Raw genomic sequence first — 110,763 nt, 5'->3', positions numbered from 1 at the left:
CTGAGCCCGAGCTCCAGCGCGTCCACGGAGTCCAGCCCCAGGCCGTCGCCGAACAGCGCGTCGTGCGTATCGATGTCTTCCGGCGTCACGTCCTCCAGGCCCAGCGATTCGATGATGAGGTTCTTGAGTTCAGTTTCCAGTGCCTGCATGGTGGTTCAGTTCCGACGCGAAATAGTCATGGAGAAAATCGTTCATCAAACGGCCGGCGATGGGAGGGGAGTGCCTGTCGCGCCACCGGGCCGGGTCGATGTCCGGGCCGACGTGGATGCTGTATCGCATGCGCCTGTAGGGGATGCGGTACCAGGGCTCGCCCTTGGTCAGGCTGCGCGGCGTCATGCGGATGACGACCGGCGTGACCACCTGCGCGCCTCGCAGGGCAATGGCGCAGGCTCCCCGGTGGAGTTTCGGCAAGCTGCCGACCGGCGTGCGGGTACCCTCGGGGAAAATGATGAGGGCCTCGCCTTGCTTCAATACCTCGGCCGAGCGATCCAGCATTTCCAGGCTTTGGTCATTCGTAATATAGCCCGCGCTGAGTATGGGGCCGCGCGTGAAAGGGTTGGTGACCAACCCGTGCTTGACGACGCAATTGGCATGGCCGTCGACGTGGCCGATCAGGAAGACCACGTCCAGCAGCGACGGGTGGTTGGCCACGATGAGCTGGCCGGGGCGTCCGAGCCGCTCGGCGCCGCGGAAATCGACGGTCAGGATGCCGGCCCGGACCATGAAGCGGATGAACCAGCGGAAGCTGCCGCCGATGGCGCGGCGCGCCCGGCGCTGGCGCACGCGCCGGCTGCCGGGCAGCAGGCCCTGCGGCGGGAAGACGAACAGGCGCAGGGCCAGGCCGCCGAGTCCGAACAGGACGAAAGACGCGCCCGTTGCGACCAGGCGCCAGAGCCAGGCGTCCTGGCGCTGCGGCGCTAGCGATCGAGGTGCGTCCATTGCCATGCGTGTCCGTTTTCGATGTGATGCCAGCCGGGCGAGCCGAGCGCCAGGTTGCGCACGAGGTTCAGCGGACTGGGCCAGGCAGGGGCCGGCGAGCACGCCGGCGGATCGGACGGCGCAAGCCGCCAGTCCTGGCCGGGCTCGATGCGGAACGCCGCCGCGTAGGAAAACGGCACATCGGCGATCCAGGGCCGATACGGTGCGGGCGGGAGTTCTTCGGCGAGGACGACGAGCGCGGCTTCATAGCCTTGCCGCAGCAGGGCGCAGGCTTCGAGGAAGGCGTGCTCGGCGCCGCAATGCGCCGCCGACAGCGCCACGGTTTCCGCGGTTTCGCCGCGGGCGATGGTCCATTGCCCGGCCACGGCGTTATGCACGGAGAGGCCGAAGGACGTGGGCGACAGCGGTTCGCCGCGAGCCAGGTCGAGGAGCAGTTCGATGTCGCGCGTGGTTTCCCCGTGCTGCGAGCCATAGACCACGGGCAGGTTCGCACGCCCCTCGGCGAGCGGCCAGGCGCATGCGAACACCATGCGCGCGAGGGCGCCGAGCCGGCGGCGCTGCATGGCAGGCAGGAAATCCAAGCGGGGCGGGGCATCGTCGCCGGCCGGACAATAGGGCGCCCGAGCCCACGTCTGCCAAGCGGGCGTGTCGTGGATGTGCGGCGCCCAAGCTTGCCAGTCCGCTATCGAAAAAGTAACCATGCTGCGTGATTTTACGAATAGTCACGAATTTACCCTATATTGTGCGCACCATGAAGACGACCGATGTGGCGGCAAGCACAGTCTTGCACGTGGGCTGGGCGGGTCCCGCCGCGGCGCAGGCCTATTCGGAAGCGTGCCTGTCCGAGGCCGATCGCATGCGCGCAGGCGGAGCCCGCCGCGGCAAGGCCGAGCTCGATTGGCGCGTCAGCCGCGCATTGATGGCGGAGCTCGACGTCGCCAGCGCCGGGGTGTGGTCGCTGAGTCACAGTGGCGGCCACGCGCTGTGCGCCCGCGCGGCCGGCGGCAAGCTCGGCGTCGATCTGGAGCGGATCAAGCCGCGGGACGTCCTGCGCCTGGCGCAGTGGGTATGCGATCCCGCGGAATGCGAGATCTTGCACGGACAAGCCGCTGCGCTGCAACTGACTTATTTCTATTTGCTGTGGACCTTGAAGGAAGCCTTCGTCAAGGCGGCCGGCCTTGAGTTTCCCGGCGCCATGCGCGACGTGGGGTTGCGGGAAGAGGCCGGGGAACAGCGCCTGAGAGCCCCGGCGGGGAAATGGCATGCGGCCGTTTTCCTGCTCGAGCCGGACTGGATGGCCGCCATCGTGACCAGCGCCGGCGGCGGCGGGCCGCTTCCCGTCGTTGCGTGGCAGTCGGGACAGATTGCCCGCGTGCCTGTCCATCGCATGCTGGGCAGCTGGAGCTGCTAGCGGTCCGGCCTGGCGGGCCGCCGCTATATGATAGGGACAATTTATCAAGCAGGAGCAGGCGATGAGCGAGCAGGGCACCCTCGAGCGTCTCGAGGCGGGCATGCCGATTCCTTTTGGCGGCAACCGGTATACGCGGGTGGACGAGGCGCTGGCGCGCGCGTTCGCGCCGGGCGACCGTTTGCTGGTGGTGCAGGAGAGCGGCGCGCTGCTGCACGTTCCGGCCGCGGTGGATGCGGCGGCGCGCGCCAGCGTGGCGCGGGCGCAGGCGGCCTTTGCGGCCCTGGCCGATTGTCCGCGCGAACGCGTGGACCAATTCTACGAGCGGTTCGCACAGGCGCTGTCGGACGATGCGGTATGGGCCGACATCGTCGCGGCCAACCAGGAGGACGTCGCGCGCGCGGCGGCCAAGGGCCGTTCGACCACGCGGCTGAAGGTTTCCGATGCGATGCGCGCGGCGATGATCGCCGGGCTGCGGGCCTGGCCCGGCGTGGTCGGTCCCGACCACCGGCTGGCCGGCGAGGTGGCGCATGCCGACTGGCGCGTGGCGATCGAGCGCGTGCCCTTGGGCGTGGTGGGCTTTGTGTTCGAAGGCCGTCCGAACGTGCTGGTGGACGCCTGCGGCGTGCTGGCGACGGGCAATGCCGCCGTGCTGCGCATAGGCAGCGACGCGCTGGGAACGGCGCGGGCGCTGGTCGGGCGCGCGCTGGCGCCGGCCCTGCAGGCCGCCGGCCTGCCCGATGGCTGCGTGTCGCTGATCGACCTGGAGGACCGGGCGGGCGGCTGGGCCTTGTTCAGCGATACGCGGCTGGCGCTGGCCGTGGCGCGCGGCTCGGGCGAGGCCGTCATGCAGTTGAGCAGCGTGGCGCGCCAGGCCGGCGTGCCGGTGAGCGCGCATGGCACGGGCGGCGCGTGGATGGTGGTCGACGCGACCGGCGACGCGGACCATTTCGCGCGTTCGGTCACGCGTTCGCTGGACCGCAAGGTGTGCAACACCTTGAACGTATGCTGCATCGTGCGCGAACGGGCGCAGGAACTCGTGCCGCGCTTTCTCGCGGCGATCGATGCGGCCGGCGCGGCGCGCGGCGGCAGTCCGCGCCTGCACGTGCTGCCGTCCGCGCAGGCCTATGTGCCCGACGAACTGTATGCCAGGCAGGTCACGGTGCGGCGCGCCGAAGGGGAGGTGAGCGAACCGTACGCCACCTCCCTGGCCGAGGCGCAGCTGGGCCGCGAATGGGAATGGGAAGACACCCCGGAACTGACGCTGGCGGTGGTGGACTCGGTGGAGCAGGCGGTGGCGCTGTTCAACCGCTACAGCCCGCATTTCGTCGCGAGCCTGGTCTCGCGCGATGCCGCCGTGCGCCGCATGTTCGAATCGCGCGTGGATGCGCCGTTCGTCTGCGACGGCTTTACGCGCTGGGTGGACGGTCAGTACGCGCTGGGCAAGCCCGAACTGGGCCTGTCCAACTGGGAACATGGCCGCCTGCTGGGACGCGGAGGCGTGCTCACCGGCGCCGATCTCTCCGCGATCCGGCTGGTCGCGCATACCGAGAGCGGCGCCGCGCGCTAGGGTGTCCATGCCCAAGCGCCCCCTGGATACCGGGGCCGTCGCCATGCTCGTGCTGCTGTGCGCGAGCTGGGGCGGCCAGCAGGTCGCCGTCAAGATCGCCCTGCCTGCGTTTCCGCCTTTCCTGCAGATGGGCCTGCGCTCGCTGGGCGCGGGCCTGCTCGTGCTGGCCTATTGCCTGGCCACGGGGCGCGGACGCCTGTTCCGGCGCGGCGGCGACCTGGGGCTGCTGCTGTGGTCGGCGGCATGCTTTACCGGCGAATTCGTGTTGCTCTACGTGGGGCTGCAGTGGACCGATGCGAGCCGCACGGCGCTGTTCCTCTACACCGCGCCTTTCTTCGTCGCCGTGGGCGCGACCTGGCTGCTGCCCGCCGAGCGCCTGCGCTGGGCGCAATGGCTGGGTCTGGGGCTGTCGTTCTGCGGCACCGCCATCGTGCTGGGCGTGCCGCACGCGGCCGCTTCGCGCTACGCCCTGCTGGGCGACCTGATGATCATCGCCGCCGGCGCGCTATGGGCCGCGACCACGCTGGTGATCAAAACCACGCGGCTGGCCGGCTCGCCGCCCGAGAAAGTGCTGCTCTACCAGCTTGGCGTCTCGGGCGTGGCCGGGCTGCTGGTGGCTGCGCTGATGGGCGAATCCGTCGGCGCGGCGACGTGGGGCCAGGCGGCGGCATTGTCGTACCAGACCATCTGGATCGCCGGCGTGACCTTCCTGCTGTGGCTGCGGCTCCTGGCCAACTATCCGGCCAGCACGCTGCAGGCCGCCACCTCGATGTCGCCGCTGTTCGGCGTGGCGTTCGCGGCGCTCGTCCTGGGCGAGCCGATCTCGCCCTTGTTCGCGCTGGCGGTAGGGCTGGTGGTGGCGGGGCTGGTGCTGCTGAACCGGCGCGGCTAAAGCCTCGTCCGGCGCCGTGCGCGGGTGGTAAACTGCCGCCCTTGCGGAGCGGCGGTAGCTCAGTTGGATAGAGCAACGGTCTTCTAAACCGTAGGTCACGGGTTCGACTCCTGTCCGCCGCGCCACAGCATCTTCCCCGAGCGAGAATTCAAGCCGCCCATGCTTGCGTCCCGAGCCGCAGCGCGCGGGTCTACGCGACCCGGTTCTGCAGCGGCTCGCCGGCATGGAAAGCCAGCAGGTTGCCAATGGCCAATTCCAGCGTCGCATCGGCGGACTCGGGCGAGCGGCCGCCGACGTGAGGCGTCAGCAGTACGTTCGGCAGTGCCGCCAACTCGGCGGGAACCGCGGGTTCGGTGTCGAGCACGTCGAGCCCCGCGCCGGCGATGGCGCGCGAGGCGAGCGCGCGTACGAGTTCGTCCGTGTCCACGGCATTGCCGCGGCCGACGTTGACGAAATAACCCGACGGACCCAGCGCTTCCAATACGCGGCGATCGATCAGGCGGCGCGTCGCCTCCCCGCCGGGGAGGACCGACACCAGCACGTCGGCGCGGTGCGCCAGGGTCTCGAGGTCGGGCACGTACTCCCACGGCACGCCGTCGCGCGGACTGCGGTTGCAGTACAGCACCGGCATGCGGAAAGCCTCGGCGCGCCGCGCCAGCGCCGTGCCGATGCGGCCCAGGCCGGCGATGCCCAGGGTCTTGCCCGAGACGCGGGGCGGCGATGGAAAACCGTCCTGCCAGCGGCCCTCGCGGGCTGCCAGGTCTCCCGCGCGGAACTCGCGCATCACCGCGATCACCAGGCCCATCGCATGGTCGGCCACGCATTCGCTGTTGCCGCCGGAGCCGTTGGTGACGGCGATGCCGCGGGACTTGGCGGCGGCGAGGTCGACGCGTTCGAAGCCGGCGCCCAGGCAACTGACCAGGCCGAGGTGCGGCAGCCGGGCCATGTCATCGTCCGTGACGGCGACGATGCCGCCCTTGACCAGGATCGCGCGGACGTGGGGCGCGGCCGCATCCAGCGCCGCGCCCCACCCGGGGCCGGGCGAGGCGGTGTATAGCTCGAAGCGCTCGCGCAGCCTGGCCATGCTGGATGCGGGCAGGTCGTCGATCAACAGGAGCAGGGCGGGCTTGTCGGTCGGCATGCGCGTCACAGGCGATAGCTGGGGTCGATGCGGTCGAGCTTGCGCAGCATGGCGGGCCATTCCATCAAGCCGAACGGCCGACGGGTCGTAGGCAGGAATTCCACCCGCGTCGCTTCGACCACCTCGTCGTTGACCGGATGCAGCGGCGTGCCGCAGGCCATGGCGGCGAGCTGCGATTTGCAGGCGAGCTCCAGGCGCACCATGGTGTTGAAGGTCTCGGCCACCGTGCCGCCCACGGCCAGCAGGCCGTGGTTGCGCAGGATCAGCGTGCTGGCCTGGCCCAGGTCGCGCGCCAGGCTTGCCTTTTCGGCCTCGTCCAGCACCACGCCCTCGAACTCGTGGTAGCCGATGTCGGCGAAGCGCATCGCCGTCTGCGTGATCGGCAGCAGGCCGCATTCGAGGGCGGACACCGCCATGCCGGTCCAGGTGTGCGTATGCATGACGCACGCGACCTCGGGCCGCGCCTCGTGGATCGCGCCGTGGATGAGAAAGCCCGCGCGGTTCACGTTGTAGGTCGCGCCGTGGAAGTCGGGCATCGTCAGGATGTTGCCCTGGTGGTCGATCTTGATCAGCGACGACGCGCAGATCTCGTCGTACAGCACGCCGTGGGGATTGATGAGGAAGGCGTCCGGCTCGCCCGGCACGCGCACCGAGATGTGGTTGGCGGCCAGGTCCGTCAAGCCGTACAGCTCGGTAAGCCGGTAGCAAGCGGCCAGATCGACCCGGCTCTGCCATTCGGCGTCGGAACAGCGCCCGCGCAGCGAGGCGACGGCCACGGCCATGGGTACCGTCATTTCCATGCGATTCTCCTGAGTAGTCATGAATGCGGCGCGCGCGCCATGGCCGCGCCGATGTCGGCGATGCGCCGGGTCCCGAGCAGCGCCATGTTGCGATGGATTTCGGCGCGCAGCAGTTCGATCGCGCGCTGCACGCCGGCCTTGCCGCCCACCGCGGCGGCATAGAGAAAGGGCCTGCCGAGGAACACGTGCGAGGCGCCCAGCGCGAGCGCCTTGACGACGTCGGTGCCGCGGCGGATGCCGCCGTCGATGAAGACGGGCAGATCGGCGGCCGCCACGATGCCGGGCAAGGCCTCGAGCGGCGCGACCGCGCCGTCGAGCTGGCGGCCGCCATGGTTGGAGACGATCACCGCGTCGGCGCCGGCTTCCTGCGCAAGCGCAGCGTCGCCGGGCGAGAGCACGCCCTTGACCACGAGCCGGCCGCGCCATTGGTCGCGCATGCGCTGGAGATCTTCCCAGTCGAGGTTGTCGCGCCGGTGCGCGCGCCTGGTGGCCGTCCACGAGAACATCGGGGCGCGTTCTTCCGCCATGTTCTCGAAGTGCGGCATGCCTTCGCGCGCGACGCTCCGCAGGAAGCTGCCGCACAGCCAGCGTGGATGGCACAGCGCATCGGCGACCAGGCGCGCGTTGGGCTTGAGCGGGGAGGCATAGCCGCGCCGTATGTTCTCTTCGCGGTTGCCGCTGACCGGCACGTCGACCGTGACGACCAGCGTCTCGAAGCCTGCGTCGGCAACGCGGCCGAGCAGGCGCCGGTTGCGCTCGGCGTCGGCCGAGGGGTAGGCCTGGAACCAGGTGCGGGGGTTCGCTTTCAGGATGCGGTCCATCGTCACCAGCGATGCGCTGCTGAGCACGAACGGCACGTTGGCCGCCGCGGCGGCGCCGGCGAGCGCGAGGTCGCCCTGGAAGGCGGCGACCCCTACTGCGCCCATGGGCGCGATGCCGAAGGGCGCGGCCCATTCATGGCCCAGCGTGCGCACCGCGGAACTGCGCTCGGAGGTGTCGACCAGCACGCGCGGCACCAACCGCACCGCCTCGAAGGCGGCGCGGTTCGCGCGCAAGGTCGCCTCTTCTTCCGAGCCGCCGTCGATGAAGCCGTAGATCGCGCGCGGCAGCCGGCGCGAGGCGGCGCGCCGGTAGTCCTCCAGGCACAGCATCATGCCGCGGCCGTCGCCGCAGCGGCGGGGTCGAACGTCTCCAGGCCGGGCCAGCCATTGATCTGCGAGCGCAGCATGTAGCGGTATTCGTCCGGCCCGTAGTCGGCCGTGGCGCGATGGACCGTCGACCAGTTGTCCCAGATCAGCACGTCGCCCACGCGCCATTGGTGGTCGTAGACGAAACGGTCCTGCAATTGGAATGCGAACAGGTAGTCGAGCAATTGCCGGCTTTCCTCCGGGTCCATGTCGAGGATCTCGACCGTGTAGCCCGGATCCGCATACAGGAAGCGGCGGCCGGTGACGGGGTGGCGTCCCACCAGCGGATGCGGCACGGGCGGGCGCTTGGCGCGCTGCTCGGGCGTCAGCTCGGGCCGGCTCGAACCGCGCCGGCGGGCCTCGTCGTAGTACTTGTGAAAATCGTGCAGCGCCACCGCGCCTTCGATCCTGGCCTGCACGTCGTCGGGCAGGGCCTCGTACGCCGAATACATGTCGGCGAAGCGGGTGGCGCCCAGGGCCTTGCCGTCGCGCATCGGCACCTCGACGCCGTGCAGTGCGGTGAACTTGCCCGGAACGGCGTTGTACGACATGTCGGTGTGCCAGTCCTGGCCCGCATCGATGTTGCCGAGCGGCGTTCCATCGGGCGCGCGCCGGTTCGTCAGGATCATGATCTCGGGGAACTCGAGGGTCGCCGCGCGGGTGGTGACGTTGCGGTGCAGCGGCCCGAGCCGCATGCAGAAGCGGCGCATGCCGGCGACGTCGAGGTGCTGGGCGTCGATGGCCAGCACGCTGTTGTGATAGAGCAATTGCTCGATCAGCAGGACCTCGGTGTCGTCCAGGTCGCCGCTCACGTCTATGCCCTTGAGGCGGGCGCCGATGGGCGAGCCGCTTTTCTCTACGGTGGGGGTGGATCGAAGTCGGGTCATGAGGAACTCCGGTTCATTCGGAAACGATGTGGGCTGCGCGCACGACGGTCTCGGTCTTGCGGGCCTCGGTTTGCAGGAAGGATGCGAACGCCTCGGGCGTGCCGCCGCGTTGCGGCAGGATGCCCAGTTCGTCCAGGCGCTTGCGGCCCTCGTCGGAGGCGATCCACTCGTTGGTCGCGTGGTTGAGCGTGTCGACGACGGCGCCGGGCAGGCCGGCGGGGCCGGAGATGGCGTACCAGGTATAGACCTCGAATCCCGGCAGGCTGACCTCGGCGCCATGCGGGACCTCGGGCAGGTTGGGCGAGCGCACGTCGCTGGCGACCGCCAGGGCATGCAGGCGTCCGCTCTGGACGAGCGACAGGTTGGGCGGAATCGTGTCGAAGCCCAGCGCGATCTGGCCGCCCATCAGCCCGTTCGCGGTAGAGGCGGACCCCTTGTACGGGATGTGGTTGAGCTTGATGCCTGCGAGCTGCTGCAGCATTTCGCCGGCGATGTGGCCGGCGGTGCCGATGCCCGGGCTGCCGTAGTTGAGCTCGGACGGATGGGCCTTGGCGTATTTGACGAGATCGTCCATGGTCCGGTACGGCGAGTTGGCCGGAACCAGGACCACGATGGGCGCCTTGCCCATCAGGATCACGGGCGCGAGGTCGCGCAGCGGATTGTATGAAAGCGACTTGAGCGTGTAGAGCGCGGTGACGCCCGGGCCGGGCTGATTGAGCAGGAGCGTGTAGCCGTCGGCCGCCGATTTCGCCACGGCGGCGGCGCCGATGGTGCCCGTGCCGCCCGCCCGGTTGTCGATGACGATGGGCTGGCCCATGCGTTTGTACAGCGCCTCGCCCAGGCTGCGCGCCACCAGGTCCGCGCCGCCGCCGGGCGGGTAGGGCACCACGAGCTTGATCGACCGCGACGGCCACTTTTCCTGCGCGTATGCGGCAGGCGGGCCGGCGAAGGTACAGGCCGCGGCCAGCGCGAGCCATGCGGAGAACCACCGTGTCTTTTTCATCGTGCCTCCTTTGGAATCGATAAGTGGACGGCGCTGCGCCGTCACGCGCGCAGGAATGCCCGGACTGCGTCGGCGACCTCGTCGGCCTTTTCCCACGCCATGCCGAAGCGCGCGCCGGCGATGATCCGCGCCGATTCGAGCCTGCGCAGGCGGGCGCGGTATTCCTCGAGCCGGGACGTGTAGTGGAAGTGTTCGCCCATGAGCAGCAGCGTGTCCTTGTCGAGCCGCTCGAGGCCGCTCCCTACGTCGTAGGCGTTCAGCGCGTCCAGCGCCTGCCAGCGGTTGCGCCCGACCTCGATCTGCGCGCGATTGACGCGGTCCATCCACGATTGGGTCGGCGCGAACGGCGAGTGGGATGGGTCGTGTTCGAGCATGAACTCCAGCGTGCGCGTGACCGGGAAGCCCGAGGCGTCGGCCGGGCGCAGGCCCGACTTGAGCGGCGCATGCACGTCGTGCGCCTGCTTGCGGTCGCGGTAGATCGGACAGTTCAGCAGCACGACGCGCTCCACGTGCGCGGTGTGGCGGATGCCGGTTTCGAGCGCCACGGCGGCGCCCGTGGCTTCGCCCAGCGTGCTGTAGCGCGCGATGCCCAATCCGTTCATGACGTCCTGGACGCAGTCGGCGTAGTCCTGGATGCCGGGCTGGAAATCGATCGGATCCGACATGCCATGGCTCGGGTAGTCGATTGCGACGCTGCGCACGCCTGCTCCCAGCGCCTGCATCAACTCGATCTGCAGCGCGGACGATTGCTGGTTGATGTGGGCGATGGCCAGGGCGGGGGCGTCGCTGCGGCCCATGGTGCGGCAATGGACCTGGCCGAAGCGGGTGTCGATGAGATGCCGGGTGATGTCTGCCATGTTTTGTGTCGTCTCCTCCCCCGGCATCATCGCAACGGCGATTCATAAAAACAATTCGAAAGAATTTATAATTGCATTCCTGACAGGAATGTATTGATGAATCTCGCCGATCTCTACATGTTCGAGCGGATCGCCGAGCTGGGCACGCTGAGCCTCGCCGCGCGCACCGTAGGGCGCACCCAGCCCGCGTTGACCAAGTGCGTGGACCGGCTCGAGGCCGAGTTCGGCGCGCCCTTGCTGCAGCGTAGCGGCCGGCTGCTCAGGCTCACGGAGAGCGGGCAGGTCCTGCTTGCCAGTGCCAAGCGCATGCGCCTGGCATCGGCCCAGGCCAAGCAGCAGATCGCCGATCTCGCTTCCGGCCACGTGGGGGCGGTGCGCATCGGCATCGGCGCGCCGGCGCTCGAACATCTTCTGCCCGGCGTCACCGCGCAACTGCTGCGGCAGACGCCGGGAGCCACGCTGGAGCTGTCCATCGGCACCAGCGACATGCTCGACACGGCGCTGCGGCAGGGCGACATCGACGTGCGGATCGGGCCCGCGCCCACGGTGCTCGACGGTTCGCTGGAGTACCGCTTCCTGTGGCAGGAAGAGTCCGTGATCGCGGCACGGCGCGGCCATGCGCTGGTACGCCGCGGCGTGACGGTCGCCGACCTGGGCGACGCGGGCTGGGCCCTGCCCGAACATTCGATCCCGCCGCGGGAGTGGCTGTACGAACTGCTGCATCGGCACGGGCTGCCGCCGCCCCGCGTGGTGATCAAGGCCAGCCTCATCCAGATCCAGCCGCTGCTGATCGCGGCCACCGACCTGCTGACCGTGGTGTCGCGGCGCAGCCTGGAAGCGACGACCATCGGCACCCAACTGGCCGAAGTGCCGCTGAAAGATACGGTGTTCAAACGGGACTTCGGCGTCTGCTGGCTGCGCGATACCTATCTGTCGCCCGCGACCCGCATCTTGCTCGACATCCTGCAGGAGACCGCGGCGCGGCCGGCCGCCGGTACGGCGGGCCGTATTTCCCCTGAGGGCAGGCCGCGGCGCATGCGGGTAGGCTTGCGTAAGCCGCCGTCCGGCGCAGTGTGAACTTTCCGGGCCGGATACTTGCCTCATGGTTGTACCGTTCAGCAGGAGATGCGTATGTCAGCAGGCGCAGGAGATCTCTACAAGGGCTACTACATCCGTACCATGGCCAAGCCCGTGAACCATCCCAAGGAAGGCATGACGGCGCTTTATGAAGGAGCGGCGACTGTTTCGCTGGATCCCGGAGCGCAATACGATCCGGTGCCCGCCGATATGCACCTGGGCGAAGACCAGGTCTTCGGCACGGAGTTCGAGGCGCACCGCTATGCCGAGAAAGTCGCCAAGCGATATATCGACAAGCTGGAAAAAGGGACCTGACGCGTCTGCATAATCGCCGGAAAACCGGCACGCCGCGGCGTGCCGGCTCCGCATTCGGGCGCAAACGGCGGCAGGCCTGCCGCCGGTACATGCGTGCCATGCGCGGCGATGTAATTATGGGGACAAGGTTTTGTAATTCGTGCGCGCGCCGCGTGCCGAATCGTGAGTTCAAAACCTAGTATTTACCTTGTGAGGGAAAACGATAGGATTATGGTCCGATCGACGGTTTTCCTTCGTAGAAACCCTCGCGCATTTAGTTGATTTTATCAACTTTGTGGCCGATGCGTCGCATTAATGCTGGCGATCGCCGGTGCCGGGGAATGCCCGGCTCGGCAGGCAAGCCAGTATGCGCATAAAACCCTGAGTAAATGATCGGCGCCTTCGGTCAATATGCGTTGTATCCGACGGAAACGAAAACGAGTTGACTAAGCGATCGATGGGCCGCATAGTCGATTTCCTGGTTTCCGGTTCGGCATCGTCGGTGTACGGGGCATTCCATGGTGGGGGGCCCGTCCGGATACCTGTAGTGCTTTTGCGGCACAGCACATATTCAAAACGAAGGAATGCAACATGGCCACAGGCATCGTTAAATGGTTCAACGACGACAAGGGATACGGCTTCATCATGCCGGATGACGGCGGCAAGGATTTGTTCGCGCACTTCTCCGAAATCCAGGCCGAAGGCCGCAAGACCCTGTACGAGAACCAGAAAGTGAGCTTCGAGGCCGTTCAGGGCCCTAAAGGCCCGCAGGCTTCCAAGATCCGCGTGCTGTAAGCCACGACGAATGCATGAAAAACCCCTGCATGCAGGGGTTTTTTATTGGTTGAAGCGAGCTGGTCGGCTCCCATTGGCCTACTCGGGAAATTTCGGTTAGAATCTCGGTCTCGCTTGATGCCTTGCGGCTGACGGCGCAGCGTTCGGTGGTGGCTGTAGCTCAGTTGGTAGAGTCCCGGATTGTGATTCCGGTTGTCGTGGGTTCGAGTCCCATCAGCCACCCCACCTTCATTTCCTCGCTTCCCTGCCAGCGCCCGTTGGCTTACCCTCCGGGAAGCATTTCACGAGCCGTCCGAATCCTAGTGTTGCCTGTAAGGCTCGGCCTTGTTCGCCTGTGCGCGGCCGTTCAGCGGTCCAGCCTCACTTCGAAATACGCGGAATCGACTTGCCCCAGGGAGGAAAAACCTTCCTGCGCAGCCTTGAGTGCGGCCCGCTGCCAGCGCAAGGCCAGCGTTTTTTCTTCTTCCGAGAGGTCGCCAAAGGATTCCTCGGCCCAGTTCCAGGCTTTGTATGCCAGGGCGAGGGCTTCTGATCCCCCCAGGGATTTCTCCAGGGCGCGGGCATAGCGCCGCTCCGCCTGCTGGCGTAGGTCGTCGGGGATCTGCGGGTAGTCTTGGAGAGTGACGGTATACATGCGACTCCATGCAATAACTGTATTTATATACAGTATCCGTCGGATCTCCAGTAAAAATCAAGAGGCGTATTGCCAGTGAAGCGCTGGGCGACCAAGTGCGGCGGGCTAATGCCCCTGCGTCCGCTCCTGCCGCTCCAGGGTTCCGTCCGCGCCGGAGGAGGCGGGGCGCTGGCCCTGTTCGCGCCTGCGCGCGTGGCTCAAGGCGCCCGCCGCCCGGGCTTCGTCCGAAGTGAATTCATGGGCGTTGCCGGACTGGTGGGCGGCGCGGCCGCCGCGAGAGGAAATGGCGCGCTGTTTCTGCGGATCCATCGCGGCAAAGCCTCGGGGGCGTTTCTCGCTCGGTGGCATGAGGGTTTCTCCAAAGAGTGGACACGATTGCCGGCAGGCGTCCCTCTTTCGCAAGCCCCGTGCCCGACCGGCCTCAATGCTGGTCGGTGCCGTCGCCCGCTTCTTCGCCCTGGCACAGGGTGGCAATGACGTTCTGCCAGCCCTTCTTGAACGAAGGATGGGCCTCGTTCAGCGTCGGCTCGACCTGCTGGGCGATGGCCTGCATGACCTGGCGCAATTGCTGCGCGTTGGGATGGGCGGAAATCAGCATGCTGACGACGTTCTGCAGGGCGGTGAGCTGCCCTTTCAGGAATTCGGGATCGGCCACGTTGGCTCCTTGATGATAGGGTTGGAAATCCGCAAAGCGGGTCTGCCTGCATCTTAACGGTTCCCCGCGATCCCGTTTCCTCCAAGGGTTTTTGCCTATGCCTGGATAGGTAGATGTCCCAGTACGGCAGCGCTGACACCGGAGTGCGATTGGTCTACGATTGCCGGACCCAGGAGGGCCATTTGTATGGTTATGGTGATAGATCGCAAGAAGCTGGTGTGTTTCGTCGTTGCCACCAGGAATGCATCCGGCGCGCAGCGCTGGTGCGCGCTGAACGAAGATCGGGAATGGCTGGCCAATCTGGCCGCCGGGCCGGCTGCCGCTGCCGAAAAGGCCGGCGTCTATTGCTGCAACCCCAGCCAGGAACTCCGGCGCGCCGCGGCCCAGGCCCTGGGCGTGGAGGAAGGCAGCGAATTCGTGGTCCACAAGCTGTTCCAATCGTCGGATAGCGACGAATGCGCCGAAGTCATCTCGCGCAAGGTCGCCCTGGTGGACTGACGGCGCCTACCCCGGCCCATCCGTCAGCACGCAGCCGTTTACCGTGGGCAAACCGGCATCCAGTCGGGCGGATGTGCATTCCAGGTAGACCTTGAATCCCCTGGGAAGCGTATCCAGCGCGACCGGCTCGGGGCAATTCGCGCCGCTGCACGCGCCATCGGCTTTCAGGCGGGCGCGCACGGGATGCTCGGGATCGGCGGCCTTGAGGTCCAACTGCAGTTCCGGGCCGTCGGCATGGATTTTCTGCAGGCGCCCGGTGACGATGAACGGGCCGTCCCGGTATTTGTCCAGTTCATCCGGGTCTTGCGATGCGAGCTCGACGAACAACAGTTCGGCGTCGTAGCGCGGCAGCGAGCGGTGCCGGGGCGAGGAGGCGTGGGCCGAGGCTGCCGGTGAAGCGTCGGAGCAGGCCCAGAGCATGGGCAGGATCAGGAATGGTGCGAGCAGGCGGAGCAGCATGGCGGTACGTGAAAATGCGGAGAACCGCATACCTTAACCCCAATTGCCCGCCGGGGCTTTTTCGGCCAGCCTATGTGCCGGCCGCTCGCGCTCTTCCCGAGGGAAGCATGGGCGCGACTTCGGGGCGCACTTCCGTCAGGTTGTTCTGCCGCATATAGTCGTTCATTTCCCGCCAGCCGGTGAAAATCGCCGCCTTGGACATGTGCGGATTGAATGTATAGCAGTCTTCGAGAGCGCGCCCGGCTTGCCGGCAGGCGCCGCCGATCGCGCGTGCGTCGGCATCGCGCTTGGCTTCGATCTGCGAAAGCGGCTGCAGCCCCAGGTAGTCGCAGCCCGCCGCCGCGAGCAGCGCGGCCGCCGCCAGCAGCGGACGGCCGATGCGGCACAGGCCGCCGATGGCCGCGGCGTAAGGACGTGGAGAGGCGGATGTCTGGCTCATAGCCGGTTTATCGGCCCGGGATGGCCAGAACTGTAGGGCCGCACCTCAACTTGGACGCGCTGTTGCCGATAATCGCTGCATGATAGGCCGCATCCCTTCCCATATGCCCGCCGACGGCGCCCCGGGCGACCTGAGCGCGGAAGACCTCGACGCCCTGGAGCGTTCGCTTCTGTTCGCCGGCTGCACGTCCAGCCAGCGCGACGCGGTACGGGGGTTCGCCTATGCCACCCACCTTGCCCATGGCGCGATCCTGCTGCAACCCGGCGACCCCAATTTCTGCGTGTACGTGCTGGTGGAAGGGCAGTTGGCGGCATTCACCGATGCCGACCTGCAGCGCCGCGTGGCGCGCTTCGTGCCGGGCGAATGCCTGGGCGAGCATGCGCTGATCGGGCCCGACGGCGGCAGCGTCTACGTGGCGGCCCAGTGGCCGTCGCGCCTGGTGGCGCTGGATGCACGCAAGCTGCGCGCGGTAATGGAGGCGGCGCCGCGCATCGCGCTCAATGTGCTCGATATGCTGAGCGTACGGCTGCGCGCCGCCAATATTCGCCACGATCCGCAGGAGTCGCCGGCCAGTATCGATTTCATGGCCAATCACGATGCGGTGACGGGGCTCTACAACCGCCGCTGGCTGGACAAGGCCTATCCCGCGGAGCTGGCGCGCTGCGAGCGCGACGGCGAGCCCGTCTGCCTGGCGGTGATCGACATCGACCGGTTCGACAGGCTGCATCAGGCATTGGGCCATGCCGTCGGCGATGCTATTCTGCGCCAGTTGGCCGATCTGACGAGAAATCTGCTGCCTTCCTGGGACATGCTGGCGCGCCTGGCGGGCGACCGCTTCGCCGTCCTCGTACCCGCGAGCCTGCGCGATACGGTGGCCATGTGCGAGCGCCTGCGCCTGCACGTCTCGGGGCGCCAGTTCGCGCTGCGCGGGCAGATCGCGACGCAGATGACCTTGTCGATCGGGGTGGCTCAGGCCAGGAGCGATTTCGCCGATACGCTCGCCCGGGCGCTGCAGGCGCTCGAGCGCGCCAAGGAGCGCGGACGCAACGCCGTCGAACCCGTGCCGGACTGAGGGTGGAGGTATTTTTTCATACGCCATGCGCGAAGGAGTGGTGCCATGCAAAGTCCGGGTCCCGAGTTCGACAGTCTCCTGCCTCCCCTCGTCCTGAACCGGCGGGGATTCATCACGACTTCGCTGGCCAGCGGGTTCGCGCTGGCCGCCGGTCCGATCGCGGCCCAGACCGTGGTCCGCACCGACGACCAGGGACTGGTCGCGGGCGAGGTCCGCATTCCGGTCGAGGGCGGGGAGATTCCCGCCTATCGCGCGATGCCGGCAGGCAGGAAGCAGGCGCCGGTCATCCTGGTCGTGCACGAGATCTTCGGCGTGCACGAGTACATCAAGGACGTTTGCCGCCGCTGGGCCAAGGCGGGCTATCTGGCCGTCGCGCCGCAGCTTTACGCCCGCCAGGGCGATCCGTCGCAGTACCAGGAGATTCCGCGCCTGATGTCCGAAGTGGTCGCCAAGGCGCCCGACGAGCAGGTAATGGCCGATCTGGACGCTACGGCGCGCTGGGCCGCCGGCCACGGCGGCAGCCGCACCCGCCTGGGCGTGACGGGTTTTTGCTGGGGCGGCCGCGTGGTGTGGCTTTATGCGGCCCATAACCCCGCGGTCAAGGCGGGGGCGGCGTTCTACGGCCCGCTCACGCCCAAGCCGACGGCGCTGCAGCCGCTTGCTCCGGTCGATGTGGCGGCGCAGTTGAAGGCGCCCGTGCTCGGGCTCTATGGCGGGCAGGATGCCGGTATTCCGCTGACCTCGGTCAATGCCATGAAAGATGCGCTGGCCAAGGGCAGCCCGGCAGCGCGTGCGTCGACCTTCGTGCTGTTCCGCAACGCGCCGCACGGTTTCCATGCGGATTACCGTCCCAGCTATCGCGATGCCGAGGCCAAGGAGGCCTGGACGCTGGCCCGGGACTGGTTCGCGCAGCGTCTGTGAGCGCCGGTTTGCCGGTCGGGACGGCCGAGGACGCACCGCGGCAGCCGCTCTGGCTGGTGCTGGACGCCTGCGTGCTGATGTCGAGCATCCTGCGGCCGCTGTTGCTGGACATGGCGGAGCAGGGCTGGTTCCGCCCGGTCTGGAGCGCACGGATAGGCCTCGAGTGGCGGCGCAATGCGGCGCGCGTCTGGGGCGTAGGCGTCGAGGTGCTGGAGGCGCAATGGGCCGCACTGGAACAGCGCTTTCCCGACGCGGATGCGGGCGACGTGGCGCTTTACGAAGCCAGCCTGCGCTACGGCGACCCCAAGGACAGGCACGTCGTGGCCGCGGGCCTGGCGCGCCGCGCGCGGGCCGCGCTGCAGCAGCGGCCTTGCGTGCGGGTGCTGACCTGGAATCTGAAGGACTTCGACCGTGCCGAATTGCGCCGCCAGGACATGTCGGTCTGGGACCCGGACCGGCAATTGGCGGACTGGGCGGCTCAGGATCCCGCCGGCGTGGCCGCCGCGCTGGCCGGGGTGCCGGCCTATGCCCGGCTGCTCGAGCGCGACGAGCCGGTAATGGCGACCCTGCGGCGCGAGCGGCTGTTCCGGACCTGCCGCCTGCTGGCTGAGCACCTGGAACCGCAACCCCAGGAATAGAGCGCCGGTTTGCCCGTCGGCGCAGGCGCGCAGTTCGGATTTTTCGGGAAGTTACGTATACTCCTGTTTCTGCAACTGAGTTTCACGAGCATCCCGTGACCCTAACCTACATCCTGCTTGCCACGCTGGCGAGCGGTGTCCTCTCGGTCGTCGTGGCCGGCTGGCTGGCTTTCCGGTATTTCGCCCGCCATCTTCACCAAATGATCAGCTTTTCCGTGGGGGTGATGCTCTCGGTGGCGCTGCTGCACACGCTGCCCGAGGCCTTCGAGTCGCAGGCCGATACGCGCGTGCTGTTCGCCCTGCTGCTGGCGGGGCTGCTGGGTTTCTTCATGCTCGAGAAGCTGGCCGTGCTGCGCCACAATCACCACCATGAGCACGACGGCCATGGACATCCGCCGGGCCACGATGCGCACGAGGCGGGGCGGGGCGGCCTGGCCGTGCTGGTGGGCGACGGCCTGCACAACTTCTGCGACGGCATCGTCATCGCCGCGGCTTTCCTGGCCGATCCCATGCTGGGAGTGCTGACGACGGTGACCATCGCGGCCCACGAGATCCCGCAGGAACTCGGCGATTTCATCGTTCTGGTCAATGCGGGCTTTACGCGCAAGCGGGCCTTGTTCTTCAACGTGCTGTCCAGCCTGACCGCGGTCGTGGGTGGCGTGGTGGGCTATGCCTTGCTGGCCGGCTCGCAGCAATGGCTGCCCTATGTGCTGACCCTGGCGGCCAGCAGCTTCATCTATATCGCGGTGGCCGATCTGATGCCGCAGATGCAGCGCCGCGCCACGCTGCGCGACAGCTTGCCGCAATTCGCGCTGATCGTGACGGGCGTGGCGGCCGTCTGGCTGATCAATTCGGCATTCCACAAACACGTCCACGCGATGGAGGCCCGGGCCGGGGCGCCGGCGGCGCAGGTCGAGGCCGCAGGCGGGCATCGCCACTGACGGGCCATGCGCCGGATAGCCTACTCCCGGCCTTCCGCCTCGTCGTCCTCTTCCACGGGCCGGGCCGCGCCGCCGGTGCGCGTCGGATAGGCGGCCGAGGCGACCAGGTGGCTGTTGATGCGGCGAAGGTCGCGCAGGACGTCCAGGTGCAGCGCGCTGGTTTCCGCGGTATCCACGCGGCCGCTGCGCAAGCGTTCGAAATGGGCTTGCGTGGCCCGGCTTTCCAGGTTCCGGAAGGTTTCTTTTTCCGCCGCGAGCAAGCGCGCCGCGCGCTCGTCGGTGGTGACGAACAGCGATGCCGCCAGGCGCAGGTTGACTTCGAGCCTGCCGTGCATGTCGTCCAGTTCCCGCTTGCCTTCGGGCGAGAAAGTCAGGCCGCGCTTGTTGAGCTTGCCGATGTCGTTGAGCAGGTTCTTGTCGATCACGTCGCCGGCGTGTTCCAGGTTGGTGATGAAGGCCAGAATTTCGTCGGCGCGCTGCCCGTCCTCGGCCGTCATGTCGTCCTGTTCCAGGCTGGCCACGTAGGTCTTGATGGCGCTGTTGAGCCGGTCCAGCACGTCGTCCAGCCGGCGCGCCTCGGCGATGCGCTTGCGGTCGGCCTTGGCCAGCGCTTGGCGCGAATGATGCAGCATGGCTTGCAGCGTGTCGGCCATGCGCAGCGCCTCGCGCGCGGCATTGCCCAGCGCCACCACGGGCAGGCTGCGCGCGGCGCTGTCCAGGTAGAGGGGATGGCCGGCGTCGGCCGACGGCCGGGCCGGCAGCCAGCGCCGCAGCAATGCGGCGTAGGGCGTGAGCAGCGGCAGGAACACCGCGGCCAGCACCAGATTGAAAATGGTGTGGAAGTTGGCCACCGCGCGGGCGTTGTCGCCGGCCAGTTCGCCCATCCAGGGATGGACGTGGCGCAGCAAGGCCAGGCCGATGACCACCCCCACTGCGCGGGTCAGCAGGTTGCCCAGCGGCAGCCGGCGTGCCTGCGGGTCGTTCTTGGCCGAGCCTTCCAGCAGGGGATTGACGGCGGTGCCGAGATTGGCGCCCAGGACCAGCGCGAACGCCACGTCCAGCGGCAGCAGCCCCTGGGCGGAGAAAGACATGGTCAGCACGACCACCGCCACGCTGGAATGGGCCGCCCAGGCGAGCAGGGCGGACAGGATGATGGCCAGGCCCGGCTGGCCCGAGAGCGCGGCCAGCGCCGTTTTCAGCGCGGGCAGGTCGCGGTAGGGCTGGAGTTCAGACATCAGCAGGTGCAGGCCGAGCAGCAGCAGGCCCAGGCCGATGAACACGCGCCCCAGATCGCGCACGTGAGTGGCGTTGCCGCGCCGGAACATGAGCACGCCGACCAGGACCAGCACCGGCGCGATGCGCACGATGTCGAAGGAAAGGATCTGCACGATCAGCGTGGTGCCGACGTTGGCGCCGAGCATCGCGCCCAGCGCGGGCACCAGCCCGACCAGGCCGCTGGCGGCGAACCCCGCCACGATCAGGCCGGTGGCCGTGCTGCTCTGGAGAATGGCGGTTACGCCCAGCCCGGCGAAAAAGGCATATACGCGGTTGCCCAGCGCCACGCCCAGGATCGTGCGCAGGCGCGGCCCGAAAGCACGCTGGATGCCGGTTTGCACCATATGCACGCCCCATAGCAGCAGGGCGACGTAGCCGGCGATGTCGAGCAGCGTGAGATAGCCGTTCATGCCGTCAACGCCCGCTGGAGGGACGATGGACGTCGTGCGTGACGAAGGGATGCTCGGCGCTGGGCAGGTCCAGCCAGGAAGGATGGGCCAGGGTGCGGCGGATGTCGGTCAGGCCGCCGCTCCAGCGTTCTTCCATGCCCAGGCGGCCGAACTGGTAGTCCTTGTAGGGCGCCTCGGACTTGTCGCCGCGGTAGATCAGGTGGATCACGTTGATGCGCCGGTCGCTGGCCAGTTCGCAGGCGCGCTTCATCCAGGGCTCGCCGTCGTGGCCGGCCGGCATGTGCTTGAGCATCTCGCGCAGCAGGCCCCGGTATTCCTGGACGTCGCGCATATAGTCGGTGACCAGGCGGGTGCGGCTGGAATACTGGATGTCCTTCTGGCGGATCGGCACCTCGGCCAGGTTGCCCGGCAACTGGCCGTGCGCGCTCCACAGGTCGACCTGGAAGATCAGCGCATAGCGCTCGGGGTTGGATTGCAGGATTTTGTAGAGCGGGGTATTCGAGACGATGCCGCCGTCCCAGTAGTATTCGCCGTCGATCTGCACCGGGGCGAAGCCGGGGGGCAGCGCGGCCGAGGCCATGATGTGGTCGGCGGTGAGCGGCTGCTCGGTGTTGTCGAAGTACGCGAAGTTGCCCGTCTGCACATTGACTGCGCCTACCGAGACCCGCATGGCGCCCGAATTGAGCAGTTCGAAGTCGACGAATTCCTCGAGCGTGCGTTTGAGCGGGCCGCTGTCGTAGACGCTGGCGGTCTCCGGATTGTGCAGCAGCGGCCACGAGGGAACCAGCCGCGGCACGAAGAAGCCGTTCTGCCCTTCGAGCACCGCGCGCCACGCTTCCCAGGCGCTGACCGCCGTGCCGGCGGGGGCCGGGAGCATGGCCAGGGTGTCGCGCAGCGCATCGACCGGCGTGGGCGGCAGCAGCGGCGGCTGGCAGATGTGCTCCCAGAAGCGCCGCACCTGCTCGACGCGGCGCTCGGGCGGATTGCCGGCGATGATCGCCGCGTTGATCGCGCCGATGGAAATGCCGGCGATCCAGTCCGGTTGCAGGCCCGCCTCGGCCAGGCCCTCGTAGATGCCCCCCTGGTAGGAGCCCAGCGCTCCTCCGCCTTGCAGCACCAGAGCAACCGTGTCATAGCCGCGCGTCCCGCGGTCGGAGTCGTTTCCCGTCATGCGTATCCGCTATTCATACCTGCAACGCTACAAAGTGCGCTGAATCAAACCAAGGGCACAGCGGATCCGGCTCCGCCGGTCCGCAAGTAGAGCCCCTGGGCCCGGCGCCGGGCCGCCCCAAGGCGGGCCCAGGCCCCCTCGGGGGGCTGCCGCGTAGCGGCTGGGGGCTCACCATACTGGGCGCGCGTAAGCGCGTACGGGGACCTATTAGTGCATGTACCAGCCGTGGCTGACGACGAAGGACTGGCCCGTGAAGGCCGCCGTCGGGAACGTGGAGAGGAACAGCACGGTCTGCGCGACGTCCTGCAGCGTGGTGAATTCGCCGTCGACCGTGTTGCCCAGCATCACTTTCTTGATGACTTCATCTTCGCTGATGCCGAGTTCCTCGGCCTGTTCGGGAATCTGCTTCTCGACCAGCGGCGTGCGCACGAAGCCGGGGCAGACCACGTGCGAACGCACGTTGTGCGGAGCGCCTTCCTTGGCGAGCACGCGCGCCAGCCCGAGCAGGCCGTGCTTGGCGGTGACGTAGGCGGCCTTGAGCGGCGAGGCCAGGTGCGAGTGCACCGAGCCGGTGTAGATGACGATGCCGCCGCGGTCGTCCTTGTACATGTGCTTGAGGGCGGCCTTGGTGGTGAGGAAAGCGCCGTCCACGTGGATGGCCATCACCCTTTTCCAGTCGGCGTAGGCGAACTGGTCGATCGGGTTGACGACCTGGATGCCGGCGTTGGACACCAGGATGTCCACGCTGCCGAACGTATCGACCACGCGCTGCGTGCCTTGCTCGACGGCCGCCTCGTCGGTTACGTCGAAGTCCACCGCCATGGCCTGGCAGCCCTTGAGCTTGAGATCCTCGGCCACGGCCTGCGCGGCAGCGAGATTGATGTCGGCGATGGCGACCGCGGCGCCTGCGGCGGCCAGCGCGTCGGCGATCTCTTTGCCGATGCCGCTGGCGGCGCCGGTGACGAGGGCGACTTTTCCTTGGAGCTGCATGAAGTGGTCCTTCGATGGAGAAATGGAAACGGTGCGATCAGGGCATCAGCGCCTGCGCGAGCAACTGGTAGCTGCGCACCCGGTACGGGTGATGGTGGATCTGCGAGGTGACCATGATTTCGTCGGCCAGGGTCTCGTCGGCCAGCGTGCCGATGGCGGCGTGCAGCGCCTGCGGCGTGCCGATGTGGATGCGGGTGCGGTTGTACTGGCGCAGCGCTTCCTCTTCGGGCTGGTAGACATAGGCCAGGGCTTCTTCCACGCTGGGCAGCGGATGGCGCGTGCGCCCGGTGCGCGTGCGCATCATGCTGAGGTCTGCCGTGGCGGCCAGGCGCTCGGCCTCGTCCTCTTCGGGGGCGCAGATGGCCGAGACGGCGAGGATGGCGCGCGGCTCGTGGCCGAACGGGGAGGCGCGGAATTCCTCGCGGTACAGGCGCATGGCGGCGTGCGCGTTCTCCGGCACGATGTGGTGCGCGTAGGCGAAGCCGAAGCCGTTGACGGCGGCCACGCGCGCGCCGTACAGGCTGGAGCCCAGTATCCAGATGGGCGGGCAGGGCACGCCCACGGGGGTGGCGCGCACGCGGGCATGGGGATGACCGTCGGGCATGACGTCTTTCAGATAGCCGACCAGGTCGGCCAGTTGCCCGGGGAAATCGTCGGCGCCCGCCGCGCCGCGGCGCAGCGCGCTGGCGGTCACGGGGTCGGTGCCGGGCGCGCGTCCGAGCCCGAGGTCGATGCGGCCCGGAAACATGGCTTCCAGCACCCGGAACACCTCGGCGACCTTGAGCGGGCTGTGATTGGGCAGCATGGTGCCGCCCGAACCCACGCGCAGCGTCGTGGTCGCGGCGGCGATCCGCGTGATCAGCAGCTCGGGCGCCGAGCACGCCAGCATGCCGGTATTGTGGTGCTCGGCCAGCCAGTAGCGGTGGTAGCCGGCCGCTTCGGCGTGGCGGGCGAGATCCACGCTGTTGGCCAGGGCGTCGGTGGGAGTGTGGCCGGCGGGGATGGGGCTCAGATCGAGGACGGACAGCTTGCGGGGCATGGGCATGGACGGCAATAAGGACCCCCAAGTGTGAACCCGCTGGCGCTTTGCCGCAAGCCAGCATGGCCGGCCCGCCCGCAAACGGGCCCCGTGGGCCCGCCTTCCGGCGCTAGCCGCCGCGCCTCGAAAGCACCAGCGTGCGCCAGGTCGAGGCCAGGCCGGCCGACGCGATCAACAGCATGCCCAGCCATGCTATCCCGTCGGGCTGGTCGGCCCAGAACAGGTAGCCGAGCAGGATGGAAAAGGGAATGGTGCTGTATTGCAGCACGGACGAGAGCGCCGCCGAGCCGCGGCTGAAGGCGCGGGTCATGGCGAATTGTCCGAGCAGGCCGCTGATGCCCACGCCCATCAGGGTGCTCCAGCCATAGGGCGACAGCGGCGTCCAGCCCGAGGCGAGCGTGGCGAGGCCGCCGGTCAGCGTCGTGGACAGCGCGAAGAACAGCACGATGCGCCATTCCGGCTCGCCGGCCCGGCCCAGCGAGCGCACCTGCAGGACCGCGATCGAGGTCAGGCAGCCCGCGCCCAGGCCGAGCAGGGCCGGCAGCCACTGCGAGTGGTCCAGCGTGGGCCGCAGGATGGCGATGACGCCGGCGAATCCGGCAATCACCGCCAGGGTGCGCAGCCGGTCGGTAGCGTCGCGCGCCTGCCAGATCATCCATCCGGCCACGAATAGCGGCGAGGTGTAGTTCAGCGTGACGGCCGTGGCCAGCGGCAGCCTGCTCATCGCGAAGAAAGACAGCCAGATCGAGCCCACGCCGGCGATGTTGCGCATGATGTGCAGGCGCCAGGTGGGCGGCACGATCTGGCGCCGCGTGGCGCAGGCCCAGGCGAGGATGCCCACGGCGGTGGGCAGGCCGCGGAACAGGATGATCTGCGCCAGCGAGGCCTGATCGGCGGAGAGCTTCACGAACATGCCCATGATCGCGAACATCAGCGAGGCGAACAGCATCCAGAGTGCTTGCATGGAAGGCGACGGGCCGGGGTGTGGACGGCTGGATTGTAGCGCTGGGCATAGGCGGCATTTCCCTTGAAATGGCCGCCCCGGCTACCATATAGGCCTGACCGGGAAACGGGTATCCAGGCTTGCGGTCCGTTCTGCGGCGGACCGCGGGAACTTTCGGGTATCCGCTGCCGTCACATGCGGCGCCGCGCGGGGCGGTTCCCGGAAAGCCGAGGGGAAACCACCCCGGAACAAATCAAAAGTATTCGGAGCTTCAAGCCCTCATGAAACGCATCATGCTATTTCTCGCGACCAACGTCGCCGTCATGCTGGTATTGACGGCGACGCTGAGTCTATTCGGCGTCAACCGTTTCCTCACCGCCAACGGGCTGGACATCCAGCAATTGGCGATTTTCTCGCTGATCGTCGGTTTCACGGGCGCCACCATCTCGCTGCTGATGAGCAAGCCGATGGCCAAGATGAGCACGGGCGCGCGGGTGATCGATCCGCAGGCGCCCGGCAGCGCGGAAGAACAATGGCTGGTCGATACGGTGCACCAGCTTGCCGACCGGGCCGGCATCGGCCGCCCGGAAGTGGCGATCTACGAGGGCGAGCCCAATGCCTTCGCCACCGGCGCCTTCAAGAACGACGCGCTGGTCGCGGTGTCCACCGGCCTGCTGCGCGGCATGACCGAAGAAGAAGTCAGCGCGGTGCTGGGACACGAAGTGGCGCACATCGCCAATGGCGACATGATCACGCTCACGTTGATCCAGGGCGTCGTCAACACCTTCGTGGTGTTCCTGGCGCGCGTGGTGGGCTACTTTGTCGACCGCATGGTGCTCAAGAACGAACGCGGCGGCGGCATCGGCTATTTCGCCACGGTCATCGTCTGTGAACTGGTCTTCGGCATCCTGGCCTCCGTCATCGTCGCCTGGTTCTCGCGCCAGCGCGAATACCGCGCCGATGCCGGCTCGGCCTACCTGCTGGGCGCGCGCGAGCCGATGATCCGCGCGCTGGCCCGCCTGGGCGGCATGGCGCCGGGCGAACTGCCCAAGAGCTTCGAGGCCTCCGGCATTTCCGGTGGCAAGAGCGGACTGGGCGCCCTGTTCGCCTCGCACCCCCCCATCGAAGACCGCATCCGCGCCTTGATGGCTGCGGGGGGCAAGAGGTAGAGCCCTCTACGTGCTTTGCGCGCCCCCTGGAGTGCGCGCATCAGCGAGTACGGGAGGGGCCGCCTCATCATGGACCGGCACGTAGCCGGGCATGGAGAACGAGACGTCGCCCGGCTTCCACCCGTTCAGGCGCGTCACGGCGCCCCAGAAGCGGCGCAGGGTGTACCACTGCATGGCGACCAGGCCGCGTTCGTTGTCGGCGTCCACTTCCGGGTCGCTGACGCCGGTGGGGCGCAGGGGTTCATCGTGGTACAGGGCGGTGCCGAAGAGCTGGTCCCACCACGGCAGTACCTGGCCGAAGTTGCAGTTGTGGCGCAGCGGGCGCTCGGGGTCGCGCAGCATGTGATGGTTGCGGTGGAAACGCGGCCCCACCATCAGGCGTTCGCCGATCTTGCCCAGTTTGCCCAGGCGCAGCGCCACGTTGGCGTGCGAGAAGTTCTGTACCAGTTCGCTCAACAGCCCCAGCAGCGCGAACTCGGAGGGTTCCACGCCCATCGCCAGCCCTACCGAAGCCAGGATGAAGGATTGCAGCATCCCGTCCAGATAATGGCTGCGGTCGTTCGACCAGCAGCTCATCTGGCGTTGGCTGTGGTGCATGCTGTGCATGGCCCACCACCAGGGCAGCACGTGCTGCGCGCGGTGCATCCAGTAGTACACGCAGTCATAGATCACGTAGTAGACCGCGAACAGAATATAGGGATGGTCGCCGAACCAAGGGATCCAGGCCTTCAGCCCGCTCGGTTCGTCGGTTGCCGCGCCGCCGCCCAGCATGTGGGCAAACGGCATCAGCACCAGGAAGCTGAACAGCGGGAACAGCCCCAGCAGCATGAGCAGCGTGTAGCTTCTATCCACCGTGGTATGGCGGCGGTCCTCCCAGCGTTCGGCCGGCAGCAGGCTTTCCAGCGGGCGCATCACGCCGCCGATCAGGAACAGCTGTATCGCCGCAATCAGCACCGCTTCGGCTATTTCCCGCGGATCGCCCAGGCGGGCGGCGAGGTCCAGCCCTTGTATGGCCGGGACCACGAGATGGACGGTGAGCCAATCGACGGCGCCAGCCCACTGCTGGCCGAGAAAATCGAACGGAGGGAATGCCATGCCAATGTTGCTAAAGTTTCGTGCGGACGCGCCGGACGGAGGTAGTGATTGCGGCGCAAGGCGGCGCCGCGCCGGGTCGGCCGATTGTGTGGGGGGCGGCTGGGCCTGTCAAGGATCGTGGCAAGGGGGCGCTGGAAACGGCTCCGCCCCGGCATCGCGCCTGAGAGGCGATGCCGGGGCGGAAGAGGCGCCGCGGGGGCGGCGTGGGCGTTAGCGGCCGCCCTTGACGCGCAGGTCGTTCTTCACGCTCTGCACGCCTTCCACGCCGCGGGCGATTTCCACGGCACGGTTGATCTGGGCCGAAGAGTCGACGAAACCGGACAGTTGCACGGTGCGGCGGAAAGTTTCGACGTTGACGTCGGCGGCGCTGACGTCCTTGGCGGATACCAGGGCGGCCTTGACCTTGGTGGTAATGGCCGCGTCGCTGACATACTCGTCCGCCGACTGGTGCGTGCGGGTCGAAGTGCAGCCACCCATCACGGTGGCGGTGCCGATAATGCCGGCGATGAGCAGGGTGCGAACGCTCATGATTTTCTCCTTGCTGGTTGTGTTTCTGATGGCTTATCTGCGAAAAAATCCGCTCAAGAGCGACAGGATCGCAAGCACGATGAAAATGAAGAACAGTATCTTCGCGATCGACGCTGCGCCGGCGGCAATGCCTCCGAAACCGAGGACTGCCGCGATAATCGCAATGACGAAAAATACGACTGCATAATGCAGCATGTTTTTCTCCCCTCTTGATGGCCGGGGTGGTGATCCGGACGCCGCTGCGCCGGACACGCCCTGCCTTGGTTCACAAGCTACGCGCCGGCCCCTGGGCTGACAAGGCGTCAGTGTGTTTATTTGTAATGATTTTCCGCGCGACGCCCGGCGTGTATTTATTGGAATGAATCCGCCTTTTTTACAAGGACGGAAAAGCGCGCACGGCTCGACCGTAAGCAATCGGCCCGGCGCCGGCGCCCAATACCTTACGGACAGGTAAAAAAGAAAAGCGCCCGTGAAAGGGCGCTTGGACCGGGCAGACGGGCTGGTTACGACTTCACATATTTTCCGGCTCGTCCATGGCGTTCCTGTACCACTCGTGGAAGTGCTGCATGCCGTCTTCCATGGGGGATTGGTACGGGCCCGCCTCGTCGGCGCCGCGGTCCATCAAGGCCTTCCGGCCGGCGTCCATGCGCTCGGCGATTTCGTCGTCCTCGATGGCGGTTTCCATATAGGCGGCCTGCTGAGCTTCGACGAATTCCCGTTCGAAATGGACGATTTCCTCGGGATAATAGAATTCGACGATATTGACGGTTTCCTGCGGGCTCTTCGGGTATAGCGTCGACAATACCAGCGTGTGCGGATACAGCTCGATCATGTGGGTCGGAAAATGCGTGACCCAGATCGCGCCGAATTCCGGCGCGCTACCGCCGCGATAGGCCAGCAGGGCGTCGTGCCAGCGCTGGTAGACATGCGAGCCCGGATGCGCCAGCGCATTGTGCACGCCGACGCGCTGCAGGCTGAAATGCTCGGCGAACTCCCAGCTCAGGTCGTCGCAGGTGACGAAGCGGCCCAGACCCGGGTGGAACGGGCCGACGTGGTAATCCTCGAGATAGACCTCGATGAACGTCTTCCAGTTGTAGTTGCACTGGTGGACCTCGACGCGGTCGAGCACGTAGTCGCTGAAATCGAATTCGGGCCGGCCGTCCAGCGCCGCCAGTTCCCGGGCGATCTGGCGCGCGCCGGCGCGCGGCGCCTCGAACAGCGAGCCGTTCCATTCCTGCAGCGCGAAGCGCTGCAGATCCAGGCCAGGGGTTTCGCTGAACAGCGGCGCGCCGATCAGCTTTCCTCCGGCGTCGTAGGTCCAGCGGTGCAGCGGGCAGACGATGTTGCCGGGGCGGCCGAGGTTGCCGCTGCAATGGGCGGCCTGTTTTTCCCGCGCAGGCTGGTGCCTGCCCAGCATGAGCGCCTGGCGGTGACGGCATACGTTGGACAACAGTTCGACGCCGCGCTGGTTGCGCACCAGCACGCGGCCGTCGTTTTCCTGGGTGAGTGTCCGGTAGTCCCCGATCTCGGGGACGGTTTTCTGGTGGCCCACGTAAATGGGCGCATGGCCGAAGACGGCCTGCATTTCGCGCTCGAAGCGCGAGGTATCGAAATAGGCACTGACGGGGAGCTGCGCTCGGCTCGCCGTCACATGTGCCACGCGACCGATGTCGGTCATGACTTCCCTCCGCGAGAGTTGTGAAGCCAGCATGCCACTGCGAAACCGCCCCTTACGCGACCTGGAGCGGCCTGTGAACTTCGCAGCTTGTAGCGCTGGCGCGAAGAAAATGATCTGCCCGATCAAACCGCCGATTGTACCCCGGACTGCCTGATTCGTCCCCCGCGCTCCATGCCGCGCGGGGGCGGGGTCGGCTGCGCGATCCCGTACAATTCGGGATCGCAGTGAATGTTGCAGGAGACTAGCTTGGCCCAAGATGTGAAGCATGTTCCCGAGGCCCTGCCCCAGGACTTCGAGACCGCCCTGGGCGAGCTCGAGTCCCTGGTCGCCCGGATGGAAGACGGTTCGCTGCAGCTCGAGTCGTCGCTGGCCGCCTATCGCCGCGGCGTGGAATTGGTGCGCGTATGCCAGGAAAGGCTGGCGCGCGCCGAGCAGCAGGTCCGCGTGCTCGAAGGCGAATTGCTGCGTCCGTTCGAAGCGTCCGGGGATTGACCTAGATGCCCGGTAGCCGCGAGGACTTCCAGGCCTGGACGGCGGCATGCGGACAGCGTGTCGAGCAGGCGCTGGAACGGGCGCTTCCCGCCGGAGGCCGCCTGCCCGCCACGCTGCACCGCGCCATGCGCTATGCGGTATTGGGCGGCGGCAAGCGCGTGCGGCCGCTGCTGGTCTATGCGGCGGGAGAAGCCTGCACCGGAGCCGCTGCGAGCGCCGGCGCGGCGCTGGATGCGGCGGCTTGCGCGGTCGAGCTGGTCCACGCGTATTCGCTGGTCCACGATGACATGCCGTGCATGGACGACGACGTGCTGCGGCGCGGCCGGCCGACGGTGCACGTCGAGTTCGGCCAGGCCACGGCGCTGCTGGCCGGCGACGCGCTGCAGACGCTGGCCTTCGAAGTGCTGGCGGGCATGCCCATTGCTCCCGGTCTGACCGTGCAGGCCGTGCAGGCGCTGGCGGCCGCATCCGGCAGCCAGGGCATGGCGGGCGGCCAGGCGATCGACCTGGACAGCGTCGGCAAGAGCCTGGACCGCGAAGCGCTCGAGACCATGCATCGCCTCAAGACCGGTGCGCTGCTGCGCGCCAGCACCACCCTGGGCGGCATCGTGGTCGGCGCCAGTTCCGCCCATCGCACGGCGCTGGACGGCTATGCGCAGGCGATGGGCCTGGCCTTCCAGGTGGTGGACGACATCCTCGACGTCACCGCCGATTCGGCGCGGCTCGGCAAGACCGCGGGCAAGGACGCGGCCGCCGACAAGCCGACCTATGTATCCATCCTGGGCCTGGATGCGGCCCGGGGCCTGGCGGAGCGCCTGCGCCTGGCGGCGCACGAGGCGATCGCGCCGCTGGGAATGGGCGCCGCCCGCCTGGCCGCGCTGGCCGATTTCATTGTGCTGCGCGACCGCTGAACGGAGTTCCCGCAAGATGCCAACCGATTTGCTCGATCGTATCGAAACCCCGGCCGACCTCAGGAAGCTGGACCGCGCTCAACTGGCCGTCCTGGCCGATCAACTGCGCGCGTTCGTGCTGGAGTCGGTATCGCGCACCGGGGGCCACCTTTCGTCCAACCTGGGCACGGTGGAATTGACGATCGCGCTGCACTACGTGTTCGATACTCCGGGCGACCGCATCGTCTGGGACGTCGGCCACCAGACCTATCCGCACAAGATCCTGACCGGCCGGCGCGCCGACATGGGCACGCTGCGCCAGCAGGGAGGCATTTCCGGCTTTCCCCGGCGCAGCGAATCCGAATACGACGCCTTCGGCACCGCGCACTCGTCGACCTCGATCTCGGCGGCGCTCGGCATGGCTGTGGCGGCCCGCATCGAAGGCGTGCCGCGCAAGCACATCGCCGTCATCGGCGACGGCGCGATGACGGCCGGCATGGCCTTCGAGGCCTTGAACAACGGCGGGGTGCTGCCCGACGTGGACCTGCTGGTGATCCTGAACGACAACGACATGTCGATCTCGCCGCCGGTCGGGGCCTTGAACCGCTATCTGGCGCGGCTGATGTCGGGCAAGTTCTACGCCGCCGCGCGCAACGTCGGCAAGGCCGTGCTCTCGCACGTGCCGCCGGTATACGAACTGGCGCGCCGCTTCGAGGAGCACGCCAAGGGCATGGTCACCCCGGCGACGATGTTCGAGGAGCTGGGCTTCACCTACGTGGGTCCGATCGACGGCCATGACCTGGATTCGCTGATTCCCACCTTGCAGAACCTGCGCAAGCAGACGGGCCCGCGGTTCCTGCACGTGGTCACCCGCAAAGGCCAGGGCTACAAGCTGGCGGAGGCCGATCCCGTCCTGTACCACGGCCCCGGCAAGTTCGACCCGGCCGTGGGCATCAGCCAGCCCGCCACGCCGCCCAAGCAGACCTTCACCCAGGTGTTCGGCAACTGGCTGTGCGACATGGCCGCGGCCGACGGGCGCCTGGTGGGCATCACGCCCGCCATGCGCGAGGGCAGCGGCCTGGTGGAGTTCGAACAGCGCTTTCCGGCGCGCTATTTCGACGTGGGAATCGCCGAACAGCACGCGGTAACCTTCGCCGCCGGCCTGGCTTGCGAAGGGCTCAAGCCCGTGGTGGCCATTTACTCCACTTTCCTGCAGCGCGGCTACGACCAGTTGATCCACGACGTGGCGCTGCAGAACCTGGACGTGACCTTCGCGCTGGACCGCGCCGGGCTGGTCGGCGCGGACGGGGCCACGCATGCCGGCAACTACGACATCGCCTTCGTGCGCTGCGTGCCGAACATGGTCGTGGCCACGCCCTCCGACGAGGCCGAATGCCGCTTGCTGCTGTCCACCTGTTATGCCCACCCCGGACCTGCCACCGTTCGCTACCCGCGCGGCGCCGGCCGCGGTGCGGCGGCGGGCCGCGGCCTGGAGACCGTCGCGCTGGGCAAGGGCGTGGTGCGGCGCGAGAGCGGCCGCGCCGGCGAAGCCCGGCAAAGCGTGGCCATCCTGGCGTTCGGCACGCTCGCCGTGCCGGCCCTGCGGGCCGCCGAGGCGCTGGATGCGACGCTGGTCGACATGCGCTTCGTCAAACCCATCGACCGCGAATTGATCCTCGACCTGGCCAGCCGCCACGCGGCGCTGGTAACGGTCGAAGAAGGCTGCGTGATGGGCGGCGCAGGCAGCGCCGTCTGCGAAGTGCTCAACGAGGCGGGCGTGACGCTGCCTGTCCTGCAACTGGGCCTGCCCGATCGTTTCGTCGATCACGGCGACCAGGCCGGCCTGCTCGGCGCGCTGGGCCTGGATGCTGCCGGCCTGCAGGCCTCGGTGCGTCAGCGTTTTCCCGAGTGGGTGGGCGAGGCAACTGCGGGTTAGTCGGTACTTTCGTTTTTACGGCGCAGGTGCACACAATGTGTCATCTGCCGAAGCGAATTCCACCCACGTTTCCATGGCCTCTCCGATGGCTCCGGCAAGCTCCGCAAGGGGCCGGATCCAACCGGAGTCGGCCTCTCGCCGGCCCCTCGCGGGGGTGGGGCGGCAAGGCAGGTTCTGCGGTGCCCAGGACAGGGCGCGAAAGTTTCATGCCTTGGAAGCGGGCGTAGCGAAAGGGGCGGCTGGGATGCGCTGTGTGTCATTGCTGGGCGCTCCAGCGGCGTGACGTAAAAGCGGTAGATGCAACAGGGCGTCGTGGGGAGTATGCATCATGCCCGCACCTTTGAGATCTCCCAATCCTTCAGCGTCCTTGACGACGCTGCGTGAAATCCTCGGCTACAACATCCGGGCCTTTCGGGTTGCGCGAAAAATGTCCCAGGAGCAGCTCGGCTTCGCCGCTCACCTCGACCGCACCTTCGTCAGCCAGGTCGAACGCGCCCGCGTCAATATCTCGGTAGACAACATAGAAAAACTCGCGAAGGCGCTGGAACTCGAGCCTGCCCAACTGTTTACGCGCCCCGAGCTCGGGCCCTCGCAGTGAATAAAAAAACTTTGCAGACGAGCGCGCTGGATTCAACCCGGGAGACATGAGGCCGGCCCTATGCGCTGTTCCCAAAACTCATGCATAGGGCTTTTATAAATCGTTTGTCGGTGCCGAAACCGCCACCCAATAATACGTCGTCATCCATTTCCTCGATACGCAAGGCTAAGGATAGAACGATGAAGAAAACAATGGTGCGGCTTTTGGCGGCGACGGCATTTCTCGTCAGTACCGTTACCCACGCTGCCTGGCCCGAACGGCCGATCACGCTGGTCGTGCCATGGCCGCCGGGAGGGGGCGTGGACGCTTCGGCGCGTATCGTCGCGCCTTTGTTGTCCCAGCAACTGGGCCAGCAAGTCATCGTGCTGAACAAACCCGGCGCTACCGGCAGTCTGGGGGCGGAAAGCGTAGCCAAGGGAACGCCCGACGGATACACCCTGCTTTGGACGGCGCTCAGTACCCACGTCATTCATTCGGTGCTGTACGGCAAGGTCGTCCCGTACGACCTGGAAAAAGACTTCATTCCATTATCGGTGTTCGGTGATATTCCCTACATGATCGTGGTCAATCCCAAGGTGCCGGCCCACAGCGTCGCGGAACTGATCTCGCTGGCGAAAGCCCAGCCTGGAAAGCTGACTTTCGGCTCTAGCGGCAACGGTTCCGTCCACCATCTGGCGAGCGAAAGGCTCAAGAAAAGCGCCAATATCGAGCTGCTGCACATTCCGTACAAAGGAATCGGCCCGTTGCTGGTCGATCTGGTGGCAGGCCAGATCGACATGAGCATCGAGAGTACTGCCGCCTCGCTGCAGTACATCAAGTCGCAAAAGCTCAGGGCGCTGGCGGTAGCCTGGCCCGAGCGCATTCCGTCCCTGCCCGACGTGCCGACCGCGGCCGAAGTCGGGCTGGGGGATTTCCGCGTGAGCTCCACGCTGTTCGTGGCCGCACCGGCCAGCACGCCGGCTCCGGTGGTCAAGCGGCTCGACGGGGCGATCAAGAACGTGTTTTCGGACAAGGGGCTGCAGTCCAAGCTGCTGGGGCTGTCCATCATTGCGGGCTATGTTTCGCCGGAAGACTCAGCCCGCATGGTGCATGAAGAAATGACAACCGTGCGGACGATCGTCCGCGACGCGAACATCCAGGTGGATTAGGAGATCGAGCATGACTCGGAAGGCGGAAATCTCGGGTGGCGGAATCGGCGGCCTGGCCGTCGCCACCATGCTGGCGAACGATGGATGGCGGGTGCGCGTCCACGAACAAGGGCCGGAAATCCGAGAGATTGGTGCGGGAATCTACGTCAAGAACAATAGCCTGGAGGTACTCGGGCACCTGGGGGTCATCGACCGCATCCGCGATCGCGGCACCGTGCTGGAAAAGGCGCAGATACGCTTTGCCGATGGGCGCATCCGGCAGGAGCGCCGTCTCGCGGGCGCCGCGCAAGTGCATACCTATGCCCGCCAGACCCTGATCGAGGGGCTGCGCGACGCGGCCATGGATGCGGGCGTGGAGGTCAACACCAACTCCCGCGTCGTCGGCGTGGACGCCGATGCCTTGGTGACGCAGGATGGTGGCCGCCACCCCGCCGACCTGATCGTCGCGGCCGACGGCGTGCATTCCACTATTCGGCAGTCGCTGGGCATCGGCGGGGGATTCACCGAGTTGCCGACGCGCATTGACCGGTTCTTGGTGAGGTCCCGGCGCTTCACGCCCGAACTGCAGACCGTGGAGCATTGGTCCGGCCATCGGCGCATCGGGGTGACGCCCGCCGGGCCCGAGCACACGTATGTGTACATGGTTGCGCCATCCCGCGAGACGGCGGCTACCCGTCTGCCTCTCGACGTCGGCGACTGGGCGGCGCACTTCCCTTTGTTGCGTAGCCTGTTCGAACACATCGGAGACCTGCCCGCCACCCAGTATTCCTACGGAGCCGTCGATTGTCCGCGCTGGTCGGCCGGCCGGGTCGCCATATTGGGCGACGCGGCCCACGGCCTGCCGCCGACCCTGGGGCAGGGGGCCGGACTGACGCTCATGAATGCCATGGCGCTGACTGTCATGCTGCGCGAGGCCGAGGATATTCCCCGAGTCTTGTCCGCCTGGGAGCAGCGCGTGCGCTTCATCAGCGATCGCACGCAGCGCTGGTCACGGTACTACGACGCCTTTACACGTCAATGGCCGCAGTCCCTGCATTTCGTCCACCCGCTCGTGGTCTGGGGCTTCGGCAAGCTGGGCTTTCTGAACAACCGCATGCGCATCGCCGACCGGGGCTTGCGCACGGCCGGCATTCGTCTGGACGAGCGGCCTTCCGGCTGCTAGATGCGCGGCTGGGACTCAATCCCTGAAGTTCTCGAAGCCCAGCGGCAGGTCGGTCACGTCTTTCTTCAGCAGCGCGATGGCGCTTTGCAGGTCATCGCGCTTGGCGCCCTGCACGCGTACGGTGTCGCCCTGGATGCTGGCCTGGACTTTCATCTTGCTGTTCTTGATCAGCGCGACGATCTTCTTGGCCGCGTCCTGCTGGACGCCGTTGCGCACGGTCAATACCTGCTTGGCCTTGTCGCCGCCGATTTTCTCGACCTTGCCGTGGTCGAGGAAACGCACGTCCACGCTGCGCTTGGTCATCTTGCCGAGCAGGACGTCGCGTACCTGGTCCAGTTGGAAATCGCTGTCCGCGTAGGCAGTCAGTTCTTTCTCGCTCTGTTCCACGCGCGCATCCGAGCCTTTGAAGTCGAAACGGGTGCCGATCTCTTTATTGGTCTGGTCCACGGCGTTGCGCAGTTCGACCAGGTTGGGTTTGCAGACGACGTCGAAAGTGGGCATGGGGAGTCTCGCTGTCATGGGGCCGGAACGGCCGGTCATAGGGGAATAGATGGAATTGTAGTCAAGTAAGATGGCGGGACGCGGGCGGCCGGCCGCCGCCTGTTCTTCCCCCTGGTGATGCGCGTGTTTTCAGATTCCGAACCGCAGGCCGGCCTCGACCCCAGGCCCTGCGACCTTAGCCGTTTCAATACCTTCGCCTTGGCCAGCACGGCGCCGGCGTGCGTGCAGATAATGCACGCCGGGCAGGTGCCGCAGCTGGCCGAGCTGGCCCCGCGCTACGGTGGCCTGCTGGTGCTGGGCGGCGGCAGCAACCTGGTCTTGCCGGAACGGGTGCGCGGCCTGGTGGCGCGTATGGCGCTGCGCGGGATACGGCTGCAGAGCGAGGATGCCGATGCGCGTGTCGTCGAGGCCCAGGCGGGAGAGTCCTGGCACGGGTTGGTCGCCTATTGCGTGGAGCGGGGCTGGGGCGGGCTGGAAAACCTGGCGCTGATCCCCGGCACCGTGGGCGCCGCGCCGGTCCAGAACATCGGCGCCTATGGCGTGGAACTGCGCGACCGGTTCGCGGGCCTGACCGCGTACGACCTGGAACAAAGACGCTGGATGGAATTCGACGGCGCGCAGTGCGCTTTTGCGTACCGGGACAGCGTGTTCAAGCAGGCGCCGGGCCGCTGGGTGATTACGAGCGTGCGGCTGCGCTTGCCCAAGGCCTGGCGGCCGGTGCTGGACTACCCGGACCTGCGGCGCCATCCGCGGCTGGCGGGCGAGCCGGGCGCGCGCGAGGTCTACGAGGCGGTCTGCGGGATCCGGCGCGAGAAACTGCCGGATCCCGCGGTCTTGGGCAATGCAGGCAGTTTTTTCAAGAATCCGCTGGTGTCGGCGCAGGTCTATCGGAACCTGGCCGAGCGGTTTCCCGGCCTGGTGGGCTACGCGCAGGAGGATGGCGGCTACAAGCTGGCGGCGGGCTGGCTGATCGACCAATGCGGATGGAAGGGGCGCCGGATGGGGCCGGTCGGCGTGCACGAGCGCCAGGCGCTGGTGCTGGTCAACTACGGCGGGGCGACGGCGGCCGAGGTCATGGCGCTGGCAGACGCCGTGCGTCATGACGTGCGGCAGCGCTATGGCGTGGCGCTGGAAGCCGAGCCGGTGGTCGTGCCGGGAGCGCCCGCAGAGGATTGAAGAGCGGGGGCCTGGATGGCGGCGGCCGGTGCCTGGTGCCAGCGGCGCCTGCTGCCGGATCCGCCGGGAGGCGGACGGCGCCTCCTCAGGCGGCTTTTTCCAGGCGGGCGTGGCGGCGCACGAAGCGCAGCAGCAGTTCCCGGGCGGCGGGAGTGGCGCAGACGCCGGCTTGCAGCGCCTCGACGTCGAAGCCTTCGCGGCCGAGCTGGGGCTGGAAGTGCGCCAGGTAGGTGCCCATGATGCGTGGGCAGAACTCGGGATGGTACTGGCTGGAGTAGATCGCGCCGTGATAATGCACGATCTGGTGCGGATCGTGGGCCGAACGCGCCAGCACGGTCGCGCCGGCGGGCAGCGCCACCACGCTTTGCTGGTGGATCAGGTGGGCGGGGAAGCGGCTGGGCAGTCCGGCCAGCAGCGGGATGCCGCCGGCAGCTTCGAGCAGTTCCACGGTGTTCGTGCCGACCTCGCGTCCTTGCGGATGGTAGTCCACCGCGCCGCCCAGGGCGTGCGCCAGCAACTGGTGGCCATAGCAGATGCCGAACATGGGCAGGCCCAGGCCGGCGGCCTCGCGTATCCAGCCGGCGGTGGTTTCGCTCCAGGCCTCGCGGTCGGTGACCATGGCGGGCGAGCCGGTGATGATCGCGGCGCGATATCCGGCGGGCCCGCGCAGGCGTTCGCCGGCATGGACCGCGACGACTTCCACTTCATCGGCGGCCAGGCCGGCCGCCTCGCGGATCATGTGGCTGAAGTTGCCGTGCCGGCTGGCGACGGGGGCCGGCGGGACGCCGGTCTGGATGATGGCGAGAGGCAGCGGGGTGAGAGCGTCCATGGCGATGCGGCGGGGGAAGGGCGGAAAACGCAATCGGCGGCCCATGGGGCCGCCGATCGTGGTCACGGCGCGCCCGTTGCCGGGCGCGTGATGCCCAACCGGGCGGCCGGGCTCAGCCGCCGCGCTGGCGGCGGGCGTTCTCGGCGATGCGCATGCGCAGCGCGTTGAGCTTGATGAAGCCGCCGGCATCAGCTTGGTCGTAGGCGCCGCCGTCGTCGTCGAAGGTCGCGATGGTCTGGTCGAACAGGGTGTTCTTGGAATCGCGCGCGACGGTGTAGACGTTGCCCTTGTACAGCTTGACGCGCACCCAGCCGTTGACCGCCTGCTGGGTATGGTCGATCAGGACCTGCAGCGCCCGGCGCTCGGGGCTCCACCAGTAGCCGTTGTAGATCAGGCTGGCGTAGCGCGGCATCAGGTCGTCCTTGAGGTGGGCGACTTCGCGGTCCAGCGTGATCGATTCGATGGCGCGGTGGGCGCGCAGCATGATCGTGCCCCCCGGGGTTTCGTAGCAGCCGCGTGATTTCATGCCGACGTAGCGGTTCTCGACCAGGTCGAGGCGGCCGATGCCGTGCTTGCCGCCGAGGGCGTTCAGCTCGGTCAGCACTTCGGCCGGGCTCATGCGCTTGCCGTTCAAGGCGACGATGTCGCCCTGTTCGTATTCGATGTCCAGGTATTCGGGGGCATCGGGGGCCGCTTCGGGCGCGACGGTCCAGCGCCACATGGATTCTTCGGCCTCGGACTTGGGGTCTTCGAGGTGGCGGCCTTCGTAGCTGATGTGCAGCAGGTTGGCGTCCATGGAGTAGGGCGCGCCGCCTTGCTTGTGCTTCATCTCGATCGGGATGCCGGCCGCTTCGGCATAGGCCAGCAGTTTTTCGCGCGAGAGCAGGTCCCATTCGCGCCACGGGGCGATGACCTTGATGCCGGGTTCGAGCGCGTAGTAGCCGAGTTCGAAGCGGACCTGGTCGTTGCCTTTGCCGGTGGCGCCGTGCGAGACGGCTTCTGCGCCGGCCTGGCGGGCGATTTCGATCTGGCGCTTGGCGATCAGCGGGCGGGCGATGGAGGTGCCCAGCAGGTATTCGCCTTCGTAGATGGTGTTGGCGCGGAACATCGGGAAGACGAAGTCGCGCACGAATTCTTCGCGCAGGTCGTCGATGAAGATGTTTTCCGGCTTGATGCCGAACTTGAGGGCTTTGGCGCGCGCGGGGTCGAGTTCTTCACCCTGGCCGATGTCGGCGGTGAAGGTGACGATTTCGCACTGATAGGTGTCCTGCAGCCATTTCAGGATCACGGATGTGTCGAGGCCGCCCGAGTAGGCAAGTACGACCTTCTTTACTTCGCTCATTGAGGTTCCCAGGACATGGACGGCCCCGCGGGTGGGCGTTCGCGGTGCGGCTTGCGGGCCGGTGGAGGTCACCGGGCAGGGTGTGGCGCGGCGGCTGGGTGCCGCGGCGCTTGGGTGCCCAGGATCGTGCTTCGTCCCCCGGCCTGAAAAGGACGATCTATTATTGTAGCAATGTTACGCCCAAAGGGCGTAAGCGGGCAGGGGGCTACTGTTTCCCCACCAGCAGGAATTCCATCAGCGCCTTCTGCACGTGCATGCGGTTCTCGGCTTCGTCCCAGACCACGCTTTGCGGGCCGTCGATGACTTCGGCGGTGACTTCTTCGCCGCGGTGGGCGGGCAGGCAGTGCATGAAGACGGCGCTGGGGTCGGCGATGGCCATCATGTCGCTGTCGACGCACCAGTCGGCGAAGGCGGCGCGGCGTTCTTCGTTTTCGGCCTCGAAGCCCATGCTGGTCCAGACGTCGGTGGTGACCAGGTGGGCGCCGCGGCAGGCGTCCATGGGGTCGGCGAACTGTTCGAGGCGTTCGGCGCTGAAGATGCCGGCGCGTTCGGGCTCGAGTTCGTAGCCGGGCGGGGTGGAGACGTGCAGGTTGAAGTCGAGCAGTTCGGCGGCCTGCAGCCAGGTGTTGCACATGTTGTTGGAATCGCCCACCCAGGCCACGGTCTTGCCCTGGATCGAGCCGCAGTGCTCGATGTAGGTGAAGATGTCGGCCAGGATCTGGCACGGGTGGAACTCGTTGGTCAGGCCGTTGATGACCGGCACGCGCGAGTTGGCGGCGAAGCATTCGAGCTTGGTCTGCTCGTAGGTGCGGATCATGATCAGGTCGACCATGCGCGAGATGACCCTGGCCGAATCTTCGATGGGCTCGGAGCGGCCCAGTTGGGAGTCGCCGGTGGTGAGGTGGATGACCGAGCCGCCCAGCTGGTACATGCCGGCTTCGAACGAGACGCGGGTGCGGGTGCTGGCCTTTTCGAAGACCATGGCCAGGGTGCGGTCGCTCAGGGTGAAGTGCGGTTCGTAGTTCTTGAATTTGCGCTTGATGATCGCGGCCCGCGCGAAGACGTACTCGATTTCGTCGCGGGTGAAATCGTTGAATTGCAGGAAGTGGCGCAGGGGCGGAAGCGTTTTCGAGTTGGGCTGGGGTGCGTTCATGCGCGCCTCTGACAGGTGTGGCCGATCCGACGGGCGGTGCCGCGGCACCGGCTGGGTGTATTGCCTGCCCTCCGTTTCTGGCCGCAAGGCCGGCGGCGCCAGCCGGAAGATGGCTGGGGCTGCGTGCTTGCAGCGCGATCGGCGCGTTTTCGCGGAAAGAACCAATGATACCCGAGGCCTGTGACAGCAAGCCACCTGGGCGCAGGCATTGCCGGAACGGGGCGTAGGGTGGAGCGAAGGCGGGGCGGTGGGCTACAATGGCGAGCTGTCCTTCCGGGGTATCGCCCGTTCCGGCTGCGCTTGCCACCCTGGCGCGCCGGTATTTCAATCGTCATCCCGAACGATTGAAGAAATGGTCGATGCGAGGCCTTGCGCTTCGCGCCGGGCTCCCATGTTTCACCGGGTTCACGAGACCCCTTCACCGCGGATTTGCTTCCGCTCATCGACGATGGCTGAAAGCGTCAAGCAGTTCATTATCCAGGGCATCACCTCCAGCGGCAGCAAGTTCCGTCCCAGCGATTGGGCCGAGCGGCTGGCTGGCGTGATGTCTCCGTTCCGGCCCAAGGGCAGCGTGGCCAGTCCCTATACCTATTCGCCTTACGTCGTGCCCACTTTCGTGGACGGCGTGAAATCGGTGATGGTCGACGAGCGCCTGCGCGCGCTCGAGCCGCTGGCCTGGCAGTTCGTGCATGACTTCGCGCGCGACAACGACTTGCGCACGATCGAGGCTTGTCTCATACCCGAGAAACCGGTCAAGCCCGACGGAACCTGAGCCGCCCACTGCGGCTTTTTTTACGTTCTCGTTTTCGGGTCTTGCCGTTGTGAGAGGAAACGTGCAGACGCACAAAACCAGCCGGCCAGGAGGTGCCTGTCGGGCTGGTTCGTGGAGCGTAGTGCCGGCGCTGCGGAGATCCGCTGGGCGCGAGCAGGAACGCGCGGTTCAGGCCTGCTGCCAGGCCCGGATGATCCTCAGGCCAGAGCCTTGACGGCGGAGGCCAGGCGGCTCTTGTGGCGGGCAGCCTTGTTCTTGTGGATGATCTTCTTGTCGGCGACGCGGTCGATGACGCTGGTGGCCTTTTGCAGCACATCCGTGGCGGCGCTCTTGTCGCCAGCGGCGATCGCCTGGCGAACGCGCTTGATCGAGGTGCGCAGCATCGAGCGCAGGCTGGAGTTGTGCTTGTTGCGGACCACTGCTTGGCGGGCGCGCTTACGTGCTTGGGCGGTATTGGCCATGAAAATTCCGTTTCAGTAGGGCGAAGACACGTCTTGCTGATACGCGGGGCAGGAGCTTCGCAAAGCCAGAGACTATAGCCGCAAATGGCTATAAAATCAATGCCATGTGGTGGCGTCCCTGCAAAAACCACATAGGGGCCCGCGCACGGCTGTTTTGCGCCGCCCGCGCCGGGCAGACGAACATACTCGCGCGGGGCGCCGCGCGCAAGAAGGGCATTCATGAATCTGCTGCGCGCCGCGGCCACTGTCAGTAGTTTTACCCTGTTGTCCCGCGTGACCGGCCTGGTGCGCGACGTGCTGATCGCACGGGCGTTCGGCGCGGGCAGCCTGACCGACGCTTTCTGGGTCGCGTTCCGCATTCCCAATCTGCTGCGGCGCCTGTTCGCCGAAGGGGCGTTCGCCCAGGCTTTCGTGCCCATCCTGGGCGAGGCCAAGAACCGGCACGCGCCGGAAACCACGCGCGAGCTGCTCGACCACGTCGCCTCGGTGCTCACTTTCGTGCTGATGGCGGTGACGGCGCTGGGAGTGCTGGGCGCGCCGTGGGTCGTCAGCGCCATCGGCAGCGGGTTGCGCGAGGCGGAGCGGGCGGCCGATTTCCAGTCGGCGGTCTGGATGACCCGGGTGATGTTCCCGTACATCCTGTGCATGTCGCTGGTGGCGTTCGCCTCGGGCGTGCTCAATACCTGGCGCAATTTCGCGGTGCCGGCGTTTACGCCGGTATTGCTCAACCTGTCCATGATCGGCGCCAGCCTGTGGCTGGCTCCGCATCTGGAGGTGCCGGTCCACGCCCTGGCGGTGGGCGTGATGGCGGGCGGCGTGGCGCAACTGGCGGTGCAGTTCGCCGCGCTGGCGCGGATCGGGCTGTGCCCGCGCATCGGACTGCGGCTGCGGCAGGCTTGGGCCGATCCGTTCGTGCGGCGCATCCTGCGGCAGATGCTGCCGGCCATCGTCGGCGTATCGGTGGCCCAGATTTCTTTGCTGATCAATACCAATATCGCCACGTGGCTGGCTCCGGGCAGCGTGAGCTGGCTGTCATTCGCGGACCGGCTCATGGAGTTTCCCACGGCGCTGCTGGGCATCGCGCTCAGTACCGTGTTGCTGCCCAGCCTGTCGCAGGCGCATGCGGCCGGGCGTGCGGATGAATACAGCGCCTTGCTCGATTGGGGGCTGCGGCTGACGCTGCTGCTGGGATTGCCGGCATGCGCCGGGCTCGCGCTGTTGTCGGAAGGGCTGGTCAGCACGCTGTTCCACTATGGCGCCTTCAGCGCCGCCGACGTGGCGCAGACCAGGATGGCGGTAATTGCCTATTCGGTCGGGCTGCTCGGCCTGCTTGCGGTGAAAATCCTCGCGCCGGGCTTCTATGCCCGCCAGGACATCCGCACGCCGGTCAAGATCGCGCTGGCGGTGCTGGTGGTCACGCAGTGCATGAACCTGGTGTTCGTGCCCTGGCTCCAGCATGCGGGGCTGGCGTTGTCCATCGGGCTGGGGGCCTGCGTCAATACGCTGGCGCTGCTGGTGGGGTTGCGCCGGCGCGGGGTCTACGTGCCGGCGCCGGGCTGGCCGGTGTTCCTGTTGCGGCTGGCCGGCGCGCTGGCGGCGATGGGGGCAACCCTGTGGGCCTGCCAGCTGCGCATCGACTGGCTGGCGCTCCAGACGCACGCCTGGCTGCGCGTGGGCCTGCTGCTGGCGGTGATAGCCGGCGCGGCGGCCGCGTATTTCGGGGTGCTGTTGGCGCTGGGCTTCCGGGCGAAGGATTATATGAGACCCCCCCCTACGCGCTGACGCGTGCCCCGAATGGTGGGCCCCCAGCCGCTGCGCGGCAGCCCCCCGAGGGGGCCTGGGCCCGCCTTGGGGCGGCCCGGCGCCGGGCCCAGTGGGCGAAACCGGCGGACTGGAAGGGGAAGCCCACCCCTACGCCCTTTGGGCGCCCCTCAAGGGGCGGCACTACCCGGACCGGCGGAGCCGGATCCGCCGTGCCCTGGATCTCACCCCAACCTGCTTCGTGGGTGACGACTATGCCGCCAGGGGAATGCTGGACGGGCTAGAGCAGCGGCACCAGCAGCAGTGCGACGATGTTGACGATCTTGATCAGCGGGTTGATGGCCGGGCCGGCGGTATCTTTGTAGGGGTCGCCGACGGTGTCGCCGGTTACTGCGGCTTTATGGGATTCCGAGCCCTTGCCGCCGTGGTTGCCTTCCTCGATGTACTTTTTGGCGTTGTCCCAGGCGCCGCCGCCCGTGCACATCGAGATCGCCACGAACAGGCCGGTCACGATGGCGCCCATCAGCATGCCGCCCACGGCCATGCGCGCCGATTCCCCGCCCATCAGCGCGCCGATGATCAGCGCGAGCAGGATGGGCACGATGACCGGCAGGGCCGAGGGGAGCATCATTTCCTTGATGGCCGCGCGGGTCAGCATGTCGACGGCCTTGCCGTATTCGGGCTTGGCGGTGCCTTCCATGATGCCGGGTATTTCGTGGAACTGGCGCCGGACCTCGACCACCACCGAGCCGGCCGCGCGGCCCACGGCTTCCATGGCCATGGCGGCGAACAGGAAGGGGATGAGTCCGCCGATGAACAGGCCGATGATCACGGCCGGCTCGGCCAGCGAGAAATTCACGTTCTTGCCGAGGTGCTCCAGCGCATGGGTGAAGTCGGCGAACAGCACCAGTGCCGCCAGGCCTGCCGAGCCGATGGCGTAGCCCTTGGTGACCGCCTTGGTGGTGTTGCCCACGGCATCCAGCGGGTCGGTGATGTTGCGCACCGATTCCGGCATTTGCGCCATTTCGGCGATGCCGCCGGCGTTGTCGGTGATGGGGCCATAGGCGTCCAGCGCGACGATGATGCCGGCCATGGACAGCATGGCGGTCGCGGCGATGGCGATGCCGTAGAGGCCCGCCAGGGTATAGGCGGCGTAGATCGCCAGGCACACCAGGATGACCGGCGCGGCGGTGGATTTCATCGACACCGCCAGGCCGGCGATGATGTTGGTGCCGTGGCCGGTGGTGGACGCCTGCGCCACGTAGCGGACCGGCTTGTATTCGGTCCCGGTGTAGTACTCGGTGATCCACACCAGCAGCCCGGTCAGCACCAGCCCGACCACGCTGCTGCCGTAGAGCCGGCCGACGCTGCCGCTGTCGCCCAGCGGCGTGTCGCCGAAGACCCAGGCCGTAAGCGGATAAAAGGCCACCAGCGCCAGTATCCCGGCGACGATCAGGCCGCGGTAGAGGGCGCTCATGATGCGCTTGCCGGGGCTGGCCTTGACGGCCATGCAGCCGAGGATGGAGGCGATGATGGAAAAGCCGCCCAGCACCAGCGGGTAGAGCACGGCTTGCAGCGGCGCCACCTCGATGATCAGCGAGCCCAGCAGCATGGTGGCGACCAGGGTGACGGCATAGGTTTCGAACAGGTCGGCCGCCATGCCGGCGCAGTCGCCGACGTTGTCGCCCACGTTGTCGGCGATCACCGCGGGGTTGCGCGGGTCGTCCTCGGGAATGCCGGCCTCGACCTTGCCCACCAAGTCGGCGCCGACGTCCGCGCCCTTGGTAAAGATGCCGCCGCCCAGGCGCGCGAAGATGGAGATCAGCGACGAGCCGAAGGCCAGCCCGATCAACGGCTGCAGCCGGTCGTGCAGGCTGCCGTCGCCTACGGCGCCAAGCCCGGTGGTCAGCAGAAACCACAGCAGCACGGTGATGCCGGTCAGCCCCAGCCCCACCACCAGCATGCCGGTGATGGCGCCGCCGCGGAAGGCCACGGTGAGCGCCTGGTTCAGCCCTTGCGTGGCGGCCTGCGCGGTGCGCACGTTGGCCCGCACCGATACGTTCATGCCGATGAAGCCCGCGGCGCCGGAGAGCACCGCGCCGATCGCGAAACCGACTGCGCAGGGCCAGCCCAGGCCGGGCACCAGGCCGATCACGACGAACAGCACGACGCCGACGACGGCGATGGTCGAGTACTGTCTGGCGAGATAGGCTTGTGCGCCCTGCTGGATGGCCGAGGCGATCTCGGCCATGCGGGCGTTGCCGCTTTCCTGTTTCAGGATCCAGCGGGTGGAAACAGCGCCGAAAGCCACGGCCAGAAGGCCGCATACGAGCGCGAATAGCAGACCGGTTGCCATGCATCTCCTCCTTTTTTGACTACGCGCCTGAGCGTTGACCCGCCCGGATGGGCGGAATTGCGCAAGGCGGTCCCCTTTCAGGAGCCGCGAGGCTCCCATGACTGGTGGCGGGAAAGGCCGGCTTGCGGGCCGGCCTTTCTCACTGCGAAACCGTGTTCATCAACTGCGGGGCAAACAAAAAACGATCGAGCGCAGGCGAGGCTTGGCGTCCGTCTGCGTGGGCGGCGCCTGGCGCCGCCCGGTGCGGCTACTTCACCGCATCGAAAAGCCGGGTCTTGATGTCGTCGACGGAGCCGACGCCGGAAATCTTGCGGTAGCGCGGCGCCTTGGCGTCGCCGGCGGCGGCCCACTGCGAGTAGTAGTCCACCAGCGGGCGGGTCTGCTGGCGATAGACCTCCAGGCGCTTGCGCACCGTCTCTTCCTTGTCGTCGTCGCGCTGGACGAGCGGCTCGCCGGTGGCGTCGTCGACGCCGGCGTTCTTGGGCGGGTTGAAACGCAGGTGGTAGGTGCGCCCGCTGGCTAGGTGCACGCGCCGGCCGCTCATGCGTTCGATGATTTCTTCCTCGGGCACGTCGACCTCGACCACGTAGTCGATGGGCACGCCGGCCGAGCGCATGGCTTCGGCCTGGGGAATGGTGCGCGGAAAGCCGTCGAACAGGTAGCCGTTGGTGCAGTCGGGTTCTTTCAGGCGGTCCTGGACCAGGCCGATGATGATGTCGTCGGACACCAGGCCACCGGCGTCCATGACTTTCTTGGCTTCGACGCCGAGCGGGGTGCCGGCCTTGACCGCCGCGCGCAGCATGTCGCCGGTGGAGATCTGGGGTATGCCGTAGCGTTCCTTGAGGAACGCGGCCTGAGTGCCTTTGCCGGCGCCGGGCGCTCCGAGCAAGATTAGACGCATTGATGCTTCCTGATTGGATGGAGTTGGTATTCTTGGGCTGCGGCCTTGCAGGTACATGCGCCACGGGCTGCCGGCCTCGGCCGGCACGGGCAGCATGGGCTGCCGGCATGGCGATGACGACCGATGCCAGGCGGCGCGCGGTCGATGCTGCGGTGTCGATCCCCCCTTGGCCGCGTGTCAGGCGTGACTGTCGGAAACTTACCTCAAGCGCGCCAGCGCGGTCAAATCGGTCTTTTATCAGCCTTTTCCAGCGATCAGCCGGCGTACGAAATCCAGGTCGGCCTGGGTATCCACCCCCGGGGCCGGGGCCTGCGGCGTGACGTGCACCTGGATGGCGTAGCCATGCTCCAGCGCGCGCAGTTGCTCCAGCGATTCCCAGCGCTCGAGGCGGCCCTGGGGCAAGGTGGGAAAGCGGCGCAGGAAACCCACGCGGTAGGCATAGATGCCGATGTGGCGCAGCGCCGGCAGGCCTTCGGCGCAGACTTTCTCGCCGCTGGCCAGGGCGTCGCGGGCCCACGGGATGGGGGCGCGCGAGAAGTACAGCGCGTGGCCGTCGGCGCCGCAGACGACCTTGACGAAATTGGGATTGAACAGCTCGTCGGCGGTATCGATGGGGTGGGCGGCGGTGGCGATGGCGGCCGAGGTGTGGCGCGCCAGCGTATGGGCCACGTGCGCGACCAGTTCCGGATCGATCAGCGGTTCGTCGCCCTGGATGTTGACGACGATGCGCGAGTCGTCCAGTTCGAGCGCATCGCAGGCCTCGGCCAGGCGGTCGGTGCCGGTGGGATGGTCGGGCCGCGTCAGCAGGCTGTCGAAGCCGTGGGCGCGGACCGCCTCGTGGATGCGCGCGTCGTCGGTGGCGACCACCACGCGGGCGGCGCCGCTGGCGCGCGCCTGTCCCGCGACCCGCACCACCATGGGCAGGCCGCCGATGTCGGCCAGCATCTTGCCGGGCAGCCGTGTAGAGGCGGCGCGGGCGGGAATGAGCGCGGTGAATTCCATATCAGCTATGAGCGGCGCCGGGGCTCGTATCGCCTTGCCAGGGCTGGGCCTCGGATTCGAGCATGACGGGGATGCCGTCGCGAACGGGGAAGCTGAGCCGGTCGGCCCGGCAGGTCAGGAGCCGGGCGCTGCGGTCGTGCTGCAGCGGGCCCTTGCAAAGGGGGCAGACCAGGATGTCAAGCAGGCGTGTGTCCATGGAGTCGGGATTCCAGCCAGTCGAAGAAGGTGGGGTCGGACAGATGCGCCGAGACGCTGACGGCCCATACGCGGGGGTCGTCCAGAGTGCCACATTTTACGGCGTCCTTGTCGGTGACGAGGATGAGATCGGCGGCGATGTCCGGGAAGGGAAGGCGGGCGTAGTCGTAGTGGTCGGGCAGCGCCACCAGTTCATCGGGGGGCAGGCCGGCGCGTCGCAGCGTGGCGGCGAAGCGGGCCGGGTTGCCGATGCCGGCGACGGCGACGATGCGGCCGGTGCGCGGCAGCTCGGCCAACGGCCGGCGCGCGCCGTCGGCCAGGCGCCAGGCGTCCTGCACCTCCAGCTGCATGTCGACGGCGCGTACGCCGGCGGGCGCGGCCCGGTCCGGCGCGGCCTCGGCGCCGCTGCGGTTGGTGACGATGGCATCGACGCTGCGCAGCCGCGCGGCCGGTTCGCGCAAGGGGCCGGCCGGCAGCAGCCGGCCGTTGCCCACGCCGCGCTCGTCCTGCATCACGATCTCGACGTCGCGGCCGAGCGCCAGGTGCTGCAGGCCGTCGTCGGCAAGAATGACGTCGATCTCGGGGTGGCGCGCCAGCAGCGCGCGGGCGGCCAGCAGCCGGCGCGGATGGATGGCGACCGGCACGTGCGCCTGGCGGGCGATCAGCGCGGGTTCGTCGCCGAACTCGGCCGGGTCGAGCGTACCGCTGCCCACCCGCGCCTGGGGTCCGGCATCCACGCCGTAGCCGCGGCTGATCACGCCCGGGCGGTGTCCGCGCGCGCGCAGGGCGTGCGCCGCGGCGACGATGAACGGCGTTTTGCCGGTGCCGCCCACATAGAGGTTCCCGACCACGACGACGGGTACGGGCACCCGTCCGGCACGGCGCCAGCCGGCGCGGTAGGCCAGGCGCTTGGCCGCGATGACGGCGCCCGCCAGCCACGCCAGGGGCAGCAGCAGCCGTGGCAGCCAGCCGCCGTGCTGCCATTGGCGCTCCAGCGTGGCGCGCAGGGTCATCGCGCCGCTTCCCCGGGCCGGGCGCGGGTGCTGAAGCCGATGCGCGAGATGCCGGCCTGTCCCGCCGCCTCCATGGCGCGCACGACGGACTGGTGCGGGGCGGCGGCGTCCGCATCGATCAGCAGGCTGGGGTCTTGCTGCCCCGAGGCGGCCCGGCGCAGCGCCTCGGCCAGCTCGGGCACGCCGGCCGGCGGCTGGGCGCGGCCGTTGACCGCGTAGCGGCCGTCGGCCGCCACCGTTACGGTCAGGCGCTGCGCTTCGGCCTGCGCCACGGGCGCGCCGGCTTGCGGAAGCTGTACCGACAACTGGCTGAAGCGCGTGAACGAGGTGCTGGCGGCCAGGAAGATGACGATGACCAGCAGGACGTCGATCAGCGGGATCAGGTTGATGTCGGGCTCGTCGGCGGCCAGGTTGCGGCGAAAATTCATGGGTGCGCCGTTATTCTGCCTGCAGCTCGTCCACCAGCCTGACGGCGGCGTGTTCGAGATCGTGCAGGCTGTCGTTGATGCGGGCGCGGAAATACCGGTAGAAGATCATGGCCGGTATGGCAATGAAGATCCCCAGGCCGGTGTTGTACAGGGCGATCGATATGCCGTGCGCGAGCTGGGCCGGATCGCTGCCGGCCGGCGCATACGCGCCGAAAATCTCTATCATGCCGATGACGGTGCCGAACAGGCCCATCAGCGGCGCGATGGCGGCAATGGTGCCGATGGCGCCTACGTAGCGGCCCAGGCCGTGGGCCACGCTGGCGCCCGCCTGCTCGAGCGCGTCCTTGAGCGCGGCGTGCGAGCGGTGCCGGTTGCGCAGGCCGGCGGCCAGGACGCGGCCCAGCGGCGAGTGGGCCTCGAGCTTGTCCACGACTTCCGGCGTGATGCGCCGTTTCTGCACCAGGGCGAGCACGTCCTCCAGCAGGCGGGGCGGGGCGATACGCCGGGGACGCAGGGCGAGCAGGCGTTCGACGATGAGCGTCAGCGCGACGAACGAGGTGGCGATCAATAGCCAGATAGGCCAGCCGGCCTCGCGGACGATGGCGAACAAGAAACTCTCCTTTTCGATGAAGGCGAGAATGTACGGGCGGGGACGGGGTGTGGGCAAGTCGGCGCCTGGCGGAAAGTATCCACAGAATCTGTGGATAATTATGTGTGTAACTCGGGTGAAGCCCACGAGATATGCGGGTGGAGCTAGGCTGCCCGCTTTTGATTCAGCCGCCCGCAAGCTCAAAACACCAATGGAATCAACCCTTTATAGGAAAACCATGCAAGCTGTGACAAAAGGATTACTTGACAAGCACGGTTTCCAAGCCTGTGGAAAGCTTCTTGTCTGGAAAGCCTCATGAACGCTGGGTTTGCATCTGCACATGACGAATTGTCGCGGGGTGTCCTCAGCATCTCCCAGCTTAACCGCGCCGTAGCGGGCATGTTGGAGCGCAGCATCCCGCTGGTGTGGGTGCGCGGAGAGGTTTCCAACTTTACCGCGGCGGCATCCGGGCACTGGTATTTCACGCTCAAGGACGGCGGCGCCGCGGCGCGCGGCGTGATGTTCCGGGGGCGCGCCATGCTGGTGGGATTCACGCCCCGCGAAGGCGACCGCATCGAGGTGCGTGCCCGCGTCTCGCTCTACGAGCCGCGCGGCGATTACCAGTTGCAGGTCGAGGCCATGCGGCGGGCCGGCCAGGGCGATCTGTTCGAGGCGTTCCTGCGGCTCAAGGAAAAACTGGCTGCCGAAGGCCTGTTCGATGCCGCCCGCAAGCGCGAACCGCGCACGATCCCGGCGGCGGTGGGGGTGGTGACCTCGCTGCAGGCGGCGGCGCTGCGCGACGTGCTGACGGCGCTGGCGCGGCGGGCGCCGCACGTCAGGGTGGTGGTTTATCCGGCGCCCGTGCAGGGCGAGGACGCCGGGCTGCGCCTGGCGCAGGCGATCGCCACGGCCAACCGGCGCGCCGAGGTCGATACCCTGCTGCTGGTGCGCGGCGGCGGCAGTATCGAAGACTTGTGGGCTTTCAATCATGAGGGCCTGGCGCGCGCCATCGTGGCCAGCGACATACCCGTGATCAGCGGCGTGGGGCACGAAACCGATTTCACCATCGCCGATTTCGCGGCCGACCTGCGCGCGCCGACCCCGACTGCCGCCGCCGAACTCGCATGCCTGCCGCGCGAGCAATGGCACAGGCGGCTGGAGCAGGCGGCGCTCGGCATCCGGCGGGCGCAGCAGCGGCGCATCGAGCGCGCCGAACAGCGCCTGGACCGTGCGGCCGCGCAACTGATGTCGCCGCGCGAGCGCCTGGCGCGACAGCGCGAGCGCCTGGCGGTGCTGGCGCGGGGGCTTGGCATGGCATGGGCCGCGCAGCAGCGCGACCGGCGTATCGAAGTCGAGCTGATGCGCCGGCGGCTGGCCGCGGAGTTGCCGGATCCGGTCCGGCTGTCTGCGCGGACCGCCGAACTGGCCCGGCAGTTGCGGCAGTGCCAGGCCTACCGGCTGGCCAGCCTGCAGCAGCGGCTGGCTTCCCACGCGGCGCACCTGCGGGCGCTCGGGCCGGAGCAGACCCTGGCGCGCGGCTATGCCATCGTGCGCGACGAGCACGGCGCCATCGTGAGGCAGGCACGCGGCTTGCAACCCGGCGGCAAGCTCGAACTGAGCCTGGCCGAGGGCGCCGCGCAGGCCGAAGTGACGGCGGTGCAGCCCGAGCGCGGCCCGCTGTAGGCGCGGTCGGCCGCGGTCTTCGCACCTTCTGGCGGCCGCCGCACTTTGTTAACCTTGCATTGCTCGGGGACTTGCGGGAAAAAGCCTGCCCGACCCGATAGAATGCACGCACAATCCCCCCAACCAGACGCTGGAGTCAAGATGGAACACACTCTTCCGCAGTTGCCGTACGCCCAGGACGCCCTGGCCCCGACCCTCTCCAAGGAAACCCTGGAGTACCACTACGGCAAGCACCACCAGACCTACGTGACCAACTTGAACAACCTGATCAAGGGCACGGAGTTCGAAAACGCCCCGCTCGAGGACATCGTCAAGAAGTCGTCCGGCGGCATCTACAACAACGCGGCCCAGCATTGGAACCACTCGTTCTACTGGAACTGCCTGACCCCCAAGAGCACGCCGCCCGCTGGCAAGCTGGCCGACGCCATCAATGCCAAGTGGGGCAGCTTCGACGCCTTCAAGGACACCTTCAGCAAGCAGGCCGCCGCCAACTTCGGTTCGGGCTGGACCTGGTTGGTCAAGAAGGCCGACGGCTCGATCGACATCGTCAACACGGGCGCCGCCGGCAACCCGCTGACCACCGGCGACGTGCCGCTGCTGACCTGTGATGTGTGGGAACACGCCTACTATATCGACTACCGCAATGCCCGCCCGAAGTACCTCGAGAGCTTCTGGGGCATCGTCAACTGGGAATTCGTGGCCAAGAACTTCGGCTGATTCCCGTCGCGCCGCCAGCCGGCGCACCGCAAGGCGGCCCGGCGGCCGCCGTATCGCGCGCTTCGGATTCGCAGGCCAGTCTTGCGCGAAGCGCGCGTTTTTATTGGGTCAGGATATTGCCGGTGAAGACTCGAACTCTCGCATCATGGGGACCCCGCGCCTCCCGCGCCGTTCGGCGCAAGGGCAGGCAGGCCCTGCGCATCTCGCGCAAGACCTTTCGTTATGCCCTGGTCCTGTGCGGCGCGGCCGTGGTGGCCCTGTTGTCGCTGCTGTTCGCCTGGATGGCCGAAGTGGCGCTGGCGTGGAACCATCGCTGGACCCATGCCGCGCCGTGGCTGGCGCTGGCGGCCGTTCCCTGCGGCATGGCGGGCCTGCGCTGGCTGACGCTGCAGCTTGCGCCGATGGCGCGCGGCAGCGGGATACCCCAGGTCATCGCAGCGACCTCCCTGCCCGTGCCTGTGGCCGCCAAGGGGCTGGTATCGCTGCGGCAGGCGCTCTGGAAGATCCCTTTGACCGCGGCGGCATTGCTGGCGGGCGCGTCGGTAGGGCGCGAAGGCCCGTCGGTGCAGGTCGGGGCGGCGGCCATGCTGGCCTGGGGGCGCTTCTGGCAGCATCGCATAGGAGTGAAGCTCGGGTTTCGCGCCAACGAGCTGATCGCCGCAGGCGCGGCGGGCGGGCTGGCCGCCGCGTTCAATACGCCCCTGGCCGGCGTGGTGTTCGCCATCGAGGAGCTGGGACGCGGCAGCGCCGTGCGCTGGAACCGGCTGGCCTTGTCGGGCGTGCTGGCTTCCGGCTTCATCGCGCTGGCCATTGCCGGCAACAATCCCTATTTCCATGTCGCCGCGGCGACCGGCTTCGCCGCGGGGTCGTGGGGCTGGACCACCGCCGCGGGCCTGCTGAACGGTGCGCTGGGCGGACTGTTCGCGGCTACGCTGCTGCGCGGGGTGCAGGGCTGGGCGCCGGTGCGCTGGCGCCCCTGGGTACGCCGGCATCCGGTGCGGGTGGCTTTTCTCTGCGGCTTGCTGGTCGCCGTGCTGGGGTGCCTGACCGGCGGCGCGACCTATGGCACGGGCTACGACCAGTCCGCCGCGCTGCTGGCGGGCCAGCCGGTGGGCAGCGCCTGGTTCGGCGTGGCCAAGTGGATCGCGACGGTTGCTTCCTATGTGGCGGGAATCCCGGGCGGGATCTTCACGCCTTCGCTGGCGATCGGAGCCGGCATGGGAGAACACCTCGTGCAGTTGGCGGGCCCGGCCGCCGATCCGCGCACGCTGGCGCTGGTCTCGATGGCCGCATTCCTGGCCGGCGCGACGCAGGCGCCCATCACGGCCAGCGTGATCGTCATGGAAATGACCCGCGGCCAGGACCTCATGTTCCACTTGCTGATGGCGTCCCTGCTCGCCTCGCTGGTGTCGCGGCAATTCTGCCCGCGTCCGTTCTATCACGCGGTGGCGCTGCGGTTCGCCAAGGAGGCGGGCGCGGCGGCGCGGGAGGGCGCGGTCCAGGCGCAGCCGCCCGTACACCGACCAAATGTAAATTTGTGAAGCGCATGCTTCACAACCGCTGAACTCTCCCCCTCTAATACGCGCTAGGATGGCACGCGTGGACAGCGTGGGGGGAGTCATGGCGGGTACGAAGAAGACGGCGGCGTGGGCCGTCGCGGGAGTGCTTCTGCTGGCCGCCGTGGCGGCGGGCGCGTGGTGGATGGGCAGGCAGGGCGCGCGCGGACCGGAAGCGCCGGTTGCGCAAGTCGCGGGAGGCGAAGAGCCGTTTGCGCTGCTCGATTGCAAGGCCAGGCTGTTCGATGAATCGCTGGCGCTGTCCGTGACGTTCTCGCAGCCGCTGGCGCGCGGTCAATCGCTGGGCAGGCTGCTCCAGGTGGTCGATCTCGGCACGGTCGCGGAAGACGACGATGAACGGGCCCGCCCGGACGCGGGCCGGCCGCAGGAAACGGACGCGATGCCGCAAGGCACGCGCATGCAGGGCGAATGGACGGTGGGAGACAACCCGCGCGTCGCTTATTTCCCCTATATCCAGCCCAACCACCGCTACGCCATCGGCGTCCCCGGCGAGGTCAAGGCCGGCGGCGGCGAGGCGCTGCCCCATGCCTATCGCTGCGAAGTCGCCAGCGAGGCCATGCCGCCTTCGTTCTACTTCGCCAGCCGCGGCGTGGTGCTGCCGGCCGGCCAGAACGGCGGCCTGCCGGTGGTGACGGTCAATACGCCCGAAGTCGACGTGCAATTCCTGCGCATCGCCCCGGCGAATCTGCCGCGGTTCTTCGAACAGGTGCTGGGCGTGCGCCGGCCCGCGGCCCGCAGCGAGGACGAGGCCGATCCGGATGCCGACAACGATTGGCGCTACAGCGGCAACCGCAGCCTCAAGGGCACGGTCGGCAGTTGGGACCTGGACCGTCTCAAGGACGTTGCGGGCAGCGTCTATGCCGGCCGCTTCCTGACCGACGACAAACCCAATCGCCGCCACGTCACCTTTCTGCCCGTGGAAGGCATCAAGGAGCTGCGCGAGCCGGGCATCTACGTGGCGGTGATGAGCCAGCCCGGGCGCTTCCGCAGCGAATACCAGGTCACGTATTTCTACGTGAGCGACATCGGGCTGCACACACGGCGCTATGCGGGCCAGATCGATGCCTTTGCCACTTCGCTCAAGAGCGGCAAGGCGCTGGGCGAGGCCGAGTTCGAATTGCTCGACGGCAATGCGCGTTCGCTCGGCAAGACCAAGGCCGACAGCCAGGGGCACGGCGTGTTCGCCGGCAGTTTCGATGCGGCGCGCGTGCTGGTGGCGCGCCGCGGCGCGGAACTGTCGGTAGTCGCGCTGGCCGAGCCCGCGCTGGATTTGTCCGAGTTCGACGTCGGCGGCCATCCGTCGCGCGACAACAAGCTGTTCGTCTACGCCGGCCGGGACCTGTACCGTCCGGGCGAGCAGTTCGACGTCTCGGTGCTGGCGCGCGACGCCGACGGCCGTGCCGTGCCGGCCGCGCCGCTCACCGCCACGCTCAAGCGGCCCGACGGCCGCACCGTGCGCACCGCGGCGTGGCGCCCCGAGGCCGAGGTGCCGGGCTACGTGCGCCAGCGCATCGAGGTGCCCGCCGATGCGCAGACCGGGACCTGGCTGCTGGAGGTGCGCGTCGATCCCGCCTCGCGGGCGGCCGACGCTTCCTGGAAGTTCCAGGTCGAGGAGTTCCTGCCCGAGCGCATGAAGCTGGCGCTGACCTCGCCCGAAGGCGTGCTGCCGGCGGGCCGTCCGCTGGCCGTGCGGGCGCAGGGCGATTATCTCTACGGCGCTCCGGCCGCGGGCAACCGCCTGCTGGGCACGGTTGCCATCGAGCGCGACCGCTATGCGCTGCCGCAGCAGTGGCCGGGCTTCCTGTTCGGCGATTTCGCCGACGACGATCGCCGCCAGCGCCGCGACCTCGAAGAAAATACGCTGGATGCCAAAGGCGCCGCCGCGGTGGCCGTGCCGGTCGATGTGAGCGGCACCTCGTCGCCGATGAAGGTCAAGGCCAGCTTCAGCCTGCTCGAGTCGGGCGGCCGGCCGGTGGTGCGTTCGATCGAGCGCAGCGTGTGGCCGGCGCCCGCGCTGATCGCGCTGCGGCCGCTGTTCGACCGCGACGTGGCTCGCGAGGGCGCGATCGCGCAATTCGAAGCGGTGCGTGTGGACGCGCAGGGCAAGGCAGTGCCGCTGGCCAACGCGCAATTGCGGCTGTATCGCGAAGAGCGGGTCTATTACTGGCGCTACGACGATCAGCGCGGCTGGAACAACGGCTTCACCGAAACCGAGGAACTGGTCGAGGCGCGCACGCTGGCTCTGCCTGGCAGGGTGGCCTTCGGCGTGCCGGTGAAGTGGGGGCGGTATCGCCTCGAACTGCAGGATCCCGAGCACGGCAATACCTTGCGCTACCGCTTCTATGCGGGTTGGGGCGCGCAGGACGCGGAAGAAATGGGTAACCGCCCGGACCGCGTGCAACTCAAGCTGGAGCCGGTTCCGGTACGCGAGGGCGGTACCGTCAAGCTGGAGATCACGCCGCCGCACGATGGCGAAGCGCTGGTCGCGGTCGAGGGCAGCCGCATGCTGTGGAGCAAGCGGCTGCCGGTGAAGGCTTCGGGTTCGTCGGTCGAGATTCCGGTCGGCAAGGACTGGAGCCGCCACGATCTGTATGTATCGGTGGCGGTATTCCGGCCCGGCAGCGAGGGCGACCGGGTCACGCCGGCGCGCGCGCTGGGCCTGGCCTACCTGCCGCTGGCGCGCGAGGACCGCAAGCTGGCCGTGGCTATCGAGGCTGCCCCCAAGGCGCTGCCGGAAAAACGCAGCACCGTGCGCGTCAGGGCCGATCCCGCGCAGGCGGGGCAGCAGGCGTATGTGACGCTGTCGGCGGTGGACGTCGGCATCCTGAACATTACCGGCTACGCCACGCCCGATCCCTACGATTTCTTCTTCGGCAAGCACCGCTACGCGCCCGAACTGCTCGACCTGTACGGCAAGCTGATCGAGAAGATGGACGGGACGCCGGGCCGCCTGAAATGGGGCGGCGACGCGGCCATGCGCGACACCCGCAGCATGCCGGTCAAGGTGCGCCTGGTGGACTTGTTCAGCGGGCCGGTCCGGCTCGATGCGCAGGGACAGGCCGAGATCCCGCTCGACCTGCCCGACTTCAACGGCACGCTCAGGCTGATGGCCGCGGCGTTCACGGCCGAGCGCTTCGGCAGCGCGCAGGCGGACATGGTGGTGGCGGCGCCCGTGGTGGCGGAACTGTCCACGCCGCGCTTCATCAGCCCCGGCGACGACGCGGCCATTGCGCTCGACGTGACCAATCTGAGCGGAATTCCGCAGACGTTGTCGGTCAGGCTCGAAGGGCTGGATCCTGTGCGGATACGCGGCGGCGCGCAGCGCATCAGCCTGGCCGACCAGCAACGCGCGACCCTGCGCTTTGCCGCCGAGGCCACCGGCGCCTACGGCCTTGGCCGGCTGCGGTTGACCGTGGATGGCGAGGGCGGGCAGGAGCCTGTGCGCATCGTGCGCGAATCGCTGCTGCAGGTCCAGCCCGCGGTGGCCGCCGCGCGCGACGTGCGCCGGGTGCGGCTGGCGCCGGGCGAGCAACTGGCGCTCGATGCCGGCGCGGTGTCGCGGCTGTACGCCGATTCCGCGAGCGTATCGCTGGCGGTCTCGAATCGGCCGCCGTTCAACGTCAAGCGCCTGGTGCAGGGCCTGCTCGACTATCCCTATGGCTGCCTGGAGCAGACCGCCAGCGCCGCCTATCCGCACGTGTTCATCGGCGAGGACGAGGCGCGCGCCTGGGGCCTGACGCCGCGCACGCGCGCTGAACGCGAGCGCGCCGTCGAGGCCGCGGTGGCGCGCATCGCCGGCATGCAGAAGGCCGGCGGCGGCTTCGCCTTGTGGGGCGACGGCGCGCAGGAAACCTGGCTGAGCGCCTACGTGGCCGGTTTCCTGCAGGATGCGCGCGGCGCCGGGTTCAATGTGCCCGAGCTGGCTTCGCGCCGCGCCTCGGACTGGCTGCTGGCGCAATTGCAGCAATCGTCCGCCAGCTTCCCGCGCCTGCCGCAGGCGCTGGCGGCGCAACTGGCCTCCGGCATTCCGCAGCGCCTGCGCGACAACGACTATGGCCTGCTGCGCGACGGCCACAAGCGCTTCGCCGAGCTGGCGCATGCGGCTTACGTGCTGGCGCGCGAGCAGAAGGCGCCGCTATCCACCCTGCGCGTGCTGCACGATGACTACCGCGACCGCGCGCGCTCGCCGCTGCCCCTGGTGCACCTGGGCATCGCCCTCAAGCTCATGGGCGACGAGGCGCGCGCGCAAGTGGCGTTCGACGAGGCGATGACGCGCGGCTACGGCATCGACGCCAACCGCTACGGCGGATACGGCGAATGGCTGGGGGACTACGGCTCGGCGCTGCGCGACTATGCGCTGTCCTACGCCTTGATGATGCAGCACCAGATCGCGCATCCGCGCCGCGAGGCCTTGCTCAACGACATCGCCGGCCGCCTGGGCAATCGGTCGTATCTGTCCACGCAGGAACAGATGGCGCTGTTCCTGGCCGCGCGGGCCGCGGGCGGCAGCACCCAGGCCGCGTGGACGGCCACGCTGCGCACGGCGCAGGGCGAGCAGCAGCTGAAGGCGAGCGATACCGAATCGCGCACCTTCGGCGCGGCGCAACTGGCCTCCGGCGTGACGCTGGTCAATACCCAGTCCGATCCGCTGTTCGTCGAGGTCGACGTGCAGGGGTATCCGCGCGAGCCTGAGCCGCCTTCCTCCTCGGGCGTCACGATCTCCCGCACCTGGTACGAGGCGGATGGGCGGCCGTGGAACGGCCGGCCGCTGCAGAGCGGCGAAGTGCTGGTGGTGAAGCTGGACGTCGCATCGGACCGCCGCATCGAGGATGCACTGGTGGTGGACCGCGTGCCGGCCGGGCTGGAGGTCGAGAACATGAACCTCACCCAGGGGGCCGACATGGCGGACTGGTCGGTCGGCGGGGTGCGCGTGGCTGACGCATTGACCGACGGGCGCATCAAGCATCGCGAGTTCCGCGACGACCGCTACGTGGCGGCAGTAAGCGTGGAAGGGCCGGTCTCGGTGTTCTACCGGGCGCGCGTCGTGACGCCCGGGCGCTATGTCGTGCCCGCGCCCGTGGTGGAAGATATGTACCGGCCCGAGATCCGCGCCGTCGGCTCCGCCGGCGCGACGCTGGTGGTCAACGATCCGGCCGGGAGCGCCCGCCAGCCATGAGCGGGCCCGCCCGGCCGCCCGAAGGGCCCGCTCCCTCCCGCGGGGAGGATGGCGCGCAGCGACAGGAGGGCGAATCAGTGAGCGGGCCCGCCCGGCCGCCCGAAGGGCGCGCCCGCGTGCCGCGCCGCTGGGTCTTGGCCGGTGCGGCGGCGGCCGCGGCCGTTGCCGCGCTGTGGCTGCTGGACCTGAGCCATCCGCTGCCGGCGCGAGCCTTGCGCCCCGCCGACGGCGGCCTGCTCGTGACCGCGGCCGACGGCAGCCCCTTGCGCGCCTATCCGGGCGAGGATGGCGTGTGGCGCTATCCGGTCGCCCCCGAAGAGGTCTCCCCGCTCTACCTGGAGGCCCTGCTGGGCTACGAGGACCGCTGGTTCTACTGGCATCCGGGCGTCAACCCCGTGGCGATGGCGCGCGCGGCCTGGCAATGGGCGAGGGCCGGGCGCATCGTCTCGGGCGGCTCGACGCTGACCATGCAGGCAGCGCGGATGATCGACCCGGCGCTGCGCGACGAACCGCGCAGCATACGCACCAAACTGCGCCAGATCGCGCGCGCCGTGCAGCTGGAGTGGCATCTGTCCAAGCGCGAGATCCTCGCGCTCTACCTGAACCATGCGCCCATGGGCGGCATCGTGGAAGGCGTGGAAATGGCCAGCCGCAGCTACCTGGGCAAGCCGGCCATGGCCTTGAGCCATGCCGAGGCGGCGCTGCTGGCGGCGTTGCCGCAGGCGCCGTCGCGGCTGCGGCCGGATCGCGCCGCCGCGGCCGCGCAGGCGGCGCGCGACAAGGTGCTGGACCGCATGGCCGCGCAAGGGCGCTGGAGCGCCGCCGTCGTGGCCGACGCGCGGATCGAGCGGGTGATCGCCCAGCCCCTTGCCGGCCGCTGGCTCGCGCCTTTGGCCGCCGAGCGGCTGCGCCAGCGCGCGCCGCGCGATGCCGGGTCCGCCCGCAGGCTGGTGCGGTCCACGCTCGACGCCGAATGGCAGGCGACCGTCGAAGGCATGCTGCTGGACCGGGTCGACAGCCTGCCGCCGCGGGTGTCGATGGCTGTATTGGTGATGGACAATGACAGCCTGGAGGCGCGCGTCTACGCGGGGTCGGCGGATTTTTCCGATCAGAAGCGAGCGGCGCACGTGGACATGGTGCGCGGCGTGCGTTCGCCCGGCTCCACGCTCAAGCCCTTTCTTTATGCGATGGCGCTGGACGAGGGCCTGGTGCATTCCGAGAGCCTGCTGGCCGATGCGCCGCAGACCTTCGCCGGTTATCGGCCCGGCAATTTCCAGGCCGCGTTCGCAGGCGCCGTCAGCGTGTCGGAAGCCTTGCAACGCTCGCTCAACGTGCCGGCGGTGGATCTGCTGGACCGCATCGGCCCGGCGCGCTTCGCTTCCTCGCTGCGGGCGGCGGGGCTGCGGCTGCGCATGCCCGCGGGCGCCGCGCCCAACCTCAGCCTGATCCTGGGCGGCGCGGGCACGACGCTGGAAGAACTGGTGGGCGCCTATCGCGCGCTGGCGCGCGGCGGCATGGCCGGGCGCGTGCGCCTGACGGGTGGCGAGCCGCGGATCGAAACCCGGCTGATGAGCGAAGGCGCGGCCTTCATCGTGCGCGATATCCTCGAAGGCGGCGGGCGTCCCGACCGTCCGTTCGGCGCGCCGGGCCGCCGGCTGGCCTGGAAGACCGGCACCAGCTTCGGGTTCCGCGACGCCTGGGCGGTGGGCGTGACCGACCAATGGACGCTGGGCGTCTGGATCGGCCGCCCCGACGGCACGCCCAATCCGGGCTTTTTCGGCGCCAATGCGGCCGCGCCCTTGCTGCACGACCTGGTCGCGGCGCTGCCCGCGCGCGAACCCGCGCCGCGCGTGCCGCCGGACACGGTGCGGCCGGAGCCGATCTGCTGGCCGCTGGGCCTGCGCGAGCAGGCGACGCCTTCCGGGCAGTGCCGGCAGCGCCGCGTGGCCTGGGTGCTGGACGGCGCGGCGCCGCCCACGCTGCCGGATCGCGGCGCCGTTGCCGGCATGCTGGAGACCGTCTGGATCGATCCCGCGTCGGGTCTGCGCACCGCGCCGGGATGCCGGATCGCAGGCAGGGCGGAGCAGGCCGTTCGATGGCCGGCGGCGCTGCAGCCGTGGGTGGAGGCAGGCGCCTTGGGCGCGCCGTCCCAGGCGCATTGGCATCCCGCGTGCGCGCGGCATGTTTCGACGGGCGCCGCCCGGCTGCATCTGGACGGGCTGGAGCGCGGCGCGGTGCTGCGGCCGGTGCCGGGGCGCGACCGCATCGAGATCGAAGTGCGTGCGCTCGGCGGGGAGGGCGAGTTATGGTGGATGCTCGATGGCAAGGCCGCGGGCCGGGGCGGCGCGGCGCGGCCGTTCGCGGCGCGCTTCATCGAGAACGGCCGGCACACGCTGACGGTGATGGACGAGTCGGGGCGCTACGACAGCGTGCAGATCGTGGCGGCGGGGCTGCCGACGCGAGTATTGCCGGCAGCGCAGCCGCCATTATGATGATCCCGCGCTACTTGCCCCGGGCCGGGAATCGATGTTTAATATTCGAACAATAGTTCGTATGTAGAACTTTTTGGTTTCGCAACACACCACGCCGCTCGCGCTTCCGGGTGCGGGACATCGTGCGGAGACATACATGATCAATAAAATCGTGGCTTCGGTCGCCGAAGCGCTGGCCGACGTCAAAGACGGCTCCACCGTGCTGGTCGGCGGCTTCGGTACGGCCGGCCTGCCCAACGCCCTCATCGACGGCCTGATCGAGCAGGGCGCCAAGGACCTCGTGGTCGTCAACAACAACGCCGGCAACGGCTACACCGGCCTGGCCGCGCTGCTCAAGACCGAGCGCGTGCGCAAGGTGATCTGCTCGTTTCCGCGCCAGGCGGATTCGTGGGTGTTCGACGAGCTCTACCGCAGCAAGAAGATCGAGCTGGAACTGGTGCCGCAGGGCAACCTGGCCGAGCGCATCCGTGCGGCCGGCGCCGGCGTGGGCGCGTTCTTCACGCCCACGGGCTACGGCACGCTGCTGGCCGAAGGCAAGGAAACGCGCCATATCAATGGCCGCGACTATGTGCTGGAATATCCCATCCACGGCGACGTGGCGCTGGTCTCGGCCTACAAGGGCGACCGCTGGGGCAACCTGACCTACCGCAAGACCGCCCGCAACTTCGGCCCCGTCATGGCCACGGCGGCCAAGATGACCATCGCCCAGGTGCACGAGACCGTCGAACTGGGCGAGCTGGATCCGGAAGCGGTCGTGACCCCCGGCATCTTCGTCAAGCGCGTGGTGGCCGTCGGCCCCGAGGGCAGCCAATACCACGTCCAGCCCGCAGCCTGAGGAACCGACCATGAACAAACTGAACCGAGACCAAATGGCCCAGCGCGTGGCGCGCGACATTCCCGAGGGCGCCTACGTGAACCTGGGCATCGGGCTGCCCACGCTGGTGGCCAACCACCTGCCTGCCGACCGCGAAGTGCTGCTGCATACCGAGAACGGCCTGCTGGGCATGGGCCCGGCGCCCGAGAAGGGCCAGGAAGACTGGGACCTGATCAATGCCGGCAAGCAGCCCGTCACGGCGCTGCCGGGCGCGGCCTATTTCCACCATGCCGATTCGTTCGGGATGATGCGCGGCGGCCACCTCGACGTGTGCGTGCTGGGCGCCTTCCAGGTGTCGGTCAAGGGCGACCTGGCCAACTGGCACACCGGCGCGCCCGACGCCATCCCCGCCGTGGGCGGCGCGATGGACCTGGCCATCGGCGCCAAGGACGTGTTCGTGATGATGGACCTGCTTACCAAGACTGGCTCGAGCAAGCTGGTCGAGACCTGCTCCTATCCCGTCACCGGGGTGGGCTGCGTGAGCCGCGTCTACACCGATCTGGCCGTGTTCGACATCGAGAAGGACGGCGTCTACGCCTCCGACCTGGTGGACGGCCTGTCGTTCGACGAGCTTCAGCGCCTGTGCGGCGTCCCGCTGCGCCAGGCCTGACCGCGCGATGAACGCCTTCGTCTACAACGCCCATGCCGCGCGCGTGGTGTTCGGCGCCGGCTCCCTGCAGCATCTGGAGCGGGAGATCGAACTGCTGGGCGCGCGCCGCGCGCTGGTGCTGTCCACGCCCGGCCATCGCATGCAGGCCGAACAGGTCGCGCAGCATCTGGGGACGAAGGCGGCCGGCGTATTCGCCGGCGCCGTGATGCACGTGCCCATCGAGGCGGCGCGCGAGGCGCGCGCAGAAGCCGGCAGGCTGCGCGCCGACTGCGCGATCGCCCTGGGCGGCGGCTCCACGGTGGGCCTGGGCAAGGCCATCGCGCTGGAGTCCGGCCTGCCCATCGTGGCGATCCCGACTACCTATGCCGGGTCGGAAATGACGCCCATCTACGGCATTACCGAGGCCGGATTGAAGAAAACCGGCAAAGACGCGAAGGTCTTGCCGCGCACGGTGATCTACGATCCCGAGCTGTCGGCGGGCCTGCCGGTGGCGCTGTCCGTCACCAGCGGCATGAACGCCATGGCGCATGCCGCCGAAGGGCTGTACGCGCAGGACCGCAATCCCATCATGTCGCTGATGGCCGAGGAAGGCTTGGCCGCCATGGCGCGCGCGCTGCCCGGCATCGTCAGCGATCCGGCCGACATCGAGGCGCGTTCGCAGGCGCTGTACGGCGCGTGGCTGTGCGGCACCGTGCTCGGCAACGTCGGCATGGCCCTGCACCACAAGCTTTGCCATACGCTGGGCGGCAGTTTCAACCTGCCGCATGCGGAATGCCATACCGTCGTGCTGCCGCACGCGGTGGCCTACAACACGTCCGCCGCGCCCGAGGCGATGGCGCGCATCGCCCGCGCCATCGGCGCCGACGATGCGGCCGGCGGCCTGTACGACCTGGCGCGCGAGAACGGCGCGCCCGTGGCGCTGCGGGACCTGGGCATGAAGGAGGCCGATCTCGATCGCGCCGCCGACATCGCGGTGTCCAATCCCTATTGGAACCCGCGTCCCATCGAACGTACGGCCATCCGTGCCTTGCTGCAGGATGCCTGGAGGGGAAGTCCCCCCCCTACGCGCTGACGCGCGCCCCCCAGGGGGCTCTACTTACGGACCGGCGGAGCCGGATCCGCTGTGCCCTGGGTCTAACCCAACGAGCTCCGTAGGGCGCGTTGGGGGACGGAGCAGGATTCGCGGTGCTCTCGGGTGGAAGATATTGGTTCTTCAGTCGGGATTTATTTTTTACTTTTTCGGGATCAGAACATGACGACACAAGCTTTCATCTGCGACGCGATCCGCACTCCTTTCGGCCGCTACGGCGGCGCGCTGGCTTCGGTGCGGGCGGACGATCTCGCTGCCGTTCCGCTCAAGGCCTTGATGGCCCGCAATCCCAATCTGGACTGGGGCGCGATTACCGACGTGATTTTCGGCTGCGCCAACCAGGCCGGCGAAGACAACCGCAACGTCGCGCACATGGCCACGCTGCTGGCCGGCCTGCCGCTGGAGCTGCCCGGCTCGACCATCAACCGCCTGTGCGGCTCCGGGCTGGATGCCGTGGGCACGGCGGCGCGCGCCATCAAGTCGGGCGAAGCCGGCCTGATGATCGCCGGCGGCGTGGAAAGCATGAGCCGGGCGCCGTTCGTGATGGGCAAGGCCGAGTCCGCTTATTCGCGCAACGCGGCGATCTACGACACCACGATCGGCTGGCGTTTCGTCAACAAGCTGATGAAGCAGCAGTACGGCGTGGACTCCATGCCCGAGACCGCCGAGAACGTCGCCACCGACTACAAGATCGAGCGCGAGGCGCAGGACCGCATGGCGCTGGCCAGCCAGTCCAAGGCCGCGGCGGCGCAGCGTAACGGCGTGTTCGACGCCGAGATCACGCCGGTCACCATCCCGCAGAAGAAGGGCGATCCCGTCGTCGTCTCCAAGGACGAGCATCCGCGCGAGACCAGCATGGAAGCGCTGGCCCGCCTGAAGGGCGTGGTGCGTCCCGACGGCACGGTCACCGCCGGCAACGCCTCGGGCGTGAACGATGGCGCATGCGCGCTGCTGCTGGCCAGCGAGGCCGAGGCGGCGCGCCACGGCCTGACCCCGCGCGCCCGCGTGGTCGGCATGGCCACCGCCGGCGTGCCGCCGCGCATCATGGGCATGGGTCCGGCGCCCGCCACCCGCAAGGTGCTGGCGCTGACCGGCCTGAGCTTGGACCAGATCGACGTGATCGAACTGAACGAAGCCTTCGCCGCGCAGGGCCTGGCCGTGCTGCGCGACCTCGGCCTGGCCGACGACGACGCCCGCGTCAACCCGAACGGCGGCGCCATCGCCCTGGGCCATCCGCTGGGCGCCAGCGGCGCGCGCCTGGCCACCACCGCGGTGAACCAGCTGCACCGCACCGGCGGCCGCTACGCGCTGTGCACCATGTGCATCGGCGTGGGCCAAGGCATCGCGGTCATTCTGGAAAGGGTTTGAGGGGAGGGGCCGCCCCGTACCCGCTTACGCGGCCCAGCATGGTGGGCCCCCAGCCGCTATGCGGCAGCCGCCCAAAGGGGGCCTGGGGCCGCCTCGGGGCGGCCCGGCGCCGGGCCCAGGGGGCGTCGCTGGCGGACCGGCAAAGCCGGATCCGCCCTTGCCTGGGATGAAACCCGGCTCGCTTCGCGGATCTCAGGGTAAGAGTCCCAACAGCAATTTGCCGACGTAGCCGTCGCGCGGGTTGCCGCGCAGGGGAATCGTCTGCGCGGCGCGTTCGGCGGCCGTGTTCTTGCCGAAGATGCCGTCGCGCGCCAGCGAGGTGCGCGCATAGGCTTCCAGGCTGCGCTCGTAGCCGCCGGCTTCTCCGTAGACCGCGCCGCAGGCGTCTTCCGGCAGGGCCAGTTGCGAGGTCAGCAGCTTGCGTTCGGTCTGCAGGGGCTGCGCGGTGCCTGCGTAGATCTCGACGTGCAGGTGGGGATACCGGCCCGGATGGCAGCCGGGGAAGATGGTCTCGAAGGTGACTTCGCCTGCGTCGTTCGCCGCCTGCACGCCGCGCAGGAAGTTCTCCTGCCGGATCTCTTCGGTATAGAGCGAATAGCCGCCTTCGCGCGTGCAGTGCCACAGGTATACGGAATGGTCCGGCAAGGCGGCGCAGCCGCGGGAGGCGTCGACCAGCGTCAGGGTCAGGCGTAGCGGCACGCCTTCGGCCGTGCCGGTGCCCGGGCTGACGCTGTGGCGCAGGTCGCTGCGCACGATGCCGGGCAGGGCCAGCGCGTTCGGCGCATAGCCGGCGGGCAGGCCCGGCTCGGGGGGAATTTCGACAGCCGCGTTGGATGCCCGCCCGTCCGCTTTCGCGCCGAGCGGGCCGAACGCATTGGCGGGCGGCGTGCCATTGGCGGTATAGGGGCCGGCGGCTTCCTCGCGCAGCGCCCGGCACGCCAAAGGCGCGGCCGCATAGGCCGGCAAACCCAGCATGGCGCCGCCCATGCCCATCAGGCGCGCCAAGGCCAGGCGCCTGCCATGGCGGGCCGGCTCGGCGAGCCGCGCGGACGGGGCGATCTTGTGGGAAGGGCAGGCGCACCGGGCGGCCAGAGGACGGTCGTCCATGTCATTTTCCTAGGCGGCGGGCATCCATGCCCTGAGCGGATCATCCGCCGGCATGGTACAGCGCAGCGCCCTGCTGCGCAGCCCCGCTTGCAATTTGATGCTCCCCCTTCAACTCCTCCACTTACGCTCGAAATCGCGGGCGCGGAAGTGTTCGGCCAGGAAATCGATGAAGCTGCGGGTCTTGGCGGGCAGATAGCGCCGGTGCGGATAGGCGATGTTGATGGTCAGGCGCGGCAGGTCCCAGTCGTTCAGGACCGGCACCAGCCGGCCGGCCACGATGTCGTCGTAGATGATGTATTTGGGCTGCACCAGGATGCCCAGCCCTTCGCGCGCGGCGGCGCACAGCACTTGGCCGTCATTGGCTTCCAGCACGCCCTTGACCTGCAGCACGCGCACCTCGTCGCCGCGCGAAAAACGCAGTTCGTCGTAGCGGTTGGAGTAGGTGTAGAGCAGCAGCTTGTGGTGGGCCAGGTCGTCGACGGTGCGCGGCGTGCCGTGCTGGTCCAGGTAGCGCGGCGAAGCGGCCAGGATGCGCCGCGTTTCGGCCAGCCTGCGTACGGTCAGGTTGGCAGTGTCCGATTCGTGCTCGCGCGTGCGTATGGCCAGGTCTATGCCGTTGTCGATCAGGTCGTAGTAGCGATTGGCGGTAAGCAGGTGGACGTTGACCTTGGGGTAGCGCTGGTTGTACTCCGGCAGCAGCGGCGCGATGTGGCGCATCGCGAACGACAGCGAGGACGTGATGCGCAGGTCGCCCGACGGATCGAGTACCGTGGCATTGACCGCCAGCTCCGCCTCCTGCATTTCTCCCAGGATGTTCTTGCTGCGGCGGTAGAACTCCTGGCCGACCTCGGTCAGATAGAGCCGGCGCGTGTTGCGTTCGACCAGCCGGGCCGACAGGCGCTGCTCCAGCGTGGCGAGATGGCGGCTGGCGGCGGCGACGGACAGCCCCGCGGCCTCGGCGGCACGCGTCAGGCTGCCCAGTTCGGCGATGTGGACGAACAATTCCAGCTCGCGCCAGCGATCCATCTTGTTTTTTCCCGATCGATTGTTAGCGGAATTGCAAAAGTGCTTTACGCCGGAGTCGGCGGCAGCGGGCTGCGCAAGCCGGGCGGGAGCTTATAATTCCGAGCCTCACGATACCCCTCACGACACTTGTCAACGCTGGAGTTTCCATGGCCGTCATCCCGCAAGCAGCCCTCGACCAATTGTTCACGTCCGCCCGCACCCAGAACGGCTGGCTGGACAAGCCGGTTTCCGACGAACAACTGCGGCAAGTCTACGACATTGCGAAGATGGGCCCGACCTCGATGAACTGCCAGCCCATGCGCGTGGTGTTCCTGCGCACGCCCGAGGCCAAGGAGCGCCTGATGCCGGCCCTGAGCGCCGGCAACGTCGACAAGGTCAAGCAGGCTCCGGTCACGGCCATCGTCGCCACCGACACCCGCTTCTACGAATTCATGCCGCAGATCTGGTTCCGCGAAGGCGCCAAGGAAATGTTCGAAGGGAACGCCGCGCTGGCCGCCGGCACCGCGACCCGCAACGCGACCCTGCAAGGCGCCTACCTGATGGTCGCCGCGCGCGCAGTCGGCCTGGATTGCGGTCCGATGAGCGGCTTCGACGTCGCCAAGGTCAACGCCGAGTTCTTCCCGGACGGCCGCGTCACCGCCAATTTCCTGTGCAACCTGGGCCATGGCGACACCGCCAAGCTGTTCGATCGCCAGCCGCGCCTGTCGTTCGAGCAGGCCGTCACGCTGCTCTGATCGCACATCTTCCGGGCTTGCGTGCCGCGCGGCGCCAGGCCCGGACGGACGAGAAAAACGGCCGATGCGGCATCCCGCATCGGCCGTCGTTTTTCGCCTCGGCCTGCTGCGCTATTGCTGGGCGATGCCGGCTTTCTGCATGACGCCCTTCCAGCGCTCGATTTCCGCGCTCACGTGACGGCCCAGCGCGTCGGGGCTGGACGCCTCGGGCAGGCAGGCCGCGGCCATCGCCTGCTTGCGCACCGCATCCTGGGCCAGTGCCTTGCGCACCGCCTGGTTCATTTTCTCGACGATGGGGGCGGGCGTGCCGGCCGGGAAGGCGAGGCCGTACCAGGTGGTGACGTCGTAGCCGGCCACGCCGGATTCGACCGCGGTCGGCACGTCGGGCAGCCCGTCATAGCGCTTGGGCGACGTGACCGCCAGCGGCTTGAGTTCGCCGGCGCGGATCTGCCCCAGCAGCGGCGAGGCGACTTCCACCAGCAGTTCCACTTCACCGCTCATGACCGCGGCCACGGCGTTGGGCGTGCCCTTGTAGGGAACGTGCACGATGTCGATGTCCGTCAACTGGCGCAGCAGTTCGGCCGCGAAGTGCTGGGTGCTGCCTATGCCCACGCTGGCGTAGTTGAGCTTGCCGGGCTGGGCCTTGGCGCGTGCGACCAGGCCGCCCAGGTCCTGGGCGGGGAAGTTCTTGCCGGCAACCACGACCAGCGGCTGCGCGCACAGTGTGGAGACCGGCGCGAAATCCTTGACCGAATCGAACGGCAGTTTCTGGTAGACCGCGGCCGAGACGGCATGGCCGTTGTTCATGACGAAAATGGTGTGGCCGTCGGGTGCTGCGCGAGCGACGGTATTGGCTGCGAGCGTGCCGCCGGCGCCGGGTTTGTTCTCCACCACGATGGGCTGGCCGAGGATCTCGGCCAGCGGCTGCGCCACCATGCGGGCGATGATGTCGGTGCCGCCGCCGGGGCCGAAGCCCACCATCATGCGGATCGGGCGGCTGGGCCATTCCTGCGCGGCGGCGGGAAAGGCGGCGGACAGGGCGAGCGCGCACAGCAGCGCGGCCGGCCTCTTGGGGTCGGTATGCATAGTCTTTTGCCGCCGGGCCGCTCCCAAGGCAAAAGCGCCCCCTCGGGGGGCAGCGCCGCCGCGTAGCGGCAAGAGTGGGGGCATTTTTTGTCTCCTCGGTGGTGGGTCAGGGGCGGGCGGAACCTGCCAGCCAGGCCTTGCCGCGGGCGTACAGCGCCTGGATTTCATCCCCCTGCAATCCCGGCATGGTGGTCTTGACGTCCATGCCGATCTTGACCTGCAGATAGGCCAGGTGCCGGTATCCCTCGGGGAAGCGGTTGAGGAGCCCGGCATCCAGCTCGAGCCGGACCGAGGGATCGACCGGGTCCAGGCGATCTTTTTCGTAGATGGGCTGGCGCTCGACCACGCCCCAGCGGCCGCCGCGCTTTTCCACGAAATCGTAGAAGCGGCCGGTGCACACCACGTCGCAGAGCACGCCATCGACGCTGGCGCGCTGGGAGATGGTCATCTTGGTCTGGGCCACGGCGCGGTCGCCTTCGCGGTCGATGGTGCAGCCGCCCAGGAAATGCAGGATGTTGACGCCGCGCGCCATGCCCTCGCGGCTCTGGCGGATGAACTCCGCCGCCGACGCCTGGCACCACGTGGCGTTCATCCGGCCGTCGTCGTGCCAGACGGTGGCGAAGCGCTCCCAGTCCCCCGCATCGCGCCATAGCGCCCAGTTTTCCACCAGTTCGCGTATGGCCAGTTTTTCTTGGTCGTACATGCAACTCCTCCTCGATGTGCGCCGGCCGCGCAGCCGGCCGGCAGTGGCGGCCGAGGTCAGGCGGCCGGGTTCAGGACGAAATCGAAGTCCAGCGTATAGAAAGGCTGGCTGCTGGCGCCGCCGTCGGGCGTGGGACCGGGTTCATGGCGCACCCACTGGGCGATCAGCGAGGAGCGCACGCCGAACACCGCGTCCGAATCCAGGTATTGGTCGCCGTCGCGGAACACGTGGGTGACCAGCGTTTCGTAGCCTTCGGCCTTGATCATGAAGTGCAGGTGGGCGGGCCGCCAGGGATGCCGGCCCAGCGCGCTCAGCATGCGGCCGACCGGGCCGTCGTGGGGAATGGGATAGGCCTCGGCCAGGATGGAGCGGAAATGGAAGCTGCCGTCGGGGGCGGAAATGATGCGCCCACGGCCCCGGTGCGCCTCGTCGCCGGCGTACTGTACGTCGTAGAAGCCTTCCGCATCGGCCTGCCAGACTTCCATGACCGCGCCGCCTATGGGCGTGCCGTCTACGCCCCGGACCGTGCCGCGCACGAAGCAGGGGTCGCCCTTGGCGCCGTTGGCGATGTCGTCGCCCAGTTCATAGCCGGGCGCGCCTTCGACGAAGAAGGGGCCGAACACCGTCGCCTCGGTACAGGCGTCGGGCTTGCGGTGGTTCATCGCCGTCACCAGGGTGGACAGGCCCAGGGTGTCGGACAGCAGGATGAATTCCTGGCGCTTGTCGTCGGTGATGTGGCCGACGGCCGTCAGGAACTCGATCCCGGCGACCCACTCTTCCTCGGTCAGCTTCACCTCGCGGGCGAATTCGTGCAGGTGCTGCACCAGGCTGGTCATGACCGTCTTGAGGCGGGCGTCGGTGGCGTTGGCATGGCGGGCCAGCACGGCCTGGGTGATGGTGTCTTCGTTCAGGTTGCGCACGGTAGCGGTCTCCGGGGCGATGGCAGGCCGCGCGGGGGCGGCTGCCACGATTTCTTGGGTAGACGGCTACTGTAGAGGGGGAGCGATACCGATTGAAATGGAAAAACAGGAAAAGAGTTTCACGCCGGGTGGAAAAGTCCTCCCTATGCGCTGACGCGCGCCACCCAGGAGGCGGCACTGGCGGACTGGCAAAGCCAAAACCGCTGTGCCCTGGATCAAACTTCCGCGATATCTGCAGCCGAGCAAAAGAACACACCGCTTCAATTCAAGACACCCTTCCAAGACCCAGGAAGCGGTGGATCCGGCTCCGCCGGTCCACCCGCTTCGCCCCCTGGGGGGCGCGCGTCAGCGCGTAGGGGGGGGCCTACTACCTAATGCCGTCGATGCGGGAGCCGGCTTTCAGGCCGCGCTTGGCGAACCAGCCGCGCTCCATTTCGAGGGCGTAGCGGACGGGCTGGGAGGCGCAGTGGCTGTCTTCAGTGCGCGGCGCCATGTCTTCGATGTTGGTGATCCTGCCGTCGTCGGCGATGAAGGCCACCGACAGCGGCACCAGGGTATTGCGCATCCACATGCACTGAGTGCCGGGCACGTCGAAGATGAACAGCATGCCCTGGTTGGGGCCGAGCTGTTCGCGGAACATCAGCCCTTTTTCGCGGGTGGAAGGCGTGGCGGCGACTTCGGCCTGGATCAGGTGCATGCCTGCCTGCAGCGTCTGGCGCGGCAGGGATTGGGCCAGCGCGGTGCCCGCCAGGCACAGCGCAGCCACGCCCGCGCCGGCGCGCAGGGCCAGGCGGATCGATCTGGAGAGGAAGCAAGTCATGGACGTCGGTCTAGGTAGGAGGGAAACGGCCCGGCCGCGCGGCCGGTCATGCCGCGCAACCCCCGCGCCGAGCGTAGCATGACACGGCCTGCGGCAGCCTGAACGCCGCCGCAGGCCGGGATCAAAGCGCTTCGCTGATGTTGAGCGCCTGCTTGCCCTTGGGACCCTGGGCCGCCTCGAAGGTGACTTTCTGGCCTTCCTTGAGGGTCTTGAAGCCATTCATCTGGATGGCGGAGAAGTGGGCGAACAGGTCGTCGCCGCCGTCATCGGGCGTGATGAAGCCGAAACCCTTGGCGTCGTTGAACCATTTGACCGTACCGGTCCCCATCTTGCCTTGGTTGAGATCGCTGGACATGACTTTTGATGCCTTCTTGTAGTCGGTTACAACACAGTCGTGCAACAGGCGCGGGGCGCGCTTCTCCGGCCGCCTGGCGGACCGTCGTTGCGCGCCCCGTGGTGCTGGAAGAATTGCTGGCTCGGGTCTTGATAATCCATGCCCCGAGCCTCAGATGATGGGAAAGATGCCCCGCTGCGTCAAGCTCGGGATGGCCCGGGCATATCGGAGTATGCTGATGGCTTGCGGGGTACTTTCAAGTGGATAGAATAGGCGCATGGGCACCGGGTTCGATTCTCAACCGGATCAGTCGACGCTGCTTGAGCGGGAACCGTCGAAGACCAAACCACCTCCAATGTTCAAGGTGGTGCTGTTGAACGACGACTTCACGCCGATGGAGTTCGTTGTGCTGGTATTGGAGAAGTTTTTCAGCAAGGGGCGTGAACAGGCTACCCAGATTATGCTCAAGGTGCATCATGAGGGCCGGGGCGTATGCGGGGTGTATCCCCGCGACATCGCCTCGACCAAAATCGAACAGGTGAGCCGGTACGCCCGGCAGAACCAGCATCCGCTTCAGTGCATCATGGAGGAAGCGTGATTTCTCAAGAACTTGAAGTCAGCCTGCATATGGCTTTCGTCGAGGCCCGCCAGGCCCGGCACGAATTCATCACGGTAGAGCACCTGCTGCTCTCGCTGCTCGACAATCCGTCGGCGGCCGAGGTCTTGCGGGCGTGCGCCGCCAACCTCGACGACTTGCGCCGCAACCTGCGCAATTTCGTCAACGACAACACGCCCGTCATCCCGGGCACCGACGAGGCCGACACCCAGCCGACGCTCGGGTTCCAGCGCGTGATCCAGCGCGCCATCATGCACGTCCAGTCCACCGGCAACGGCAAGAAGGAAGTGGCCGGCGCCAACGTCCTGGTCGCCATCTTCGGCGAAAAGGATTCCCACGCGGTCTACTACCTGCACCAGCAGGGGATCACGCGGCTGGACGTGGTCAACTTCATGTCCCACGGCATCACCAAGCAGCCGCAGCTCGAGGCCTCCAATACCCCCAAGGAGCCCGAAGCCGAGGCGGAGGCCGAGGCCAAGCAGTCGCCGCTGGACCAGTACACCCAGAACCTGAACGTGGCGGCCAAGGCCGGCAAGATCGATCCGCTCATCGGCCGCGAAGGCGAGGTCGAGCGCGTCATCCAGGTGCTGTGCCGCCGCCGCAAGAACAATCCGCTGCTGGTCGGCGAAGCCGGGGTGGGCAAGACCGCCATCGCCGAGGGCCTGGCGTGGCGCATCACCGAGGGCTCCGTGCCCGAGGTGCTGGCCGACGCCTGCGTCTACTCGCTCGACATGGGCGCGCTGCTGGCGGGCACCAAGTACCGCGGCGACTTCGAGCAGCGCCTGAAGGCCGTGCTCAAGCAATTGAAGGAAAGCCCCAAGGCCATCCTGTTCATCGACGAGATCCACACGCTGATCGGGGCGGGCGCCGCCTCGGGCGGCACGCTGGACGCGTCCAACCTGCTCAAGCCCGCGCTGTCGTCCGGCCAGCTCAAATGCATAGGCGCGACCACCTATACCGAGTACCGCGGCATCTTCGAGAAAGACCACGCGCTGTCGCGCCGCTTCCAGAAGATAGACGTGAACGAGCCCAGCGTCGAGCAGACGGTGCAGATCCTGCGCGGCCTGAAGCAGCGCTTCGAGGACCACCACAGCGTCAAGTATTCCTCGGCCGCGCTGTCCGCTGCGGCGGAGCTGGCGGCCAAGTTCATCAACGACCGCCACCTGCCGGACAAGGCCATCGACGTCATCGACGAGGCTGGCGCGGCCCAGCGCATCCTGCCCAAGTCGCGGCAGAAGAAGATCATCGGCAAGGCCGAGATCGAGGACATCGTCTCCAAGATCGCCCGGATTCCGCCCCAGGCGGTGTCCAGCGACGACCGCAGCAAGCTGGCCACGCTCGAGCGCGACCTGAAGGCGGTGGTGTTCGGCCAGGATGCGGCCATCGACGCGCTGGCGGGATCCATCAAGATGGCCCGGTCCGGCCTGGGCAAGCCCGACAAGCCGATCGGCGCCTTCCTGTTCTCCGGTCCTACCGGCGTGGGCAAGACCGAAGTCGCCAAGCAACTCGCCTTCATCCTGGGCATCGAGCTGCTGCGCTTCGACATGTCCGAGTACATGGAGCGCCATGCGGTGTCGCGCCTGATCGGCGCGCCGCCGGGCTATGTCGGCTTCGACCAGGGCGGCCTGCTGACCGAGGCCATCGCCAAGAAGCCGCACTGCGTGCTGCTGCTGGACGAGATCGAGAAAGCCCACCCCGAGGTCTTCAACATCCTGCTGCAGGTGATGGACCACGGCACGCTCACCGACAACAACGGGCGCAAGGCGGATTTCCGCAACGTCATCATCGTCATGACGACCAACGCGGGCGCCGAGACGCTGCAGAAGAACGTCATCGGCTTCGCCAATGCGCGCGAGCAGGGCGACGAAATGGCGGAAATCAAGCGCATGTTCACGCCCGAGTTCCGCAACCGCCTGGACGCGACCATTTCGTTCAAGTCGCTGGACGAGGAAATCATCCTGCGCGTGGTCGACAAGTTCCTGATGCAGCTCGAAGAGCAATTGCACGAGAAGCGCGTCGAGGTGATCTTCACCGACGCCTTGCGCACCCACCTCGGCAAGAAGGGCTTCGATCCGCTGATGGGCGCGCGCCCCATGCAGCGCCTGATCCAGGACACCATCCGGCGCGCGCTGGCCGACGAGCTGCTGTTCGGCAAGCTGGTCAGCGGCGGGCGAGTCACGGTGGACGTGGTCGACGAGGCGGTCAAGCTGACCTTCGACGATTCCCCGCCCAAGCCCGCGTCGCAACCGCAGGTGGAATTGGTGGATTGAACGCGGCGGCCCCGCCAGGCGGGGCCGCCGCGTCGCCATGCCGGAGCCTAGGCGTCACGCGCCGCGCTCCTGAACCCGCTTCGGCGGGTTTTCTTTTTGCAGGGCGGCCGCACCAGGCAAGTCAGGTATATCCCTGGGCCGCCGGCCGGTCGCCCCGGCCCTGCGCCGCCGCCAGCTCCTGCCTGGCGCCCGCCTGCAGCAGCGCGCTGTCCTTGGCGATGGTGATCAGGCCGAATCCCATGTCCGCGTAGCGGCGCCCCGAGGCGCCGCCCGAGCATTGGATGCCGGCCGTCAGGCCGTGGCGCCGGCAGGCTTCGAGGATGGCGCGGACGGCATCGGCATGCTCGCGCTCCGGCTTGTCCAGGTCGGGCTCCAGGCCCAGGCCCAGCGCCAGATCGGCCGGGCCCACGTAAATGCCGTCCAGGCCGGGCGTCGCGGCGATCGCTTCGAGGTTGGCCAGGCCCTGGCGGCTTTCTATCATCACCAGGCACAGCGGGCCGCCGCCCAGTACCGCGGTGTCGCGCGCATTGCGCACCAGCGCGGCGCGTATGGGCCCGTACGAGCGCACGCCGGCGGGCGGATAGCGGCAGGCGGCCACCGCCGCGGCCGCCTGGGCGGCGGTCTCGCACATCGGCACGATCACGGCCTGGGTGCCGGCGTCCAGCGCCTTGCCGATCATCCAGTCCGCCGCCGCCGGGACCCGCGTGACCGGGGCTGCGCCGGCGCGTTCGATCGCGGCGAACATCGTAACCGCGTCGCCATAGTCGAGCAGGCCGTGCTGCTGGTCGGCACAGACGTAGTCCAGCCCCGCGCTCGCCAGCAGCTCGGCGCCGAACGCGGCGGGAAGCGCGCACCAGCCGCCGAACACGGTTTTCTTCTCTTGCAGCCGTTCGCGTAAAACCTTGGACATGGTCGTCCTCCAAGTGGATGGGAAAAAGTGTTGACAAGCACATGGTACCCATAACACACTAAAAAGTGTATCCACTTTATGAAGTGGATACACCTTCCGAAGCCGACTGGCGGGCTCGACAGGGAAGGCTGGTCTCCATCGCGGTTGCGACCCGCGCCAGCGGGCTTATACAGGGGCAGGCATGAGCAGGGAATTCGATATCGATCCTGACGACTACGTGCGCGAGAAACCGGGGCATCAGTTCCTGGTCAGGACCGAGGCATACACGGACGCGGACGTCTTCGAGCTGGAAATGCGCAGGATCTTCGAGCGCACCTGGATCTACGTGGGACACGAGTCCGAACTGCCCGACGCGGGCAGCTTCAAGACGGCGCAGGTGGGGCGGCAGCCCATCATTGTGCTGCGCGACAAGCAGGGCGGGCTGGGGGCGTTCTTCAACCGCTGCGTGCATCGCGGCGCGGCGCTGCTGCGCGAGGCGGAGGGCACGGTGCAGGAACTGCGGTGTCCGTACCACGGCTGGGTGTTCGATCTGTCGGGCAAGACCCGCCTGGTGTCCGAGCGCAACGATCCGGGCGGATACGGCCCCGGCTTCGAGCAGCCCGAGGGGCTGGTGCCGGTGCCCAGGCTGGAGTCCTACCGCGGCCTGCTGTTCGTGTCGATGGATCCGCAGATCGTGCCGCTGGAGCGCTATCTGGGGCTGATGAAGGAAGTGATCGACGCCAAGCTCGATCTGTCGCCCACCGGCCGCATCGTGGTGGCATCCAAGCCCTACGTGGCCCGCTACCAGGGCAACTGGAAGCTGCAGACCGAGAACATCGTCGATGCCTATCACTTCATGCACACCCATGGCGCGTTCGTGAAGCTGCAGGCGAAGTTCGGCGACACCACCGGGGATTTCGGCGTGCACAAGGGACGCAGCACGCGCGAGATGCGCGAACAGCGTTTCCGCGGCGCGACCTGGTCCTGTCTGTACGGGCACGGCTACGCCCAGGTTCCGGCGGCGGATACGGACGCGCTGCTGGACGGCGAGTTCGGCGGGCTCTACCGCGCGCTGCATGCGCAGCACGGCGACGAAGGCTTCGCCCGCATCGCCTCCAAGGTGACCTCCACCGTTTTTCCCAGCATGGGAATGATCCACCAGCAGATACGCGTGTGGCGGCCGATCTCGCCGGAGGAAACCGAAGTGCTGATCTATCCCTACGAGATCGAAGGGGCGCCCGAGGCCTTCAATGCCGGCATGCTGCGCAGCCAGGAGCGCTTTTACGGACCGTCCGGGTTCGGCATGACCGACGACACCGAGATCTTCGCGCGCGTGACGCAGGGGCTGCGCGCCGACCACGTCAAGTGGCTGGTGTTCGACCGCGGCATGGATACCGATGAGCAGACCGCCAGCGGCGACTTCCGCGGCCTGCCGTCCAGCGAGGCGCCGCAGCGCGCGTTGTGGCGCGAGTGGTCCAGGCTGATGCGGCGGTCCGCCTCCGAGGCGTGATTTCCCTCAACACTCCAACAAGGGGTCTCCCCATGCTGCAAGACATTTCCCAGTTCATCTTCCGGGAAGCGAAGCTGCTCGACGACCGGGACTACGAGGCCTGGCTGGGCCTGTTCGAGCCCGACGGCCTGTACGTGGTGCCGCTGGCCGGCGAGGCGGACGGCGGCCGGCAGGCCGCCATCGTGCGCGACAACCAGGCCGCCCGAGAGGAGCGCGTCCATCATTTGCAGAACCACTGGTTCCCCGCCCAGCAGCCGCCGTCGCGCACGCTGCACTTCGTTTCCAACGTGCTGGGCCAGGAAAGCGACGGCATCTGGCGGGTGTCGACCAGCCAGATGATCTACGAAACGCGCGAGGGCGATTGGACCCAGGTGGGCCTGGGCGAGCTGCGATCCATCGTGGCGCGGATCGACTACCAGCTCCGGATCACGCCGGACGGCCTGCGCATACGCGAGAAGCGCGTGCTCCTGCTCAATGCGGCGAGCTGGCAGCAGAACCTGGCTTTCATCTACTGAGGAAGACGTACATGAGGATCGTGAGATACGGACCGGAGGGCGGCGAGAAGCCCGGCGCGCTGGATGGGCAGGGGCGGTTGCGCGACCTGTCCGGCCTGGTGGCCGATATCGATGCCGCCACGCTGGCCCGCGGCCTGCAAGAGGGATTGCGCGCCGTCGACGTGGAAAAACTGCCGCTCGTGCCGGGCCAGCCGCGCCTGGGCGCGCCACTGGCCCGTCCGGGCAAGATCGTCGCCATCGGCCTGAACTACACCGACCACGCCGAGGAATCGGGAATGCCCGTGCCCCAGGAGCCGGTGGTGTTCATGAAGGCGCCGTCCACGCTGTCGGGGCCCTACGACGACGTGCCCAAGCCCGCCAACGCCGAGAAGATGGACTGGGAAGTCGAGCTGGGTATCGTGATCGGCAAGCGGTGCGCCGGCGCCGCGCCGGCCGACGCGCTCGGCCACGTGCTGGGCTATGTGGTGGTGAACGATCTGTCCGACCGGGCCTACCAGCTCGAGCGCGGCGGCCAGTGGGACAAGGGCAAGAGCTTCGACCGCTTCTGTCCCGTGGGCCCCTGGCTGGTCACCGCGGACGAGGTGGCGGACGTGCAGGCGCTCGGCATCTGGCTGAGCGTGGACGGCGAACGGGTGCAGTCGGGCAACACCGGCAGGATGATTTTCGATTGCCGCAGCATCGTCAGCTACGTCAGCCAGTTCATGACCCTGGAGCCGGGCGATCTGATCATTACCGGCACGCCGGCAGGCGTGGGCCTGGGCATGCGGCCCGCGCGCTTCCTGCGCGGCGGCGAGGTCCTGGAGCTGGGCATCGACGGGCTCGGCGCCCAGCGCTACACCATTACTTCCCGACCGGCGTCCCGGTGAAAAGGAGGCGAGCATGAATGGGGAGTTCCCATCCGACCGGTTCCTGGACCGGCTCGCGGATTTCTGCCTGCGGGCGCGCGCATTCGAGCTCGATGCCGGCGCCCGGTCGGCGGCCGGCAAGGTGGTGCTCGACAGCCTGGGCGTGGTCCTGGGCGCGCTCGACCACCGGGCCACGCGCAGCGCGCGGCGCTTCGCGGCGCGTTTCGGCGTGGAGCGGGGCGCGCGGCTGTGGGGCAGCGGCGAACGGGTCAACGCCGAGCACGCGGCGCTGCTCAACGGCGCGCCGCTGCGCGCCTACGACTACAACGACTACTACTTCGGCCGGCTCGGCGGCGCACATCCCAGCGACATCCTGACCGGGGTGCTGGCGGTGGCCGAGGCCGAGGGCGCGCCGGGACGCGAGGCCGTGCGCGCGCTGTGCCTGGGCTACGAACTGGTGGTGGGGCTGAGCGACTACATCGACCCGGAGCGTGGCGGCTGGGACTATCCGGCCTTGACGACGCTGGGCGGGGTGGCCGCCGCCGGCGCGCTGCTGGAACTGGACCGGGAGCAGTTCCGGCACGCGTTCTCGATCGCGGTCAACGCGCATTACCCTTCCAACGAAGTCGAGTCGTCCGAACCCGATGCCCATGGCGAACTGACCATGTGGAAGCGCTTCAACGGCAGCGACGGCGTGCGGCAGGCGGTGCAGGCCTGCTACCTGGCCAGCGCCGGCGTGGAAGGAGTGGTGCGCCCGTTCGAGGGGCGCCATGGATTCCTGGCCAAGCTCCAGGTCACGGCCGACGAGGCCATGGCCGCGCAGCGCCATCTGGACGGCATCGCGGGGTTCGGCGCCATCGCGCGCGGCAGCTTCAAGCGCTGGCCGGTAGGCTCGCGCGGCCAGAGCGCGATCCAGTCGGCGCTGCGCGCCCGCGCCGCGCTGTCGGCGCAAGGCAGGGATGCGGCGGCGATCCGCAAGGTGGAAGTGCGGGCCGACCCGGGCGTCTACGAACACCTGTACGCGATCCGCAGCGATCCGCTGCAGCCGCGCACGCGGGAAGCCGCCGATCACTCTCTGCCCTACATCGTGGCGGCGGCGCTGGCGCAGGGCCGCATCGGCCCGGACAGCTTCGAGGCGCCCGTGCGCGAGGCGCCGGCCGTGCGCAGGCTGCTGGATGCGGACATGGAAATCGTGCGTGCGCCGTCGGCATCGCCGTCCAACCTGTTGGCCGAAGTGGTGCTGGAGGACGACGCCGGCCGCCGCTATGCGGGCGGCTGCGAGCCGGCGCCGGGATCGGCCGGGACGGACATGCCGCTCGAGGAGCTGATCGAAAAGTTCCGCGAGAACGTCGGCGACCGCCTCCAGGGAGGCGCCGACGCGCTGATCGCCTGCGTCGAATCGCTGGACGCCAGCGCCGATGTGCGGGCGCTGGTAACGGCCACGCTGGTGCATTGAAGCTGGGTTCGAGATTGCGTTAGGAAATTTTTGCCGCCGGGCCGTCCCAAGGCAAAAGCGCCCCCTCGGGGGACAGCGCTGCCGCGCAGCGGCAAGCGTGGGGGCATTTTTCGTTTTCAACCTGTCGTTGCAAGGAGCTTTGCCATGTGGATGCGTAGCGTTTGCAAATTTGTGTTGATGCTGTCCTGCTGTCTGGCGGCCGTGGGAACCTCCCAGGCCGCCGACTTTCCGGCCAAGCCGGTCAAGTTCGTGGTCCCGTTCACCCCGGGCACGGGGCCGGACCGGCTGGCCAGGCTGGTCGCCGAAGACCTCGGCAAAACCTGGAAGGTGCCGGTGGTGGTCGAGAACCGGCTCGGCGCCTCGGGCCACGTCGGCGCCCAGGTGGTCGGCCAGTCGCCGCCCGACGGCTATACCGTGGGCGTCATGGCCACCAATATTTCCCTGACCGCGCACTTGATCAAATCGGAGGGCTTTGTGCCCATGCGCGACCTGGCGCCGCTGACCATCGCCGGCTACGGCGACATGACGCTGGTGGTGTCGGGCAAGTCCCGCTTCAACACGCTGCGCGACCTGCTGGACTACGCCAGGCAGCATCCGCGCGAGCTGGCCTTCGCCAGCGCGGGCATGGGCTCGCCCGCGCACATCTTCCTGGCGCAGATGCAGCAGAAAACCGGCACGGAGTTCCTGCACGTCCCCTACAAGGGCACGGCGCCGGCCGTGACCGACTTGATCGGCGGGCAGGTCCATGCCTCGTTCGTCGCTACCCATACGGTGGCGCCGTACCTGGCCTCCGGCCAGTTGAGGGCATTGGGCGTGGCGGCGCCTCAGCGCAATTCGCATGCGCCCGACATCCCGTCGTTCGCCGAACAGGGCGTGCCGGATTTCTCCACCGAGGCCTGGTATGGCTTCATGCTGCCGGCCGGCGTGCCGGAGCCCATCGCCGAACAGCTGTACCGCGACATCCGCGCCAGCGTCGAGCAGGAGCATGTACGCTCGCAGCTGGACAAGTTCGGCCTGACCGTGCGGCCTTCCACGCGGGAGGAAATGCGCCAGGTGGTCGACAAGGAATACCGCACCTACGGCGACATCATCAGCAAATACAACATCAAGCTCCAGGAGTGAAGGCATGCAGACTGCTACCGAGTTTCCCCCCGTGCTCGACCTGGCCGGACTGTCGGTACTGGTGATCGGCGCCGAAGGGGGCGTGGGCCCGGCCGTGGTCGCCGGTTTCGACGCCCATGGCGCCCGCACCTGCGTGGGGCTGCTGGCGGCGGACGCCGCGCCGCCGGGCGGGCGGCCGGCGCTGGCGGTGCCGCAGGGATGCGTCGACGATCCGGCGGCGCTGCGCGGCTTCCTGGACCGCTGCGACGCGGTGAACGGTCCGGTCGAGGTGGTGGCCTACGTGTCGCCGCCCGTCACGGTGGGCAGGGCGCTCGAGCTGGACGACGCGGCGTATGCGCGCGTCATCCGCGACGAACTGCTGCTGCCCGTGCTGCTGTTGCGCGAATCGGCCCGGCGCATGGCGGCGCGCGGGTTCGGCCGCCTGCTGTCGTTCTGCTCGATGTCGGGCAAGACCGGCGTGCATCCCGGCGTGAGCCCCTATGCCGCGGCCAAGGGCGGGCTGATCGCGTTTTCGCGCTCGCTGGCGGCGGAGCTGGCGCCGCAGGGCGTGACCGTCAACGTGATCGCCACCGCCTTGTTCGACGTGCAGGTGAACAAGACCGGCGAAGCCCTGCACGAGGTGGTCAAGGGCATACCGGTGGGCCGCGTCGGGCGCTCGCAGGAGGCCGCCGCGGCCGCGCTGTTCCTGGCCTCGCGCCAGTCGGGCTACATCACCGGCGAAACGGTGAACATGTCCGGCGGCCGCTTCATGGACTAGAGGATAAAGCCCCCCCTACGCGCTGACGCGCGCCCCCCAGGGGGCGGCGCTGGCGGACCGGCGAAGCCGGATCCGCGGCGCCCTGGGTCGGACAGCGTACTGCGGAAGGTGCGCCGCGCCATGAGGAATCGGAAAGCACGGGTTGGCTACAACCTTACGCGCAGCACGTCGAGCGCGCCCTGGGTGCTGGTGGGGGTGTAGGCCGGGTCGATCAGGCCGATGGCGGCGGTGGCGGCGCGCACCAGTTGGAGCGTGTTGATGCGCTGCGCGGCTTCCAGGTCGGCCGCCTCGTAGGCCTGCAGCAGGCCGGCGTGATCGCCGTGGTCGTCGCCGAACAGCGACGGCGAGGTCTGCTCGACCGAAAACCGCGCCCGCTCGGTGCGGTGCCAGTATTCCTCGATCTTGTCGCAGAAGATGCGGCCGGCCGGCCGGTTCAGGATGCGGTGGAACTGCATGTGCAGTTCGCGCCACTGCATCGAGGCCTCGCCTTTTTGCCGGGCCATCTTTTGCAGCACCTTGCGGCAGGCATCGAAATCGGCCTGGACCAGGCGCCCCAGGGTGATCTGCGTGACCACGGCCTGGCTGGCGATCCACAGGCCGTAGACCTGGTCCACTTCCCCGGCGGTGACCTGGGTGACCGTCATCCTGTATTTGAAGCGCGCCTCGGCCAGGCCATCGGCCTGGAGCATGCGCAGCGCCTCCCGCACCGGCGTGCGGCTGACGCCGTACTCCTGCGAGATGTGGACCTGGTTCAATTCGTGGCCGGGACGGATCTCGCCCTGGAAAATGCGTTTGCGCAGCGCGTCGTAGATGCGGACCGCTTCGTGATCCGCCTCGGCGCCGGCGCGTTCGGTTGTCGTCATGGACACGGCCTGTAGGGGCGGGACTGCCGGCTGCGTATTCTACGTCAATGCTCGTCCTCTTCGTTGCCGCCCCGGCGCATTGCCGCGGCCGCGCCGGGGCCGGCAGTGTTGCGCCAATGGGGCAGACACGGCGGAGAGAGGAGAATGTGCGGGCTTTTTTTCCCTTTATGGGGTATCATTGCTGTACTGCACAAATCCCATCGGCCGTTCGGCCTCGATGTGGCCTCCATGCAGACGATCGGTCGCCTTGGTGCGGCCGAAAACTGCATCGTCTCTGACCTCGTTTTTCCCTTCGCGTTGCGCGCACGGTGATATCGGTCGGCGCCGATGATCCGTCCGGAGCGGCTGTGACCGTCTCCGCCGCGTAGCGCCAGCTTTCCAGGCTTGCCCATGATTCGGCTCCCGTTGATGGAGCCGTGGTGTCGTGCGTTTCTCGCACGCGCTTTGGCCATGCTTGGCGTGCTCGCGCTGCGCATTACGCAACGTAAGGAATAAAGATGTCTTTTGCTGAACTCGGTCTGGCTCCGTCCATTGTCCAATCCCTGACCGAAGCCGGTTTTTCCGAACCCACGCCGGTGCAGGCGCGCGCCATTCCGCTGGCCCTGGAAGGCCACGACCTGATGGTGTCGTCGCAGACGGGCAGCGGCAAGACCGCCGCTTTCATGCTGCCGGCGCTGAACAAGCAGGTCCAGGCCTCGCCGCTGCGCACGCCCGGCGTGCGCGTGCTGGTGCTGACGCCGACGCGCGAACTGGCCCAGCAGGTGAGCGACGCCACCCGCACCTATGGCAAGACGCTGAACTGGCTGCGCACCGCCACGGTGGTGGGCGGCATGCCCTACGGCGCCCAGCTGAAGGCGCTGTCGCGCCGCGTGGACGTGCTGGTCGCGACCCCGGGCCGCCTGCTGGACCACGTCCAGTCGGGCAAGGTCAACCTTTCTGAAGTCGAAGTGCTGGTGCTGGACGAGGCCGACCGCATGCTGGACATGGGTTTCATCGACGACATCGAAGCCATCGTCGCCCGCACGCCGGCCACCCGCCAGACGCTGCTGTTCTCGGCCACGCTGGACGGCTCCGTCGCGCGCATGGCCGCCAAAATGATGCGCGATCCTCAGCGTATCGAGATCGCCAGCCAGAAGGAAAAGCACGTCAACATCACCCAGTCGCTGCTGTACGCGGACGACATGGAACACAAGATGCGCCTGCTCGACCATCTGCTGCGCGATGCCAGCATGCAGCAGGCCATCGTGTTCACCTCGACCAAGCGGGCCGCCGATGAGCTGGCCGATACGCTGGCCGACCAGGGCTTTGCCGCCGAGGCTCTGCACGGTGACATGAACCAGCGCCAGCGCACGCGCACGCTGGGCAACGTGCAGCGCGGCCGGGTGCAGATCCTGGTCGCTACCGACGTGGCCGCGCGCGGCATCGACGTCCAGGGCATCAGCCACGTGGTCAATTTCGACCTGCCCATGCAGGCCGAAGACTACGTCCACCGCATCGGCCGCACCGGCCGCGCGGGCCGCGATGGCCTGGCGTTCACGCTGGCCGCCCATGGCGAACGCCATAAGGTCCGCACCATCGAGCGCTACACCGACCAAAGCATCCCCGTCCAGGTGGTTCCGGGCCTGGAGCCCCAGCGCGCGCCGCGTCCCGGCGCCGACCGTCCGCGCCGCGGCGGCCCCGGCGGCAAGCAGGGCTACCGTCCGGGCGGCCGTGGCAGCTATGCGCAGCGCGACGGCGGCTACCGTCAGGAAAACCGTCCGGCCTTCGGCGATCGTCCGCGCGGCGATCGTCCCCAGGGTGACCGTCCTCAGGGCGACCGCCCGTACGAGGCGCGTCCGCAGGGCGAGCGCTTCCGCAGCGAGCGCCCGCATGCCGACCGTCCCCAGCGCGCCTATGGCGATCGTCCGGTCCAGGCCGACCGCCCCCGCCGTGAGTTCGGCGACCGTCCGCAGCGCGAGCAGGGCGATCGTGCGCAACAGCCGTCTTTCGGCTGGAGCGACCGTCCGCGCGGTCCGCGCGCCGACGGCGATCGCCGTGAAACCCGCAGCGATGCGCCGCGCCGCTTCGACTCGCGCCGCCGCGCTGCATAGGGAAGCCCACCCCGTACCCGCTTACGCGGGTCCCCTCGAGGGGGCGGCGCTGGCGGACCGGCAAAGCCGGATCCGCGGCGCCCTGGGTTGAAGCCCAGCGTGCTTCGTGCAAACGCGGATGTAGGTAGGAATCCCCGCCGGCCTTCGGGTCGAGCGGGGTTTTTTTTAGGCGATTGATTTGAGTTGAAATAATGTTAAGAGATATGATTCGTCTCGATGCCATTCGGACAAGCCACCATTCGCGCCCGTGTGCTCGCCGGGATTCTTGCGCTGGGCGCGGGAATCCCGGCGGGCGCGGGCTATGCGCAAGATGCGGCGCCGGACGCGGGGGCGCAGGATAGCCTGGAGCGGGCGCGGCAATCGGGACGGCTGCGGGTGGGGTATGCCAACGAGGCCCCGTTCGCCTACATGGACAGCCGCGCCGGCAAGCTGACGGGCGAGGCGCCCGAGATCGCGCGCAAGGTGCTGGCGCGCCTCGGCATAGACGAGGTCGAGGGCGTGCTGACCGAGTTCGGCGCGCTGATTCCGGGCCTGCTCGCCGGCCGCTTCGACATGATCGCCGCCGGCATGTACGTGCTGCCGGAGCGGTGCCGCCAGATCGCGTTTTCCAATCCGACCTACGGCGTGGGCGACGGCTTTCTGCAGCGCACCGACAATCCCTTGCAACTGCGCAGCTATGCCGAGGCGGCGGCCGATCCCGGCGCGCGCGTGGGCGTGGTGGTCGGCGCCGTGCAGAACGACTACGCCGCGCGTGCCGGCGTGCCGGCGGCGCGAGTGGTGGTGTTTCCCGACGTGGTCAGCGCCGTCGAAGGGGTCATGGCAGGGCGCGCCGATGTCTATGCCGCGACCGCGCTGACGATCAATTACGTGCTGACCAAGGTGCCCGACTGGGACATCGAGAAAGTGGCGCGCTTCGTCCAGCCTACCGAGGCGGGGCAATCCGTCCGGGGATACGGGGCGTTCGGCTTCCGCAAGCAGGACGAGGCCTTGCGGCAGGCGTTCGACCGGGAGTTGGCCGGGTTCATCGGTTCTCCCGAGCACCAGGCGCTGGTGGCGCCGTTCGGATTCACGCAGGGCGAATTGCCGGGCGATGTCACCGCAGCGCAGCTGTGCGGCGCGTCCGACGAGGCACCGGACGCGCAAGCCCCCGCAGGCGGTCTTGAGGAAGACGGCGAGGCAGCCGGGAACACCGCTCCATGACCGACCTTCCGGAACTGCTGCCGCCGCTGCTGCGCGGGCTGTTCATCACTTTGCAGATTACCGCGGGCGGCGCGGCGGTGGCGGTGCCGCTGGCCGTGCTGGCCGGGCTCGGACGCCTGTCGAGACGGCCTTGGCTGGCGTGGCCGGCGGCCTGCTATGTCGAGCTGTTCCGCGGCACCTCCGCGCTCGTGCAACTGTTCTGGGTTTATTACGTGCTGCCGCTGTTCGGCTTGAAGCTGCCGGCCTTGGTGGCGGGCATCCTGGTGCTGGGATTGAATGCGGGCGCCTACGGCGCCGAGGTCGTGCGCGGCGCGGTGGCGGCGGTGCCGCGCGGCCAGGTGGAGGCGGCGCTCGCGCTCAACATGGGGCCGCGCGCCACGCTGTGGCGTATCGTGCTGCCGCAGGCGGTGCCCGCCATGCTGCCGCCCGCCGGCAACCTGCTGATCGAGCTGCTCAAGAACACCGCGCTGGTCTCGCTCATCACCATTACCGACCTGACGTTCAGCGCGCAGCTGCTGCGCAGCGAGACCTTCCGCACCGTCGAGGTCTTCACGCTCGCGCTGCTGATGTATTTCGTGGCGGCGCAGTGCCTGAGCGCGGGCATGCGATGGCTGGAGCGGCGCGCCAGGCGCCACGTGGGGCGCGCATGATCGTGGATCCGTCCCGTCCCGTCTTCGATTGGGCCTATGCGCGCCAGGTGCTGCCGGTCTTGATGGACGGCCTGTGGATCACCGTGCAGGCCACCGTGCTGGGCATGGCGCTGGCCGTTACGCTGGGCCTGGTGCTGGCGCTGGCCAGGCGCGCGTCGCTGCGGCCGCTGGCCTGGGCTGCCGCCGCCTGCATCGAGTTCGTACGCAGCACGCCGCTGCTGATGCAACTCTTCTTCCTGTTCTATGTGCTGCCGGTCACCGGCGTGCAGTTCTCGCCGCTGGCCACCGGCGTGCTCGGCCTGGGGCTGCACTACGCCGCCTATTGCGCGGAGGTCTACCGCGCCGGCCTGGAGGGTGTGCCGCGCGGGCAATGGGAGGCGGCGCGCGCGCTCAACCTGGGGCATTGGCGCACGCTGCGCGATGTCATCCTGCCGCAGGCCATCCCCCCGGTGATTCCCGCCCTGGGCAACTACCTGGTGGCGATGTTCAAGGATACGCCGCTGCTGTCGGCCATTACCGTGGTCGAGCTGCTGCAGGCCAGCAAGATCGCCGGCTCGGCCACGTTCCGCTATACCGAGCCGCTGACCCTGGTGGGGCTGGCTTTCCTGGTGTTGAGCCTGGCCGCGGCGGGCGTCGTGAGGACGCTGGAGCGGCGGTGGCGGTGAGCGAAACGAGGAGACGGAGATGAGCGCCAGCGTGACGCTGGAAAACATAAGCAAGCGCTACGGCGAGGTGGAGGTGCTGCGCGGCATCGACCTGCACATCCCGGCCGGCCAGACGGTTGCCCTGATCGGTCCGTCGGGATCGGGCAAGTCCACGCTGCTGCGGCTGCTGATGACGCTGGAGCGGCCCGACGCGGGCCGCGTCCTGATCGACGGCGAGCCGATGTGGACCCAGCCGCGCGGCGGCCGGGAAGCGCCGGCCACCGAGGCGCACCTGCGCAAGGTGCGCGGCAAGATAGGCATGGTGTTCCAGCATTTCAACCTGTTCCCGCACATGACCGCGCTGGACAACGTGGCCGAGGCGCCGCGCCACGTGCTGGGGCTGGGGCGGGCCGAGGCCGAGGCGCGCGCGGCGGAATACCTGGGCAAGGTAGGCCTGGGCGACAAGCTCGGCCAGTATCCGGGCAATCTCTCGGGCGGGCAGAAGCAGCGGGTGGGTATCGCCCGGGCCCTGGCCATGCGGCCGGAAATCATGCTGTTCGATGAAGTGACCTCGGCGCTCGATCCCGAGCTGGTGGGCGGCGTGCTGGAGATCCTGCGCGAATTGTCGGCGAGCCGTACGATGACGATGATCATCGTCACGCACCAGATGAAGTTCGCCGAGCGCAGTTCCGACCGCACGCTGTTCTTCGAGGCGGGCCGCATCCTCGAGGACGGCCCTTCGCCGGAGGTGTTCAATGCGCCGTCGCATGCCCGCACCCGGCAGTTCCTCGACGCGGTGATCGACGCCTGAGCGGCGGGCGGCGCGGGTTAGACTATCGCGAACGGCGCGCCGCGCCCGATCCTTCCTGGAGCCGTCCGTCGCCATGCGCTGCCTGGTCATCGAAGACGAAGTCGACACGTCCCGCTACATCTGCAATGGCCTGCGCGAAGCCGGCCACGAAGTGGCCGCCTGCCGCGACAGCGCCGACGGCCTGAACCGCGCCATGACGGAGCCCTGGGACGTCATCATCCTCGACCGCATGCTGCCCAACGACGTCGATGGATTGTCCATCCTGACCACGCTGCGCGGCGTGGGCAAGACCACGCCGGTGCTGATCCTGAGCGCACTGGCCGGGCTGGACGAACGCGTGCGCGGCCTGCGCGGCGGCTGCGACGACTACCTCACCAAGCCGTTCGCGTTTTCCGAACTGGCGGCACGCGTCGATGCGCTGTACCGGCGGGCACGCGCGCGCGAGGACGTGCGCGAACTGCGCATCGCCAACCTGCGCGCCGACCTGACCAAGCGCACGGTCGAGCGCGACGGCAAGACCATCCTGCTGCAGCCGCGCGAGTTCCGGCTGCTGGTCTACCTGCTGATGAACCAGGAGCAGGTGGTCACGCGCACCATGCTGCTCGAGGCCGTCTGGGACTATCGCTTCGATCCGCAGACCAATGTGATCGACGTGCAGATCAGCCGGCTGCGCAACAAGATCGACAACGGCTTCTCGCCGCCGCTGATCCACACCGTGCGCGGCGTGGGCTACATGATTTCGGCGGCGCCGCGTTGAGCCCGGCCGGACTCGACTACCCCGGCCGCGAAAAAGGCCTGCTCGCGGACGCGCGGCGGCTCTGGCAGTCGGTGGCGTTCCGGCTGGCGCTGGGCTATGGCGTTTCAGTCGTGCTGTTCATGATGGTGCTGCTGTCGGTGCTGTACGTGCAGACCATCGGCGTCCTGCAGAACCGCATCGACCGCCAGCTCGTCTCGGCCTCCCATCGGATGCTCAGCCACTTCGAGGCCTACGGACCGGAGCGGCTGGCCGACGACATCACGGAGAACCTCACGGACGGCGTCAACTCCGATACCGAGATCTATCTGCTGGCGACGGCCTCGGGCAAGAAGATCGCCGGCAACATCGCGGTTTCCCGCGATCTGCTCAGGCCCACCTTCGGCATCACGGAAAAGCAGGTGTTGCGGGACGGCCGCCTGTCCTACAGCCGCTACCGGACCGAGCAACTGGCCGACGGCTCCATCCTGGTGGTGGGGCGCGACCTGCGCGACCAGCGCGATCTCGAGCAATTGGTGGGCAACGCGCTGATGGCCGCGGCGGTGGTCGCGGTGCTGCTGGCGGTGGTCGGCGCCGTCGTGTTCCGCGGCCAGCTGGAAAGCCGGGTCGGCGCGATCCGCCGCACCGCCGCCCAGATCGAGGCGGGCGACCTGACGCAGCGGATTCCGGTCTCGGGCAGGGACGACGAGTTCGCGCGCCTGAGCCACGACATCAACATGATGCTCGATCGCATCGAGATCCTGATGGACGGTGTGCGCCACGTCTCCAATACCATCGCCCACAACCTGCGCACGCCGCTCTCGCGCATCCGGGCCAAGCTCGAGGTCGCGAGCCGGCCGGGCACGGATCCGGCGCAGATGGCCCAGGCCACGGCCTTCGCCATCCGCGAGATCGAGGAACTGACCGTCGTCTTCGACAAGCTGCTGCAGATCGCCGAGGCCGAGTCCGGCGCGCGGCGCCAGGCGTTCCAGCCGGTGTCGCTGAATGACATCGTGGCCGACGTGGTCGAGCTGTACGAGCCGGTGGCCGAGGAAAAGCACGTCGAGTTGCAGGTGCACATGGCCGACGAGGCGGTGGCGCCCGGCGACAAGGACCTGCTGGCCAGCGCCATCGCCAACCTGGTGGACAACGCCATCAAGTACGCCGGCAGCCCGGCCCGCGTGATCGTCGGCACCCGGGCTACCGACGAGACCGTGTCGGTGGTGGTGCAGGACAACGGGCCGGGAATCCAGGCCATCGAACGTTCCAAGGTCGGTACGCGGTTCTTCCGCCTCAATCGCCGCGTTCCCGGCTACGGGCTGGGGCTGGCGAGCGTGACGGCCATTGCAAGCCTGCACCACGCCACGCTGCACCTGGACGACGCCGGGCCGGGCCTGATCGCCCGCATCGAACTGCCCCGCATGCGGTCAACATGACCAAACGGTAACCTTCCCGCCATGATGTTCCCCGGCCGCTCTGGCTAACATCGGCACGATCCGGTTCCGGGTTCGCCGTGGCTGGGCAGCGCCGCTGGCTGCCGTGCAAACCTTTCCGGACTGCAACATCGTGAAAGGGTATCCATGTCGCCGCGTTTTTCCGCTTTGCTCGTCGCCTGTTTCGTCGCGCTGTCGGCCTGTTCCGACAAACCCCAGCCAGCCGCGCCCGCCGTCCCGGAGGCGCAGGCCCCCGCGCTGCCGCCGGGGCAGGTCCGCATCAAGCCGGCCTCGCTGCAGTACATGGAGATCCAGGAGATGAGTACCGAGGGCGCCGCGCACGTGGTGTGGGCGCCCGCGCGGGTAGCGTTCCGCGAAGAGCAGGTCGCCAACGTGGTGGCGCCGGTGGCCGGCCGGATCCTGCAGATCCAGGCGCAGATCGGCGACGAGGTCAAGGCCGGCGCGCCGCTGGCCACGCTCTCCAGCCCCGATGCCTCGCGGATCCGCGCCGATTACGCCAACGCCCAGGTGGAATTGCGCGTTGCCCAAGCCGAGGCCAAGCGGCAGCGCACGATGGTCGAGAAAGGCATAGGCATCGAGGCCGAATTGCTGGTTGCCGAGGCCAAGCTGCAAGAGGCCCAGCACAATGTCGACGTGGCCGCGCGCGCCACCAGTTTCCTCGGCGGCGGCGGCAGCGACTCGCTGCTGCTGCGGGCGCCGCGCGCCGGCGTGGTGGTCAGCCGCAATACGACGCCGGGCGCATCGGTCGGCCCGGATGCCGGCGCCTTGTTCACCATCGGCGATCCGAACGCGTTGTGGATCAACGCGGACGTTTTCGAAAGCGACCTCAGCGCAATCGGCCAGGGGGCCGAGGTGCAAGTGGTGGTCCCTTCGCTCGACCGGCCGCTGGCGGGCAAGGTGGCGCGCGTCGGCTCCTCGCTCAATGCGCAGACCCGCCGCGGCCAGGTCTACATCACGCTGGACCAGGGCAATTCCAAGCTGCGCGCAGGCATGCTGGCGCGCGCGGGCATTCAGGCGCGCAGCGGCGAGGGCCTGTCCGTTCCCGTCAATGCGGTGCTGATCAAGGACGGCTCGCGCTCCATCGTCTTCGTCCAGGTGTCCGACACCGTGTTCGAGGCGCGCACCGTTGCGCTGGGCCAGCCGTCCAACGGCTATATCCCGGTGCTGTCCGGCCTCTCGGCCGGCGACAAAGTGGTGGTCAAGGGCGCGCTGCTGCTCGACGGCTCCGCCAACCAGCTGCTGTAAGGGGATCCGGCCATGCGTTCTCTCATCGCACTGGTGGTGCACCGCCGGCTGGTGGCGCTTGCCGCGACGCTGGTCATCGCCGCCTATGGCGTCTATGCCTACCTGAATACCGCCATCGAAGCCTATCCGGACGTCACCAACGTCCAGGTGGGCGTGATCTCGCTAGCCCCCGGGCTGGCGCCCGAGGAAGTCGAGCGGCAGGTGACTTTCCCGCTCGAGCGCGCGCTGAACGGCACGCCGGGGCTGGTCTCGCTGCGCTCGGAAAGCTATTTCGGCCTGTCGATGATCACCATGGTGTTCGACGACGACACCAAGAGCTTCGAGGCTCGGGTGCAGGTGACCCAGCGCCTGCCCGAGGCCGACTTGCCGGACGGCGTCACGCCCGAGATGGCGCCCGACAATACGCCGCTGGGCAAGATCTTCTACTACCGCCTCAACAGCGACCGCCATACGCTGGCCCAGCTGCGCTCCGAACAAGAATGGACGGTGGCGCGCGTGCTCAAGCAGATCCAGGGCGTGGCCGACGTGGTCAGCATGGGGGGCTTTGTCAAGGAGTTCCACATCGAGGTCGACCCGGCCAAGCTGGTGGCGCACAACCTGACGCTGGACCAGGTGGTCGAAGCCGTTTCCAAGTCCAACCAGAACGTCGGCGGCGGGCTGCTGCGGCGCGGAGAGCAGTCGCTGATCATCCGAGGCATCGGCCTGCTGCGCAATCCGCGCGACATCGAGACCATCGTGCTGGACGTGCACAACAACACGCCCGTGCGGATCAAGGACGTGGCGCGCGTGGTGCAGTCCTACACGCCGCGCCAGGGCTCGGTGGGCATGGACGACGAAGACGACATCGTCGAAGGCATCGTGCTGCTCAAGCGCGACCAGAACCCCAGCAAGGTGCTCGACCAGGTCCACAAGAAAGTGGACGACATCAACGAGCACATGCTGCCGGCCGGGATGCGCATCGAACCGAGCTACGACCGCTCGCACCTGGTCGGCCATACGCTGCATACCGTCTATCACAACCTGCTGTTCGGCGCCACGCTGATCATCGGCGTGCTGTGGCTGTTCCTGCGCAGCCTGCGCGGCTCGCTGATCGTGGCGGTGGTGATCCCGCTGTCGCTGCTGGTGGCGTTCATCGGCCTGCATTTCCTCGACATGCCGGCCAACCTGATCTCCATGGGGGCGATCGACTTCGGCATCATCGTCGATGGCGCGGTGGTGCTGACCGAGGCCATCATCCACAAGGCGCGCCTGCGCAAGCCGACCTCGCGCCGCGACATGTACGAATTGATCATCGAAGCGGCGCTGTCGGTGGCCCGGCCCACGCTGTTCGCGATGGCCATCGTGATCGCCGCGCTGATCCCGGTATTCTCGCTCGAGAGCATCGAAGGCCGCATCTTCCGTCCGCTGGCGCTGACCTATACCTTCGCGCTGGTCGGCGCGCTGGTGCTCGCGCTCACCTTGGTGCCGGCGCTGTGCGCGCTGCTGCTGCGCCCCAAGGACGTGGTGGCGCCCGAGCCCGCCGTGTTCCTGCGCATGCACCACGTCTATTCGACCTGGATCTCGCGCGTGCTGGAGACCGGCCGCAGCCGCGCCAGGGTGTTCGGCGTGGCCGTGGTGGTGCTGCTGCTGGCGGTCTACGCCGGCTCCAAGCTGGGCACCGAATTCCTGCCTGAACTGGACGAAGGCGATGCCTACGTGCTGGTGCAGATGCCGCCCTCGATCTCGCTGGAGAAAGGGCAGGAACTGCTGCGCACGATACGGATGCGCCTGAAGGCCGTGCCCGAGGCGATCAGCGTCACCAGCGAGCAAGGGCGTCCCGAGGACGGCACCGACAACGAGACCATCAACGTCGCCAAGGTGCTGGTGCGCCTGAAAGAGCGCGCGGAGTGGCGCAAGGGCCTGACCAAGGAGGCGCTGGTGACGGAAATGCGCAACTCGCTGGCGGACCTGCCCGGGGTGCAGTTCAACTTCGCCCAGCCCATACGCGACAGCGTGGAAGAGTCCACTTCCGGCGCGCGAGGCCACGTGGTGCTGAAGGTCTACGGCGCCGAGATCGAGACCATGCGGTCCATCCTGCAGCAGACCAAGTCGGCGGTGGGCAAGATCGAAGGCGTGCGCGACCTCGATCTGTACCGCGATGCGCCGGCGCCGCAATTGCACATCGAATTCAATCGCGATGCCTTGGCGCGCTATGGCATTTCCATGCAGAACGCCGATACCGCCATCGAAACCGCGCTGGCGGGCAAGGTCGTGACCACGGCCTGGGAGGGCGAGCGCAGCGTGCCGGTACGCGTGCGGCTGCCTTTCGCCGACCGCATGGACGAGGCGCGCATCCGCGAGATCCCGGTGGCCGCGCCCGACGGCACCTATCTGCCTTTGCATGCGTTGGCCGACATCAGCTTCAAGGTCGGCAACTCCTCCATCTTCCGCGAAGGCAACGCGCGCTACATGGCGCTCAAGTTCAACGTCGAAGGGCGCGACATGGGCTCGGTGGTCAAGGACGCCATCGCCGTGTTCAAGAAAGAGGTCAAGCTGCCCGAAGGCTACGTGGCGCAGTGGGGCGGGCAGTGGGAGAACCAGCAGCGCGCCTCGGCGCGGCTGAAGATCGTCGTGCCGCTGTCGCTGCTGGTGGTGTTCGTGCTGCTGTTCAGCGCCCTGGGCAGCGCGCGCAGCGCCGCCATCATTCTGCTGACGGCGCCTTTTGCCATGGTGGGCGGGATCATCGCGCTGCACCTGACGGACATCGACCTGTCCATCAGCGCGGCGATCGGCTTCATCGCCCTGCTCGGGCAGGTGGCGCTGGCCGGCCTGCTGGTGATCAGCGCGGTGGAGGCCCTGCGGCGCGAAGGGGTCGCATTGCTGCCCGCGCTGGTCGAAGGCGCGGCCGAACGCATGCGCTCCATCCTGATGGTGTCGCTGCTGGGCCTGATCGGCCTCTTGCCCATGGCCTTGTCCACCGGCGTGGGCAGCGAGACCCAGCGGCCCTTCGCCTCGGTGGTGGTGGGCGGGATGGCGGTGCTGCCGCTGGTGGCGCTGTTCGTGCTGCCGGTGCTCTACGCCTGGCTCGGCCCCAAGCGCCTGCTGACCGCCGAAGAGCGCGACGCGGCCATTTCGGAACAATGATCATGCGTAAGTATGTGTGCGTCCTGCTGATGGCGCTCGGCCTGCCCGCGGCGCAGGCGGCCGACGGGCCGCCGTCCGCGGTGCTGGCTTCGACGCTGGCCGCCGCGCAGGCTCCCGCCGCCGGCCCGGTACTGGGCAGCGAGGTGACGCTGCCGCAACTGCTGGAACTGGTCAGGAACAACAGCCCCGCGCTGCAGGCTGAACGTACCCAGGTGGCGATGGCCGAGGCCGATCTGATGACGGCCCAGACCTTCTCCAACCCCAGCATCGCCTACACCCACAAGCGCGGCGAACGGGAAACGACTATTTCGCAGGACCTGCCCATCTTCGGCCAGCGCGGCGCGCGCATAGACAGCGCCAGGAGCGGCGTCGACGCCGCCCGCGCCCAGTTGCGGCTGGTCTATGCCCAGGCCCTGCAGGATGCGGCGCGCGACTTCATGTCGCTGCTGGTGGCGCAGGAGCGCGAGAAGCGCTGGATCGATGCCAGGGACGACCTGGAGTCGGCCTTCCGCATCGTGCAGGGGCAGGTGCAGGCCGGCGCGCGCAGCCGCTACGACCTGACGCGGCTGGAGCTCGAACGCGCCTCGCTCGATGCCCAACTGGCCCGATCCCAGGCCGAGACCCTGCAGGCCGCGGCGCAGGTGGCGGCCGACGTCGGCGCGCCGGCCTGGCGGCCGCGGGCGGCCGGATCCATCGTGGCGCGCTGGGATGCGCTGAATTTCGACGCCATATGGCCGCAGGCGCAGAACCGCCTGCCGGTGGTGCGCGCCGCGCTGGCGCAGCAGGAGTTCGCGGAGAAGCAGCTCCAGGCCGAGAAGCGCCAGGCCTATCCGACCCCGACCTTCATGGTGGGACGGCTGAACAACAGCAATGACGGCCGCAGCACCGAGTACGGCGTATCGGTGGGCATTCCGCTGTTCGACCGCAACCAGGGCCCGATCGCGCGCGCCGCCGCCGAAGCCGACGGCATGCGCCTGCGCAGCCGCGCCATCGTGCTGGCCGCCGAGGGCGAGTTGCGCCGGGCCACCGAGCAGCTCAACCGGCGCCAGCAACTGGCCGAACGCTTCGAAAAAGAAGGTCTTTCCATGATCCCGCGCCTGCGGCAGATGGCGCAGGATTCCTACACGCTGGGCCGGGGCAGCATCCTGGAGCTGGTCGATGCGATCCAGGCCATCGCCGAGAAGAAGAACGCCTACCTGGACCTGATGGAAGCGGCGCTGCAGGCCGAAGTCGACGTGCGCATCGCTTCCGGGGAACTGGGAGCCGATCTGCTCGATTAGCGCGGCCCGGGCCTGTTGCCGGCCTGTCGCCTCAAGGGAGTCTCGCCATGCATCCTCCGGAGTGGTTCGCGATCCGCTCGCGCCACGGCGTGCCGGAGTTTCCGGTGCACCATGTGCGCGGCGGGACGTCGACGGGATTGATCGTCTGGGATGCGCTGGCGCCGTCCGATCCGCCGCTCAAGGAAGAATTGCTGCGCCTGTTGCTGGGGACGCCGAAGCGGCGTAGCGCGCCTGGCGAGCGTCCGTACACCGTCCCGGAGCACGGCTTGTCCGCGGGCAACCAGGTGTTCTTCGCCGACGTCGAGCCGGGGCCCGACGGGGCGCGCCTGATCGCCAAGCTGGCGCGGGTGCCGCGCGATACCGGGGACATCGAATGGGGCGCGGAGTGGGGCAGGCTGCCTGCGGCGCTGCCCTTGTGGGCGCTGGACATGGGCCTGGCGCCGCCCGGCCATACCGGCGCCTGGTCCATCGCGATCTGCAATGCCGACACCGGCCTCCTCGCTACGGGCCGGATATGGTGCCGGCCCGCGGGCGCGCTGACGGGCGCGGCCATGCCGGGGGTGGACGGCGAGTTTCCCCTGGTGGAGCTGGTCTTGCCCGAGCCCGGCGGTGCCGGTGCGACGCATCGATGCAATGCCCAGATCCTGATGAGCGGCTACGTGCCCTTGTATCAGGCCTCGCCGGCCCTGCGCGCCTGGTTCGGCGGCTGAAGCTGCCGAACCAGGGCGCGGACTCACTGTTTGCCGGTGCTGCCGAAGCCGCCGGCGCCGCGATCCGATGCGGCGAAATCCTCGACCACGTTGAAACGGACCTGCGCGACCGGCACGATGACCATCTGCGCCAGCCTGTCCAGCGGCTGCAGGGCGAAAGGCTCCTGGCCGCGGTTCCAGACCGAGACCATCAACTGGCCCTGGTAGTCGGAATCGATCAGCCCGACCAGGTTGCCCAATACGATGCCGTGTTTGTGGCCCAGGCCGGAGCGCGGCAGGATCATCGCGGCGTAGCCGGGGTCGGCGATGTGGATGGCCAGCCCGGTGGGCACCAGCACGGTCTGGCCGGGCGCGATGGCCAGCGGGGCATCCAGGCACGCGCGCAGGTCCAGGCCCGCCGAGCCGGGGGTGGCGTAGGCGGGGAGGCAGTCGCGCATGCGCGCATCGAGGATCTTCAGGTCTACGGAGTTCATGCGTTGCGGTGGGTCGATCGTTGATTGGCCGGCCGGGAGGCCGGCACGAAGGGCGGCAGCGTGACGCCGGGGATGGGCTGGGCGCCGCGCAGGGTCCGGCGGCCGCGCCGGAACAGCGCCCGGGCGACGAAGAACAGGATGATGGCGCGGACGATGTGGAACGGCTCGAGCGCATCGCCGTCAATGAGCACCGACGCGATGCTGGCGACCGTCAGCACGCCGAACAGCACGCCGAGCAGGATCTGGACGGTGCCTCGCACCGCGCTGCCGCCCTGGGCGGCCAGCGTGGCGTTCGAGGCCGGCTCGCTGACGCCGGCCGGCATGCTGGCCGAAGGCGGGGCCGGCGCCGTGGGCGCGGAGGGAATGCCAATGCCGGCGGAGTATTGCTGGCCCGGGCTGCGCGTATCTTTTTGCGCACCAGGTAGTCGCAGCGCCGGGCGGAAGCCGCCGGTGCCGGTTTTGAGCAGGCCTTGCGCTCCGGGAGTGCCGCTGCCGCGATTGACCATTTTGTCGATGTAGGCGGCGTAGTCGCCGTTGGGCGGTTCCGGGTCGAAAGGCATGGCGGTCTCCCTTGGAGTCGGTTACGGGCCGGGTTTGGCGGCGGGACTGGCCATGCGCTGGCCGATCGCCGCTACGAGCCGCCGCGCTGCCGCGAGCTTGGACTCGCGCGGCAGCGGGTGTTCGCCTGCATCGTCGTAGAGTACCAGCGCGGTGTCGTCCGCGCCCAGGGCTTCCTGCGCCAGGTTGCCCACCAGCAGCGGAATGCCCTTGCGCGCGCGCTTGGCCGCGGCATGCCGCGACAGGTCTTCGGTTTCGGCGGCGAAGCCCACGCAGTAGGGCGCGCCCGGCAGCGCGGCAACCGTGGCCAGGATGTCGGGGTTCTGCACGAACTCCAGCCCGGCCGGGGCGCCGGCGCTCTTCTTGAGCTTGCTGGAGCTGGTTTCCTTGACCCGCCAGTCCGCGACCGCCGCGACCGCGACGAATATCTCGGCGCCGGCCACCTCGGCGTTGACGGCGGCCAGCATGTCGCGCGCGGTGGTGACGTCGATGCGCCGCACGCCGCGCGGCGCGGCCAGCGCGGTCGGACCCGAGACCAGCGCGACCTGTGCGCCGGCTTCGCGGGCCGCGCGGGCGATCGCATAGCCCATCTTGCCCGACGACAGGTTGGTCAGCACGCGCACCGGGTCGATGGGTTCGGAGGTGGGGCCTGCGGTGATCAGCACGCGTTTGCCGGCCAGCACCTTGGGCTGGAAATGGGCGACCAGTTCGTCGAGGATCTCGTGGGGTTCGAGCATGCGCCCCGAGCCGACTTCGCCGCAGGCCTGGTCGCCTTCGGCGGGCCCGAGCAGCGTGATGCCGTCGGCGCGCAATTGCGCGGCATTGCGCTGCGTGGCCGGATTGGCCCACATCTCGCGGTTCATCGCCGGCGCCATCAGCAGCGGGCAGGCGCGCGCTACGCACAGCGTGGTGAGCAGGTCGTCGGCCAGACCATGCGCCACGCGGGCCATGAAGTCGGTGCTGGCCGGCACGATCAGAATGGCGTCGGCGCCGCGGCTCAGCGTAATGTGCGCCATGTTGTTCGGCACGCGCGCATCCCATTGGTCCACGTAGACCGGGCGGCCCGACAAGGCCTGCATGGTGACCGGCGTGATGAAGTGGGTGGCCGCTTCGGTCATGACCACGTCGATGGTGGCGCCGTGGTCCTGCATGCGGCGCACCAGCTCGGCGGTCTTGTAGGCGGCGATGCCGCCGGTCATGCCGACGACGATGCGCTTTCCGTGAAGTTCCTGCATGGCCGGGCGCTCCGGTGGCTACTTGCCGCGCCGTACGCGCAGCAGTTCATCGAGTATCAACAAGACCGCGCCGATCGTGATCGCGGTGTCGGCCAGATTGAAGGCGGGAAAGAACCAGTCGCCGTAGTACAGCAGCACGAAATCGATCACGTGGCCGTGGATGAAGCGGTCGATCACGTTGCCCAGCGCACCGCCCAGGATCAGGGTCAGGGCCCAGGCGAACAGCCTCTGGTGGCCGTGGCGCCACAGCAGCCGGACGATCACTGCCGATACGACCAGCGCCAGTATCGTGAAGAACCAGCGCTGCCAGCCGTCCGCGCCGGCCAGGAAGCTGAAGGCCGCGCCGCGGTTGTACAGTAGCGTCAGGTCCACGGAAGGCAGCAGCGCCAGCCGCTCGCCATAGGCGAACAGCCGGTCCACCGCGATCTTGGTGAGCTGGTCGGCGACGATGACCAGGCCGGCGATCAGCAGCCACGTCGACAGCCGGGAACGCGAGGCAGCGGCGCCCATCAGGCGAACTCGCGCGGCTCGCCCGTGCCCGCGAGATTGGCCACGCAGCGGCCGCAGATCTCGGGCTGCGCGGGGTCGGCGCCGACATCCTCGCGCCAGTGCCAGCAGCGCTCGCATTTATGGTGGCTGGACGGCGCGACCTCGATGCGCAACTCGCCGTCGGCGGCATGCAGGCCCGCGCGCGAGACGATCAGCACGAAGCGCAGGTCGTCGCCCAGGCTGGCCAGCAGCGCATGGTCGGCGGCAGGGGCGTAGATGTCGATCTCGGCCTGCAGCGAGGAGCCGATGCCGCCGGCCGCGCGGACCTCCTCCAGCTTGCGGGTGACCTCGCCGCGCAGGCCGCGGATGCGCGCCCACTTATCCAGCAGCGCGTCGGCGTCCTGCTGCAAAGGCAGGGTGTGGAAGACCTCGGTGAAGATGGTCGTCGCACCGGGCGACACCAGCGCCCACGCTTCCTCGGCGGTGAACGACAGGATGGGCGCCATCAGCTTGAGCAGGGCCTGGGTGACGTGCCACAGGGCCGTCTGCGCCGAGCGCCGCGCCACGCTGCCGGGCGCCGAGGTGTAGAGGCGGTCCTTCAGGATGTCGAGATAGAAGGCGCCGAGGTCTTCGGAGCAGAAGGTCTGCAGCCGCGCCGTGGCGGGGTGGAATTCATAGCGCTCGTACAGCGCGCCGATCTCGTCCTGCAGGCGCGCCGTCATGGCCAGCGCGTAGCGGTCGATCTCGAACATCTGCGCATCGCTTACTGCCTGGGTCGCGGCGTCGAAATCGCTCAGGTTGGCCAGGAGGAAGCGCAGCGTATTGCGGATGCGGCGGTAGGCCTCGACCACGCGCTTGAGGATTTCGTCGGAGATCGACAGCTCGCCCGAGTAGTCGGTGCTGGCGATCCACAGGCGCAGGATCTCGGCGCCCAGCGTGTCGGAGATCTTTTGCGGCGCCAGCGTATTGCCCAGCGACTTGCTCATCTTGCGGCCCTGGCCGTCCACCGTGAAGCCGTGGGTGAGCAGGCCCTTGTAGGGCGGCTCGCCGTTGAGCATGCAACTGGTCAGCAGCGAGGAATGGAACCAGCCGCGGTGCTGGTCCGAGCCTTCCAGGTACAGATCGGCCGGCCAGGCCGCGTCGGCGGCGTGCGAGCCGCGCAGCACGGTCTGGTGGGTGGTGCCGGAGTCGAACCACACGTCCAGCGTGTCGCGGTTCTTCTCGTACATGGAGGCCTCGTCGCCCAGCAGTTCGCGCGGGTCGAGCGTCTGCCAGGCCTCGATGCCGCCCTGCTCGATGCGCTGCGCGACCTGTTCGATCAGCTCGGGCGTGCGCGGGTGCAGCTCGCCGGTCTCCTTGTGCACGAAGAAGGCCATCGGCACGCCCCACTGGCGCTGGCGCGAGAGGGTCCAGTCCGGGCGGTTGGCGATCATGGCGTGCAGGCGCGCCTTGCCCCACGAGGGGTAGAAGCGGGTGGCCTCGATGCCTTGCAGCGCGCGTTCGCGCAGCGTGCCGCCGCCCTCGGCCGGCAGGATGTCCATGCCGGCGAACCATTGGCTGGTGGCGCGGTAGATGATGGCGGTCTTGTGGCGCCAGCAATGCATGTAGCTGTGGCGCAGCTTCTCGACCTTGAGCAGCGTGCCGGCTTCCTCCAGCGCGGCGACGATCCTGGGGTTGGCGTCCCAGATGGTCAGCCCGCCGAACAGCGGCAGCGTCGAGGCATAGCGGCCGTCGCCCATCACCGGGCTGATGATGTCGGCATCGGCCATGCCGTTGGATTTGCAGGAGATGAAGTCTTCGATGCCGTAGGCGGGCGCCGAATGGACAATGCCGGTGCCCGTGTCCAGCGTGACGTAGTCGCCCAGGTAGATGGGCGAGAGGCGGCCGTAGCCGGGATCCTTGCGGGCCAGCGGATGGTGGAAGGCGATGTGGTCCAGCGCCAGGCCCTTGCAGGTGGCGACGATCTCGCCTTCCAGGTCCCATTTCTGCAGGCAGGCCTCGACGCGCTCGCGCGCCAGGATCAGCAGCGTGCCCCAGGCCTGCGGCGTGTTCACGCGCACCAGGGCGTAATCGATTTCGGGATGGACGTTGAGCGCCTGGTTGGACGGGATGGTCCACGGCGTGGTCGTCCAGATGACGATGGCGCCCTCGCCGTCGATCGCGGGCAGGCCGAAGGCCTTGGCCAGCGCGGGCTTGTCGGCGAAGGGGAAGGCCACGTCGATGGCCGGGTCGGTGCGGTCGGCGTACTCGACCTCGGCCTCGGCCAGCGCCGAACCGCAATCGAAGCACCAGTTCACCGGCTTCAGGCCGCGGAACACGAAGCCTTTTTCAAGAATGCTGCCCAGCGCGCGCAGCTCGTCGGCCTCGTTGCGCGGGTTCATCGTCAGATAGGGGTTGTCCCAGTCGCCCAGCACGCCCAGGCGCTTGAAGTCCTTCATCTGCCGGGCCACCTGCTCGGTGGCGTAGGCGCGCGCCTTGGCCTGCACCTCGGCCACCGGCAAGCCCTTGCCGTATTTCTTCTCGATCTGGATCTCGATCGGCATGCCGTGGCAATCCCAGCCCGGCACGTAAGGCGCATCGAAGCCGGCCAGCGTGCGGCTCTTGACGATGATGTCCTTCAGGATCTTGTTGACCGCGTGGCCCAGGTGGATGTCGCCGTTGGCGTAGGGCGGGCCGTCGTGCAGCACGAAACGCGGACGGCCCTGCCTGGCGGCGCGGATCGCCTGGTAGACGCGCTTCTCCTCCCAAGCCGCGACCCAGCCGGGCTCGCGCTTGGCCAGATCGCCGCGCATCGGGAAAGGGGTATCGGGAAGGTTGAGGGTTTTCTTGTAGTCCATCTGGGGCTCTCCCCCTACGCGCAGATGCGCGCCCGCCAGGGGGGCGGCGCCGGCGGACCGGCAAAGCCGGATCCGCGGCGCCCTGGGGACGCGCGCGTCAGCGCGCAGGGGGGTAAAAAAAGTTACGGGCCTGGCGCGCGTCGTCCTCGATCGCCGCCTGCAGGGTCGGCAGATCGACGAATTTTTCTTCGTCGCGCAGTTTTTTCAGGAATTCCACTTGCACCAGTTTACCGTAAGCGTTGTCGCTGAAATCGAACATATGGACTTCCAGCAGCACGCGGCCGCTGTCGTCCACGGTCGGGCGCACGCCCAGGCTGGCGACCCCGGGCAGGGCCTGGTCGGCCAGGCCGCGGACCTGGACCACGAAGATGCCGGACAGCGCCGGGCAGCGGCGCGATACGCGCAGGTTCAGGGTAGGGAAGCCGAGCGTGCGGCCCAGCTTCTGGCCATGGATGACGTGGCCGCTGACGCTATAGGGATGGCCCAGCAGTTCGGCCGCGCGGTCCAGCTCGCCCACCGCGAGCGCGGTGCGGATGGCCGAGCTGGAGACGCGCTGGCCGTTGTCGGACACCGTATCCATGGATTCGACTTCGAAGCCATGCCGGGCAGCGTTGGCGCGCAGCAGCTCGATATCGCCGGCGCGCTGGGCGCCGAAACGGAAATCGTCGCCCACCAGCAGCCAGCGCACGTGCAGCCCTTCCAGCAGCAGCTTGTCGATGAACTCCTGGGCCGGCATCGAGGCCAGGCGCTGATTGAAGCGTTCGACCACGACGTGCTGCATGCCGTGGCGGGCCAGCGCGCAGAGTTCGTCGCGCAGCCCGGCAATGCGCGTGGGCGCGAGTTCGGGGCGCTTGTGCAGCTCGGCGAAGAATTCCCGGGGGTGGGGCTCGAAAGTCATCACCGTGGGCACCAGCCCGCGTTCGGCGGCGACGTTGCGCACGCGCGCCAGGATGGCCTGGTGGCCGCGGTGCACGCCGTCGAAGTTGCCGATCGCCAGTGCGCACGGGCGGCGCAGCTCGGGCGGCGGCAGGCCATGCATTATATGCGCCACCCATCTTCCCTCGGCGCAGGCCGGCCTTGCCGCGTGGACGGCAGGGCGGACCCGCACGCCCGTACGGTCATTCCACCTTGATGTTCGCCGCCTTGACGATGGTCTGATATTTGGCGGTTTCGGCATCGATCCGCGCCCCGAGTTCCGCGGGCGTGGAGGACTGCACCTGCAATCCCTGCTCGGCCATCTGGCCGACCAGTTGAGGGGCGCGCGTCGCCTTGGCGATCTGGGCCGAGAGCTCCTGCAGAACGGCCGGCGCCAGGCCGGCGGGCGCCCAGAGCCCGTACCAGGAAACCATATCGAACCCCGGCAGCCCCGATTCGGCGACCGTGGGGATGCCGGGCAGTTGCGGCACGCGCCGCTCGCCGGTCACGGCCAGGGCCTTGAGCTTGCCGCCGCGCACCATGGGCAATAGCGCGGGCATGGCTTCGATGCCCGCCGCGACGTGGTTGCCGGCGACGTCGTTGAGCATGGGCGCGGTGCCTTTGTAAGGGACGACCAGGAAATCCAGCCTGGCGTCGCGCTTGACGGCTTCCTCCGCGAGGTGGCCGAGCGCGCCCACGGCCGGCGCGCCGAGCGAATACCGGCCGGGCTGCTTGCGCAGCAGCTCGACGAAGCCGGCGAAATTCTGCGCGGGCAGGGATGGGTGCGCCACCACGAGCATGGGGGTCGAGCCCAGGAAGGACACCGGAGTGAAGTCCTTGCGCACGTCATACGGACTGGCCGGGGTGATGAGCGGATTGATCACGAAGGTCGTGGCCTGCAGCAGCAGCGTGTAGCCGTCGGGCGGGGACTGCGCCACGTGCTCGCTGCCGATGACGCCGCTCGCGCCGGCGCGGTTGTCCACGATGAAGGATTGGCCGGTCTGGCCCGCCAGTTGTTGCGCAAGCAGTCTCGCGAGCTGGTCCACCGTGCCGCCCGGAGGATAGGGGACGACGATGCGTACAGGTTTGTCGGGGTAGCTCGCCGCATGGGCCGGCATGCCGCCGGCAAGCGTGAAGAGCAAGGCCAGGATCCAGATCGCGAAGCGTTCCATGTGTGCCGCCTGTTCAGGTTGACGAGTGGGAAGCTGTGGACCTTCTGTTGACGGCCATTGTCTGGCAATGCTGGTTTCAGGTCAATGTTTTATTGTAATTTGCAATTTTTATTGAGATTTCTCGTGTGAATTAATGGAAGTAAAGTGCCGTATTTATTTGATATTTATAGGATTTTTAATTTCCTCCATGATCATGGTTGGATATAATTAAAATTGTAGAATACAAATTAATTGCTTGCTATGATCGGGCTTGTACGGCGCGGATTCCCGCGCCGCCTCTACCATGGAGTATCGATCGTGGCACTCGAGCTTTCCGCTTTGGCAACGCGGCACTACACCACCATGGTGGTGCCGTGGAATCGCGACGGTGAACTGGACGAGGCGGCGCTGCGCCGGCTCGTGCGCTATTTCGCGGCGCATCCGCGGTTCCGCGAGCGGGGCGGCATCATCGCCAACCCCGACGCGGGCGAAATCTACTACCTCAGTTCGGCGGAAAAGCGCCGGGTGCTGGAGATCACGCTGGAGGAAGCGGGCGGCGTCATGCCCGTCATCGCGGGCGTGTTCGACATGACCACCGCCGGCTGCGTGCGGGAAGCGCGGATCGCGAAGGAGTGCGGCGCGGACGGCGTTTTCCTGATGCCGCCCATCGGCACCGGCGACCTCCTCATCAGCTGGGATCCGGTGCGCTATCCGGAGTACTGGCTGGACCAGATCGAAGCCGTCGACGCCGCCGTGGGCATGCCCATCATCACCCACCCCGTCACCGCGCGCTCGCCGCAGTGGGGCATCGGCATACCGGGCGAGACCGCGCAGCTGATCTGCGAGCGCGTGCCCAACGTGATCGGTTGGAAGATGACCTACAACTACGAGGGCATGCGCCGCATGTGGCGCATGCTGCGCAGCCTGGAACGGCCCGTCGCCATCATGGCCGCTTCCGGGCATCTCTTCCACGAGTTCCTGTCGCACGACCTGCTGGACGGGTCGGTATCGGGCTCATGGAACTATGCCCTGGAGCCCATGATGCAGCACATCGATTGCCACCAGGCGGGCGACCTGGACGGCGCGCGGCAAATATGGCGCGAAGGCGGCCTGCTGGCGCTGCACGAATACATCTACTCGGACTATGCGCGCCTGCACCTGCGGTACAAGCTGGCGACGTGGCTGCACGGCGTCATCCCGCATTACCGCATGCGCCCGCCGCTGCCGCGTCCCAAACAGGCCGAGATCGATACGATCCTGCGCTTGCTCAAGACCTGCGACATGCAGACCATCGATGCGGCGCAGGCCGTGGTCGAGGGCTGAGGCCCGGCGGCGCCCGCGCGCCCGTCAGCCCGCCGCGCCGGGCGGGCCGCGCCTGGTGCGCGGCGCGGCGCGCTTGGCTGGCTCCGCCGGCGGAGCCTGATGCGCCTCCAGCGAGGCGCGCACCGCATGGTAGGCGTCGAGCCGTTCGTCCAGGCTGTTGAGCATCATGAAGAAGCGGGCGACTTCGCGCGGCTTGTAGCCGGCTAGCGCGCTGGCCTGGACCCGGTCGAGCTCGGCGGCCACGAGCCGGTAGACGCGCGTGCCTTCGTCCGACAGCTGGAGTATCGCCAGGCGCTTGTCCTGCGCCTGCGCCACGCGTTCCACCAGGCCGCGTTTTTCCAGGTCCTGCGCGGCGCGGGAAATGAATGCCCGGTCGAACGTCACCCAGCCGGCCAGGTCGGCCATGCGCGCCGGCTGGAATTTGGCGATGATCGCCAGCAGCTTCCACTGGTTGACGTTCAATTCGGCATGCTGCTTGCAGATGCGCTCCATGACGCGCCGTATCGACGCATGCGTCCGCGCGATCTGGTAGGTCAGGGAGGCTTCCAGCCTGGTTTCGTTCCACGCCTGCGTCATGAAATGGGGGCGGATAGGGGTGCCGGGAAAATAGCCACGTATCGTAGAGGATTCTCGATGCGCTGACGAGTTTGGGCAGCGCATCGCGCAGGCTTGCCACGCGGCGAACGGCGCGGCCCCGATGATACAATCCGCCGGTGAAACCATCTCTATTTTCCCCGGCCCGCCGGTGCCGGTTCGTCATCCTCATTTCCGGCCGCGGCAGCAATATGCAATCCATCGTCCAGGCCTGCCGCGAGCAGGCGTGGCCGGCGGAGATCGCCGCCGTGATCGCCAACCGCGCCCAGGCCTCCGGGCTCGAGTGGGCGGCCGCGCAGGACATTCCCACCGCCGTCGTTTCCCACCGCGATTATCCCGACCGGGCCGCGTTCGACGCCGAACTGGCGCGCGTGATCGACACCTACGAACCCGACTACGTGCTGCTTGCCGGTTTCATGCGTATTCTCACCGAGAGGTTCGTGCAGCGCTACGCGGGCCGCCTCGTCAACATCCATCCTTCGCTGCTGCCGCTGTTCCCGGGCCTGGCTACGCACAGGCAGGCGCTTGAGGCCGGCGTGCAGGTGCACGGCTGCACCGTGCACTTCGTGACGCCGGTGCTCGACCATGGGCCGGTGATCGCGCAGGGCGTGGTGCCGGTGCGCGAAGGCGATACCGAAGAGGCCCTGGCCGAGCGGGTGCTGGCGGTGGAACATGTGGTGTACCCTGCCGTGGCGGCGTGGCTGGCGCAGGGCAGGGCGGCGCTGGACGCGCACGGCCGGGTCGCGGTGCAAGACGTGGCCAGCCGCGCATTCGGCTTGTCCACGGACGGCGCGGCACAGCAATACGGAGGCAAAGATGGCATCTGAACGGTCTGGTTCGTCTCGCGCGCGGCGCCCCGAGCGCGGCGATGGCGCACCCCGCGATGGCGCGCCGCGCGCCGCCACTCGCCGTGCCCCGGGCGGCCAGCGGCCCGCCGACCGGCCGGCGGTGCCGCCCATGGCGGGCCGCATCGAGCAGGTTCGCTCCGCGCTGGGCGAGATCCTGCAATGGTCGGGCCCGGCCGACCAGGTGCTGTCGCGCTGGTTCCGCGACCATCCCAAGGTGGGCGGGCGAGACCGCGGCGCGGTGGCCGAGTCGGTCTACGACGTGCTGCGCAACCTGCGCCGCTATCGCCAGATCGCCGAAGGCGGCCGCGGCGCCGCCACGCGCCGCCTGGCCATCCTGGGGCTGGCCTCCAGGCTCGGCATCGACGAAGTGCTGCCCGTGCTCGACGGCGACGAAGCCGACTGGCTGCGGCGCGTGCAGTCCATCTCGGATGCCGCGCTGGCGCGCGAGGTCAGGCTCAGCATTCCCGATTGGCTGTCGGAAGCCCTGGCCATCGAGGAGGACACCGACAGCCTGCTGGAAGCATTGAATCAGGCCGCCCCGCTCGACATCCGGGTCAACCCGCTCAAGGTCGAGCGCGATACCGTGCTGGCCGAGCTGCAGGCCAGCCTGCCGCAGGCGCAGCCGCAAGCCACCCCGTATTCGCCCTTCGGCATTCGCCTGCAGGGGCGCCCCGCGCTGACGCGCTGGTTCCGTTTCGAGGACGGCAGCATCGAGGTCCAGGACGAGGGCAGCCAGTTGCTGGCGCTGCTGGTCGGCCCCAAGCGCGGCGAAATGGTGATCGATTTCTGCGCCGGCGCCGGCGGCAAGACGCTGCTGCTGGGCGCGCTGATGCGCTCGACCGGCCGGCTGTACGCACTGGACGTCTCGCACGCCCGCCTGGCCCGGTTCAAGCCGCGCCTGGCCCGCAGCGGCCTGTCCAACGTGGTGCCGGTGGTCATCGCCAACGAGAACGACGCCCGCGTCAAGCGCCTGGCGCGCAAGGCGCACCGGGTGCTGGTGGACGCGCCTTGCAGCGGCACCGGCACCTTGCGCCGCAATCCCGACCTGAAATGGCGCCAGAGCCCGGAGAGTGTGTCCGACCTGTGCGCGCTCCAGCGCAGCATCCTGGCCTCGGCCGCGCGCTGCGTGGCGCCGGGCGGCCGGCTGGTCTACGCCACCTGCAGCATCCTGCGGGTGGAGAACGAGAACCAGATCGAGTCCTTCCTGGCCGAGCATCCCGAGTTCGAATTGTTGTCCGCGCCCGACATCCTGGCGGACCGCGCCGGCGCGTTGGGCCTGTCCGGCCCCTACCTGAAGCTGCGGACCGACGTCCATGGCACCGACGGCTTTTTCGCCGCGGTCCTGCAGCGGCGCCAGGGCCCGGCCGCTGCCGCCCAGGCCGAGGCTGCCGCGGAAGTGTTCGAGGACGAGGGCGGCCTGGCTGCGGCCGATCCGGATCTTGCGTCGCCGGGCGAGCCGGTGGACCGCCTGCCGGGCGACGCGGCGCAGGACGCCGGACCGGAAGAAGAAAGTGCGGCATAACCCTTTTTATGCTAGGGTTATCCCCCTTCTGGAAAAATATCGCCCCGCCCCAAGATTCAGGTTATTGTGACGGGTGCAGAAATGGCCGGCTTTCCGGCCATTCGTCCGCATAGTGCCGGCGTGCTTCGTGTTCCATCCAGGAACTCCAGTGCCGGCTACGCCTCTAAGGATCCTGGTCCGGCGCCGCCGGCCCGGTCGATCGCCGGCGGGGCGTTCGTGATTGGTGATCGGGGTACATGCCCCATGTGTCGGCTTCGGCCGGCCTGCCTGTGAGGTGTTATGGATTTTCTGCTTTCCTTCCTGTCCAACGGCCTGCTCGACGCTTCGTGGTGGCAGATCGTCGCCTTTACGCTGGTAACGACCCACCTTACCATCCTGGCGGTCACGATCTACCTGCACCGCAGCCAGGCCCACCGCGGTCTGGATCTGCATCCCGCCATCGCCCACTTCTTCCGTTTGTGGCTGTGGCTGACCACCGGCATGGTCACCAAGGAATGGGTCGCGATCCATCGCAAGCACCACGCCCGCTGCGAACGCGAGGGCGATCCGCATTCGCCCATGGTCTACGGCATCGGCAAGGTGTTCTTCCAGGGCGCCGAACTGTACCGCGAAGAAGCCACCAACCAGGAAACCCTGCAGAAATTCGGCCACGGCACGCCCAACGACTGGGTCGAGCGCAACGTCTACTCGCGCTTCGGCTGGCAGGGCGTAGGCCTGATGATGATCATCGACGTCGCGCTGTTCGGCGCCGTCGGCCTGACCGTCTGGGCCGTGCAGATGATCTGGATCCCGTTCTGGGCCGCCGGCGTGGTCAACGGCATCGGCCACTTCTGGGGCTACCGCAACTTCGCCAGCCCCGACGCCAGCCGCAATGTCTTCCCCTGGGGCATCATCATCGGCGGTGAAGAACTGCACAACAACCACCACGCCTACGCCTCCTCGGCGCGCTTCTCCAACAAGTGGTACGAATTCGACATCGGCTGGGGCTACATCCGGGCCATGGAAATACTCGGCCTGGCCAAGGTCAAGAAAGTCGCGCCCAAAGTGCGGCTGGCCCACGGCAAGCCGGTGGTCGACCTGGAAACCCTCCAGGCCGTCATCACCCACCGCTACGAAATCATGGCGCGCTACGCCGACCTGATCAAGCACGCCTGCCGCGACGAACTCTCACGTCTGAAAGCCGCGCAGTCGCGCGGCCAATCCAAGCTGCTGCGCCGCGCGCACCGCCTGCTGCACCGCGCCGACGACGCCACGCTGCCGCCGGCCCACCGCTCCGAACTGGACAGCGTCCTGGCCGACCACCGCTCCCTGGCCGTTCTGGTCGAAATGCGGCGCGAGTTGATTGCGATCTGGGAGCGCTCTAGCGCGTCCAGCGAGCAACTGCTGCGTGACTTGCAGGATTGGTGCAATCGTGCCCAGCAGAGCGGGATTGCGAGGTTGGAGGAGTTCTCGGCCCGGCTGCGGAGTTATGCGGCTTGAGTTGTGAGAACGGATGAGAGAGGCGCCTGCGTGAACTGACCCCAAGAAGTTGGACAGTTAAAAGCTAAGCGGCGAAGGCCTGAGTTCGGTACTGCACCGGGCTCAGGCCTTTTAGCTTGAGCTTGATGC

General features: G+C 68.1%; 106 protein-coding genes and 2 tRNA genes (1 of these 108 only partly in view). 56 read left to right on the top strand and 52 right to left on the bottom strand.

Annotated features, from left to right (window positions below; genetic code table 11):
- The 3 genes in view from PIGHUM_RS17320 to PIGHUM_RS17310 are tightly spaced (each overlapping or abutting the next) and all read right to left on the bottom strand, a layout consistent with a single transcriptional unit that may run on beyond the window.
- Positions 1-149: the 5' portion of a phosphopantetheine-binding protein gene (locus tag PIGHUM_RS17320; RefSeq protein WP_124080850.1), read on the bottom strand. 112 nt of this gene lie to the left of the window's left edge; the window shows 149 of its 261 coding nt (coding positions 1-149); the start codon lies at positions 147-149; the stop codon falls past the left edge of the window.
- Positions 130-939 carry a lysophospholipid acyltransferase family protein gene (locus tag PIGHUM_RS17315; protein ID WP_124080849.1) on the bottom strand — a complete coding sequence of 270 codons (810 nt, stop codon included), beginning with the start codon at positions 937-939 and terminating at the stop codon, positions 130-132. Before PIGHUM_RS17315 ends, PIGHUM_RS17320 begins: the two co-directional genes overlap by 20 nt.
- Positions 918-1,520, bottom strand: coding sequence for a beta-ketoacyl synthase chain length factor (locus PIGHUM_RS17310; RefSeq protein WP_246013278.1), 603 nt, complete (start codon positions 1,518-1,520; stop codon positions 918-920). The genes PIGHUM_RS17315 and PIGHUM_RS17310 overlap by 22 nt, the downstream gene beginning before the upstream one ends.
- 170 nt (positions 1,521-1,690) lie before the next feature.
- Between PIGHUM_RS17310 and PIGHUM_RS17305 the strand changes: the two genes are divergently transcribed.
- From PIGHUM_RS17305 to PIGHUM_RS17290, 4 genes are all read left to right on the top strand, one after another.
- Positions 1,691-2,350, top strand: coding sequence for a 4'-phosphopantetheinyl transferase family protein (locus PIGHUM_RS17305; protein WP_124080845.1), 660 nt, complete (start codon positions 1,691-1,693; stop codon positions 2,348-2,350).
- A gap of 61 nt (positions 2,351-2,411) precedes the next feature.
- Entirely contained in the window at positions 2,412-3,917 is a 1,506-nt protein-coding gene (locus tag PIGHUM_RS17300) for an aldehyde dehydrogenase family protein (protein ID WP_124080842.1), read from the top strand.
- A 7-nt stretch (positions 3,918-3,924) separates the two neighbouring features.
- Positions 3,925-4,809 (top strand): DMT family transporter, encoded by an 885-nt coding sequence (locus tag PIGHUM_RS17295; RefSeq protein ID WP_124080840.1) that lies wholly within the window; start codon positions 3,925-3,927, stop codon positions 4,807-4,809.
- A gap of 48 nt (positions 4,810-4,857) precedes the next feature.
- Positions 4,858-4,934 (top strand) — tRNA-Arg (locus PIGHUM_RS17290).
- A 65-nt stretch (positions 4,935-4,999) separates the two neighbouring features.
- On the opposite strand, the gene PIGHUM_RS17285 is transcribed toward PIGHUM_RS17290, so the two are convergent.
- From PIGHUM_RS17285 to PIGHUM_RS17260, 6 genes are read right to left on the bottom strand one after another with little or no spacing between them, the layout of a single operon-like run.
- Complete coding sequence (locus PIGHUM_RS17285) at positions 5,000-5,950, bottom strand: 2-hydroxyacid dehydrogenase (RefSeq protein ID WP_160142329.1); 951 nt, start codon at positions 5,948-5,950, stop codon at positions 5,000-5,002.
- A 5-nt stretch (positions 5,951-5,955) separates the two neighbouring features.
- Positions 5,956-6,744, bottom strand: a complete 789-nt coding sequence (locus PIGHUM_RS17280) for a class II aldolase/adducin family protein (protein WP_124080969.1) — start codon at positions 6,742-6,744, stop codon at positions 5,956-5,958.
- A 23-nt stretch (positions 6,745-6,767) separates the two neighbouring features.
- Positions 6,768-7,904, bottom strand: a complete 1,137-nt coding sequence (locus PIGHUM_RS17275; protein ID WP_124080837.1) for an alpha-hydroxy acid oxidase — start codon at positions 7,902-7,904, stop codon at positions 6,768-6,770.
- On the bottom strand, positions 7,901-8,824 hold the full coding sequence (locus tag PIGHUM_RS17270; RefSeq protein WP_124080836.1) for a TauD/TfdA dioxygenase family protein: 924 nt from the start codon (positions 8,822-8,824) through the stop codon (positions 7,901-7,903). Before PIGHUM_RS17270 ends, PIGHUM_RS17275 begins: the two co-directional genes overlap by 4 nt.
- Before the next feature lie 13 nt (positions 8,825-8,837).
- Complete coding sequence (locus tag PIGHUM_RS17265) at positions 8,838-9,827, bottom strand: Bug family tripartite tricarboxylate transporter substrate binding protein (protein WP_124080835.1); 990 nt, start codon at positions 9,825-9,827, stop codon at positions 8,838-8,840.
- A gap of 41 nt (positions 9,828-9,868) precedes the next feature.
- On the bottom strand, positions 9,869-10,684 hold the full coding sequence (locus PIGHUM_RS17260; RefSeq protein WP_160142328.1) for an alpha/beta fold hydrolase: 816 nt from the start codon (positions 10,682-10,684) through the stop codon (positions 9,869-9,871).
- Between the two features lie 96 nt (positions 10,685-10,780).
- Here PIGHUM_RS17260 and PIGHUM_RS17255 point away from each other — a divergent pair, with 96 nt between their 5' ends.
- The 4 genes from PIGHUM_RS17255 to PIGHUM_RS17240 all read left to right on the top strand — a co-directional run bounded on the left by PIGHUM_RS17255 (position 10,781) and on the right by PIGHUM_RS17240 (position 13,075).
- A complete protein-coding gene (locus tag PIGHUM_RS17255) occupies positions 10,781-11,761 on the top strand; it encodes a LysR family transcriptional regulator (protein WP_124080833.1) in 981 nt (326 codons plus the stop codon).
- 54 nt (positions 11,762-11,815) lie between these two features.
- A complete protein-coding gene (locus tag PIGHUM_RS17250; protein ID WP_124080832.1) occupies positions 11,816-12,076 on the top strand; it encodes a hypothetical protein in 261 nt (86 codons plus the stop codon).
- A 570-nt stretch (positions 12,077-12,646) separates the two neighbouring features.
- Positions 12,647-12,850, top strand: coding sequence for a cold-shock protein (locus PIGHUM_RS17245; RefSeq protein ID WP_087780849.1), 204 nt, complete (start codon positions 12,647-12,649; stop codon positions 12,848-12,850).
- A 149-nt stretch (positions 12,851-12,999) separates the two neighbouring features.
- Positions 13,000-13,075, top strand: a tRNA-His gene (locus tag PIGHUM_RS17240).
- A gap of 121 nt (positions 13,076-13,196) precedes the next feature.
- Here PIGHUM_RS17240 and PIGHUM_RS17235 read toward each other — a convergent pair.
- The 3 genes from PIGHUM_RS17235 to PIGHUM_RS17225 all read right to left on the bottom strand — a co-directional run bounded on the left by PIGHUM_RS17235 (position 13,197) and on the right by PIGHUM_RS17225 (position 14,139).
- Complete coding sequence (locus PIGHUM_RS17235) at positions 13,197-13,484, bottom strand: hypothetical protein (protein WP_124080831.1); 288 nt, start codon at positions 13,482-13,484, stop codon at positions 13,197-13,199.
- A gap of 105 nt (positions 13,485-13,589) precedes the next feature.
- On the bottom strand, positions 13,590-13,832 hold the full coding sequence (locus PIGHUM_RS24370; RefSeq protein ID WP_124080830.1) for a KGG domain-containing protein: 243 nt from the start codon (positions 13,830-13,832) through the stop codon (positions 13,590-13,592).
- 73 nt (positions 13,833-13,905) lie between these two features.
- Entirely contained in the window at positions 13,906-14,139 is a 234-nt protein-coding gene (locus PIGHUM_RS17225; protein WP_124080829.1) for a hypothetical protein, read from the bottom strand.
- Positions 14,140-14,325: 186 nt separating this feature from the next.
- On the opposite strand from PIGHUM_RS17225, the gene PIGHUM_RS17220 reads away from it, so the two are divergent.
- Positions 14,326-14,637 carry a hypothetical protein gene (locus PIGHUM_RS17220; protein WP_124080828.1) on the top strand — a complete coding sequence of 104 codons (312 nt, stop codon included), beginning with the start codon at positions 14,326-14,328 and terminating at the stop codon, positions 14,635-14,637.
- A 6-nt stretch (positions 14,638-14,643) separates the two neighbouring features.
- Here PIGHUM_RS17220 and PIGHUM_RS17215 read toward each other — a convergent pair whose 3' ends face one another.
- Both PIGHUM_RS17215 and PIGHUM_RS17210 read right to left on the bottom strand, forming a co-directional pair.
- The gene (locus PIGHUM_RS17215; RefSeq protein ID WP_124080827.1) at positions 14,644-15,096 is read right to left on the bottom strand and encodes a hypothetical protein; all 453 of its coding nucleotides are present in this window, start codon (positions 15,094-15,096) and stop codon (positions 14,644-14,646) included.
- A 70-nt stretch (positions 15,097-15,166) separates the two neighbouring features.
- Positions 15,167-15,535, bottom strand: a complete 369-nt coding sequence (locus PIGHUM_RS17210) for a hypothetical protein (RefSeq protein ID WP_124080825.1) — start codon at positions 15,533-15,535, stop codon at positions 15,167-15,169.
- 79 nt (positions 15,536-15,614) lie between these two features.
- On the opposite strand from PIGHUM_RS17210, the gene PIGHUM_RS17205 reads away from it, so the two are divergent.
- From PIGHUM_RS17205 to PIGHUM_RS17190, 4 genes are all read left to right on the top strand, one after another.
- Positions 15,615-16,607: a GGDEF domain-containing protein gene (locus PIGHUM_RS17205; protein ID WP_124080823.1), complete on the top strand. Its 993-nt coding sequence runs from the start codon at positions 15,615-15,617 to the stop codon at positions 16,605-16,607.
- Positions 16,608-16,652: 45 nt separating this feature from the next.
- Positions 16,653-17,528, top strand: a complete 876-nt coding sequence (locus PIGHUM_RS17200; RefSeq protein ID WP_124080821.1) for a dienelactone hydrolase family protein — start codon at positions 16,653-16,655, stop codon at positions 17,526-17,528.
- A gap of 77 nt (positions 17,529-17,605) precedes the next feature.
- On the top strand, positions 17,606-18,166 hold the full coding sequence (locus PIGHUM_RS17195) for a PIN domain-containing protein (RefSeq protein WP_246013288.1): 561 nt from the start codon (positions 17,606-17,608) through the stop codon (positions 18,164-18,166).
- A 95-nt stretch (positions 18,167-18,261) separates the two neighbouring features.
- A complete protein-coding gene (locus PIGHUM_RS17190; RefSeq protein ID WP_124080818.1) occupies positions 18,262-19,107 on the top strand; it encodes a ZIP family metal transporter in 846 nt (281 codons plus the stop codon).
- Between the two features lie 20 nt (positions 19,108-19,127).
- On the opposite strand, the gene PIGHUM_RS17185 is transcribed toward PIGHUM_RS17190, so the two are convergent.
- The 5 genes from PIGHUM_RS17185 to PIGHUM_RS17165 all read right to left on the bottom strand — a co-directional run bounded on the left by PIGHUM_RS17185 (position 19,128) and on the right by PIGHUM_RS17165 (position 24,956).
- Positions 19,128-20,792 (bottom strand): Na/Pi cotransporter family protein, encoded by a 1,665-nt coding sequence (locus tag PIGHUM_RS17185; RefSeq protein ID WP_124080816.1) that lies wholly within the window; start codon positions 20,790-20,792, stop codon positions 19,128-19,130.
- Positions 20,793-20,796: 4 nt separating this feature from the next.
- A complete protein-coding gene (locus PIGHUM_RS17180) occupies positions 20,797-21,963 on the bottom strand; it encodes a patatin-like phospholipase family protein (protein WP_124080814.1) in 1,167 nt (388 codons plus the stop codon).
- Positions 21,964-22,170: 207 nt separating this feature from the next.
- Entirely contained in the window at positions 22,171-22,953 is a 783-nt protein-coding gene (locus tag PIGHUM_RS17175; RefSeq protein ID WP_124080812.1) for a 3-hydroxybutyrate dehydrogenase, read from the bottom strand.
- A gap of 37 nt (positions 22,954-22,990) precedes the next feature.
- Positions 22,991-23,992 (bottom strand): LLM class flavin-dependent oxidoreductase, encoded by a 1,002-nt coding sequence (locus PIGHUM_RS17170; RefSeq protein ID WP_124080810.1) that lies wholly within the window; start codon positions 23,990-23,992, stop codon positions 22,991-22,993.
- A gap of 109 nt (positions 23,993-24,101) precedes the next feature.
- Positions 24,102-24,956, bottom strand: coding sequence for a DMT family transporter (locus PIGHUM_RS17165; protein WP_124080808.1), 855 nt, complete (start codon positions 24,954-24,956; stop codon positions 24,102-24,104).
- Positions 24,957-25,216: 260 nt separating this feature from the next.
- On the opposite strand from PIGHUM_RS17165, the gene htpX reads away from it, so the two are divergent.
- Complete coding sequence (gene htpX, locus PIGHUM_RS17160; protein WP_124080806.1) at positions 25,217-26,104, top strand: protease HtpX; 888 nt, start codon at positions 25,217-25,219, stop codon at positions 26,102-26,104.
- Between the two features lie 6 nt (positions 26,105-26,110).
- Here the strand turns inward: htpX and PIGHUM_RS17155 are convergent, their stop codons facing one another.
- The 4 genes from PIGHUM_RS17155 to PIGHUM_RS17140 all read right to left on the bottom strand — a co-directional run bounded on the left by PIGHUM_RS17155 (position 26,111) and on the right by PIGHUM_RS17140 (position 29,405).
- Positions 26,111-27,199: a sterol desaturase family protein gene (locus PIGHUM_RS17155; protein ID WP_124080804.1), complete on the bottom strand. Its 1,089-nt coding sequence runs from the start codon at positions 27,197-27,199 to the stop codon at positions 26,111-26,113.
- Positions 27,200-27,409: 210 nt separating this feature from the next.
- Positions 27,410-27,727: a BON domain-containing protein gene (locus PIGHUM_RS17150; protein WP_124080802.1), complete on the bottom strand. Its 318-nt coding sequence runs from the start codon at positions 27,725-27,727 to the stop codon at positions 27,410-27,412.
- Between the two features lie 33 nt (positions 27,728-27,760).
- Entirely contained in the window at positions 27,761-27,922 is a 162-nt protein-coding gene (locus PIGHUM_RS17145; RefSeq protein ID WP_124080800.1) for a DUF1328 domain-containing protein, read from the bottom strand.
- Positions 27,923-28,238: 316 nt separating this feature from the next.
- A complete protein-coding gene (locus PIGHUM_RS17140) occupies positions 28,239-29,405 on the bottom strand; it encodes an aromatic ring-hydroxylating oxygenase subunit alpha (RefSeq protein ID WP_124080798.1) in 1,167 nt (388 codons plus the stop codon).
- A gap of 228 nt (positions 29,406-29,633) precedes the next feature.
- Between PIGHUM_RS17140 and PIGHUM_RS17135 the strand changes: the two genes are divergently transcribed.
- The 6 genes from PIGHUM_RS17135 to PIGHUM_RS17110 all read left to right on the top strand — a co-directional run bounded on the left by PIGHUM_RS17135 (position 29,634) and on the right by PIGHUM_RS17110 (position 35,631).
- The gene (locus PIGHUM_RS17135) at positions 29,634-29,897 is read left to right on the top strand and encodes an exodeoxyribonuclease VII small subunit (RefSeq protein WP_124080795.1); all 264 of its coding nucleotides are present in this window, start codon (positions 29,634-29,636) and stop codon (positions 29,895-29,897) included.
- A gap of 5 nt (positions 29,898-29,902) precedes the next feature.
- Complete coding sequence (locus tag PIGHUM_RS17130; protein ID WP_124080793.1) at positions 29,903-30,808, top strand: polyprenyl synthetase family protein; 906 nt, start codon at positions 29,903-29,905, stop codon at positions 30,806-30,808.
- Positions 30,809-30,824: 16 nt separating this feature from the next.
- Complete coding sequence (gene dxs, locus PIGHUM_RS17125; RefSeq protein WP_124080792.1) at positions 30,825-32,723, top strand: 1-deoxy-D-xylulose-5-phosphate synthase; 1,899 nt, start codon at positions 30,825-30,827, stop codon at positions 32,721-32,723.
- A gap of 367 nt (positions 32,724-33,090) precedes the next feature.
- Positions 33,091-33,321, top strand: a complete 231-nt coding sequence (locus PIGHUM_RS17120) for a helix-turn-helix domain-containing protein (RefSeq protein WP_246013274.1) — start codon at positions 33,091-33,093, stop codon at positions 33,319-33,321.
- A 179-nt stretch (positions 33,322-33,500) separates the two neighbouring features.
- Positions 33,501-34,469, top strand: a complete 969-nt coding sequence (locus tag PIGHUM_RS17115) for a Bug family tripartite tricarboxylate transporter substrate binding protein (protein ID WP_160142327.1) — start codon at positions 33,501-33,503, stop codon at positions 34,467-34,469.
- 10 nt (positions 34,470-34,479) lie between these two features.
- Positions 34,480-35,631, top strand: a complete 1,152-nt coding sequence (locus PIGHUM_RS17110; protein WP_124080789.1) for an FAD-dependent oxidoreductase — start codon at positions 34,480-34,482, stop codon at positions 35,629-35,631.
- 15 nt (positions 35,632-35,646) lie between these two features.
- Here PIGHUM_RS17110 and PIGHUM_RS17105 read toward each other — a convergent pair whose 3' ends face one another.
- A complete protein-coding gene (locus tag PIGHUM_RS17105; RefSeq protein ID WP_124080788.1) occupies positions 35,647-36,132 on the bottom strand; it encodes a YajQ family cyclic di-GMP-binding protein in 486 nt (161 codons plus the stop codon).
- A 117-nt stretch (positions 36,133-36,249) separates the two neighbouring features.
- Between PIGHUM_RS17105 and murB the strand changes: the two genes are divergently transcribed.
- Positions 36,250-37,308, top strand: coding sequence for a UDP-N-acetylmuramate dehydrogenase (gene murB, locus PIGHUM_RS17100; RefSeq protein ID WP_124080787.1), 1,059 nt, complete (start codon positions 36,250-36,252; stop codon positions 37,306-37,308).
- 85 nt (positions 37,309-37,393) lie between these two features.
- Here murB and PIGHUM_RS17095 read toward each other — a convergent pair whose 3' ends face one another.
- The 3 genes from PIGHUM_RS17095 to argF all read right to left on the bottom strand — a co-directional run bounded on the left by PIGHUM_RS17095 (position 37,394) and on the right by argF (position 40,632).
- Positions 37,394-38,137, bottom strand: a complete 744-nt coding sequence (locus PIGHUM_RS17095) for a glutamine amidotransferase (protein WP_124080786.1) — start codon at positions 38,135-38,137, stop codon at positions 37,394-37,396.
- 112 nt (positions 38,138-38,249) lie between these two features.
- Positions 38,250-39,479, bottom strand: coding sequence for an argininosuccinate synthase (locus PIGHUM_RS17090; RefSeq protein WP_124080785.1), 1,230 nt, complete (start codon positions 39,477-39,479; stop codon positions 38,250-38,252).
- Between the two features lie 205 nt (positions 39,480-39,684).
- Entirely contained in the window at positions 39,685-40,632 is a 948-nt protein-coding gene (argF, locus tag PIGHUM_RS17085; protein ID WP_124080784.1) for an ornithine carbamoyltransferase, read from the bottom strand.
- 448 nt (positions 40,633-41,080) lie between these two features.
- Here argF and PIGHUM_RS17080 point away from each other — a divergent pair, with 448 nt between their 5' ends.
- The gene (locus PIGHUM_RS17080; RefSeq protein ID WP_124080783.1) at positions 41,081-41,404 is read left to right on the top strand and encodes a DUF3579 domain-containing protein; all 324 of its coding nucleotides are present in this window, start codon (positions 41,081-41,083) and stop codon (positions 41,402-41,404) included.
- 197 nt (positions 41,405-41,601) lie between these two features.
- Here the strand turns inward: PIGHUM_RS17080 and rpsT are convergent, their stop codons facing one another.
- Positions 41,602-41,865 (bottom strand): 30S ribosomal protein S20, encoded by a 264-nt coding sequence (gene rpsT / locus PIGHUM_RS17075; RefSeq protein WP_124080782.1) that lies wholly within the window; start codon positions 41,863-41,865, stop codon positions 41,602-41,604.
- Positions 41,866-42,084: 219 nt separating this feature from the next.
- Between rpsT and murJ the strand changes: the two genes are divergently transcribed.
- Entirely contained in the window at positions 42,085-43,647 is a 1,563-nt protein-coding gene (gene murJ, locus PIGHUM_RS17070; protein WP_124080781.1) for a murein biosynthesis integral membrane protein MurJ, read from the top strand.
- A gap of 259 nt (positions 43,648-43,906) precedes the next feature.
- On the opposite strand, the gene PIGHUM_RS17065 is transcribed toward murJ, so the two are convergent.
- The 7 genes from PIGHUM_RS17065 to PIGHUM_RS17035 form a co-directional block, all read right to left on the bottom strand.
- Positions 43,907-45,982, bottom strand: a complete 2,076-nt coding sequence (locus PIGHUM_RS17065) for a sodium-translocating pyrophosphatase (protein WP_124080780.1) — start codon at positions 45,980-45,982, stop codon at positions 43,907-43,909.
- 247 nt (positions 45,983-46,229) lie between these two features.
- On the bottom strand, positions 46,230-46,883 hold the full coding sequence (gene adk, locus PIGHUM_RS17060) for an adenylate kinase (RefSeq protein ID WP_124080779.1): 654 nt from the start codon (positions 46,881-46,883) through the stop codon (positions 46,230-46,232).
- A 237-nt stretch (positions 46,884-47,120) separates the two neighbouring features.
- On the bottom strand, positions 47,121-47,885 hold the full coding sequence (gene kdsB / locus PIGHUM_RS17055) for a 3-deoxy-manno-octulosonate cytidylyltransferase (RefSeq protein WP_124080778.1): 765 nt from the start codon (positions 47,883-47,885) through the stop codon (positions 47,121-47,123).
- Position 47,886: 1 nt separating this feature from the next.
- Positions 47,887-48,081: a Trm112 family protein gene (locus PIGHUM_RS17050; protein WP_124080777.1), complete on the bottom strand. Its 195-nt coding sequence runs from the start codon at positions 48,079-48,081 to the stop codon at positions 47,887-47,889.
- Complete coding sequence (gene lpxK, locus PIGHUM_RS17045; RefSeq protein WP_124080776.1) at positions 48,062-49,093, bottom strand: tetraacyldisaccharide 4'-kinase; 1,032 nt, start codon at positions 49,091-49,093, stop codon at positions 48,062-48,064. Before lpxK ends, PIGHUM_RS17050 begins: the two co-directional genes overlap by 20 nt.
- Positions 49,090-49,521, bottom strand: a complete 432-nt coding sequence (locus PIGHUM_RS17040) for an ExbD/TolR family protein (protein WP_124080775.1) — start codon at positions 49,519-49,521, stop codon at positions 49,090-49,092. The genes lpxK and PIGHUM_RS17040 overlap by 4 nt, the downstream gene beginning before the upstream one ends.
- Before the next feature lie 10 nt (positions 49,522-49,531).
- Entirely contained in the window at positions 49,532-50,131 is a 600-nt protein-coding gene (locus PIGHUM_RS17035) for a MotA/TolQ/ExbB proton channel family protein (RefSeq protein ID WP_124080774.1), read from the bottom strand.
- A 294-nt stretch (positions 50,132-50,425) separates the two neighbouring features.
- Between PIGHUM_RS17035 and xseA the strand changes: the two genes are divergently transcribed.
- The 9 genes from xseA to pcaF all read left to right on the top strand — a co-directional run bounded on the left by xseA (position 50,426) and on the right by pcaF (position 65,697).
- Positions 50,426-51,793, top strand: coding sequence for an exodeoxyribonuclease VII large subunit (gene xseA, locus PIGHUM_RS17030; RefSeq protein ID WP_124080773.1), 1,368 nt, complete (start codon positions 50,426-50,428; stop codon positions 51,791-51,793).
- Between the two features lie 141 nt (positions 51,794-51,934).
- On the top strand, positions 51,935-52,510 hold the full coding sequence (locus PIGHUM_RS17025; RefSeq protein WP_124080772.1) for a superoxide dismutase: 576 nt from the start codon (positions 51,935-51,937) through the stop codon (positions 52,508-52,510).
- A 122-nt stretch (positions 52,511-52,632) separates the two neighbouring features.
- Positions 52,633-54,051, top strand: a complete 1,419-nt coding sequence (locus PIGHUM_RS17020) for a chloride channel protein (RefSeq protein ID WP_246013270.1) — start codon at positions 52,633-52,635, stop codon at positions 54,049-54,051.
- A gap of 79 nt (positions 54,052-54,130) precedes the next feature.
- Positions 54,131-59,263 carry an alpha-2-macroglobulin family protein gene (locus PIGHUM_RS17015; RefSeq protein WP_124080771.1) on the top strand — a complete coding sequence of 1,711 codons (5,133 nt, stop codon included), beginning with the start codon at positions 54,131-54,133 and terminating at the stop codon, positions 59,261-59,263.
- A gap of 77 nt (positions 59,264-59,340) precedes the next feature.
- The gene (gene pbpC / locus PIGHUM_RS17010) at positions 59,341-61,755 is read left to right on the top strand and encodes a penicillin-binding protein 1C (protein WP_425466737.1); all 2,415 of its coding nucleotides are present in this window, start codon (positions 59,341-59,343) and stop codon (positions 61,753-61,755) included.
- Between the two features lie 136 nt (positions 61,756-61,891).
- Positions 61,892-62,590 (top strand): 3-oxoacid CoA-transferase subunit A, encoded by a 699-nt coding sequence (locus PIGHUM_RS17005; RefSeq protein WP_124080769.1) that lies wholly within the window; start codon positions 61,892-61,894, stop codon positions 62,588-62,590.
- A 10-nt stretch (positions 62,591-62,600) separates the two neighbouring features.
- Entirely contained in the window at positions 62,601-63,239 is a 639-nt protein-coding gene (locus tag PIGHUM_RS17000) for a 3-oxoacid CoA-transferase subunit B (RefSeq protein WP_124080768.1), read from the top strand.
- A 7-nt stretch (positions 63,240-63,246) separates the two neighbouring features.
- Complete coding sequence (locus PIGHUM_RS16995) at positions 63,247-64,311, top strand: maleylacetate reductase (protein WP_124080767.1); 1,065 nt, start codon at positions 63,247-63,249, stop codon at positions 64,309-64,311.
- A 180-nt stretch (positions 64,312-64,491) separates the two neighbouring features.
- A complete protein-coding gene (gene pcaF / locus PIGHUM_RS16990) occupies positions 64,492-65,697 on the top strand; it encodes a 3-oxoadipyl-CoA thiolase (protein WP_124080766.1) in 1,206 nt (401 codons plus the stop codon).
- 192 nt (positions 65,698-65,889) lie between these two features.
- Here pcaF and PIGHUM_RS16985 read toward each other — a convergent pair whose 3' ends face one another.
- Entirely contained in the window at positions 65,890-66,804 is a 915-nt protein-coding gene (locus PIGHUM_RS16985; protein WP_124080765.1) for a peptidase associated/transthyretin-like domain-containing protein, read from the bottom strand.
- A gap of 108 nt (positions 66,805-66,912) precedes the next feature.
- The gene (locus PIGHUM_RS16980) at positions 66,913-67,830 is read right to left on the bottom strand and encodes a LysR family transcriptional regulator (RefSeq protein WP_124080764.1); all 918 of its coding nucleotides are present in this window, start codon (positions 67,828-67,830) and stop codon (positions 66,913-66,915) included.
- A gap of 146 nt (positions 67,831-67,976) precedes the next feature.
- Here PIGHUM_RS16980 and PIGHUM_RS16975 point away from each other — a divergent pair, with 146 nt between their 5' ends.
- Positions 67,977-68,564: a malonic semialdehyde reductase gene (locus tag PIGHUM_RS16975; protein ID WP_124080763.1), complete on the top strand. Its 588-nt coding sequence runs from the start codon at positions 67,977-67,979 to the stop codon at positions 68,562-68,564.
- A 111-nt stretch (positions 68,565-68,675) separates the two neighbouring features.
- Here the strand turns inward: PIGHUM_RS16975 and PIGHUM_RS16970 are convergent, their stop codons facing one another.
- The 5 genes from PIGHUM_RS16970 to PIGHUM_RS16950 form a co-directional block, all read right to left on the bottom strand.
- Entirely contained in the window at positions 68,676-69,650 is a 975-nt protein-coding gene (locus PIGHUM_RS16970) for a Bug family tripartite tricarboxylate transporter substrate binding protein (RefSeq protein ID WP_124080762.1), read from the bottom strand.
- 106 nt (positions 69,651-69,756) lie between these two features.
- The gene (locus PIGHUM_RS16965) at positions 69,757-70,353 is read right to left on the bottom strand and encodes a nuclear transport factor 2 family protein (protein WP_124080761.1); all 597 of its coding nucleotides are present in this window, start codon (positions 70,351-70,353) and stop codon (positions 69,757-69,759) included.
- Between the two features lie 56 nt (positions 70,354-70,409).
- Entirely contained in the window at positions 70,410-71,273 is an 864-nt protein-coding gene (locus PIGHUM_RS16960; protein ID WP_124080966.1) for an intradiol ring-cleavage dioxygenase, read from the bottom strand.
- A 367-nt stretch (positions 71,274-71,640) separates the two neighbouring features.
- Positions 71,641-72,093 (bottom strand): DUF192 domain-containing protein, encoded by a 453-nt coding sequence (locus tag PIGHUM_RS16955; RefSeq protein ID WP_124080760.1) that lies wholly within the window; start codon positions 72,091-72,093, stop codon positions 71,641-71,643.
- A gap of 121 nt (positions 72,094-72,214) precedes the next feature.
- A complete protein-coding gene (locus tag PIGHUM_RS16950) occupies positions 72,215-72,421 on the bottom strand; it encodes a cold-shock protein (protein ID WP_187697804.1) in 207 nt (68 codons plus the stop codon).
- A 283-nt stretch (positions 72,422-72,704) separates the two neighbouring features.
- Between PIGHUM_RS16950 and clpS the strand changes: the two genes are divergently transcribed.
- Both clpS and clpA read left to right on the top strand, forming a co-directional pair.
- On the top strand, positions 72,705-73,025 hold the full coding sequence (gene clpS / locus PIGHUM_RS16945; RefSeq protein WP_124080758.1) for an ATP-dependent Clp protease adapter ClpS: 321 nt from the start codon (positions 72,705-72,707) through the stop codon (positions 73,023-73,025).
- Positions 73,022-75,313, top strand: a complete 2,292-nt coding sequence (gene clpA / locus PIGHUM_RS16940) for an ATP-dependent Clp protease ATP-binding subunit ClpA (RefSeq protein ID WP_187697803.1) — start codon at positions 73,022-73,024, stop codon at positions 75,311-75,313. Before clpS ends, clpA begins: the two co-directional genes overlap by 4 nt.
- Before the next feature lie 121 nt (positions 75,314-75,434).
- Here clpA and PIGHUM_RS16935 read toward each other — a convergent pair whose 3' ends face one another.
- The gene (locus PIGHUM_RS16935; RefSeq protein WP_124080756.1) at positions 75,435-76,223 is read right to left on the bottom strand and encodes an HpcH/HpaI aldolase family protein; all 789 of its coding nucleotides are present in this window, start codon (positions 76,221-76,223) and stop codon (positions 75,435-75,437) included.
- A gap of 181 nt (positions 76,224-76,404) precedes the next feature.
- On the opposite strand from PIGHUM_RS16935, the gene PIGHUM_RS16930 reads away from it, so the two are divergent.
- The 6 genes from PIGHUM_RS16930 (at position 76,405) to PIGHUM_RS16905 (ending at position 82,407) form a co-directional block, all read left to right on the top strand.
- Positions 76,405-77,712 carry an aromatic ring-hydroxylating oxygenase subunit alpha gene (locus PIGHUM_RS16930; protein ID WP_124080755.1) on the top strand — a complete coding sequence of 436 codons (1,308 nt, stop codon included), beginning with the start codon at positions 76,405-76,407 and terminating at the stop codon, positions 77,710-77,712.
- Between the two features lie 32 nt (positions 77,713-77,744).
- Positions 77,745-78,227 (top strand): aromatic-ring-hydroxylating dioxygenase subunit beta, encoded by a 483-nt coding sequence (locus tag PIGHUM_RS16925; RefSeq protein WP_124080754.1) that lies wholly within the window; start codon positions 77,745-77,747, stop codon positions 78,225-78,227.
- Between the two features lie 11 nt (positions 78,228-78,238).
- Positions 78,239-79,093: a fumarylacetoacetate hydrolase family protein gene (locus tag PIGHUM_RS16920; protein ID WP_124080753.1), complete on the top strand. Its 855-nt coding sequence runs from the start codon at positions 78,239-78,241 to the stop codon at positions 79,091-79,093.
- Positions 79,094-79,106: 13 nt separating this feature from the next.
- On the top strand, positions 79,107-80,528 hold the full coding sequence (locus tag PIGHUM_RS16915) for an MmgE/PrpD family protein (RefSeq protein ID WP_124080752.1): 1,422 nt from the start codon (positions 79,107-79,109) through the stop codon (positions 80,526-80,528).
- A 177-nt stretch (positions 80,529-80,705) separates the two neighbouring features.
- Positions 80,706-81,650 carry a Bug family tripartite tricarboxylate transporter substrate binding protein gene (locus PIGHUM_RS16910; protein ID WP_160142326.1) on the top strand — a complete coding sequence of 315 codons (945 nt, stop codon included), beginning with the start codon at positions 80,706-80,708 and terminating at the stop codon, positions 81,648-81,650.
- Positions 81,651-81,654: 4 nt separating this feature from the next.
- Positions 81,655-82,407: an SDR family NAD(P)-dependent oxidoreductase gene (locus PIGHUM_RS16905; RefSeq protein WP_124080750.1), complete on the top strand. Its 753-nt coding sequence runs from the start codon at positions 81,655-81,657 to the stop codon at positions 82,405-82,407.
- A gap of 146 nt (positions 82,408-82,553) precedes the next feature.
- Here the strand turns inward: PIGHUM_RS16905 and PIGHUM_RS16900 are convergent, their stop codons facing one another.
- On the bottom strand, positions 82,554-83,270 hold the full coding sequence (locus PIGHUM_RS16900) for a GntR family transcriptional regulator (protein ID WP_124080749.1): 717 nt from the start codon (positions 83,268-83,270) through the stop codon (positions 82,554-82,556).
- Positions 83,271-83,767: 497 nt separating this feature from the next.
- Here PIGHUM_RS16900 and PIGHUM_RS16895 point away from each other — a divergent pair, with 497 nt between their 5' ends.
- The 11 genes from PIGHUM_RS16895 to PIGHUM_RS16845 all read left to right on the top strand — a co-directional run bounded on the left by PIGHUM_RS16895 (position 83,768) and on the right by PIGHUM_RS16845 (position 97,210).
- Positions 83,768-85,360, top strand: a complete 1,593-nt coding sequence (locus tag PIGHUM_RS16895; RefSeq protein WP_124080748.1) for a DEAD/DEAH box helicase — start codon at positions 83,768-83,770, stop codon at positions 85,358-85,360.
- 216 nt (positions 85,361-85,576) lie between these two features.
- Complete coding sequence (gene ehuB, locus PIGHUM_RS16890) at positions 85,577-86,560, top strand: ectoine/hydroxyectoine ABC transporter substrate-binding protein EhuB (RefSeq protein WP_124080747.1); 984 nt, start codon at positions 85,577-85,579, stop codon at positions 86,558-86,560.
- The gene (gene ehuC / locus PIGHUM_RS16885) at positions 86,557-87,210 is read left to right on the top strand and encodes an ectoine/hydroxyectoine ABC transporter permease subunit EhuC (RefSeq protein WP_124080746.1); all 654 of its coding nucleotides are present in this window, start codon (positions 86,557-86,559) and stop codon (positions 87,208-87,210) included. The genes ehuB and ehuC overlap by 4 nt, the downstream gene beginning before the upstream one ends.
- Entirely contained in the window at positions 87,207-87,875 is a 669-nt protein-coding gene (ehuD, locus tag PIGHUM_RS16880) for an ectoine/hydroxyectoine ABC transporter permease subunit EhuD (protein ID WP_124080745.1), read from the top strand. The genes ehuC and ehuD overlap by 4 nt, the downstream gene beginning before the upstream one ends.
- A 19-nt stretch (positions 87,876-87,894) precedes the next feature.
- Positions 87,895-88,665, top strand: coding sequence for an ectoine/hydroxyectoine ABC transporter ATP-binding protein EhuA (ehuA, locus tag PIGHUM_RS16875; protein WP_124080744.1), 771 nt, complete (start codon positions 87,895-87,897; stop codon positions 88,663-88,665).
- A 73-nt stretch (positions 88,666-88,738) separates the two neighbouring features.
- Positions 88,739-89,422, top strand: a complete 684-nt coding sequence (locus tag PIGHUM_RS16870) for a response regulator transcription factor (RefSeq protein WP_124080743.1) — start codon at positions 88,739-88,741, stop codon at positions 89,420-89,422.
- Positions 89,419-90,834 carry a sensor histidine kinase gene (locus PIGHUM_RS16865; protein ID WP_246013268.1) on the top strand — a complete coding sequence of 472 codons (1,416 nt, stop codon included), beginning with the start codon at positions 89,419-89,421 and terminating at the stop codon, positions 90,832-90,834. Before PIGHUM_RS16870 ends, PIGHUM_RS16865 begins: the two co-directional genes overlap by 4 nt.
- A gap of 144 nt (positions 90,835-90,978) precedes the next feature.
- On the top strand, positions 90,979-92,097 hold the full coding sequence (locus tag PIGHUM_RS16860) for an efflux RND transporter periplasmic adaptor subunit (RefSeq protein WP_124080742.1): 1,119 nt from the start codon (positions 90,979-90,981) through the stop codon (positions 92,095-92,097).
- A 12-nt stretch (positions 92,098-92,109) separates the two neighbouring features.
- Positions 92,110-95,220, top strand: a complete 3,111-nt coding sequence (locus PIGHUM_RS16855) for an efflux RND transporter permease subunit (RefSeq protein ID WP_124080741.1) — start codon at positions 92,110-92,112, stop codon at positions 95,218-95,220.
- Positions 95,221-95,222: 2 nt separating this feature from the next.
- Positions 95,223-96,500, top strand: a complete 1,278-nt coding sequence (locus PIGHUM_RS16850; RefSeq protein ID WP_160142325.1) for a TolC family protein — start codon at positions 95,223-95,225, stop codon at positions 96,498-96,500.
- A 47-nt stretch (positions 96,501-96,547) separates the two neighbouring features.
- On the top strand, positions 96,548-97,210 hold the full coding sequence (locus PIGHUM_RS16845; RefSeq protein WP_124080739.1) for a hypothetical protein: 663 nt from the start codon (positions 96,548-96,550) through the stop codon (positions 97,208-97,210).
- Between the two features lie 23 nt (positions 97,211-97,233).
- Here the strand turns inward: PIGHUM_RS16845 and dut are convergent, their stop codons facing one another.
- The 7 genes from dut to PIGHUM_RS16810 all read right to left on the bottom strand — a co-directional run bounded on the left by dut (position 97,234) and on the right by PIGHUM_RS16810 (position 104,889).
- On the bottom strand, positions 97,234-97,683 hold the full coding sequence (dut, locus tag PIGHUM_RS16840) for a dUTP diphosphatase (protein WP_124080738.1): 450 nt from the start codon (positions 97,681-97,683) through the stop codon (positions 97,234-97,236).
- Positions 97,680-98,243 (bottom strand): hypothetical protein, encoded by a 564-nt coding sequence (locus PIGHUM_RS16835; protein WP_124080737.1) that lies wholly within the window; start codon positions 98,241-98,243, stop codon positions 97,680-97,682. The genes dut and PIGHUM_RS16835 overlap by 4 nt, the downstream gene beginning before the upstream one ends.
- Positions 98,244-98,264: 21 nt before the next feature.
- The gene (gene coaBC, locus PIGHUM_RS16830) at positions 98,265-99,476 is read right to left on the bottom strand and encodes a bifunctional phosphopantothenoylcysteine decarboxylase/phosphopantothenate--cysteine ligase CoaBC (RefSeq protein WP_124080736.1); all 1,212 of its coding nucleotides are present in this window, start codon (positions 99,474-99,476) and stop codon (positions 98,265-98,267) included.
- Positions 99,477-99,494: 18 nt separating this feature from the next.
- Positions 99,495-99,989, bottom strand: a complete 495-nt coding sequence (gene lspA / locus PIGHUM_RS16825) for a signal peptidase II (protein ID WP_124080962.1) — start codon at positions 99,987-99,989, stop codon at positions 99,495-99,497.
- Positions 99,986-102,802, bottom strand: coding sequence for an isoleucine--tRNA ligase (gene ileS, locus PIGHUM_RS16820; RefSeq protein ID WP_124080735.1), 2,817 nt, complete (start codon positions 102,800-102,802; stop codon positions 99,986-99,988). Before ileS ends, lspA begins: the two co-directional genes overlap by 4 nt.
- Positions 102,803-102,899: 97 nt before the next feature.
- Positions 102,900-103,841, bottom strand: coding sequence for a bifunctional riboflavin kinase/FAD synthetase (locus PIGHUM_RS16815; RefSeq protein ID WP_124080960.1), 942 nt, complete (start codon positions 103,839-103,841; stop codon positions 102,900-102,902).
- Positions 103,842-103,920: 79 nt separating this feature from the next.
- Positions 103,921-104,889 carry a Bug family tripartite tricarboxylate transporter substrate binding protein gene (locus tag PIGHUM_RS16810; RefSeq protein WP_124080734.1) on the bottom strand — a complete coding sequence of 323 codons (969 nt, stop codon included), beginning with the start codon at positions 104,887-104,889 and terminating at the stop codon, positions 103,921-103,923.
- A gap of 297 nt (positions 104,890-105,186) precedes the next feature.
- Between PIGHUM_RS16810 and PIGHUM_RS16805 the strand changes: the two genes are divergently transcribed.
- On the top strand, positions 105,187-106,191 hold the full coding sequence (locus tag PIGHUM_RS16805; protein WP_246013266.1) for a dihydrodipicolinate synthase family protein: 1,005 nt from the start codon (positions 105,187-105,189) through the stop codon (positions 106,189-106,191).
- 24 nt (positions 106,192-106,215) lie between these two features.
- Here PIGHUM_RS16805 and PIGHUM_RS16800 read toward each other — a convergent pair whose 3' ends face one another.
- The gene (locus tag PIGHUM_RS16800) at positions 106,216-106,767 is read right to left on the bottom strand and encodes a MarR family winged helix-turn-helix transcriptional regulator (protein ID WP_160142324.1); all 552 of its coding nucleotides are present in this window, start codon (positions 106,765-106,767) and stop codon (positions 106,216-106,218) included.
- A 137-nt stretch (positions 106,768-106,904) separates the two neighbouring features.
- On the opposite strand from PIGHUM_RS16800, the gene purN reads away from it, so the two are divergent.
- The 3 genes from purN (at position 106,905) to PIGHUM_RS16785 (ending at position 110,634) form a co-directional block, all read left to right on the top strand.
- Complete coding sequence (gene purN / locus PIGHUM_RS16795) at positions 106,905-107,612, top strand: phosphoribosylglycinamide formyltransferase (RefSeq protein ID WP_124080731.1); 708 nt, start codon at positions 106,905-106,907, stop codon at positions 107,610-107,612.
- A 130-nt stretch (positions 107,613-107,742) separates the two neighbouring features.
- The gene (locus PIGHUM_RS16790; RefSeq protein ID WP_246013283.1) at positions 107,743-109,155 is read left to right on the top strand and encodes an RsmB/NOP family class I SAM-dependent RNA methyltransferase; all 1,413 of its coding nucleotides are present in this window, start codon (positions 107,743-107,745) and stop codon (positions 109,153-109,155) included.
- A 279-nt stretch (positions 109,156-109,434) separates the two neighbouring features.
- Positions 109,435-110,634 carry a DesA family fatty acid desaturase gene (locus PIGHUM_RS16785; RefSeq protein ID WP_124080729.1) on the top strand — a complete coding sequence of 400 codons (1,200 nt, stop codon included), beginning with the start codon at positions 109,435-109,437 and terminating at the stop codon, positions 110,632-110,634.
- Positions 110,635-110,763 lie beyond the last annotated feature (129 nt).

Source organism: Pigmentiphaga humi, from assembly GCF_900606115.1.
Classification (GTDB): domain Bacteria; phylum Pseudomonadota; class Gammaproteobacteria; order Burkholderiales; family Burkholderiaceae_B; genus Pigmentiphaga; species Pigmentiphaga humi.
Note: the sequence above shows the minus strand (reverse complement) of the source record. Positions and strands in the feature narration are given on the sequence as shown.

Excerpts from the sequence above, each read along its gene's own strand:
- PIGHUM_RS17065 (WP_124080780.1), bottom strand. The coding sequence starts at position 45,982 with ATGGCAACCGGTCTGCTATTCGCGCTCGTATGCGGCCTTCTGGCCGTG.
- coaBC (WP_124080736.1), bottom strand. The coding sequence starts at position 99,476 with ATGCAGGAACTTCACGGAAAGCGCATCGTCGTCGGCATGACCGGCGGC.
- kdsB (WP_124080778.1), bottom strand. The coding sequence starts at position 47,885 with ATGGAATTCACCGCGCTCATTCCCGCCCGCGCCGCCTCTACACGGCTG.
- PIGHUM_RS16850 (WP_160142325.1), top strand. The coding sequence starts at position 95,223 with ATGCGTAAGTATGTGTGCGTCCTGCTGATGGCGCTCGGCCTGCCCGCG.
- PIGHUM_RS16910 (WP_160142326.1), top strand. The coding sequence starts at position 80,706 with ATGCTGTCCTGCTGTCTGGCGGCCGTGGGAACCTCCCAGGCCGCCGAC.
- PIGHUM_RS17110 (WP_124080789.1), top strand. The coding sequence starts at position 34,480 with ATGACTCGGAAGGCGGAAATCTCGGGTGGCGGAATCGGCGGCCTGGCC.
- PIGHUM_RS16935 (WP_124080756.1), bottom strand. The coding sequence starts at position 76,223 with ATGTCCAAGGTTTTACGCGAACGGCTGCAAGAGAAGAAAACCGTGTTC.
- PIGHUM_RS17090 (WP_124080785.1), bottom strand. The coding sequence starts at position 39,479 with ATGAGCGAAGTAAAGAAGGTCGTACTTGCCTACTCGGGCGGCCTCGAC.
- argF (WP_124080784.1), bottom strand. The coding sequence starts at position 40,632 with ATGAACGCACCCCAGCCCAACTCGAAAACGCTTCCGCCCCTGCGCCAC.
- ehuB (WP_124080747.1), top strand. The coding sequence starts at position 85,577 with ATGCCATTCGGACAAGCCACCATTCGCGCCCGTGTGCTCGCCGGGATT.
- dxs (WP_124080792.1), top strand. The coding sequence starts at position 30,825 with ATGCCAACCGATTTGCTCGATCGTATCGAAACCCCGGCCGACCTCAGG.
- PIGHUM_RS17105 (WP_124080788.1), bottom strand. The coding sequence starts at position 36,132 with ATGCCCACTTTCGACGTCGTCTGCAAACCCAACCTGGTCGAACTGCGC.
- lpxK (WP_124080776.1), bottom strand. The coding sequence starts at position 49,093 with ATGACCCTGCGCGCCACGCTGGAGCGCCAATGGCAGCACGGCGGCTGG.
- PIGHUM_RS24370 (WP_124080830.1), bottom strand. The coding sequence starts at position 13,832 with ATGCCACCGAGCGAGAAACGCCCCCGAGGCTTTGCCGCGATGGATCCG.
- dut (WP_124080738.1), bottom strand. The coding sequence starts at position 97,683 with ATGAACTCCGTAGACCTGAAGATCCTCGATGCGCGCATGCGCGACTGC.
- PIGHUM_RS16790 (WP_246013283.1), top strand. The coding sequence starts at position 107,743 with ATGGCGGGCCGCATCGAGCAGGTTCGCTCCGCGCTGGGCGAGATCCTG.
- PIGHUM_RS17155 (WP_124080804.1), bottom strand. The coding sequence starts at position 27,199 with ATGGCATTCCCTCCGTTCGATTTTCTCGGCCAGCAGTGGGCTGGCGCC.
- PIGHUM_RS16995 (WP_124080767.1), top strand. The coding sequence starts at position 63,247 with ATGAACGCCTTCGTCTACAACGCCCATGCCGCGCGCGTGGTGTTCGGC.
- PIGHUM_RS17205 (WP_124080823.1), top strand. The coding sequence starts at position 15,615 with ATGATAGGCCGCATCCCTTCCCATATGCCCGCCGACGGCGCCCCGGGC.
- PIGHUM_RS17285 (WP_160142329.1), bottom strand. The coding sequence starts at position 5,950 with ATGCCGACCGACAAGCCCGCCCTGCTCCTGTTGATCGACGACCTGCCC.
- PIGHUM_RS17025 (WP_124080772.1), top strand. The coding sequence starts at position 51,935 with ATGGAACACACTCTTCCGCAGTTGCCGTACGCCCAGGACGCCCTGGCC.
- PIGHUM_RS16900 (WP_124080749.1), bottom strand. The coding sequence starts at position 83,270 with ATGACGACAACCGAACGCGCCGGCGCCGAGGCGGATCACGAAGCGGTC.
- PIGHUM_RS17195 (WP_246013288.1), top strand. The coding sequence starts at position 17,606 with ATGTCGAGCATCCTGCGGCCGCTGTTGCTGGACATGGCGGAGCAGGGC.
- PIGHUM_RS17235 (WP_124080831.1), bottom strand. The coding sequence starts at position 13,484 with ATGTATACCGTCACTCTCCAAGACTACCCGCAGATCCCCGACGACCTA.
- PIGHUM_RS17095 (WP_124080786.1), bottom strand. The coding sequence starts at position 38,137 with ATGGACGCTCTCACCCCGCTGCCTCTCGCCATCATCCAGACCGGCGTC.
- PIGHUM_RS16895 (WP_124080748.1), top strand. The coding sequence starts at position 83,768 with ATGTCTTTTGCTGAACTCGGTCTGGCTCCGTCCATTGTCCAATCCCTG.
- PIGHUM_RS17220 (WP_124080828.1), top strand. The coding sequence starts at position 14,326 with ATGGTTATGGTGATAGATCGCAAGAAGCTGGTGTGTTTCGTCGTTGCC.
- PIGHUM_RS17210 (WP_124080825.1), bottom strand. The coding sequence starts at position 15,535 with ATGAGCCAGACATCCGCCTCTCCACGTCCTTACGCCGCGGCCATCGGC.
- PIGHUM_RS17135 (WP_124080795.1), top strand. The coding sequence starts at position 29,634 with ATGTTGCAGGAGACTAGCTTGGCCCAAGATGTGAAGCATGTTCCCGAG.
- PIGHUM_RS16970 (WP_124080762.1), bottom strand. The coding sequence starts at position 69,650 with ATGCATACCGACCCCAAGAGGCCGGCCGCGCTGCTGTGCGCGCTCGCC.
- PIGHUM_RS16965 (WP_124080761.1), bottom strand. The coding sequence starts at position 70,353 with ATGTACGACCAAGAAAAACTGGCCATACGCGAACTGGTGGAAAACTGG.
- PIGHUM_RS16950 (WP_187697804.1), bottom strand. The coding sequence starts at position 72,421 with ATGGGGACCGGTACGGTCAAATGGTTCAACGACGCCAAGGGTTTCGGC.
- PIGHUM_RS16975 (WP_124080763.1), top strand. The coding sequence starts at position 67,977 with ATGGCCGTCATCCCGCAAGCAGCCCTCGACCAATTGTTCACGTCCGCC.
- PIGHUM_RS16905 (WP_124080750.1), top strand. The coding sequence starts at position 81,655 with ATGCAGACTGCTACCGAGTTTCCCCCCGTGCTCGACCTGGCCGGACTG.
- PIGHUM_RS17170 (WP_124080810.1), bottom strand. The coding sequence starts at position 23,992 with ATGCCCCGCAAGCTGTCCGTCCTCGATCTGAGCCCCATCCCCGCCGGC.
- ileS (WP_124080735.1), bottom strand. The coding sequence starts at position 102,802 with ATGGACTACAAGAAAACCCTCAACCTTCCCGATACCCCTTTCCCGATG.
- PIGHUM_RS16845 (WP_124080739.1), top strand. The coding sequence starts at position 96,548 with ATGCATCCTCCGGAGTGGTTCGCGATCCGCTCGCGCCACGGCGTGCCG.
- PIGHUM_RS17145 (WP_124080800.1), bottom strand. The coding sequence starts at position 27,922 with ATGCTGCATTATGCAGTCGTATTTTTCGTCATTGCGATTATCGCGGCA.
- PIGHUM_RS16955 (WP_124080760.1), bottom strand. The coding sequence starts at position 72,093 with ATGACTTGCTTCCTCTCCAGATCGATCCGCCTGGCCCTGCGCGCCGGC.
- PIGHUM_RS16870 (WP_124080743.1), top strand. The coding sequence starts at position 88,739 with ATGCGCTGCCTGGTCATCGAAGACGAAGTCGACACGTCCCGCTACATC.
- PIGHUM_RS16800 (WP_160142324.1), bottom strand. The coding sequence starts at position 106,767 with ATGACGCAGGCGTGGAACGAAACCAGGCTGGAAGCCTCCCTGACCTAC.
- htpX (WP_124080806.1), top strand. The coding sequence starts at position 25,217 with ATGAAACGCATCATGCTATTTCTCGCGACCAACGTCGCCGTCATGCTG.
- PIGHUM_RS17255 (WP_124080833.1), top strand. The coding sequence starts at position 10,781 with ATGAATCTCGCCGATCTCTACATGTTCGAGCGGATCGCCGAGCTGGGC.
- PIGHUM_RS17270 (WP_124080836.1), bottom strand. The coding sequence starts at position 8,824 with ATGACCCGACTTCGATCCACCCCCACCGTAGAGAAAAGCGGCTCGCCC.
- PIGHUM_RS17115 (WP_160142327.1), top strand. The coding sequence starts at position 33,501 with ATGAAGAAAACAATGGTGCGGCTTTTGGCGGCGACGGCATTTCTCGTC.
- PIGHUM_RS16915 (WP_124080752.1), top strand. The coding sequence starts at position 79,107 with ATGAATGGGGAGTTCCCATCCGACCGGTTCCTGGACCGGCTCGCGGAT.
- ehuA (WP_124080744.1), top strand. The coding sequence starts at position 87,895 with ATGAGCGCCAGCGTGACGCTGGAAAACATAAGCAAGCGCTACGGCGAG.
- PIGHUM_RS17140 (WP_124080798.1), bottom strand. The coding sequence starts at position 29,405 with ATGACCGACATCGGTCGCGTGGCACATGTGACGGCGAGCCGAGCGCAG.
- xseA (WP_124080773.1), top strand. The coding sequence starts at position 50,426 with ATGAACGCTGGGTTTGCATCTGCACATGACGAATTGTCGCGGGGTGTC.
- clpS (WP_124080758.1), top strand. The coding sequence starts at position 72,705 with ATGGGCACCGGGTTCGATTCTCAACCGGATCAGTCGACGCTGCTTGAG.
- ehuD (WP_124080745.1), top strand. The coding sequence starts at position 87,207 with ATGATCGTGGATCCGTCCCGTCCCGTCTTCGATTGGGCCTATGCGCGC.
- PIGHUM_RS16785 (WP_124080729.1), top strand. The coding sequence starts at position 109,435 with ATGGATTTTCTGCTTTCCTTCCTGTCCAACGGCCTGCTCGACGCTTCG.
- PIGHUM_RS16860 (WP_124080742.1), top strand. The coding sequence starts at position 90,979 with ATGTCGCCGCGTTTTTCCGCTTTGCTCGTCGCCTGTTTCGTCGCGCTG.
- PIGHUM_RS17150 (WP_124080802.1), bottom strand. The coding sequence starts at position 27,727 with ATGAGCGTTCGCACCCTGCTCATCGCCGGCATTATCGGCACCGCCACC.
- PIGHUM_RS16810 (WP_124080734.1), bottom strand. The coding sequence starts at position 104,889 with ATGGAACGCTTCGCGATCTGGATCCTGGCCTTGCTCTTCACGCTTGCC.
- PIGHUM_RS17180 (WP_124080814.1), bottom strand. The coding sequence starts at position 21,963 with ATGACGGGAAACGACTCCGACCGCGGGACGCGCGGCTATGACACGGTT.
- PIGHUM_RS17200 (WP_124080821.1), top strand. The coding sequence starts at position 16,653 with ATGCAAAGTCCGGGTCCCGAGTTCGACAGTCTCCTGCCTCCCCTCGTC.
- PIGHUM_RS17245 (WP_087780849.1), top strand. The coding sequence starts at position 12,647 with ATGGCCACAGGCATCGTTAAATGGTTCAACGACGACAAGGGATACGGC.
- PIGHUM_RS17165 (WP_124080808.1), bottom strand. The coding sequence starts at position 24,956 with ATGCAAGCACTCTGGATGCTGTTCGCCTCGCTGATGTTCGCGATCATG.
- murJ (WP_124080781.1), top strand. The coding sequence starts at position 42,085 with ATGAATCTGCTGCGCGCCGCGGCCACTGTCAGTAGTTTTACCCTGTTG.
- PIGHUM_RS16835 (WP_124080737.1), bottom strand. The coding sequence starts at position 98,243 with ATGCCTTTCGACCCGGAACCGCCCAACGGCGACTACGCCGCCTACATC.
- PIGHUM_RS16985 (WP_124080765.1), bottom strand. The coding sequence starts at position 66,804 with ATGGACGACCGTCCTCTGGCCGCCCGGTGCGCCTGCCCTTCCCACAAG.
- PIGHUM_RS17185 (WP_124080816.1), bottom strand. The coding sequence starts at position 20,792 with ATGAACGGCTATCTCACGCTGCTCGACATCGCCGGCTACGTCGCCCTG.
- PIGHUM_RS17315 (WP_124080849.1), bottom strand. The coding sequence starts at position 939 with ATGGACGCACCTCGATCGCTAGCGCCGCAGCGCCAGGACGCCTGGCTC.
- PIGHUM_RS17295 (WP_124080840.1), top strand. The coding sequence starts at position 3,925 with ATGCCCAAGCGCCCCCTGGATACCGGGGCCGTCGCCATGCTCGTGCTG.
- PIGHUM_RS17275 (WP_124080837.1), bottom strand. The coding sequence starts at position 7,904 with ATGATGCTGTGCCTGGAGGACTACCGGCGCGCCGCCTCGCGCCGGCTG.
- PIGHUM_RS17300 (WP_124080842.1), top strand. The coding sequence starts at position 2,412 with ATGAGCGAGCAGGGCACCCTCGAGCGTCTCGAGGCGGGCATGCCGATT.
- PIGHUM_RS16925 (WP_124080754.1), top strand. The coding sequence starts at position 77,745 with ATGCTGCAAGACATTTCCCAGTTCATCTTCCGGGAAGCGAAGCTGCTC.
- murB (WP_124080787.1), top strand. The coding sequence starts at position 36,250 with ATGCGCGTGTTTTCAGATTCCGAACCGCAGGCCGGCCTCGACCCCAGG.
- PIGHUM_RS16980 (WP_124080764.1), bottom strand. The coding sequence starts at position 67,830 with ATGGATCGCTGGCGCGAGCTGGAATTGTTCGTCCACATCGCCGAACTG.
- PIGHUM_RS16920 (WP_124080753.1), top strand. The coding sequence starts at position 78,239 with ATGAGGATCGTGAGATACGGACCGGAGGGCGGCGAGAAGCCCGGCGCG.
- PIGHUM_RS17305 (WP_124080845.1), top strand. The coding sequence starts at position 1,691 with ATGAAGACGACCGATGTGGCGGCAAGCACAGTCTTGCACGTGGGCTGG.
- PIGHUM_RS17130 (WP_124080793.1), top strand. The coding sequence starts at position 29,903 with ATGCCCGGTAGCCGCGAGGACTTCCAGGCCTGGACGGCGGCATGCGGA.
- PIGHUM_RS17250 (WP_124080832.1), top strand. The coding sequence starts at position 11,816 with ATGTCAGCAGGCGCAGGAGATCTCTACAAGGGCTACTACATCCGTACC.
- adk (WP_124080779.1), bottom strand. The coding sequence starts at position 46,883 with ATGCGTCTAATCTTGCTCGGAGCGCCCGGCGCCGGCAAAGGCACTCAG.
- PIGHUM_RS17260 (WP_160142328.1), bottom strand. The coding sequence starts at position 10,684 with ATGGCAGACATCACCCGGCATCTCATCGACACCCGCTTCGGCCAGGTC.
- PIGHUM_RS16815 (WP_124080960.1), bottom strand. The coding sequence starts at position 103,841 with ATGCATGGCCTGCCGCCGCCCGAGCTGCGCCGCCCGTGCGCACTGGCG.
- PIGHUM_RS17080 (WP_124080783.1), top strand. The coding sequence starts at position 41,081 with ATGGCTGAAAGCGTCAAGCAGTTCATTATCCAGGGCATCACCTCCAGC.
- PIGHUM_RS17050 (WP_124080777.1), bottom strand. The coding sequence starts at position 48,081 with ATGGACACACGCCTGCTTGACATCCTGGTCTGCCCCCTTTGCAAGGGC.
- PIGHUM_RS17015 (WP_124080771.1), top strand. The coding sequence starts at position 54,131 with ATGGCGGGTACGAAGAAGACGGCGGCGTGGGCCGTCGCGGGAGTGCTT.
- PIGHUM_RS16930 (WP_124080755.1), top strand. The coding sequence starts at position 76,405 with ATGAGCAGGGAATTCGATATCGATCCTGACGACTACGTGCGCGAGAAA.
- PIGHUM_RS17215 (WP_124080827.1), bottom strand. The coding sequence starts at position 15,096 with ATGCTGCTCCGCCTGCTCGCACCATTCCTGATCCTGCCCATGCTCTGG.
- PIGHUM_RS17265 (WP_124080835.1), bottom strand. The coding sequence starts at position 9,827 with ATGAAAAAGACACGGTGGTTCTCCGCATGGCTCGCGCTGGCCGCGGCC.
- ehuC (WP_124080746.1), top strand. The coding sequence starts at position 86,557 with ATGACCGACCTTCCGGAACTGCTGCCGCCGCTGCTGCGCGGGCTGTTC.
- PIGHUM_RS17040 (WP_124080775.1), bottom strand. The coding sequence starts at position 49,521 with ATGAATTTTCGCCGCAACCTGGCCGCCGACGAGCCCGACATCAACCTG.
- PIGHUM_RS16855 (WP_124080741.1), top strand. The coding sequence starts at position 92,110 with ATGCGTTCTCTCATCGCACTGGTGGTGCACCGCCGGCTGGTGGCGCTT.
- rpsT (WP_124080782.1), bottom strand. The coding sequence starts at position 41,865 with ATGGCCAATACCGCCCAAGCACGTAAGCGCGCCCGCCAAGCAGTGGTC.
- PIGHUM_RS17000 (WP_124080768.1), top strand. The coding sequence starts at position 62,601 with ATGAACAAACTGAACCGAGACCAAATGGCCCAGCGCGTGGCGCGCGAC.
- pcaF (WP_124080766.1), top strand. The coding sequence starts at position 64,492 with ATGACGACACAAGCTTTCATCTGCGACGCGATCCGCACTCCTTTCGGC.
- PIGHUM_RS17280 (WP_124080969.1), bottom strand. The coding sequence starts at position 6,744 with ATGACGGTACCCATGGCCGTGGCCGTCGCCTCGCTGCGCGGGCGCTGT.
- PIGHUM_RS17005 (WP_124080769.1), top strand. The coding sequence starts at position 61,892 with ATGATCAATAAAATCGTGGCTTCGGTCGCCGAAGCGCTGGCCGACGTC.
- PIGHUM_RS17175 (WP_124080812.1), bottom strand. The coding sequence starts at position 22,953 with ATGCAGCTCCAAGGAAAAGTCGCCCTCGTCACCGGCGCCGCCAGCGGC.